Raw genomic sequence first — 112,017 nt, 5'->3', positions numbered from 1 at the left:
TTGAGTGAGGCGTAGCTGTCCTGGAACACCATCTGCACGCCGCGCCGCAAATCGCGCAGCGAGAGCGCCCGGCCGACCTGCCGGCCGTCAAAGATGATGTCGCCGGCATCGCGCGTCATCAGATGCATCAGCAGCCGCGCGGTGGTCGACTTGCCGCAGCCGGATTCACCGACGATGCCGACCGTCTCACCCTTCATGACAGCAAAAGTGACATCGTCGACGGCACGCACGGTCTTGCGCGGGCTGAACAGCCCGCCGCGCACCGGGAAATGCTTGGTTAGTCCCTTGACCTGCAGCAGCGGCTGCGCGGCGCCGCCGATATCGGCGATCGGCTCCAGCATGTCGGTTACGGGATTGGCATCCGTCATCGCACTAATTCCTGATGTCCATGGCGCTGCGCATGCCGTCGCTGAGCAGGTTGAAGCAGATCGAAACCGCGAAGATCATCGCCCCCGGCAACGCGGCGACCCATGGATTGACATAGATCGCGGTGCGCAGCGTGTTCAGCATCAGGCCCCATTCGGGCTCCGGCGGCTTGGTGCCGAGCCCGAGGAACGAGAGGCCGGCGGCGAGGATCATCGACACCGAGATCAGGCCGGTGGCATAGACGAAGATCGGGCCGAGCACATTGCCGAGCATGTGCACGCGCATGATGGTGAAGGGACCGGCGCCGGAGGCGCGCGCCGCCTCGACGAAATCCATGTTGCGCACCCCGGTGGTGACGCTCTCGGCGACGCGGGTGATCTGCGGCACGAACACGATGGTCAACGACACGATCGAATTGGTGATGCCGGCGCCGAGCGCACCCGAGATCGCGATCGCCAGCAGCACCGACGGGAAGGCGTAGAACACGTCGACGGTGCGCATGATCGCGGTATTGAGCTTGCCGCCGACGTAGCCGGCGACGAGGCCGAGCGAGGTGCCGACCATGAAGGCGAAGATTACCGGCAGGATGCCGATCACTAATGAGAGACGGCCACCATAGATCAGCCGCGCCAGCATGTCGCGGCCGAGCTCGTCGGTACCGAGCGGATAGCCCGGCGTGCCGATGTGGCGGAGGCGGCGGATCATCGAGCCCTGATAGGGATCGGCGAGATGCAGCCATGGCGCCAGCAGCGCGGACGCGAAGATCAGCACCAGGATGATGGCGCAGGCCATGCTGACCTTGTCGCGCCGGATGCGGCGGCCGACCGTCGCCCAATAGCCGCGCGCCTTGCTCGCCGGGGCGGCCTGCAATGCGGTATCGCTCATTGCACTCATGCTCAGCTCCGCTTGATGCGCGGATCGATCGCGGCTTGCGCGATATCGACCAGGAGATTGAGCAGCACGAAGAACAGCGCCAGCACCAGGATCGTGCCCTGCAGCAGTGGCAGATCGCGCTGGAAGATCGCCGAGTTCAGCAAGAGCCCCGAGCCCGGCCAGGAGAACACGGTCTCGATCAGGATCGAACCGCCGAGCATGTAGCCCAGTTGCAGGCCCATCACCGCAAGCGCGGTCGGCGCCGCGTTCTTGATGACGTGGCGAAACACGCCCGTCTCGCGCAGGCCCTTGGCGCGCAGCGCCTCGACGAAGTCCTGGCTCAGGATGTCGCCGGTCAGCGCACGCACCGTGCGGGTGACGATGCCCATCGGGATCACCGAGGTCGTGATCGCGGGCAGCACCAGATAGCGCAGATGCTCCCAATCCCACGCCCAGGCGCCCGAGCCGCCGGGACCGGCGCCGACCGCAGGCAGCCAGTTGAGCTGCACCGAAAAGATGATGACCAGCACCATGCCGAGCCAGTAATGCGGCAGCGAGACGCCGGCGATGGCGATCGACGTTGCGACCTTGTCGACCCAGGTGTCGCGGAAATAGCCGGCGATCAGGCCGAACAGCAGGCCGAGCGTGAAGCCGATCATCGCAGCCGCAATCGCCAGCATCACGGTGTTGCCGACCGCGCGCATCACTTCCGACAGGACCGGCCGTCCGGTGGCGATCGAATTGCCGAGATCGCCATGGATCGCGCGCCACAGCCACAGGCCGAACTGCACCGGCAACGGTCGATCGAAGCCGTAGGCGCTGCGCAATTGCGCGGCGAGCTCCTGCGAGGCGTCGGCCGGCAGCACCGCGACGAGCGGGTCGCCGGGCGTGATGTGCACCAGGAGGAAGCACACCAGCGCGACGCTGAGCACGATCGGAATGACGTAGACGATCCGTCTGGACGTATAGGCGAGCACGTTGCGTTCTTTCTTCCTTCTCCCCTTGTGGGAGAAGGTGGCGCGCGAAGCGCGCCGGATGAGGGGTTCTATCCGCGGAGACTGTCACTTCATCAGAGCGAGGAGCGTCCGCGGAGACAACCCCTCACCCGGCTTCGATGCTACCGCATCAAAAGCCACCCTCTCCCGCAAGGGGAGAGGGTACACCGGTCTACGCCGCCGGCGTCACGGCACGACCGAGACCGGCGAGAAGTCGACGAACCAGCTCTTCGGCTGCACAAAGCCCTTGACCTTCGGGCTCATCGCGCGCGGTGCGACGTCGTGAGCGACGTACAGGAACGCCGCATCGTCGACCGAGGCGGCGTGCAGTTCGGCGAGCGCGGCATCGCGCGCCGCCGGTTCGAAGGTCTGACGGGCCTTCTTCACCAGCTCATCGAACTTCGGATTGTTGATGAAGCCCCAATTGTTCGAGACCGGCGGCGCCATGCCCGATTGCAGGAAGCGCACCAGCGCGAAGAACGGATCCATCGCAGCATAGGTCACGTTGGTCGCGTTCGATCCGTTGGCCGACGGATCCTTGGCGCCGCGCCGCCAGTTGGTGAACAGCGTATTCCACTCGATCACGTCGAGTTGCACATCGAAATAGCACTCGGCCAAAGCCTGTTGCAGATACTCGTTCATCGGCAACGGCAGCATCTGGCCCGAACCCGATGCCGAGGTCTGGATCTTGACCGTCAACTTCTTGTTGGGACCGAAGCCGGCCTCCTGCATCAGCTTCTGCGCGGCCGGCTTGTCGTACTTGATCTGGAAGGTCGGGTTGCCGCGCCAGGGATGGCCGGGCTCGAAGGTGCCGGTGGCCGGCACCATCAGCCCTGCGAGCAGGCCGTCGCGCAGTCCTTCCCGATCGACGCAGAGATTGGCCGCCTTGCGGACGCGGATGTCGTTCCACGGCGAGCCCTCGACGCGCGAGAATTGCCACGGCCAGACATGCGGCTCCTCGTTGGAATACAGATTGAAGCCGCGCTGCTTGATTTCGGGCAACGCATCGGGCGCCGGTGCCTCGATCCAGTTGACCTGCCCCGACAGCAGCGCCGCGGTACGCGCGTTGGCCTCGGGCATCGGCAGCAGCACCATCTTGTCGGTCTTCGGCACGCGGGCCTTGTCCCAGTACTTCTCGTTCTTCACCAGTTCGAGCCGCTCGCGCGGGGTGAAGCTGGACATCTTCCAGGGGCCGGTGCCCGACGCGTCCTTGGCGAACGCCGCCCACGCAGCCTGCGACTTTGCCTTGGTATCGGCGCCTTCGGCCTTGTCGTAGAATTGCTGCCACTTGGCCGGGCTCGCCATGAACAGATTGGTGAGGTTGATCGGCAGGAAGCTGTCCGGCTCCTTGGTGGTCAGCTCCACCGTCATGTCGTCGATCTTGCGCGCCGACACCAGGGTCGGCATGCGCGAGGCGGTGACGCCGACCTGGCTCGCATCGTATTGCGGCGCGTCCTGCTTCAGCACCTTGTCGACGTTCCAGACCACGGCGTCGGCATTGAACGGCGAGCCGTCATGAAAGCTGACCCCGGGACGCAACTTGAAAATCCACTTGGTCTTGTCGGCATCGTCGACCTTCCACTCGGTGGCGAGGCCCGGGATCATCGCGCTCGCTTTGTCCGACGAGGACAGGTCCCACATCGTCAGCGCGTCGTACATGGTGAGCCCGGTGAAGCGGTTGCCCTCAAAACCCTGGTCGGGCTGCCCGAGCGTGCGCGGAATATCGGCAGCCGTCATACCGATGCGCAGCACGGTCTCGGCGCTGGCGATAACAGGCACACAATTGGCCATCGCAAGCGCCAGCATGATCGCCGCCGCATTGGTCTTCCTGTTACGCATCTGAGTGACCCCTTCGAAGTCTGGTGACGTTTTGGTGATTATTTCTTGGGCAAGCGTATGCAATGCCTGTGCCAAGGGGAATAGTTCTTCAGCAAATTACCGCCGGGCGCGTCATTTCTTCCCACCTCGCGCCCCAACCGTGCGAAGATGCCTATTCTGGCATCATGCTTGCAAGATTTGGCCCCGACTTCCCACCAACGGAGCCTTCTCATGCGCGCGCGCAATTCGATCTTGATGACGGCAATGGCGCTCGCCTTGACCGCGGGCTGGCCGGCCATCTCGGCGCGAGCCGAGTCCATTGTGCGGTACGGCATTTCGATGGCTGACATTCCGCTGACGACCGGCCAGCCCGATCGCGGCGCCGGCGCCTATCAGTTCACGGCCTACACGATCTACGATCCGCTGGTGGCGTGGGAGATGGACGTCGCCGACCGGCCAGGCAAGCTGGTGCCGGGGCTTGCGACCGAATGGAAGGTCGATGACAATGACAAGACCAAGTGGCGCTTCACCTTGCGCAGGAACGTCAAATTCCACGACGGCAGCGACTTCAACGCCGACGCGGTGATCTGGAATCTCGACAAGGTGCTGAACGACAAGGCACCGCAATTCGACAAGCGGCAGAGCGCGCAGGTCAAGACCCGCCTCCCCTCGGTCGCGAGCTGGGCCAAGATCGACGACTATACCGTCGAGATCACCACCAAGACGGTCGACTCCTTCTTCCCCTACCAGATGCTGTGGTTCCTGGTTTCGAGCCCCGCGCAATATGAGAAGCTCGGCAAGGATTGGGACAAGTTCGCCAGCCAGCCCTCCGGCACCGGTCCGTTCAAGCTGACCCGACTGGTGCCGCGCGAGCTCGCCGAACTGACCAGGAACCCGGACTATTGGGATAAGAAGCGGCTGGCGAAGGTCGACAAGATGATCCTGATCCCGATGCCGGAAGCCCTGACCCGCACCAACGCGCTGCTGGCCGGTCAGGTCGACCTGATCGAGACGCCGGCGCCCGACGCCGTGCCGCAGCTCAAGGCCGCCGGCATGCGGATCGTCGACAACGTGACGCCGCATGTCTGGAATTATCATTTGAGCGTGCTGCCGGGCTCGCCCTGGACCGACATCCGCCTGCGCAAGGCGCTCAATCTGGCGATCGACCGCGACGCGGTCGTCGGCCTGATGAATGGTCTTGCCAAGCCGGCCAAGGGCCAGGTCGACCCGTCGAGCCCGTGGTTCGGCAAGCCGAGCTTCGAACTGAAATACGACCTCGCGGCCGCGAAGAAGCTGGTGGAGGAAGCCGGCTACTCCAAGGACAAGCCGCTGAAGACCACCTTCATCATCGCCCAGGGCGGCACCGGGCAGATGCTGTCGCTGCCGATGAACGAATTCCTGCAGCAAAGCTTCAAGGAGATCGGCATCGATATCGACTTCAAGGTGGTCGAGCTCGAGACACTCTATTCGCACTGGCGCAAAGGCGCCGCCGACGAGATGAACGCCGGCATCACCGCCAATAACATCGCCTATGTCACCTCGGATCCGCTCTACGCCATCGTGCGGTTCTTCCATTCTGGCCAGGTGGCGCCGACCGGCGTCAATTGGGGCGGCTACAAGAATCCGAAGGTCGACGCGCTGATCGACGAGGCCAAACAGACCTTCGACAGCGCGAAACAGGATGCGCTGCTGGCGCAGGCGCACGCGCTGATCGTCGACGATGCCGCACTGGTGTGGGTGGTGCACGACACCAATCCGCATGCACTGTCGCCGAAGGTGAAGACCTTCGTGCAGGCGCAGCACTGGTTCCAGGACCTGACGCAGATCGGGCTGGAGTAAATCTCTCGTAGTCCCGGCGGAGGTCGGCATAGTAGCGGCCAGCGCAAGAGGCAAGCGGCCAGACGGCTTTCTAACAAACACCCATTTGTGGTTCCGGCCTTCGCCGGGACGACACCGGATCTGTGGCACCTATTTCGTGGTCAGCCGGGACGACACCAATTTGTGGCGTTACTTCGTCGTCAACGCAAAGGCGCCATCCCAATCGTCCGGCGGCGGCTCCTTCTGGAAGGTACGGATGCGCGCCTCGTAGAGGCGGTAGAGATATTGCAGCGTCTGTGCCTCGTCGGTCTTGCGGCCGCGCTCGATCGCCGCGAGCGCGCCGTCCCAATCGCGGCCGCGGTAGCAGGCGAGCATCTCGATGGTCAGGTTGCGCAGCCGCTGGAAGCGGCCAGAATTCGCGACGTCCTCGCGGCCGGCGATCGCATAGATCACCTCGGGCTCCTTCTTGCCCTTGACCATGATGAAGTCGAGCTCGAGGATCGCAAACTTTTCCTTCACCGCGAGCGCGGTCTTCGATCCCACGATGATCGGGAAGCCGTACTCCTTGGACTGCCCCTCCAGCCGCGAGGCCAGATTGACGCTGTCGCCGAACACCGAATAGTCGAAGCGCACATCGGAGCCCATATTGCCGACCACGCAGGTCCCGGTGTTGAGACCGACTCCGATGTTGAGCGGCACGTAGACGTGGCCGCCCTCCTTCGCCTCCTGCTCGCGCGCACGGTTGAGGTCGTCGACGCGCTCCAGCATGTCGAGCGCGGCATCACAGGCATTGATCTGGTGCTGCTTGTCGTCGAGCGGCGCGTTCCAGAACGCCATGATGGCGTCGCCCATGTATTTGTCGATCGTGCCCTTGCGAGCAAGGATCGCGTTGGAAAGCGGGGTGAGGAACCGGTTCATCAGCGCCGTGAGGCCCTGCGGATCGCTCTTGTAGGTTTCCGAGATCGTGGTGAAGCCGCGCATGTCCGAGAACATGATGGTCATCTCGCGCTCTTCGCCGCCGAGCACGAGCCGTTCCGGCGCCTGCGCCAGCTGCTCGACCAGCGCGGGCGACATGTACTGCACGAACTGCGACCTGATCTGCCGACGCTGCTGCTGTTCGCGTACGAAGGCGGAGAAGATCAGGGTGAGATAGATCGCCGTCGTCGACATCAGCGGATAGGTGAAATCGATCAGGAGCCGGTGCTGGGAGTAGAAGTACCAGGAGGTGCCGATCAGCACCGAGGCAAACAACCCGCCGACCACGACCAGCGTGATCGGCCCGAACTTCGGCGCGAAGGCGATGACCAGCAGCCCCATGATCATCGCGGCGAGGAACTCGATGGCAATGCCGTAACTCGGCTGCGAAACCACGTCGCCGGTCAGCGCGCTCTCCAACACCTGGGCGTGAACCTCGACACCGGGCATGGCCGGCGTCACCGGTGTGGTCTTGATGTCGTTGAGCCCGATCGAGGAAGTGCCGATCAGGATCAGCTTGCCGGCGATCCTCTCCGGCGGCACCCGCCCATCCAGCACATCGACGGCCGAGACGTAGATCGAGGGGTCACGGCGGGCGTAGTGGATCCAGAGCTGGCCGTAGAGATCGGTCGGGATCGCAAACCCCTTGATGCCGAGGCTCTGGATGCCGCCCTTGTCGGCCTTGATCAGGATGGTGCCGGAGCCGCCCGCCACCCGCAGCATTTCGAAGGTCAGCGACGGCATGGTGATGCCCTGCGCGACCATCATCATCGGCACCCGCCTGACGATGCCGTCGCGCTCCGGCCTGATCGTGAACAGGCCCCGCCCGGCCGCGGCCTCCTCGAGCACCGGTACGTTGCGCAACAATCCCGGAAACTTGAACATGAAGCGCTGCGGCTCCTCGCCGAGCATCGCAAGCCCGGTGACCGGCAACTTTTCGTTGAGGTCGGCGCGCACGTTGGGGCCGCCGGACTCGCCGAGCACCACACGCGAGTTCTTGATGGCGTCGGCCAGGATGCTGTCGTTGCTCGGCAGTTGCCGCAACCTGGCGCGCATCTCCTCGTCGAGGCTGCTGAACGTATCGGCCGCGATATCGGGGTTGAGGCGGTCAGGCTCGGAGAACACCGCGTCGAACGCGATCACCACGGCGCCGAGCCGGGTGAGGTTGATGACGATGTCGGCGAGCCGCGTCCGCGGCCACGGCCATTGCCCGAGCCGGGGGTCGGCGAGGCTCTTCTCGTCGATATCGACGATCGTGACGGGCCGCGCGGTCTTCTGGCGGGGTTCGAGCACCTGGAAATTGTCGAACGTCCTGACGCGAAGCTCCTGAACCGGAGCCGGATCCGCGATCCGCAACGCGGCAATGCCGATCAGGAGCGCCACGCAGGCCAGCCGCGCGTAGCCGAAGCGCCGTCCGAACCATCTTCGTATCGCCTTCAGCCGTCTCATACCGTCTGGATATCACGCGCGGCGAGTAGTTCCAATCGAGCAGACGTTGCGCAATGCAGGATGCAGCCGGCCTTTCGGGAGGCCAACGCCCATCACGTGTAATGAATGATGAAGTCGTTCTGGGACAAACTCGCCTTCGCGACGTTGTGCAACGTGATCGTGTCCGCACTGTCGATCGTGATCAGCGTATCAGCCGAATTCGTCGGCGATGTCGTCACGTTCTGATCGAACCAGTTGCTGAAGGTGCTCGTCGAGACGATCGCGGACAGGTCGATCTGGTCCTGGCCCGGCGTAAAGTTCAGGATCGTGTCATGATTGAAGTTCGGCGCAAACACGAACTTGTCCTGATAGCCCGATCCGAAAAACACGTCCTTGTCGCTGGTGCCCGTCAGCGTGACCGGCTGAGACGGATTTTGCTGGACGTTGAAGATCAGATTGACCGTATCGCTGGCGCCATGGCCGTCGGTCACGGAGAGCGCGATCTTGTCGGTCGACGGCGGGGTCTGGCCGGGGTTGTAGACAAGGCCCGGTGACCCGAGCGCGGTGTTGATATCCGGGAGATGGCCGAGCAGCGCCGCCGGCGCGACGCTGCTGCCCGAGCCGGGGTTGGTCGCGGCCGCCAGGGTGAAGCTCTCGTTGGCGCCGGCATCGACATCGGTGACGGTGAGGCCGGAGATCGTTTCGGTCCCATCGGGGCTATTGGTGATGCTGATGTTGTCGGCATGGATCACCGGTGCGTCGTTGGCGCCGACGACATCGACCGTCAGCGTCGCAGTCCCGGTCGCGCCATGCGCATCGATGGTTTCGACGGTGAACGTGTCGGCATAGCTGCCCTTGGCCAGCGCATTGATCGCGGCGGCGTCGGGGACATAGCTGTAGGTGCCGTCCGGGTTGACCGTGAGCGGGCCGTAGAGGCCCGCGATCGGCGAGTTGACCGCGACGTGGTCCGAATTGAGGGCGGCGTAGGTCAGCGTCGCGGTCTCGCCGTCGTCGACATCATGACCGTGCAGCGCGCCGGTGAGCGGGCTGAACGTGTCGTAGGCAGCGGTATCGGTGAGCGTGCCGGCGTTGACGTCAGCCAGCGTCGGCGCGTCATTGGCGCCGTTGATCGTGATCGTCACGGGCGTGGTGATGACGCCGCCATGATGGTCGTCGATCTGGATCGTGTAGGTCAGCGTCAGCGTCTCGCCGGCGGCGAGATAGTCGAAATTCTGGTCCGCGGCCGAGAAGATCCAGGCCTGCGATCCGTTCACATGGCCGGTCGAGTCCGTCAGCGTCCCCAGCGACAGCCAGTTCAGGATGGTGGACTGGTCCTCGGGCAGGCCCGCGGTCGCGCCGGATTCGGCTACACCGGTGATGCTCACCGCGTGGGTGTCGCTGAGATCCATATCGGCGAACGTCACGACGCCTGATGCGCCGTTCGGCTTGGACGAACCGGTCGTGTCAGTCTGCTCGGCGATGGTGGCGGTCTGCGGCTCCGACGTGATGGTTGGTGCATCGTTGCTGCCGTTGATCGTGATCGTCACCGGCTCGCTGATGACGCCACCATGGTGATCGTCGATCTTGACGGTGTAGGTCAGCGTCAGCGTTTCGCCGGCGGCGAGATAATCGAAATTGTTGTCCGCGGCCGAGAAGGTCCAGGCCTGCGACCCGTTCACATGGCCGGTCGAATCCGTCAGCGTCCCCAGCGACAGCCAGTTCAGGACCGTGGACTCGTCTTCAGGCAGGCCCGTGGTCGTGCCGGATTCCGCGACGCCGGTGATGGACACGCTATGGGTGTCGCTGAGATCGACGTCGGCAAACGCCACCACGCCTTGAGCCACATCCGGCTTGGTCGAGCCGGTCTCCCCGATCGCCTCGGTGATCGAGGCCGTCGGCGGCGCGGATGTGAATGTCGGAACGTCGTTGGTGCCGGTGATGGTGATCGTGACCGGCTGGGTGACGACGCCGCCATGGTGGTCGTCGACCTGGATCAGATAGGTCAGCGTCAGCTTCTCGCCGGCCGCCAGGTAGTCAAAATTCTTGTCGGCGGCCGAGAACGTCCAGACATTGGATCCGATAACGCCGCCGGTCGAGTCCTTCAGCGTGCCGAGCGAGAGCCAGCTCAGTATGGTCGCCTGATCGGGGAGCCCCGTGGTAACGCCCGTTTCGGTGACACTGGCCACGGTGGCGCTGTGGGTGTCGCTGAGATCGGCATCGGTGAAGGTCACCGTACCGGACGCAGTATCCGGCTTTGTTGAACCGGTCACAGCTTCGGCCTCGGTGATGGCCGCCGCCTGGGTCGGCGACGTAATCACCGGGTTGTCGTCGGTGCCGACGATCGTGATCGTGACGGGGACCGTGACGACGCTACCATGATGGTCGTCGATCTGGACCGTGTAGATCAACGTCAGCGTCTCGCCGGCGGCGAGATAATCGAAACTTCTGTCGGCGGCCGAGAATGTCCAGGGGCGCGATCCCGTCACGCCGTCGGTTGAATCGGTCAGTGCGCCCAGCGACAGCCAGCTCAATACGGTGGCCTCGTTGGCAAGTCCGCTGGTGACGCCGGCCTCGGTGACGCCGGTGATGGTGACCGTGTGGGTGTCGGTCAAATCCGCATCGGTAAACGTCACCGTGCCATGCGCCGTATCGGGCACGGCGGAATTCGTCGTCCATGGAAGTTCGGTGATCGAACCGACCTGTGCCGCGGACGTCACGACCGGCGTGTCGTTGGTACCGGTGATCGTGATGGTGATGGTGTTGAAGCCGGTCTCGTTGCTCAGCGGGTAGTTGTTATCGACGCGCACCATGTAGGTGAGGGTCAGCGTTTCGCCGGCGGCGAGGAAGTCGAACGCGCCGTCGGCAAGGCTGTAAGTCCAGGTCGCCGAGCCGATGTTGGTGTTCTGCGGATTGGGATCGAGCAGCAGCGGGATCTCGACGGCCTTGATGGCAGCCTGCTCCGCCGCCGTCAGCGACGACGTCACGTCGTTGCCGTGGGCATCCCGGTAGCTGAACGAATTGAAATTGACCGTCGCGGTCGGCTTGTCGCCGAGATTGACGTCCACCCAGGTGATCTGGCCGCTCACCGTGTCGGGCAGCGTGCTATGGGTCTGCCCGGCCTGTTCGGTGATCGCTCCATCCTGGGTCACGACATGCGGAGCCCCGGGGATGTGGTCGGACCTGCCGGGCGCCGCCTGTGACTGGGTATTGTTGGTCAACCCCAGCAGGAAGTTGATCGGCACGAAGGCGTCGCCGGTGGCGAGCTTCAGGCCGATCGTGACCGGGACGACGCTGTCCGTGAAGTTCGTCGTGAGCTTGGTGTTGGGATTCGAGTTGTCGGTGAACTTCAGCGCGAAGACGTCGGAGATCAGCTTCTGCGCATCGGTCGACAGCTGCGCCGACGAGACGAAGCTGACGCTGCCCTGGCCGTTGACGATGGTCTGGGTGCCGGCCTGATCGACGGTCGCGATCGGATTGAGCGTCGTCTTGTCGAACAGAATGTAGGAGCCGGTGGTGCCGTCGGGCTCGACCAGCACCTGGAATTTGGCCGGCGGCACGCCCCCCGTGCCCTGAACGTCGAAATCGATCTCGACCAGCACCGCGGTGCCGCGGATGCCCATGGTCGCGACCGGCGTATCGACCTTCATGTCGCCATGCTTGGCGGTCGCGCCGGCAACGAACGAGATCGTGCCCGAGACGAGGCTCATCAGCGCCGAATTGCTCGACCCGTTCGGGTCGTAGATCATTTCGTTCAGCACCATCTTGGCGTTCGGTCCGAGACCGAACACGGTGCCGTCGATGAAAGTGATGCCGAGCGTCGAGTCGCTGCCGGACTGAACCACGTCACCCTTATTGACGTTGTCGCCCTGGTTCAGGACGATCGAGACGCCGTTGCGGATCGCGGTGGCGCTGCCCACCAGCTTGGTGACGTGGCCGATGACCTTGGCCGGTTCCACCGCGCCGCCGGCCTGGGCATATTGGGTGTACCCTGTGAGCGCGTTGACGAGATCGCCGGTGAGATGCGCGCCTTCAGGCGACGCCAGCGCCGCGCGTTTCTCGCCCTTGAAGTAGTCGTGCAGGACGAGTTCCCGGTCATCCTTCGAGATGACGAGATCGAGCCCGGTCCGCTTGAAGTCGCCGGTAAACAGCAATTGCCCGTCGTCGACGGTGATCGCGCCGGGCGGAGCGCGGGTGGAAACGCTGTCGACATGCACCGTTCCACGGGCATAAGCCTCCGTGCTCGGCAAATAGCCGTCGAATTTCTCGACAAAGTTCACTGCGGATCACCGCACGATGGTTAATATTGGTAGAATATCCGAATGATTACGCCTGCATATCATCGGATAAAGCTTCGCGAAACCATCCTGTGCTTTCGCAAGGTGCTCTGATTGCGCGGTTTGACTGGGTGTGACTTGGCTCACTCTCAGATGAGTCGTGTAGTCCGAACTTGCCGGACGGTACCATAGGATGGGATCTGAGCCAAGATGGGTACTGAGCCACGTATTCGTGGTATTCGCTTGCATTTCTCTACTTGCCTTTATTTCCCCGCAGCCCCGAGAGGTCACTTGACCCCAATTTTCCGGCCAAAGCTGTGAATTGGCTTACAAATCGCAGCTATCCCGTGCGCGGACCGGCCGGGTTAACCAGAAGGCACGGATGAGGCGTTTCGCGGTGGAAAAAGGTTCGCCGGTTCGTTTCACAAACCGGTAAAGTTTTCGGGACCCGAAGTGTACGCCCTTTAGCCTGCTGCCCGGTTTCCCCACATCTTAAGTCGATTCGAAGGGATCGTTGGCCATGCTGCCGGCATGAAACGATCCGTTCGCGTGCGCGGTGCAGTATCCACCCGTCGATGAGCGGACAGGGGGTGTCGCATGGGTAACTCACTTCGCTCGTTCGCGCAGCGCGCCGTCATGCTGGGCTTCGGCCTCGCCATGGCCGCACCGATGGCCGAGATCAATGCCGCTTCGCTGCTTTCGCCCGGCCCCGCGACCCTGCTCAGAAAGTCGACCGAGCCGTTTGGCCTTACGACCAGCCCGCTTGCCGGCGGCGGCCTGCACGACAAATGGCTCGGCGTGCAGCGCCAGCTGGCCGACGAATTGGTCCAGATCGCAGCCTGCGAGAGCGACCGCGCGGGATGCGCTTCTCCGGAGGCGCTGCGGTTCCTGGCGATCGTCGATGCCGGACGCGCGCGCAATGGTCGCGCCCGTCTCGGCGAGGTCAACCGCGCGATCAATCTGGCGATCCGCCCGGGCAGCGATCTCGCGACTTATGGCGAGCCCGACGTCTGGGCCACGCCGCTCGCCACGTTTGCGCGGGGAAGCGGCGATTGCGAAGACTATGCGATCGCGAAATTCGTGGCGCTCGGCAAGGCCGGCGTCGCGCCGGACGATTTGCGCATCGTCGTCATGCATGACCTGCTCGGTGGCGAGGACCATGCCGTGGTCGCGGCGCGGCTCGACGGCCACTGGCTGACGCTCGACAACCGGCGCATGACGATGATCGAGGATGCCGACATCAGGAATTTTCGGCCGGCCTTCGTGATCGACCAGAACGGCGTCAGCCGCTATGTCGATGCGCCGCTCGCCACCGAGGCCGCGTGGCGGCCGTCGGCGACGAATTGAACGAACGATAGGAATCCGGTTCCGTCATTGCGAGAAGCGAAGCGACGAAGCAATCCACATTTCCTCTCGCCGAGGTGTGGATTGCTTCGCTTCGCTCGCATTGGCGATTGTCCCAGCGCCCGGACCACCGCCTAGAACATTAGATTGTCCTTCACCAGCACCCAACGGCCGCCCTTGACCTGCTGCACCTGGGTAATGGTGTTGGCGAGATGATCGGTCTTGGAGAACTTGGTCGGCGGCGAGCTGAAGATGTCGAGGAACTTGTCGCCTGACTCCAGCGCGTCCAGCATCTTCTGACCGGTGAGGTCCTTGCCCGCCTTCTGCGCGTAGAAGGCGAAGGTCATCACCGCGTTGTAGCCGATGATCGCCTGCGTGTTGGCCTCAGAGTTGAACATCTTCTTGTAGTTGACGAGCCAGTCCTTCACCTTGCCCTTGGCGGTGTCCTCGTAGGGAATCTCGAAGCCTGACGCTGCATAGAGGCCCTCGACGGCTTCCTTGCCGAGCGCCGGCACCTCGAGCACGTTGGTCGGGGTGGCGCCGAGGAAGGTCACGTCCCAGCCGAGCTTCCTGGCCTCGTTCATCGCGCCGATGGTCTCGCGGATCACGGTGCCGAGCACGACGAGGTCGCAGCCGTCGGACTTCATCTTGGCGACCTGCGCCGAGAAGTCGGAGGCGCCGCGCTTGTAGCTGGTGACCGAGGCCGGCTGCACCTTCATCGCGCCGAGCTGCTGGGTGAATCCGTCGAGCACGTTCTTACCGTACTCGTCGTCCTGATGCATGATGCAGGGCTTCTTGAAGTTCTTCCAGTCCATCATGTATTTGAGCGCAGCGCGCGTGCTCTCGACATAGGGCAGGAGGTTGTTGAACTTGAGCCGCTCCTGCGGCTTGGCGGGATCGAACTTGAAGGTGAATTCGGCGGCGGTCAGCGGGAACAGCTGCAATACGCCGGCATCGAACAGGATGTCCTGCGCGGCGAGCACGGTCGGCGAGCCCATCGGGCCGATCATCGCGAACACCTTGTCGCGCTCGACCATCTTCTGCGAAGCCAGCACGGCCTTCTTCGGGTCGTAACCATTGTCCTCCAGGATCATCTTGATCTTGCGGCCGTTGATGCCGCCGCCGGCGTTGATTTCCTCAACCGCCATCTTCATGCCGTTGGACACCGGAACGCCCCAGACCTTGATCGGGCCGGACAAATCCTGATGCGTTCCGATCACGATCTCGGTCGGCGAAATGCCTTCATTGGTGACCTTGGTCTGGGCTGCGGCCGGCAGACAGGTCAGCGCCAGAGCGCTCACCGCAAGGCCCAGCGCCTTCAGCGATTTCGACATTGCAGTCTCCTCCTAACATGGCCCATGTTGAGCGAAGGGTCGGGCCTGCTCGCTCCCTCGCCAATTCCATGCCTTCGCTTACGCGACCGCGCGTTCGCCATACATGGCGTCGATCTCGGCTGCGTAGCGCTTGTTCACAAAACTTCGCTTCAGCTTCATGGTCGGCGTCAGCTCCTCGTCCTCGGGCGTGAGCTGGCGCTCGATCAGGTAAAACTTCTTGATGGTCTCGACGCGCGCGAATTTCGCGTTGACCGCCTCGACCTCGCGGTGGATCAGGTCCTGGATCTCGCGGGCGCGGCAAAGGCTCGCGTAGTTGGTGAACGGGATATCCTGGTCCTGGGCATATTTCTCGACATTTTCCTGATCGATCATGATCAGGCAGGTCAGGTACGGCCGCTTGTCGCCGATCACGACAGCATCCGAGACATAGGGCGAGAATTTCAGCTGGTTCTCGATCTCGGACGGCGTGATGTTCTTGCCGCCTGAGGTGATGATGATGTCCTTCATCCGGTCGGTGATCTTGACATAGCCCTCATTGTCGATCGCGCCGACGTCGCCGGTGTGCAGCCAGCCTTTGGCGTCGATGGTCTCGGCGGTCTTCTCCGGCTGGTTGAGATAACCCATGAACAGGAAGTCGCCCTTGATCAGGATCTCGCCCTTTGGGCAGATCATCACCTCGCCCCAGGGCGCGGCCTTGCCGACCGAGCCGAGCTTGATGCGGTCCGCCGGCATCATAGTCGCGACGCCGCAATTCTCGGTCTGGCCGTAGACCTCGCGCATGTCGATGCCGAGCGCGAGATACCAGCGGATCAGATCCGGCGAGATCGGCGCCGCGCCGGTCAGCGCGATCCGGCAGCGGTCGAGCCCGAGCATGCGGCGGATGTTGCGGAACACCAGCCAGTAGGCGGCGCGGTTGGCAAGCCGCAGCGACAGCGGCGGCGTCTCGCCCTGCAGCCGGCATTCGGTCATCCGGTTGCCGATCGCAAGCGCCCGGGCATACATCCAGTTCTGGAACGGGGTCGCATCCTTCAGCGCGATAGTGATGCCGGAATAGAACTTCTCCCAGATCCTCGGCACCGCCAGGAACGCGGTCGGCTGCACCTCGCGCAAATTGTCCGGCACCGTCTCAGGGCTCTCGGCGAAATTCATCACCGAGCCGAGCGCGAGCGAGATGTAGTAACCGCCGACCCGCTCGGCGACATGGCAGAGCGGCAGGAACACCAGCCGCTCCTCGCTGTCGGTCGAGGGGTAGAGATCGTTGGCATGGCGCATCTGGTGCGTCACGCTGCGGTTGGAGTGCATCGCGCCCTTGGGCGGGCCGGTGGTGCCCGACGTATAGACCAGGATCGCGAGATCGGCGGCGGTGCGGCTGCCGGTCATCTCATCCCACAGGGCATCATTGCCCTGCGCATGATTGCGGCCGAGCGCGGTGAATTCGCCAAGCGACAGCACCATCGGATCGGAGAAGCCGGAGAGGCCCTCCATGTCGAACACCACGATCTTGTCCAGCGTCGGACAGCGCGACCGGCAGGTCAGTACCTTGTCGAGCTGCTCCTCGTCCTCGACGAAGATCACCCGGGTGCGGGAATCATTGACGAGGTATTCGACCTGCGCCGCTGAATCGGTCGGATAGATGCCGGAGGACACGCCGCCGGCACACAGGATGCCCATGTCGGCATAGACCCATTCCGGCACCGCGTTGGCGATGATCGAGGCGACGTCGCCGGGACGGAAGCCGGTCGCATGCAGGGCGAAGGCGATGTCTTTGGACAGCTGCAGCCATTCGCGCCAGCTGGTCGGCTGCCAGATGCCGAACTTCTTTTCGCGGATCGCGGGCCTGTCGCCACGCGTTTGCACCGCGAGCAGAAAGCTCCTCGCGATCGTGTCGGCAACCGTCAGCACCGCTGGTCCTGCCATGCGCGCTACCCTCCTCTGCCGCTTGCCTCACGCGCTGGCTCTTACCGCCGGTCTTGTTCGCGAAGCAGGCCTGAAATCTAGCTCCAACTCACTCTCAGTGCCAAACCTTCCTCGGCCAACTTTAGTCGACGCCAACCTTCGGCAACGCCAGATATGCCTCAGCGCCACGTCTTCTTCTTTTTCCAGCGCCGCTCGCCCCGCGCGCCGGCTTCCTTGGCGCCAAGGTAGAACTCCTGGATATCGGGTGAATTCAGCAGCCGCTCGCAGGTGTCGTTCATGACGACACGGCCGATCTCCAGCACATAGCCGTAATGTGCCGTCTCCAGCGCGATCTTGGCATTCTGCTCGACCAGCAGGATCGACATGCCCTGCTCCTCATTGACGCGGCGGATGATGGTGAAGATCTCCTTCACCAGGATCGGCGACAGCCCGAGCGACGGCTCGTCCAGCAGCAGCAAGGTCGGCCGGTTCATCAGTGCGCGCCCGATCGCAAGCATCTGCTGCTCGCCGCCCGAAAGCTGCCCGGCCGGCTGGCCGAGCCGCTCCTTCAGCCGTGGAAAATAGCCGTAGACGCGTTCGAGGTCCTGCGCCACACCGTCGCGGTCCTTGCGCAGATAGGCGCCCATCATCAGGTTCTCGCGCACCGACAGGAACGGAAACACTTCCCGTCCTTCCGGCACATGGCTGAGGCCGAGCCGCACGATCCGGTCGGCCTCCATCCGCTGGATCGGCCTTCCGAGGAATTCGATCGAACCCTTCTGCGGATCGAGGATGCCGGAGATCGTCTTCAGCACCGTGGTCTTGCCGGCGCCGTTGGCGCCGAGCAGCGTGACGATCCGGCCGCGCGGCACCTCGAGGCTGATGCCGCGGATCGCCATGATCGGTCCGTAATAGCTTTCGATGTTGGAGAGCTTCAGGATGATGTCTGGCGTGCTCATGGCATCGTCCTCATGCGCCGAGATAGGCTGCGACGACGTCGGGATGGTGCTGCACCTCGGACGGCGAGCCCATCGCCAGCACGCGGCCGTAGTTCAGCGCGATGACGCGGTCGGAGACCCGGTTGACCAGCGTCATGTCGTGCTCGACCATCAGGACCGTGATGCCGAGCTCGCTCTTCATGTCGCGGATCCAGAACGACATGTCGTCGGTCTCCTCGACGTTGAGCCCGGACGACGGCTCGTCGAGCAGGATCAGCTTCGGCTCCGAGCACAGTGCGCGCGCCAGCTCGATCACCTTGCGCACGCCGTAGGGCAGCCCCGAGATCAGCTTGTCGCGGTACGGTTCGAGATCGAGGAATTCGATTACCTGCTCGACGCGGCGGCGATGCGCCTTCTCGCCGGCGCGGACGCTCGGCAGGAACAACAGCTCCTGCCAGAGCTGGGTGGTGGAATGGCGATGCCGGCCGACCAGCAGATTGCTCAGCACCGTCGCATTCTCGAACAGCTCGATGTTCTGGAAGGTGCGCGCGATGCCGAGTTTGGCGATGTCGTAGGCGGGCTGCTGGGTGATGTCCTGATCCTCGAAGAAGATCTTGCCCGAGGTCGGCGGATAGATGCGCGAGATCAGGTTGAAGATCGAGCTCTTGCCGGCGCCGTTGGGCCCGATGATCGAGAGGATCTCGCCCTTCTCGACCGCGAAGCTGACGGCATCGACCGCCTTGAGGCCACCGAAATGCAGGGACAGGTTCTCGGCGCGGAAATAGCTCATCGGTTCCGCTCCGATTTCACGTAGATCTTCTGCCGCTTGAAAGTCGCGCGCTTGTAGAGCGGGAACAGCTGGAAGAAGAGCTTGATCTTGAGCCAGCGGCCATAGAGTCCCAAGGGTTCAAAGAGCACGAAAACCACGATGATGACGCCGTAGATCGCGCCCTTCAGCCCGTTGGCGGAAGCGAAGGCCGCGACCGCGTCCTGAATGTGGCCGGCGCGTTCCGTACCGGCGCCGAGCGTGGCGGCGACGCCGCCGATCACGCCGGGCATGTCGTCCTTCAGATAGGTCAGGAACGGATCGATCATGACGAGGAAGATCGCGCCGAGCACCGCGCCATGCAGACTGAAGGTGCCGCCGATCAGGATCACGATGATGAACTCGATCGAGAGCTGCAGCGTGAACATCTCGGGCGAGATGAAGGAGAGCTTGTGGGCGAACAGCACGCCGGCAAAGCCGGTGATACCAGCCGAGATCGCGAACGATTTCACCTTGTAGAGCGCGACGTTGATCCCCATGCTGCGCGCCGCGGTCTCGCTGTCGCGGATCGCGACAAAGGCGCGCCCGGTCGGCGAGCGCAGCAGATTGAGCGTGCCGACGATGGTCAGCACCAGCACCGCGAGACAGAGATAGTAGAAGGTGGGGCCGTCGCGCGACACCGTGGTGCCGAGCAGCTGAATGGTCTTGACCCGCATGCCTTCGTTGCCGTGGGTCACGCTTTCCCAGCGCGCCAGGATTTCCTCGACGATGAAGGCAAACGAGATCGTCGCGATCACCAGATAGATGCCCTGCAGCCGCAGCGCCGGAAATCCGACCAGCGCGCCGACCACGCCGGTGAGCAGGCCGGCGGCGAGGAAATAGACCGGAAACGGCACGTTGAACTGCTGCAGATAGGCCGCAGTGTAGGCGCCGATCGCCAGAAACGCGGCATGGCCGAGCGAGGCCTGGCCGGTAAAGCCGGTCAGGATCATGAGCCCGACGCCGACCGTCGCATAGATGCAGACGAAGACCAGCTGGCTCATCAGATAACTCGAGAGCGCGTAGGGCGCGATCAGCAACACCGCCAGCAGCAGGCCGTAGGAGTAGACGTAGCCGGAATGCGGAAACAGCCTGATGTCGTCTTCGTAGTCGGTCTTGAAGAGAAACCGCATGCTGGCTCCTCAGACTTTCTTGCGCACATGAAGGCCAAACAGGCCTTCGGGCTTGAGCAGCAGCACCGCGAGCAGCACGATGTAGGGCGCGACGTCCTTCCACCCCTGCGGCAGATAGAAGCCGGCCATGCTCTCGATCACGCCGATCAGGACGCCGCCGACCACCGCGCCCGGGATCGAGCCGAAGCCGCCGAGCACGGCGGCCGGAAACGCCTTCAGCCCCAGCACCAGGCCGACATTGGAATGGATGAAGGTGATCGGCGCCAGCAGCACGCCGGCGCAGGTCGCCACAGCCGCCGAGATCGCCCAGACGATCGAGACCACGCGCTTGACCGGGATGCCCATGTAGTAGGCAGCCAGCATGTTCTCGGAGCTGGCGCGCATCGCGGTGCCGAGCGTGGTGCGGTTGAAGAACAGATAGAGCAGCGCGCACAGGATGATGGTCGCCGCGATCACGGACAATTTGTCATAGGCGAGTACCAGGCTGCCGATCCGCAAGACGCCCTGGCTGAACGGCGTTTCGATCTTGAAGTCGTCGGTGCCCCAGATCATGCCGGCGACCGAGCGCAGGAAATAGCCGAGCCCGATCGTCGCCATGATGATCGAGAATTGCGGATAGCCGAGGATCGGCCGCACCACCAGCCGCTCGGCCAGCATGCCGAACAGCGCCATGCAGATCACCGCGCCGGCGAAACCGACCCAGTAATTCAGTCCGAGCATGCCGATGAAGGTGAAGGCGAAAAAGCCGCCCAGCATCATCAAATCGCCTTGCGCGAAATTGACGACCTCGGTTGCCTTGTAGACCAGCACGAAGCCGAGCGCGATCAGGCCGTAAACGCAGCCGAGCGCGATGCCGCTGACGAGCTGCTGAACAAAGTCCAGCATCGTTCCCTCCCCGATGCCCGGCGATTCTTATCCGATCGCTCGTCGCATCCCGCCTTCGCGCCCTTGTGTCGGAATCGCTGAAAGCCGCCTATGTCCGATCGGGATTGAGCCAAAAGGCCCGTTCCCTGTCAACAAACCGCTGATCCGGCTGTATCATCACATTTGCGGAGATATGCCGCAGCACGGACTAATACGGATATCGCGGTCGATTTACCCCGTGCGATTCACTGCACCGAAACGGTTTTTGTCCAAGGTCACGCAACCGACGAGCGAACTCCCGGATCGCCACACATCATGACTTCGGAACTGTCCGCACTCGCCGTGCGAGGGTTAACCAAGCGTTTTGACCGCCCGGCGGTCGACGCGCTCGATCTCACCGTCCGTGCCGGTGAATTCTATGCGCTGCTCGGGCCGAACGGCGCCGGCAAGACCACGACGTTGCGCATGGTGGCAGGGCTGTTGCGGCCCGATGCCGGCACGGTGTCGATCTTCGGCATCGACGCACTGGCCGACCCGGTTTCAGCCAAGCAGATCATGGCCTGGGTGTCCGACGAGCCGATGATCTACGACAAGCTGACGCCGCTGGAATATCTCGAATTCGTCGCCGGCCTGTGGGGCATCGATCCCCGCACGTCGGAGCAGTCGGCGCGCAAGCTCCTGGTGTCGCTCGGGCTCGAGCTGCATCTCAACGAGCGCTGCGAGGGCTTCTCCAAGGGCATGCGTCAGAAGGTGGCGCTCGCCGGCGCGCTGGTGCACGATCCCCGCCTGATCATTCTCGACGAACCGCTGACCGGCCTCGACGCGCTGTCGGCGCGTCACGTCAAGGGGCTGCTGCAGGAGCGCGTCCGCGCCGGCTGCACCGTGATCATGACAACCCACATTCTCGAGGTCGCCGAGCGCATGGCCGACCGCATCGGCGTCATCGCGGCCGGCAGGCTGATCGCCGAGGGCACGCTGGCCGAGCTGCGCGCGCGGAACGGCAGCAACGACACCACGCTCGAGGACATGTTCATCGCGCTGGTCGATACCGAGGCGGCCGCCGCGTGAGCTCGACCGCCCATCTCGCCTGGTTCGCCCGCCACGAATTCCGCCTGGCCTGGCGCGAATGGCTGGCGATGATGACCGGCGGTCGGCGCCGGCGCAATCGCGCCGTGATCGGCCTCTTGATCTTCGCGGCGATCCTGCATCTGCCGGCCTATGCCGTGGTCGCCCGCTATGTCGACCTGCGGTTTCCGCTCGATCCGTCCTCGCTGATCGTGCTGACCGCGACGATCTTCCTGGCCTGGGCGCTGATGCTGTCGCAGGCGATCGAGTCGGTGACGCGGGTGTTCTACGCCCGCGCCGATCTCGATTTGATCATGTCGTCGCCGGCCAAGCTCACCAACATCTTCTCGATCCGGATCGCGGCGATCGCGCTGACGGTGAGCAGCATGGCACTGCTGCTGTCGACGCCGTTCATCGACGTGCTGGTGTATCTCGGCGGTGCGCGCTGGCTTGCCGGCTTCGGCGTCGTGCTCGCGATCGGGCTGTCGGCGGCTGCCGCGGCGATCGCCGTCACAGCGTTGCTGTTTCGCCTGATCGGGCCGGGCCGGACGCGGCTGGTGGCACAGATCGTCTCCGCCGTCATCGGCGCCGGCTTCGTCATCGCGCTCCAGGTCGTCGCCGTGCTGTCCTACGGCACGCTGTCGCGCTTTGCCTTTCTGACTTCGGAAACCGCAGCACGCATTGCCCCGGGCCCCGACAGCCTCGTCTGGTGGCCGGCCCGCGCATCGCTCGGCGATTTCGAAATTATGATGCTGCTGCTCGCCGCAGCGCTCGTGCTGCTCGGCGTCGTGATGGCGGTGTTCGCGCCGCGGTTTGCCGACACCGTCGCGCGCGTCGCCGCCAATCCGGCCGCGGTCACGCAAGGACGGGCACGCGCGTTCCGGACCGGCTCGCGGCAGCAGGCGCTGCGGCGCAAGGAGCTCCTGCTGCTGCGCCGCGATCCCTGGCTGCTGTCGCAGAGCCTGATGCAGATGCTCTATCTGCTGCCGCCGGCGCTGATGCTGTGGCGGAGCTTCTCCGGCACGTCGACCGCGATCGTGCTGATCACGCCTGTCATTGTGATGGCCGCAGGCCAGCTCGCCGGGGGACTCGCCTGGCTGACCATCTCGGGCGAGGATGCGCCCGATCTGGTGGCAACCGCGCCACTGCCGCCGTCGCGCGTGACCCGCGCCAAGGTCGAGGTGGTGCTGATCGCGATCGCCACGGTTTTCGCGCCGCTGGTGGCCGCGCTGGCCTTCGCCTCGCCGGGGCAAGCGGTGGTCACGGCGATCGCGATCATCATCGCGACGGCATCCGCCGCCGCGGTCCAGCTCTGGTTCCGCGCGCAGGCCAAGCGCAGCCAGTTCCGCCGGCGTCAGACCTCCTCCCGCATCGCCACCTTCGCGGAAGCCTTCTCCTCGATCGGCTGGGCCGCAACCGCGGCGTTGGCCCTGACGATCCCGGCGGCCTCGCTCATCAGCGGCAGTCTGACGCTGCTGACGCTCGCCACCGCCTGGAAGATCAGCCCGCGGCGCGCGTAAGAGTTAGCCCTTCACCAGTTCCATCACCGCCGCGGCAAACGCCTCCGGCGCTTCCTGCGGCAGATTGTGGCCGGCGCCCGGGATCACCCGATAGGCGCGGCGGGCCGTGTACTTGGCCGCGCTGGCGCTGCCGTCGCCGGCGGCCGTAACCCCGTCGGCGCCGCCGTCGAGCGTGATGGTGGGGACCGTAATCACCGGCAGCGCGTCCAGCCGCCGCTGCACCTCCGCATAGCGCGGATCTCCAGCGACGACGCCGTAGCGATGCCGGTAGCTGTGGATCACCACGTCGACATAATCGGGATTGTCGAATGCGACCGAGGTGCGCTCGAAGCAGGCATCGTCGAACGCCCAGCTCGGCGACCATTGCGACCACAATAGCTTCGCGATGCCGCGCCGGTTGGCGGCGAGCCCGGCGCGCCCCCGCTCGAGCTGGAAGTAATACTGATACCAGAGCGGCACCTCGCGCTCCGGCCGCGCCGGCACCATCGCATGCGCGATGTCCTGGATCATGTAGCCATTGGTGCAGATCAGCCCGATGCATCGTTCCGGCCACAGCGCCGCACCGATCGAGGCGGCGCGGCCGCCCCAGTCGTAGCCGGCGAATACCGCGCGCTTGATGTCGAGCGCATCCATCAGCGCCATCAGGTCGGCACCGACCGCAGCCTGCTCGCCCGAGCGTGGCGTCGCCTTGTCGCGGAACACCGTCGGGCCGTAGCCGCGCAGATAGGGCACGATGACCCGGCAACCCTCCGCCGCCAGCAGCGGGGCGACGTCCACATAGGAATGGATATCGTAGGGAAAGCCGTGCATCAGCATCACGGCCGGCCCGTCGGCCGGGCCCGCCTCGTAATAGGCGATGTCGAGCACGCCTGCGTCGACATGGCGCAATGGCTCGAGCCGTTTGGTCGATGACGCGCGCGGCGCGTAGCTGTGCTCAGTCACGCAGAACTCCCTGATCGCTGTGATCATGCGCGGCATAGTAGCGTGTCCCCACGCAAGAATCGCCCGGATCGTATTGCAGCCAGCGCCGTGGAGCGATGCGCCGGCCTCATCATGACGGCGCGCCGATTGCGCGATAGTCTGACGTCGGCGGATATTGCCGCGGATGGAACAGCCCATGCTGAGATTGCTTGCCGCACTCGCCTTGCTGGGAACGCTGACCAGTCACGCATTTGCGCAGGACGCCCAGCGCAGCGAATGCCTGGCGATGGCCAATGCACCGCCACGCGCCGTCCCGGTGAACTACCGGCGCGTCGCCGCTAAAACGGACGAGGTCGCGATCACTTATGCCGGCCATTCCACCTACTACATCGACACGCCTGGCGGCATCCGGATCGCGACCGACTACAACGGCGTCTATCAAACCGGGCGGCTGCCCGACGTCGCGACCATGAACCGGGCGCACGCGACGCATTACACGCTGTTTCCCGACCCGAAGATTCCCCACGTGCTGCATGGCTGGGGCGAGAACGGCCAGGCCGCGCATTACGGGATGCGGATCGGCGACGTCTATATCCGCAACGTCACCACAGACATCCGCCGCTACTGGGGCGAAGACTCCGGCGGCGAGATGATCAAGGATGGCAACTCGATCTTCATCTTCGAGGTCGCCGGCCTCTGTATCGGCCATCTCGGCCACCTCCACGTCAAGCTCGACGACAGCCAGTTTGCCGCGATCGGCCGTCTCGACATCGTGATGGTGCCGATCGACGGCACCTATACGATGTCGCTCGACGGCATCTCCGAGATCACCAGGCGCTTGCGCTCAGCCGTCGTGCTGCCGATGCACCGCTTCGCGACCCCGCTCGACGAGTTCATGCGCCTGATCGGCCAGCAATTCGAGATCGACCGCCGCGGCGGCGAGCGCACCTTGCGGATTTCACGCAACACGCTGCCGGCGACGCCGACGGTGATCATCCTCGACGGGGTGTAAGGCGCAAACGCCATCATTCCGCCGCCGCCTGCATGCGCTGGTAGTGCCGGCGCGATTTGGCGAGATTGCCGCAATCGCCCATCGAGCACCATCGCCGGTTCTGGGCACGGCTCTCGTCGACGAACAGCCAGCCGCAGCCCCGCTCATCCTGGCACTGCTTCACCCTCTCCGCACGGGCCCCGGTCAGGAGGCTCACGGCCGACCATGCGATCGGCTTGAGCAGCATCTCGGGCGCAACTTTCTCGGCTGTCGGCAGCCAACGCAGCGTGTCGCCGACAGACCCCAGCGTCACGCCGCCCAGTGCAGCTTCGATGCATCGGTTGAGATCGGCCAGCGCCGCCGGATCGATCCGGCCGCCTCCGATGCGGGCAATAAAGATCGTGTAGAGCGCCTCGCGCAGGTCACGGGCGGCTTTCAGAAAGGTATCTGCCTCGTGCGGTGAGGATTTCCATCGTGCCCTGAGCTGCGCGACCAAACGGCGGTCTGCCAGTCCGGCGGCGGCGAACCATTTCAGCGCGGAATCAGGGGTGGCGATCCGATCTTCAGCCGGATCGCGCAGACGCCACGCGACGGTATTCACGAACTGGATGCTGAGCTCTTCCCGAGCCAGCGTCTCTGGCGAAGGAACACGCGACATGATCGGGCGACTCCTCAGGAACGGATAACCCCTTAATCGGTTGGGTTGGACAACCTGTTAAGTGGTTAGAATCTAACCCGGGAGCCAACCATGTCCAAGCGACTTTTGATGGTCGGCGCGTTCGCCGCCATCTATCTGCTTTGGGGTTCCACCTACCTGGCGATCGCGCTCGGCTTGAAGACGATCCCCCCGTTCCTGCTGATGGGCCTTCGTTCGCTTGGCGGCGGTGTGATCCTGATCGCGCTGAACGGGGCTGAGGTCATGCACGTGTCGCGATGGCGCTGGCTGACTGCATCGCTCTGTGGCGTGTTCTTCGTCGGTTGCCACGGCGTTCTCGCCCATGCCCAGCAATCGGTTCCGTCCGGCATCGCCGCAATCGTGCTGGCCACGATTCCGTTCTGGGTGCTGCTCATCGATTTCCTGTATCCGCAAAGCCGGCGCCCCAGGGCGATGACGCTGGCCGCATTGCTGCCCGGCCTTGCCGGTGTGGGAATCGTGGCCTGGGAGTCGGCCGGACGAGGCGACTTCAACGTCATTCCCCTCCTGCTGCTGCTCGGTGCGGCGCTCTCCTGGGCGGTGGGCACGGTGCTGTCGCGCCGGACAACGGATCACGGCTCGCCAATCTTGTCGTCAGGCATGCAGCTGTCGATCGGCGGCGTGGTCCTGCTTGCGATCAGTCTTGCGTCCGGCGAATTGGAGGGCTTCTCGCCGCGGAACATTTCGACGGCCTCGCTCGCAGCCGTGATCTATCTCGCCATCGCCGGAAGCGTCATCGGTTTCACGGCGTTTCACTGGCTGCTCGACAATGTGTCGACGTTCATGGTCTCGACCTACATCTTCGTCAATCCGATCATCGCCGTGCTGCTCGGTACGCTGGTGCTCGGCGAACCATTTTCCGTCACGATGCTGCTCGGCGCGCTCCTTGTGATCGCCTCGATCATCATCACTTGGCGAGCCGAGCAGGCATCGCCGGCGCTGGCGAAACCGCCTCGGTCGACGATCTGGTCGCGATCGGCGCTGCGGTCGGGCTGACGGCACATTCGCAGGCGGTGGTTTGACGCGCGCCGGCCCCCCTCGTTATCCTTCCCGCAGCCGACCTCGGATCGGCGGCCGACAAGAGCAAGAACAGGGAGCATCATCCATGGCCAGCACTCTGCCCGCCTCTGCGAGCGGGCTTTATGCCAATCCGCGCGAAGACTGGCTCGCCCAATACACAGAAGAGATCATCGACCCGGCCCGCCCGATCGTCGATCCGCACCATCATCTCTGGGACCGCGGGGGATTGCGTTACCTGATCGAGGAGATGCGCGACGACATCGCCTCGGGCCACAACATCGTCGCGACCGTCTATGTCGATTGCCGGTCGATGTATCGCGCCGACGGGCCGGAGGCGTTCCGCCCGGTCGGCGAGGTCGAGTTCGCCAATGGCGTCGCGGCGATGGCAGCGAGCGGTGGCTACGGCAAGGCGGCGATCTGCGCCGGCATCGTCAGCCACGTTAACCTTTTGATCGGCGACCAGGCCAAGGCGGTGCTGGAGGCTGAGATTGCAGCGGGCAACGGCCGGTTCCGCGGCATCCGCCACTCCTCGGCCTGGGACGAGGACCCCAACGTCGCCCACATGTATGCCAACCGTCCGAAAGGCATCTTGCTGGATTCCACCTTTCGTAGGGGGTTCGCCTGCCTGGCGCCGCTCGGCCTCAGCTTCGATGCCTGGCTGTTCCACCCGCAGATCGGCGAACTGACCGACCTCGCCCGCGCCTTTCCCGACACAAGGATCGTGCTCGACCATTGCGGCGGACCGGTCGGCATCGGCCGCTTTGCCGGCAAGCGCGAAGAGACCTTTCCGGTCTGGAAGGCGTCGATCCAGGAGATCGCCAAATGCCCGAACGTCGTGGTCAAACTCGGCGGGCTGGCGATGTGCCTGCTCGGCTACGACTTCCACCTCCGCCCCAGGCCGCCCTCGTCGGAGGAACTCGCCGCTGCCTGGCGGCCCTATGTAGAGACCTGCATCGAGGCGTTCGGCCCGAGCCGTTGCATGTTCGAAAGCAACTTCCCACCTGACAAGGGACAGTGCAGCTATCAGGTGATCTTCAACACCTTTAAACGGCTTGCATCACAATATAGCGAAGCCGAGAAGACGGCGTTGTTCTTGAAGACGGCAAAGGATGTTTATCGGCTCGATATCGGGTAAGCTCTCGACTCATGGATGACAGCATCACCATCCGGCCGCTTCGTGAGGCTGATGCGGAAGCGGTGGTCGAACTTTACGCAAAGGCGGCTGCGGTGGAACCGCGGCTGGGCCCAGTCACGTTGCCGCAGTGGGAGCAGTTCTTGAAACTGCCGCAGAACCGTAGCGGCCGCGACTTCCGCATTGCCGAGCGGAACGGCCGGCTCCTCGGCCTCGCTGAGTCATCGTTGCGCGTTCAGGGCGCGCATCATTCCCGGTTCCTCAAGATCGTTGTCGCACCCGAGATGCGGCGCCGCCGGATTGGTCTTGCGCTGTTCGACGAGGTGCTTGCGATCGACACCAGTCCAGATATCACGGTCCAGACGCTGGTGAGCGGCGACTGGCCGGCGGGAATGGCTTTCGTCGCCGCCTTCGGCTTTGTTCATCTTGAGTCAGAGATCGGGATGAAATGCGTCGAGCCGTTGCAGCCGGCGCGCACACTCGCGGCGGCCCGCGCCACCATCGAGCAGGTCAGCGACGTCACCGCCTGCGCCGGCGAGGTCGCTCGCATCCACAACGCCGCCTATGCCTCGGACGCCGCGTTTCGCCGCTATTCACCGGAGGAGATGGCGCAGGTCCTGACCGAGAGCGAAGTCTGGATCGCGTCGGAGGATGGCCAGATGTCGGGCTTCTGCCTGACCGAGCCGGAGCGGAACTCGATGTGGATCGAGTCGGTCGCCGTCGACCCAGCACGGCAGGGACGCGGGCTCGGCCAGCTCTTGGTCTATCGCGTGCTGGCCGCACACGACGTGTCGGTCGAGCATCCCTGCTGGCTCAACGTCTCGAGCCGCAATGCGCCCGCGCTGAAGATCTACCGCCGGCTCGGCTTCCGGCCCCAGCACGAGACCTGCCGCTTCAGCGCGCTGCGCGGCGAGCTGATCGCCGCGCGGGAGCGGCGGTTTCAATAGCGCCCTGGATACAATCCATCCCCGTCACCCCCGCGCAACGGCTTTGCCGTTGTCGCTGGAGGTGCGAGCGGAGCGAGCCTCGAAGGGCGAACGGCCGGGATTTCTCGCCGCACGCAATACCCGGGCCGTCCATCCTTCGGGACTTACAAGGATGACGGATTGAGTTGGGTACAATGAATTGGCTGCGCCTTACGCCCACTCGCCCTTGCGGAACACCGGCACGCTGCGGCCGTCGGCATGGATGCCGTCGATATCGGTGTGGGCCGAGCCGATCATCCAGTCGATATGGATCAGGCTCTTGTTGCCGCCCTGCTCGGCGATCTGCTGCGGCGTCAGCCTGTCGCCGTTGACGAAGCATTTGGAGTAGCACTGGCCGAGCGCGATGTGCGAGGCGGCGTTCTCGTCGAACAGCGTGTTGAAGAACAACAGCCCGCTCTTCGAGATCGGCGAGGAGTGCGGCACCAGCGCGACCTCGCCGAGGCGGCGCGCGCCCTCGTCGGTGTCGAGCACCTTCTTCAAGACTTCCTCGCCGCGCGAGGCCTGGGCCTCGACGATGCGGCCTTCCTCGAACTTGACCGAAATGTTGTCGATCAGCGTGCCCTGATAGGACAGCGGCTTGGAGCTGACGACATGGCCCGAGACGCGGCGGCAGTGCGGCGTGGTGAAGACTTCCTCGGTCGGGATGTTGGCATTGCAGACGATGCCGTTCTTGGCGGTCGACGCGCCGCCCTCCCATTCGTGACCGTCGGCAAGCCCGATCGTAAGATCCATTCCGGGACCGGAATATTTCAATGCGTGGAAGCGCTGGCCGTTCAGCCATTCGGTACGCTCGCGCAGCCTGGCATTGTGCCTTTCCCAGTTGGCGACGGCGCCATCCTGATCGACCCGGGACGCGGAGAAGATCGCATCCGCGAGCTTGGCCACCGCGACATCCTCGGCATCGTCGGGGAATACCTGCTTCGCCCACGACGTGCTGGGATAGGCGATGATGTTCCAGTTGGTGTCGAAATTGACGATCTTCTCCAGCGCCGGCTGGTAGGCGATCGAATTGGCCTTGCTGGCGCGCGCCACCTTGGTCGGGTCTTCGCCCGACAGCAGCATCGGATTGTCGCCGACGATCGCAAGCCGCGCGGTATTGGCGCCGAACGCCTTGGCCATGCCCTCGTAGAGCCAGCTCGCGGCACGATCGAAGCTCGCATCGTTGGCGTAGCGATAGCGCGCCAGCGTGAGCTCCTCGTCCGAGAAGAACGGAGTCACGAGACCCGCGCCGGCCTTGTAGGCGTGCTCCGCCACCCGCCGCACCAGCGGCATGGCCGCGGAAGGCGCCGTCAGCAGCAAATCCTGCCCCGCCTGCAGTTGCAGGCCGACCTTGATCGCGACTTCGGCGAGCCGATCGAGTTTTACAGGATCAATCGAGGCGGAAAGGTTGCGTTGGTGTGCGGTCATGAAGCGTCCGGCTGTGTCGTTTGAGGGGTTTTGAGGATTCGTAGTCCAATTCGATCCGCGTTCGCAAGGTTCCCGGCCGCAGCGCCCGATCACGCGACGGCGAGCAATTGCCGCGAATTTTACCGCTTCACTGAGGCCAGCACCCGGTCGACCATCTCGGGCGCGAGGCCGAGATAGTTTTTCGGCGCGGTGAGACGGTCGATCGTCGCCCGATCGATCCGGCTCGCGACGCGATCATCCGCCGCCAGCGCCTCGGCCAGCGTCAAGTCCTTGTCGTTGGCGACCCGGCAGGCGTCGTAGACCACATCATGCGCCTCCTGCCGGCCGATCGCCGGCGCAAGGCCCATCATCACGGCTTCGGCAACGATCAGCCCGCGGCTGATGTCGAGATTGGCGGCCATTCGCTTCTCGTCGACGATCAGGCCGCCAAGCGCGAATCTCGCCTGATGCAGCGCGCCGGCGGTCAGCACGAAGCTTTCCGGGATCGCCATCCACTCGGCGTGCCACGGGCCGGTCGCCCGCTCGAAATCCTGCACCATCGCATCCAGCATCAGGCCGGCGTGCTGGCGCACCGCCTTGGCGGCGGCGAGCATCAGCTCCGACGAGATCGGGTTGCGTTTCTGCGGCATGGTCGAGGAGGCGCCGCGCCCCTTCACGAAGGGTTCGTAGACTTCTCCGAACTCGGTCGAGGCCATGATCATGATGTCGAGCGCGATCTTGCCGAGCGTTCCCGTGACCAATGCGAGGAAATTCACCGCTTCCGCCAGACCGTCACGCGCGACATGCCAGGTCGAGACCGGAACGCCGAGGCCAAGCTCCTCGCACACCGCGTTCTGGACCTCGAAGCCCTTGTCGCCAAGCGAGGCCAGCGTGCCGGCGGCGCCGGCGAACTGGCCGACCAGTACGCGCGGCTTCAGCTCGGCGAGCCGCGCGGCGTGGCGATCGAAGGCGGCGAGCCAGATCGCGGTCTTGTAGCCGAAGGTCACCGGCAGCGCCTGCTGCAGATGGGTGCGGCCGGCCATCGGCGTGTCGCGGTATCTTTGCGAGAGGTCGGCGAGGATGCCGCGCAATGCAGTGATGTCATCCTCGATGATCGCAAGGCCATCGCGCAATTGCAGCACCACGGCAGTGTCCATGATGTCCTGCGTTGTGGCGCCCCAATGGACATAGCGGCCGGCCTCGCCGCACTGCTTCGCCATCTGATGCACCAGCGGCAGGATCGGGTAGCCGACCACATCGGTCTCCTGCCGCAGCAGATCGAAATCGAACGCGGTGACATCGGTGCGTCTTGCGATCTCCGCGGCCGCTTCCGCAGGGATCACGCCGCAGCGCGCTTCGGCCTTTGCAAGCGCGACTTCGACCTCGGCATAGCGCTGCAGCAGCCGCAGGTCGGAAAACACCTCGCGCATCGCGCGCGTGCCGAAGGCATCGCGAAACAGCACTGAATCGAGCACGGTGGTCGAAGTGGGGAAGCCGGACATGGACGCATCCTGTTGCCGTTCGCAGTCGGCAACGTCCCTATCACGGTGCAGGCCTCTGCCCTAGCCCTCCGCGGGCGCCTCGCCGAACACCTCGGCGGCGATCTTGCTGGTCTCGATCGCGGCCGGAATGCCGCAATACATCGCGACCAGCAGCAGCACGTCCTGCACCTGCGCGGCGGTGCAGCCATTGGCCAGCGCGCCCTTGGCATGGACGCGGAACTCGGTCGGCTTGCTGCTCGCCGCGGTGATGCCAAGCATCACGAGGCTGCGGACCTGGTCCGACAGCCCGGAGCGCTCCCAGACGTCGCCATAGACGTAAGCATTGATGATGTCTTGCAGCGGCGTGCCAAAATCGCCTGCGGCCGCCATCCGCTTGGCGACATCGACCTCGCCGAACATCTTCTGGCGCCGGCGCAGTCCGCGCGCATGGAGATCGCTGGTGTCCACCATCGTCGTCTGGCTCCCCTGTATGGGCTATTTATACGGATAAATATGCCACATCTCAATATTTCAGAGCGCGATTGCCTTGCACTTCCGGCATATTTGTCCGTATAAATTTGACCAAGCAAAAACGGAGGGACCGGGATGAAGTTACGGCTGGGGCTGCTCGTCGTCCTGCTCGCGGTGCTTCCGGTCCTGCCGGCGTTCGCCGCGACCGATTTCCCGCAACGGCCGCTCAGGATCATCGTGCCCTTCCCGGCGGGCGCCGGCCCCGACAATGTCGCGCGGCTGGTCGGCCAGCATCTGCAGGACGCGTTCGGCCAGACCGTGCTGATCGAGAACCGCGCCGGCGCGCTCGGCAGCATCGGCGCCCAGGAAGTCGCCCGCAGCGCGCCCGACGGCTACACGCTGTTGATGGGCACCAACACCACCCATGCCAGCAATGTCGCGACACTGAAGAGCCTGCCCTACGACCCCGTGAGGGATTTCGCGCCCGTGATCCGTACAACGACCACGGCGATGGTGCTGCTGGTCAACCCCAAGCTTGCGGCCAGCGACCTCACGCAGTTCCTTGCCTACGCGAAGGCCACGCCCAATCTGACCGCGGGCTACGGCTCCGGTGCATCGCAGATCTCGATCGCGCAGCTGCAGTCGCGCGGCGGCCTGTCGCTGATCGCAGCCTCCTACCGCGGCGTGCCGCAGGCGATGACCGATGTGATGGCGGGCGTGATCGACCTGACCTTCGGCGATTTCTCGGTTGCGATCCCGCAGATGCAGGGCGGCACCTTGCGCGGCCTCGCCGTGACATCTGCAACCCGCAACGAACTGACGCCCGGCCTGCCCGCGCTCTCCGAAGCGATGCCCGGCTTCGAGGCCACCATCTGGTACGGGCTGTTCGCACCGGCCGGCACGCCGGAACCGATCGTCAACAAGATCTACGCCGAGTGCGCGAGGTACCTCGCGATGCCGGAGACCAGGAAGAAGCTTGCCGATGTCGGCGTGATCGTGGCGCCGCTGGCGCCGGCCGAGTTCGGCGCCTTCGTCAGGAGCGAGGTCGTGCGCTGGTCGGCGGAGGTCAGGGCGGCCGGCATCCAGCCGCAATAGCGCGAAGCGGCGTCGCATCATGGCTCGCGAGACACCTGTCGGAATGATCGGCCTGGGGCTGATGGGATCGGCGCTGTCCGCGCGGCTGATCGATGCCGGCGTCGGGGTGATCGGCTTCGACGCCGATGCGGCGAAGACGGATGGGTTGAGAACCAGCGGCGCCGAGTTCGCAGCCTTCGCCGCTGACGTGGCGGCGCGATGCCGGACCATCGTCATCGCGGTGTATGACGCGGCTCAGGTCACCGGCTTGCTGCCGGACCTTGCGAACGCGAGAGTGCCGCCGCTCGTCATCTGCACCACCACCTGCGCACCGGGCGAGATCACTGACATCGCCGAATTCGCCGCACGCGCGCGCCTCGCCTTCATCGAAGCGCCGATCTCGGGCACCAGCGCCGAGGTCCGCGCCGGCACGGCCACCGCGCTGGTCGCCGGCGATCGCGACGTCATCGCAGCCGCCGCGGCGACGCTCGACATCCTCTGCCCGCAGCGGATCAACGTCGGCGCGATCGGCAATGCCAGCCGCACCAAGCTTGCCATCAACCTGATCCTGCAGAACAACCGCGCCGCGCTCGCCGAGGGCATCGCCTTTGCCGAAAGCCTCGGCCTCGACGGCGCGAGCTTCCTTGCGACCGCACGGCAATCGGCGGCATATTCCAGAGTGATGGACAGCAAGGGACCGAAGATGCTGGCGCGGGATTTCGCGCCGCAATCGCACATCGCGCAGACCCTGAAGGACGCCGAGCTGATCCTGCAGGAGGCCGGCCGGCACGGCCTGTCTCTGCCGCTGACCTCGGCGCAGGCCGAGCTGCTGCGCGCGGCGATCGCGCTGCAGGGCCCGGACAGCGACAGCGCCGCAGTGATCGAGGCGATCCGTGCCGGACGCGACCAGGACAAGGAACACTCATGATCAATTGTGCCATCGCCGGCCTCGGGCGCTGGGGCCGCGCGCTGGTCGAGGCTGCGCAGGACGAGCCGCGGCTCAGGATCGTCAACGCGGTGGAACCCGACATGGCGGGCGCCGCGAGCTTCTGCGCGGCGCATGGCCTGTCGCCTGCGGCCAGCCTCGAGGCCGTGCTCGCCGACCCCGGCATCGATGCCGTGCTGCTGGCAACACCGCATTCGCTACACCGGAGCCAGGTGATCGCGGCAGCCAGAGCCGGTAAGCAGGTGTTTTGCGAGAAGCCGCTGGCGTTGAGGCGTAGTGATGCGGCCGAGATGTTCGCGGCCTGCCGCGACGCCGGCGTGCTGCTCGCGGTCGGGCATAACCGCCGGTTCTGGCCGTCGATGCAGGCGCTGCGCGCGATTGTCGCCGGCGGCGAGCTCGGTACGATCCTGCATCTCGAGGGCCACAACAGCAACGAGAACTCGCAAGCCGTTACGCAGGGCTGGCGGCTGTCGCCGGAGGAGTCGCCGGGCGGTGGACTGACCGGCGCGGGACTGCATGTGCTCGACGGCTTCGTCAGCCTGCTTGGTCCTGCCCGACAAGTTTATGCCCGGTTGAGTGAACGCGAGGCCGGACCGCCGCCGCTCGACACTGCAACTTTAGCGATTGAATTTGTGAATGGTGTGAGTGCAACCCTTGCTACGGTCCGCGCAACACCGTTCTATTGGCGCGTGCATGTGTTCGGGACGAAGGGATCCGCAGAGGTGCTCGACGAGGGGACGATGGTGCTACGGAAATCCGGCGAGGCACCCGCGACAACGCGTTATGCGGCGGTCAACACGCTCGCCGCGGAACTTGCTGCCTTTGCCGACGCGGTCGAACGCAGACAGCCGTTCCCGGTCCCCGAAGCAGACGTGCTGGCGACACTCGCCGCGTTCGAGGCCGCGTTGCATTCGATGGAGTCTGGACAACCGGTCGCCTGCCATACGGCATACCAGTGATCTGCCATGTCTGAACAACCGGACCGGGCGAGATCGTCCCGCTATCGCGACATCGCCACCGGACTGCAGAAGGACATCCGACTCGGCACCTATGCGGTCGGCAATCTGCTGCCGACTGAAACCGAGCTGATGGCAAGCTATCAGGCGAGCCGCCAGACCGTGCGTGAGGCGCTGCGCATCCTGATCGACCAGGGCCTGATCGTGCGCCGCGCCGGCCTCGGTTCGGTGGTGATCGCCTCCGAGCCGCCGGTGCTGTTCACCCACAGCGTCAAGTCGCTCGGCGAGTGGCTGCGCTATTCCAACGAGACCTACCGCGACGTGGTTGGCAGCAGCGATATCGTTGCCGACCGCAAGCTGGCTGCCCACCTGAAATGCGAGCCCGGCAAGAGCTGGTTCCTGATCGAGGCCGTGCGCCGCTCCGACCAGTTCTCAGCGCCGCTCGGCTGGACCGAGATCTACGTGCTGCGCCGGTTCGCCGATGTCGTGACCCGCAGCGACCACGGCCGCACTCCGGTGCACGAGCAGATCGCCAAGATGTACGGCCAGGTCACCGAGCGTGCGCAGATGGAAATCTTCGTGCGGGGCATGCCGGCGCCGATCGCCAAGGCGCTCGGCGTCAAGACCGGATCGCCGGCGCTCACCGTGGTACGGCGCTACTACGGCCTGCGCGAGGAACTGTTCGAGGTCACCATCACCACGCACCCGGAAGGGCGCTACACCTACACAATGGATATGCAGCGCTCGCTGCGGCCGAAGCTCTAGGATTTTGCTGAGACGCGTTTCGCTGCGAAACGCGCTATCGCGCCCGCGCCAGATGCGTGGGGGCGGAAGTATGTGCCATCTGCGGGGTGCCGCTTACGCCCCAGATCACGACCGCGATCAGCGCGGCCGCCCAGACATATGGCACAGCATTCGGCTTCTTCATTTCCGAGATCATCCCCAACGTCTCAGATGCACCGATCGACCTCACGACCTCCGTCGTGAATCTCACGACCTCGATTGTCAGCGTCTCACCAGACACCCGTCCTTCACAACGCTACTAAGGTCAGACCTTGTCGGTTTCAGGACCTCTTCATGCGAATCCGGAAATGATTTCGTGGGAACCCGGCCCTCTCATCCGAATTGATGAGATCGCGGGTCTCAATGCCCCGGCACTCGCGGCAGGCCTAAGAGAATTTCCTGCTCAAATTTGAGTCAGATGCACAACGAACGTTCCAAAGCGCGGCCACGAAATACTTTTTGATTGTCCGCCGGACTCCAGCCGTGGCATGCCTGCGCCTGTGACACTGCGATGACAAGGGTTCTCCCGTGACTGCCCAACCGGCCAAACCGCACGGCGGCTCCCGCCGCCACTCCAAGGAATCGCAGGACGAGGTCGCGCGCTCGCTGGAACGGGAGCTGCAGTTCTTGAGCGAAGAGCGCCAAGAGCGCGCCCGTCGGCTCGGCCTCGACTTTGCGGCCAAGACGCTGAAGACGGACAACTAGGCGCGCGGCCATCTGTCAGTACCAGTGCGCTGGGATGCACCAGTCGTGCTCGGGGGTCTGGTCACGCCGCAACGGCGAGGCCATTGCACGCCGAGGGGGCGAGTCCGATTCACCCGGGCACCGTGAGAGGACTATCGTGCGCCTTCCAAGAACGTAACCGGCGTCCCCTTTGCAACACCAGCAGCAACGCGCTGCGCATCCCAGTTCGTGAGCCGGACACAGCCGTGGGACGCGGCCTTGGAGACCTTGCCGGGATCGCCGGTGCCGTGAATGCCGTAGCCTTCCCCCGAGAGGTTGATCCACACCACACCGACCGGATTGTTCGGGCCCGGCTTGATCGTGAACGGCTTGTTCGATCTGACGCCCTTGAACTTGTACTTGGGATTGTAGCGATAGGTCGGATTCTTGTTGACCGCCGTCACCTTCAACGTGCCGGTCGGCGTCGGCTTCTCCGTGCTGCCGACCGTTGCGGGATAGAAAGCGAGCAGCTTTCCCGCAGCATCGAATGTGCTGAGCGTCTGCCGCGTCTTGTCGACCTCCACGCGCGCAATCGCCGGCGGCTTTCCGGGGTCGAGCACGTTCGCGACCGCAATGCCGTCACCGGGCTTGTCGAACTTCTGTCCTGGATTCAGTGCCTGCAGCAACGCCTCGCTCATGTGGAATTTTTCCGCAATCGCCTCGCGCGGGCTGGTGTAGTTCAGCGCCGGCAGGCTCTTCATGTCTTCCATTCTCGCGGGAATCTTCTTTAAGAACGGCCCTTTCACGTCGGCGTCGACGATCGTGTAGGTGACGATCACGGCCCCTTCGCTGGCCGCAGCGAGCCTGCTCCAGAGGTCCGCCGTCACGGCCTTGTCGAACGACAATCCATTCGCCTCGGCAAACGCCGTGAGCGCCTTCTGCGCGTTGTCACCGAGCTTGCCGTCGATCTCGCCGGGAGAGAAATGCGCGCGATCGAGCAGGATCTCGAGCTTGGCAACGGATGCGCTGATCTGTTGCCGGCCCGGCAATTTTGCCGTTGGGGCCGCCGCATCATTGATCGCCACGGCATCGAGGCCGGCTGCGATCGCTGGGGCAGCCGAGGCGAGCAAGAGGACGAGGGCAAAATTCGCAACAGAAGAAAGTCGGAACATCGCATATCCCAACGTAGCTACCTTCGGTCAAGCTACGGGAAGCGTCGAAGTTCCAATGCAGAAAACGGCCGAGAAACAGCAGAGATCGCTGCTTGCCGCAATCGTCCTGCCAAAAAGTCGCTATCGGAAACGCATTTGCGCGCAGACCACGCTGATCCGCAAAGCAATCTTACGGCGCGGACGAAACCGCTGCGCTCGGCAGCGGCGCGAACTGCATCCCCGCGACGGCGGAGCCGGCATATGCACTGGCGATCAGGATCATAACGCGAAGAGCGACAAACATGGTGCCTCCTGAGCTTCTTGTATTTGCCGCAGGATGCCAGGGACTTCTTTCCCGCCGGTGAGCAAAGCTGGTTGCCGCAACCTTGAAGGCATTGGTAAGCGAGCCGTTACGCAGGTGCCCGTTCATGAGTTGAGAACCGTATCGGCCGATCGACCGGAGCGCTCAACGCGCGGTTCACCGTCGCCGGGCATTGTGCGCCTCAATCAAGAAGGCGCAATCACAATGCCGATTTTCAGGACGATCCTTGTTGTCGTATCGACTTTTCTTGCCGGTTTGTACGTCTACGATACCTGCCGCGGCGACTGGCTCACCATGCCGGCATCGGTAAACGATATCTTTGCGCGACGATGGCCGGAACCAGATGAATTTCGTGGCACGGCTCCCCCCGTCGCCACCTTCGTCGCCGACGCGACGCCGGCGGCGCGCGTTAGGGAAACGTTTGCGATGTTCATCCCCAGGGACGCGCGACGCCACCTGATACAGCGCAGCCTTTAATGCTCCGATTTAGCCCAAGGATACGCCGGCCTTGGCGCGGCTGATCCCCAGCGCCACAATGCGATTCAACAGAACCGGGTAATCCAGTCCGTCATGCCCCGCGGCTGTCGCAAACTCCTGGCTCTTGGCGATTTCGGGGTTGGGATTGGCTTCGATAAAATACGGAACGCCATTGGTGGAGAGACGGAAGTCGATGCGCGCGTAGCCATCGAGCCCCAAGGTCCGGTAGATGCGTTTCGCCAGCCGCTGAATATGCGCGGATAGTTCCGGCGTCAGATCCTCGGCCGGTCCATCCGCAATTCCGATGCGCTCCTGATAGCTGGTATCGTGCTTGACCTTTTCGGTGGCGATCTGGCGCGCGGCGGGGCCGCCCATGCTGCCGAACTTCAATTCCCAAACCGGCAGCACCCGCAGCCTGTTGTTGCCGATCACGCCAACATAGAGCTCACGTCCCTCGATGAACTGCTCGGCGATCGCGGCCGTTCCGATCCGCTCATGGATAAAGGCGACGCGCTCGGCGAGCTTCTCGTCGGTATCGACGATCGACGCCTGCGAGATGCCGAGCGATCCGTCGCTGCTCAGGCTCTTGACGATCAGCGGCAGCGCAAGCCGCGGCGGCCGCTTGACCTTGCGGCGCATCGGGAACACGGCGAAGGCCGGCACCGGGATGCGGCGGTGATGCACCAGCGTCTTGGACAGATCCTTGCCGCGCGCCAGGATCAGGCCGCGCGGATTGCACCCGGTATAGGGGATCTTCATCAGCTCGAGATAGCTCGCGATGTGCTGGTCGTACACGACGTCGTAATGAAACTCCTCCAGCAGCGTGAACACGACGTGCGGCTTGAAGCCCTCGATCTCGTCGCGCACCGGCTTGATTTCCTCCTGCACGCCGAGCGGACGAACCTCGTGGCCGGCCGCGCGCAGCGTACTCACCACGTCGTATTCGGTTTTCCACTCGTTGATTTCCCGCGCCGAGTATCCTTCGCTGGAGTCCGGCGGCACACAGTCCGGGTGCATCAGCACCAGAATGCGAAAGTGTTTCATAGCGCGATCCACTTGCGGCGCGATGGGCCGAACAGCGCGTGCATGGTCTTGGCGGTCAGCAGGATGGTGAAATTGGTCACCAGCTTCTGCTCCGGGCCGACGGCGCGCAGATTGAGCTCGCGGCAGCGCGAGATCATGTCATCGAGCACGGCATCGAGCGTCAGCTGGTTCTCGCCCGTCCAGCGCGCGACCAGCTGCCTGACCTGGGCACGATGCCGCCTGATGAAGGACGCAGCCGGCGGATGCCGGTGATGCCGCGGATCGGCAGAGAACAGCTTGGACAGATCGCGGTCGTAGGTCTTCGGCGGCGTGAAAGCGTAAAACGCCTGCTTCTTCTTGTAGTGCTCGCCGAGCGTCTGCTTGAGCGTATGCAGCGGATCGACCCGCTCGCGCGTCGTCAACAGCGGCCGCTCGCCGGCTATCTCGCCCATCAGTTCGTCGACATATTCGAGCTTCTTCAGCGCCGGCCATCCGGCATAACGCGTCCGCCAGTTCGAACGCGGCCGCAGCCACACCGCGAAGGTCTCGGCGAAATCCTCATCCGGATGGCTCTGCGCGTACCAGAGCCTGAGATGCTGGACATAATTGCGGCTGGCCGGATTGGGTCGGTAGTAGCGCGGATAGTGTTGCGACGACGGGCCGAACAGCTGCTGCCAGCGCCGCCGACGTTGCAGCTGGTAGCCGTGCTGTATGGCATGACCCGCCTCGTGGCGGAGAATGGCCATGCACTCGGACCACGAGGCGCCCTCGACGTCGAGCATCATCTTCTTCTCGAGTTTCATCAGGCGGGGATGGGCGAGATAGAACGGAATGGCGATGCCGGGCACATCGGCCGGGCTGAACCATTCGCTCGAGATCCAGGTGTGCGGCCGCAGCCGGATGCCGCGCTCTTCGAGCTCTTCGTAGAGCGTGCCGACACAATCCGCGAGCCAGGTGCCTTCGACCGCAACCCTCAGACTGCTGAGGCGTTGCTCGAGCAACTGCGCATCCGTGAGCTTCTCCCAGGCGTGTTTGCGGCGCGGCATAGGCTTCCAAAAATCAAGAACAAACCGGAATTGGGATGGTGTCATAGGTTGCCGCCGGCAACAACCGCCGGGCTTTTGCAGCAGGCCTCGGTCCGCGCCGCTTCACGCCAACCCCGCTCCGTGCTTGCGCCGCAGGTCGGTAGGACACGGAGCGCCCGGGCCATAGGCCCAGATCGCCGCAGGGACAGCTTCGCGCCTTCTGCTATGATTGGGCCGTTTTCCGGGCAAGGTTCTTTGAGGGGGCGACATGGATGATCGGCGGCGGCTGCTTTTTCACGGCATGGCTTTGTTCCTGATCGGGCTGTTGACCGGCCTCATCGAACAGCACTTCACCAATGTGCGGATGGCGCTCGCAGCTCATCTCGAGGGCGTGATGAACGGCACGTTCCTGCTCGCCGTCGGCGCGATCTGGAGCGAGGTCAGGCTGTCGCCCCGCGCGAGCGTCGCGGCCTACTGGGCGCTGCTATGCGGAACGTACGGCAACTGGGCCGTGACGACGCTCGCCGCCGCTCTCGGAACCGGCGCGCTGTCGCCGATCACGGCGGCCGGGCGTGGCGCCGCGCCGTGGCAGGAAACGCTGGTGACCACAGGCTTCGTCTCGATCGGTCTTGCGATCATCGCGGCATCGATCCTGCTGCTGTGGGGGCTGCGCGGCAAGGTGGCGCGCATTGCGCCTAAGGCTTGACCCAGCGCTGCACGGCAGCAGCGGTGTCGGCCGGATTGGTGTTGAAGCAGATGGCGGCGCCGGGCGCGAGCCGGTGCACCAGATTGAGAATGGTCTCGAACAGCAGCAGCCGCTCCGGCGGCTCGCGCAGCCCGGCGCCGATCACGACGCAATCATGGCGGCGGGCGTTCAGGGCCGCCGCCGTCACCGCTTCGGCAGTCTCGCCGAGATCGATCAGGCAGCTGTCGACGTCGTAGCCCAGTGTTCGCAGGCCCTCGATCTGCGCGTCGATATAGCTGCGCACCAGTTCGGGCGTAAACTGCGGCATGACGGACAGATCGACAAAGGTGGGGTCGAGCCCGATCGCCAGCACGGATGGTTTCGTCATGGTCGCGGTTCCCGGTCCGAGGCATCTCGCCCGAGCATGCCGCGGGTTTGAGTCGAAATCGCGGACGGGAGGTCAGTAACCGGCCTGCTGCTGGGCGGCGCGTGCCGCGACCGCGGCGCGCCGCTTGAGCAACTCGCGCTCGCGCGCATTGCCGGCCAATGCGGCGGCGGCCTCGAACGCAGCGCGGGCCTCGTCGAAGCGGCTCAGCCGGTGCAAGAGATCGCCCCGCACGCTCGGCAGCAGATGGTAGGCTCTCAGCGCCGGCTCGTCGGCGAGGCCGTCGACGATCGCAAGCGCCGCTTGGGGGCCTTCGGCCATGCCGATCGCGACCGCGCGGTTGAGCGCGATGACAGGCGAATCCAGCAGCGCGGCGAGATCGCCATAGAGCGCGGCGATGCGCCGCCAGTCGGTGGCAGCAGGCGTGTCGGCCTCGGCGTGACAGGCGGCGATCGCGGCCTGCAGCGCGTAGAATCCGCCGCCGCCGCCGAGCTCACGGGCGCGCGCCAGCGCCAGTTGCCCGCGGCGGATCTGCAGGCGGTCCCACTGCGCGCGGTTCTGGTCCATCAGCAGGATCGGCTCGCCGGCGGCGTCGGTGCGCGCCGCCATCCGCGAGGCGTTGAACTCCATCAGCGCCAGCAATCCGTGCGCCTCCGGCTCGTGCGGCGCAATCGAAGTCAGCACGCGGCCGATGCGCAGCGCCTCGTTGCAGAGCTGCGGCCGCAGCCATTCGTCGCCGCTCGCCGCGGTATAGCCCTCGTTGAAGATCAAATAGACGACCTCGAGCACGGAGGCGAGCCGCTCCGACAGCGCCTCGCCGCGCGGCGTCTCGTAGACGAGACCGGATTCCGACAGCGTGCGTTTAGCCCGCACGATGCGCTGGGCGATGGTCGCCTCCGCCTGCAGGAAGGCGCGCGCGATCTCGCCGGTGGTGAGGCCACAGATCATCCGCAGCGCCAGCGCCGCGCGCGCCTCGCGCGACAGCAGCGGATGGCAGGCGGTGAAGATCAGCCGCAGCAACTCGTCGCCGATATCGTCGTCGAGCGCGGAATCGAAATCGGGCATGGTCTCCTGCTCCCGCACCAGATCATGCGCCAGCATGCCGTGCTTTGCGGTCAGCATGCGGCTCCGCCTGATATGATCGAGCGCACGACGCTTGGCGGTCGCCATCAGCCAGGCGCCCGGCTTCTCCGGCACTCCACTGAGCGGCCAGTGCTCGAGCGCCGCGATCAGCGCTTCCTGGGTCAGATCCTCGGCGAGCGGCACGTCGCGCAGCATCCGCGACAGGCTGGTGATCAGCCGCGGCTGCTCAATGCGCCACACCGCAAGGATCGTCGCCTGGATGTCGGCGGCCGTCATCGCCGCCGACCTGGATTGCCGTCCTGATGCGTCGTCTTCACGCGAACCGGAGGCCGCCTCGCGCGAACGCGCCCTGTCCGTTCCGCATCAAGCGATGGCGGATACATCGACCTGGCAGGCGCCGTCGACGCCCGGCGAGGCGAAGGGGCGCACCTCGCAGGTGCCGTCCCAACCGGGCATGTGCTCCTTGTGCAGCTGCATGAACTCCACGGCGGCCGCGACCGCCTCCTCCTTGTTGCGGAGCTCGAAAATCGCGTAGCCGCCGATCATCTCCTTGGCCTCGACGAACGGCCCGTCGATGACATTGAGCTTGCCGTCGGTGATGCGGACCTGGGCCCCCATCGCGACCGGCAGCAGCCCGCCGGTATCGATCATGCGGCCGGCCTTGATCTCCCGCTCGGCGAGCTTGCCCATCGCCTCCATCAGGGCCGGCGTCGGCGGGCGAGGGGGGTGGGTGGAGGTGACGATATACATGAACCGCATCGGAAAACTCCTGTTGGGCGAGAAGCGACGATAGTCGCCGCAAACCAGCTCGCTATGGGGAACGACGATCCGGGGTGCGTCGGATCGACAAGGAAAAGGGAATTATTTTGGGGGGCAGAAGACAACATCTCGGCCAAGGCCCCTTCTCCTTCCCCCTGAAAGGGGGAAGGTCGGGATGGGGGTCAACCGCAGACACAGCTGCAAGCGGAGAGAGCGGATCCCCACCCGCTCCGCTCTACGAGCAAAGCGACCTCCCCTTTCCAAGGGGGAGGTTCAGACGCGCGCCGCCCCCTTACTGCTCCCGCAGCATGATCAGCGGGTCGGCGCTGTCGGGGACGCGGCGCCACTGGGCGTTGTCGTCCGCCTCGAACTGCCAGGTCTCGCCCTTGGGCGACATCAGGATCATCTGGCCATGGTCGAGCCGCCACAGCGTCGGGTTGAAGGCCGCGACCGCGGGATCGCATTTGCCTTTCAGGAACACCTGGAAATTGTCGTTGCCGGCGTCGGTGTTGGTCAGCACCAGGGCGCAGATCGCCTGACCGTTGCCGCGGACCATTGACCAGTCGCCGATCATCTGGTCCATCGACTTGGCGAGTGCGCGCGCAGCGGCAAGGTTTTGCAGGATGTAGACGCCCTCATTGGTGCGCATCCCCTCGAAGATGCCGGTCTCGACCTCGGTGAAATCGATCACCGCCTCGCCGGCCGCGTTGTGCAGCCGCACGATGTCGCCGAGACCCTTGATGCTCCAGCCCGCGATGTCCTTGGTGAAGGGCAACGCGGCGGCGCAGGCCGGCTCGAGCTCGAGCTTGAAACCTAAAGGCGTCGCATCGCTCTTCAGAGTCACGACGCAGGTCTTGCTGCGCTCGGTGGTAGCGAGCTCCCACTGCCCGATCATGTCTTTCTTCAACGTCGAGACGTCCTGCGCGGCTGCCGGACCGCACGCGGCCAGCAGCACAAGCAGCGCGACGCTGAAGCGGGACAATGACATCAGCGGCCCTTCACCGGCGTTTCGGCAACCGGCGTCAGCGGCGGCTTGCCGGCAAACCAGTTCGTGATGTTGTCGACCACGAGCTGGTCCATCGCGTTGCGCGTGACCACCGAGGCCGAGCCGATATGCGGCAGCAGCACGACATTCTGCATCGCCTTCAACTCGTCCGGCACGTTCGGCTCGGCCGCGAACACGTCGAGACCGGCGGCGAGGATGGTGCCGGATTTCAGCGCCGCGACCAGCGCCGGCTCGTCGACGACAGAGCCGCGCGCGACATTGATCAGCACGCCGCGCGGGCCGAGCGCCTTCAAGACGTCGGCATTGATCATCTTCGCCGTCGAGGCGCCGCCCGGCACGATGACGATCAGGGTGTCGACCGCCTTCGCCATCTCGATCAGATCGGGATAGTGCTTGTAGGCGACGTCCTTGGACGGATTGCGCGAATGATAGGACACCGGCACGCGCGAGGCCTCGAGCCGACGCCCGATCGCCTGGCCGATGCGACCCATGCCGACGATGCCGATCTTGCGGTCGCGCAACGAGCCGACGCTGAGCGGATAGTTCTGGGTCTGCCACAGGCCGGAGCGCACGTAGCGGTCGGCCTTGATGAACTCGCGCAGCGTCGCGATCAAAAGGCCCATCGCGACGTCGGCGACCTCCTCGGTCAGCACGTCGGGCGTGTTGGTGACCACGATATTGTGATCCCGCGCATAGGCGGAATCGACGTGGTCGTAGCCGACACCGAAGCTGCCGACGATCTCGAGCTTGGGAAACATCGCCATCGCGGTCTTGTCGGTGGCCATCGTGTGATAGGTGACGGCGATGCCGCGGATCTTGGCCATCGTGTCGGGGGTCAGCCGCTCGAGGTCGCCGCGGCTCTCGGCCCGGTGCAGCACATATTGATCGGAAAAGCCGTTTTCGAGGATGGGCCGGATCGGTCCGTAAACCAACAGATCGATCTTTTCGGAAGAAATCGGGGCCATCAATTGTCCTTTCCTAACGCGCTTTCATGCCAACGCCGCAACAAGAGGTGCGAAACTAGCGCCAGCACCCCATAGATGACAATCCCGGCCAGCGATAGCAGCAGAAGTGCTGCAAACATGCGGGGAATATTCAGCCGGTAGCCCGATTCAGCGATCCGGAAGGCGAGGCCCGAGCCGGCGCCGGCGCTGCCCGCCGCGATCTCCGCGACCACGGCACCAATCAGCGACAGGCCGCCGGCGATGCGCAGGCCGCCGAGGATATAGGGCAGCGCCGCGGGCAGCTTCAGCAGCAGCAGCGTCTGCAGCTTCGATGCGCCATAAAGTTGAAACAATCCCGCGAGGTTGCGATCGACCGAGCTGAGGCCGAGCGTCGTGTTCGACAGCACCGGAAAGAACGCCACGATCCAGGCGCAGACGATCACGGCGGTCTGCTGCTGCAGATAGATCAGCAGCAGCGGCGCGATCGCGATCACGGGCGTGACCTGCAGCACCACCGCGTAAGGGAACAGGGAATATTCCAGCCATTTCGACTGGTTGAACAGCAGCGCCAGCACGACGCCGCCGATCGCGGCAGCAACGAAACCTTCGAGCGTGGTCAAGAGCGTGACACCGAGCGATTGCGACAGCACCGGCCAGTCCGCAACCAGCGTCTTCAACACCAGGAGCGGGCTCGGCAGCACGTAGGGCTGGATGCCATAGGCGCGGACGATCGCTTCCCAGAGCGCGAGGCCGGCGGCGAACACCGCGACCGGCAACACGAAACGAATGAGGTCCTGCGGAGATTTCATGCGCCCGCCTGCCCTGCATAGGACGGCGCCAGTGCATTGGAGACCTCGCGGCAGAACGCGGCATATTCGACCGAGGTGCGGAACTCCTCGCCGCGCAACTCCGGCGAGGTGATGCGAAACTCGGCGCCGATCCGGCCCGGGCGCGCCGTCATCACGATCACGCGCTCGGAGAGATAAACCGACTCGAACACCGAGTGCGTCACGAAGATGACGGTCTTGTGCAGATCGCGCCACAGCGACAACAGATCATTGTTGAGACGAAAGCGCGTGATCTCGTCGAGCGCGGCGAACGGCTCGTCCATCAAGAGGATGTCGGGATCGGTGATCAGCGCGCGCGCCAGCGACACCCGCATCTTCATGCCGCCGGACAGTTCGCGCGGGTAGGCCGCCGCGAACTCGGCCAGCCCGACCTGATCGAGCGCGGCCTCGATGCGCGCATCGGCGTCGGCCGCCGGCAGCCGGGCGAGCTTCAGCGGCAGGCGGACATTGTCGCGCACCGTCGCCCACGGCATCAGGGTCGGCTCCTGAAACACGAAGCCGATCGGATGGCTGCCGCGCCGCGCCGCGCCATGATGTGAGAGCTCGACCGTGCCGGCGCTGGGTGTAGCGAGGCCGGCAATCAGCCGCAGCGCGGTGGATTTGCCGCAACCGGACGGCCCGAGCAGCGAAACGAACTCTCCGCGCCTGACATCGAGGTCGAGCGGCCCGAGCGCCGTCACGCCGCCGTCGTAGGTCTTGCTGACGCCGCGCAGGCGCACGGCCGATCCGGCATCAGGTCCCGACAACGCAGGCTCCGCCATCGCGCGTCCGCACCGGTCAGTTCTTCGGCCTGAGCTCGACGCCGACCGCTTTGTTGACGAAGCGCAGCGTGTAGCCCTGGCGATAGTCGATGGTGCTCTTGACCACGCCGGCGCGCACCATCTTGTCGAAGAAGCTCGCCATCCGCTCGTCGGTCATGGCGCCGATGCCGTTCTTGATGGAATCGCCGGAATCGACGATGCCGTGCTCGCGCATCTTGGCGACGCAATAGGCCAACAGCTCGTCGTTCATCTCGGGATTGAGCTTCTTGATCATCGCATTGCCGGCCGAGTTGTCGCCGTAGACGTAGGTGTACCAGCCGACGATGGAGGCATCGACGAAGCGCTGCACCAGATCGGGCTTCTTGTCGACGAGGTCGCGGCGGGTCTCGATCAAGGTCGAGTAGGAGTTGAAGCCGTAATCGGCGAGCAGCAGCACGTTCGGCTTGAAGCCGGCGGCTTTCTCCACCGCAAACGGCTCCGAGGTGACGTAGCCCTGCATCGCGGTCTGCTTGTTCACGATGAAGGGCTGCGGGTTGAAGGTGTAGGGCTTCACCTTGTTCTCGTCGAAGCCGTATTCCGACTTCAGCCACTGGAAGTAGCTGGTAATGCCTTCCTTCGAGATCAGCAGCGTCAGCGGCTTCAGATCCTCGATTTTGCCGACCTTGACCTCGGGATGGGTCAGGAAGACCTGCGGGTCCTTCTGGAACATCGCAGCGACGGCGACCAGCGGCACGTTATTGGTGACGGCATCGAAGGTCTGCAGCGAGTTCGCGCTCATGAAGAAGTCGAGCTTGCCCGCGATCAGGAGCATCCGGTTGTTCTCATTGGGACCGCCGGGCACGATGGTGACATCGAGGCCGTATTTTTTGTAGGTGCCGTCGGCGAGCGCCTGGAAAAACCCGCCATGCTCGCCCTCGGCGACCCAATTGGTGCCGAACGAGACCTTGTCCAGAGTCTTGTCCGAGCTCTGCGCCCGCGCCGGGAGCAGGCCTGCGGAAACGCCGAGGGTGGCGGCCAGAACGGCCGTGGTTAACGCTCGCGGCAAAAAGGCCGGGATCATGGTTGGACTCCGTCGATCATTATGGCCCATGATGGAAGCGGAAAGACGTGCACCGCGCCAGGAGACGCGAACGCCTCACCGATGTTAAACAAACTATCCTGCAAATCCATCCCATGAAACGCTTGTATTGAAACGACTGGCTTGATGACTTCTCAGCTTCCGCCCCGTGACTGGACCGCCATCCACTGGCCCGACCTTGCCAAGGACGCGGCCGCGCGCTGGATTGCGGTGCTGCCCCTGGCCGCGACCGAGCAGCATGGGCCGCACCTGCCGCTCGGAACCGACGTCATGATCGGCGATGCGTATCTGGCGCGGGTTCGGGAGCTGCTGCCGGCGGCCATCCCGGCGACGTTCTTGCCCCTGCAGCCGGTCGGCATCTCCACCGAGCACATCGATTTTCCGGGCACGCTGACCCTGCCGGCCAAGGTGGCGCTGAACAGCTGGATGGCACTCGGCGAGAGCGTGGCGCGCGCCGGCGTCAGGAAGCTCGTGATGGTGACAAGCCATGGCGGCAATTCCGCCGCGATGCAGCTCGTGGCGCAGGACCTGCGCGCGCAACACAAGATGCTGGTGGTGACCACGAGCTGGTCGCGTTTCGGTACGCCGGACGGCCTGTTCGATGCCGACGAATTGCGCCATGGCATCCATGGCGGCGCGGTCGAGACCTCGATCATGCTGGCCAAGTATCCGCAACATGTGCGCAAGGATGCGATCGCGGACTTCAAGCCCGCGAGCGTGCAGATCGAGAAGGATCACCGTTTCCTGTCGACCCAGCGGCCGGCGCCGTTCGCCTGGCAGGCGCAGGACCTCAATCCGAGCGGCGCAATCGGCGATGCGACCCAAGCCTCGGCCAAGAAGGGCGAGCAGCTGATCGAGCACGGCGCGCGCGCGTTCTGCGAGCTGCTGGCCGACGTCGACAGGTTCGATCCGGGCGCGTTTGACGGCAACTGATCGCGAATTCTTGACGCTATGGCGCTGAAAGAGATTTGAGGCCTTATGCCAGCTTGGTTTGATCTGCTTCAATTTTGCTGGGTTGTTGGTTTCGTAATTCTTGGAACCCGAATTTGGATTCTCGCAGCGCATCTTACCCGGCGTCAGCAAGTGGAAGTTACGATTGCTCAGAAGCGCTCCCTCCTACGACCAACTTGACGCGAGAGGGCAGATCATGTTGCGCCAGTTTCATCGCCTTCTGTGGATGCTTCTGCTCCCCTACCTCGTTGGAGGCGGACTCCTGTTTGACTTCCTAAAAAAGCATTTGCAGTAATGGTTAGCTTGCCGCCCCTTTTGGCGTTTGTGTCATAGCACCGGGAATTCCTTCGTCCCGGCCGGGGCCGACGAAACAATTCACGAAACCATATTTCCGTCACGATCCTTCGAACCGGAACCGGAAAGCCTCCGTCCAACGGGCATGCGGACCACACCGGCGCCGCGCTCAAATAGGATGGAGTATCCCATGTCGATCAAGACCAGGTTTGCCGCCCTCGCCCTCACCACGCTCGCCGTGACCGGCACCATCGCGTCAACCACGTCGCAGGCCAATGCCAAGCCGTATGGCTGGGGCTGGGGCGTCGGCGCGGGCCTCGTCGGCGCCGCCATCGTCGGCAGCGCGATCGCGGCCAGTGACGGCTATTACGACGGCGGCTATCGGCGCTGCGCCTGGGTGCGCCAGTTCGACGCCTACGGCAACTACATCGGCCGCGTGCGCTCCTGCTACTGATCGACGGGTCTTCATAGTGTTTTCGAGCGAAGTGGGCACCGGTTCGCGTGAAGAAAACACGTCAAGCTAAGAATCTAGAGCCGACTAGGCTCTAGGCTGCGGATCCTGCGTTCGGCGCGGGTCCTCATCCACCCCGTGTCGCGCACGACACGTCCGGTGATCCCCCGGGCGGGTCAATTCTTGAACGCGGCGATCACAGATATTTCGCGATCAGCCGGAAGTCGCGCAGCACGTTGCGGCCCTTCGGACCCGATGCCTTCAGCGTTTCTTCCAGGCTGTGGCCGATGTGATCGTGGATCAGCGCCTTCTTGGCGCTCTCGATCGCGCTCTCCACTGCCTGCAATTGCTGGGCGATCTGCGCGCATGGACGGCCCTGCTCGATCATCTCGACGATGGTCTCGAGATGGCCGTTGGCGCGCTTCAGGCGCCGGGCGATCGCTGCGTGCGGATGGTCGTCTGACATTCGGTTCTCCTATCCTCCCCGGAGGATAATCGCGATCCTCCCCGGAGGATAGCAGAATCGGCTTGACAGGCCATTGTGGCAGGCGTAGTGCCCAACTGTCGGAACATGCGTTCCGCACCGGGGCCTGACCCCGGACACCAACCCGACCACGAGCCAACACAGAAGGCACATGGGCAGTAGCAACTCAGGCGACAGTAGACCGACAACGGGACTGTTGACGCCGCAACATAGCAAGACTGATCGCGCAGATTTCGCCTGCGTGGATAGGTGGTCGCGCCTCGCATAACCGCCTGCTCCTCACCGGCCTGCCGCGCGACAGCGGAAGTGGAGGTGAGCGATGTTCGAAAAGCTCGCAAAATTCCGGCAAGCAAGCCCGCGGCGCGTTGTCGAGCCGCGGCAGATCCCGCCGCGGGCGGCCACCTATTCCAATGACAACCTGCCGGGTTTTCGCCGCCCGGTGGACCGCCGGCGTCCAACCCCGGCCTGTCATTGGATCCTGATCGACGGCCGCCTGGAATGCCGGTGGACCATCGACGACACCGGCGGCGATCTCGACCGTCAGCGGCGCGCGGGCCGGCGTTTCGGCTTGCGCGCGAGCGCGCGTCACGCCGCGGCCGTACGCCTGGGAGGCCGACATGGACGAAGGACCTAGTTGCCCCGTTGCGCGGCTGTCACACGCAGCAACGGGATCCTTGAACTGCATCACATCTGGAAATGCCGCTGCTCACGGCAGCGGAGACGTGCGCGCCTGACGACGCCTGCGTCCCCCTCGCCGTGCCCGAAAGGCGGCGAGGAGACGCGAAATGACCGAAGGCAACACCACCCAAACCGCCATTCTCGACAGCGCGCATGCCGGCGACATCCACGGCGCGCTCGGCAGCATCGCGCGCGACGACACCGCCCCGCGCGCGACATTGCCGGCCCGGCTGAAGACCCTGCTTGCGATCGTCGGCCCCGGCCTGATTGTGATGGTCGGCGACAACGACGCCGGCGCCTTCGGCACCTATACCCAGGCCGGGCAGAATTACGGCACCACGCTGCTGTGGACGCTGCTGCTCTTGATCCTCGTGCTCTACGTCAACCAGGAGATGGTGGTGCGGCTCGGCGCGGTCACCGGCGTCGGCCATGCGCGGCTGATCTTCGAGCGCTTCGGCAAGTTCTGGGGCGCCTTCAGCGTCATCGACCTGCTGGTGCTGAACGCGCTGACCATCGTCACCGAATTCATCGGCATAACCTTTGCGCTGCATTTTCTCGGCGTCTCGCAGTTCTGGGGCGTGTTGGTCTCGGCCGTCATCGTGATGCTGGCGGTTTCGACCGGCGACTTCCGCCGCTTCGAGCGCTTCGGCATCGTGCTGGTCGCGGGCAGCCTGCTGCTGGTGCCCGTCATCCTGATGGTGCATCCGCCGATCGGGCAGATCGCGGCTGATTTCTTCGTGCCGAAGATGCCCGAGGGTGCCAAGCTCAGCGAGGTGATGCTGCTGATCGTCGCCATTGTCGGCACCACGGTGGCGCCGTGGCAATTGTTCTTCCAGCAGAGCTACATCGTCGACAAGCGGATCACGCCGCGCTTCATCCGATATGAGCGGATGGATCTGTGCATCGGGATCGTGCTGGTCGTGGTCGGCGCGGTGGCGATGATCTCGTTCTGTGCCGAAGTGTTCGGCGGAAAGCCCGAATTCGGCAATTACACCGACGCTCTGGGGACCGCGGTCGGGCTCGAGAAATATGCCGGCCGGCTGCCGGCGGTGCTGTTCGCCCTCGCGCTGCTCGATGCCTGCATCATCGGCGCGGCGGCGGTTTCCCTCTCGACGGCCTACGCGATCGGCGACGTGTTCGCGGTCAAGCATTCGCTGCACCGCAAGCCGCGGGACGCGAAGGGCTTCTACAGCGTCTATTGTGGGCTGATCGTGCTCGCCGCGGTGCTGGTGCTGACGCCCGGCACGCCGCTCGGCCTGCTCACCAACGCAGTGCAGACGTTGGCCGGTGTGCTGCTGCCGAGCGCGACCGTATTCCTGCTGCTGCTCTGCAACGACCGCCACATCCTCGGCCCCTGGATCAATTCGACCCGGCTGAACCTGTTCACCGGCGCCGTGGTCGCGGGCCTCGTGATGCTGTCGGTGATCCTGACCGCCTCGGTGCTGTTCCCCGATCTCGGCGAGCAGTGGATCATCGGCATCCTGGCCGGCGGCAGCGCGCTGGCACTCGCGGTGACCGCGCTGGTCAAGCTGTACGAGATGTCGTCGCGCCGCAGCGCGTCGTTCCGCTTCAAGAACAAGCCGCCGCTGTTCAACCGCGACACCTGGCGGATGCCGCCGCTCGACCGGCTGCCGCCGGCCCGGCTCAGCCCGCTGAGCCGGATCTGGATGATCGTGCTGCGCGGCTATCTGGTCGTCGCTGCCGGCCTCGTGCTGCTGCGCATCGTGCAGCTCGCCACGGTGGGGGCGTGACGACACTCGGTCGCGGCCGGCGATGGGGCGCGATCGTGCTGCTTCGGATGGCGAGCGCCGTCCTGCGCAGCGCCACCGCGCTCTACCTGAAACGCACTATCTCCGCCGCCGGGCTGCGGGCGGCGCTCTCAGTGGCACGATCCTTCGAACGAACCGGCGCGCTGATCGCGCTGGGAAGAAGGTCGCGCCCGGATTTCACTTCGACACAGAAAGCTAAAGACCATGACGGCATCGAATGAAGGGTGGGCGCTCGGCATGACTGCAACACCGGCACGGCGAAATGCAGTGAACCACGCAGGCGGCTTTGCCCCGTTACGCGACTGTCATACAGGCAGTGCACACCGGGAGGCATCTGGCGTGCCCCAGTTGCTATTGCGAACCATTTGCAATAAGGAACCCGGAATGTTAGTTGCTGATCTGGCGTTGGACGGGACAACACGGATCGGACCGGGGATGGCGGGCGATGACTTCAAATCTCGGGTGGCAAGCGGCCGCCAAATCTGCAGTGATGGCAGGGAATACCTCCAACCGAGCGTGGGGGATCGTCGCGCCATGACCTGCGTTCGCCTCTTTCGGGTCCAGATCGCTGCCGGCGCAGCCCTCGGGGCTGCCGCCTTCGGGACGCCGGCGACCGCGGCCGACATGGCCGTCAAGGCACCGACCTTGAACGCGATTTACAGCTGGACCGGCTTTTACGTCGGCGGCCATGTCGGCTATGGCGACGGCCGCCTCGGTCCCGATACCAATCCGCTTCCCCTGCAGGCCGTCTTCTTTCCGCACAGCATCATCGGAGGGATCGGTGGCTTCCAGGTCGGATACAATCATCAGCTCGGGAACCGCTTCGTGCTCGGCGTCGAGGCCGATGCGACATTCGTGGGCCCGGTCGATCTGCCGCGGCGCATGCTCGGCCCCTTCAACAGCTCGATCGATTATGTCGGTACCGTGCGCGGCCGCGCCGGTTACGCCTTCAACGGCTGGATGCCCTATGTCACCGGCGGCTTCGCCTGGGGCCGCACCCAGGTCAGGGTCAATGATGCCGCCGGCAACGTGATCTCGGAGCCCGGCCAGTATCAAACCGGCTGGACGGTCGGCGCCGGCGCCGAATTTGCGCTGAGCGGCAATTGGACGGCCAAACTCGAATACGACTACGTCGACCTGTCGCGCCGTACGCTCGGCCTCAACGACTTCGGCATGCCCGGCGTCAGCATCGACCCGCGGCTACAGATGCTGAAATTCGGGCTGAACTACCAGCTTGGCGACTCGCCCTGGTCGGCGACGCCGGCCAAGCCCCTACTGCCGGAAGCCGACAATTGGTCCGTCCATGCACAGACGACGCTGATCGGGCAGGGCTACCCGGCGATTCGCTCCGCCTATAGCGGCACCAACAGCCTTCCGGCCGGCGGGCAGGCGCAGCAGACCTGGACCACGACTGCCTTCCTCGGCGTGCGGCTGTGGGAGGGCGGCGAGCTCTATTTCAACCCTGAGACGGCGCAGGGCTTCGGCCTCAACGGCACGCTCGGCCTTGCCGGCTTCCCGAACGGCGAGGCACAGAAGGCCGGCGCCGAATATCCGAGGATCCGGCCGCAGCGCTACTATTTCAAGCAGACCTTCGGCCTTGGCGGCGAACAGGAAGACGTTCCCGACGGTCTCAACCAGATCGCGGGCAAGCGCGACATCGATCGCCTGACCTTGATCGTCGGCCGTTTCGCAATCGGCGATTTCTTCGACGGCAACTCCTACGCCAAGGATCCGCGCGCCGACTTCATGAATTGGGCAATGTGGGCCTCCGCGGCCTACGACTTCCCGGCAGATTTGCCCGGCTACACCCGCGGTGCCGTGGTCGAGCTCAACCGCAAGGACTGGGCGGTGCGCGCCGGCGTGTTCCAGGTGCCCAACGCACCGAACAGCGATGTGCTGGTCTCGAACGCCAACAACGGCGGCGCGGTGGTCGAATTCGAGGGCCGCTATTCGATCTTCGACCAACCCGGCAAGGTACGCGTCGGCGTGTTCGGCAATCGCGGCTTCAGCGGCAATTACGCCCAGGCGCTTGCGATCGAGAACGCCAATCCGGGACTCGACATCAACGACGTGATGGCCGGCATCCGCAAGGACAACACCAAGTACGGCTTCTATTTGAACGGCGAGCAGCAGATCGCGACCGATGTCGGCCTGTTCGGGCGCCTCAGTTGGAACGACGGCCGGAACGAGATCCTGTCGTTCACCGATGTCGATCGCAGCGTCTCGGGCGGCCTGTCGATCAAGGGCAGCTATTGGGGCCGGGCGAACGACACGATCGGCATCGGCGGCGCGGTCAACGGGCTGTCTTCGGCGCATCGCGACTACCTCGCCGCCGGCGGCCTCGGTCTCTTGATCGGCGACGGCGCGCTGAACTACAGCCCCGAACGTATCCTCGAGACCTACTACGCCTATCAAGTGAACAAGAACCTGACGCTGACCGCGGACTATCAGTTCATCACCAACCCCGCCTACAACGCGGACCGCGGCCCGGTGCACATCTTCTCCGGCCGCATCCACGGCGAGTTCTGAGCAATGGCGCTCTCCCGACGAACAGGGGCGCTGGGGGCATTGCCACCCCCAGCGCCCCTGCCTTATCAGGAACGCGACGGCTGGAGCGATCCGGAGGGTGGCAGACGCTCGGTACGCATCGACAACGTCAACCAACCGATCGGGATTTCGCGCAGTGGACAGATCGATTGAGCACGGCGGACGAATGCTGATGGCTGACGACGCGCTCGCGAGCGACGAGAACCTCAGTACCGGCGATCAACTCATCGCAAGTCACAACGTCGATCGCGGGCTGACCTCCGCGTTCTCCAGCCGGTTGCACTGCAAATCCCAGACAAGGCGTTCGCAATGAACCTGCAGGATATCCGGACGCCGGCTCTGGGACAGGTGCTGCGGCCAAACGTTTGGGACGTGGTCGCGCTGGTCCTCATCATCGGCACCATGGTGGCGCTCGTCTATGGCGGCGAGCAGACCACGCTTCCGCTGTCGACACTCGACGTCAATCCGGTATCGCTCGATCCGGCTAATTTGCCGCTATACGCCTTGCGCACGACGATGCGCATGCTGCTGGCGATCGCCTGCTCGATCGTCTTCACGTTCATATATGCGGCGCTGGCGGCGAAGAGCCGGCGCGCCGAGATCGTCCTGATCCCGCTGCTCGACATCCTGCAATCGGTACCGATCCTCGGCTTTCTCACCTTTACGGTCGTCTTCTTCCTGAATCTGTTTCCTGGCAAGGTGCTCGGCGCCGAACTGGCATGCGTGTTCGCGATCTTCACCAGCCAAGCCTGGAACATGACCTTCAGCATGTACCAGTCGATGCGCAATGTGCCCAAGGATCTGGAGGAGGCTTCCCAGAGCTTCCATCTGACCGGCTGGCAGCGGTTCTGGCGGCTCGACGTACCGTTCGCCATGCCGGGCCTGATCTGGAACACGATGATGTCGATGTCGGGCGGCTGGTTCTTCGTGGTGGCCTCCGAGGCCATCACCGTCGGAAACACCACCGTGACGCTGCCCGGCATCGGCTCCTATGTCGCTCTGGCCATCCAGGAAAAGAACCTGACGGCGATCGGCTATGCGATCCTCGCGATGCTTCTGGTGATCATCGCCTACGATCAATTGCTGTTTCGCCCGGTGGTGGCGTGGGCCGACAAATTCCGGTTCGAGCAGACCGCCTCGGCCAGCGCACCGACCTCGTGGATGCTCGATCTGTTTCGGCGGACCCGCGCGCTGCGCGCACTGACCTATCCGTTCACGGCCTTGAACCGGGCCGTCTCGAACTTGCATATCGGATTTCCGCGTCTCGCCGCAGCGTCAAAGGGCGGGAGCGAGCGGCAGTCTCGCGTGATCGACGCCGTCTGGCTCGCTACCATCCTGGCCGGCACCGGCTATGCCGCCTGGAAGAGCTATCAATATCTGTCGGCGACACTCGACCTGTCCGACGTCGTGACCACAATTGGATACGGATTCATCACTCTGGCGCGCGTGGCCGTGCTGATCGCGCTGGCCACCCTGATATGGGTCCCGATCGGAGTGTGGATCGGGCTGCGGCCAAAGCTCGCCGAGCGGATTCAGCCGCTCGCGCAGTTTCTGGCGGCGTTTCCCGCCAATCTCGCTTTTCCGGTGTTCGTGGTCATCATCGTCCGCTTTGGCCTGAGCCCGAATATCTGGCTCAGTCCGCTGATGATCCTGGGCACCCAGTGGTACATCCTGTTCAATGTGATCGCGGGCGCCAGCGCGTTCCCGACCGATCTTCGTGAGGCTGCCGGCAGTTTCCACCTCAAGGGATGGCGGTGGTGGGTCAAGGTCGTACTGCCCGGGATTTTCCCCTATTACATCACCGGCGCCATCACTGCCTCGGGCGGATCCTGGAATGCCTCGATCGTCGCGGAGGTCGCAAGCTGGGGCGATACCCATCTGACCGCGACAGGCCTCGGGGCCTACATCGCGAAAGCGACCGAAGCCGGCGACTTCCCCCGGGTCGTTCTTGGCATCGCCATCATGTGCGTGTTGGTAACACTGTTCAATCGCCTCCTGTGGAGGCCGCTGTATGCCTTTGGCGAGCGCCGCCTTCGCCTTGGCTAATCAGGAGGGCTGCATGCTCGATCAACCCAACCAACCCAGCCTGCTCGATATCCGTGGCGTCTGCCGGTCGTTTCCCAAGGGCAGCGGCGAGGAGCTGCTGGTGCTGGAGAAGGTCGACCTGACGCTGCGTTCGGGCGAGATCGTGGGCCTGCTCGGGCGCTCCGGGTCGGGCAAATCAACCCTGCTGCGCATCATCGCCGGCCTGGTCGCGCCAAGCTCCGGCGACGCGAAATGCCGGGGCGAGGCGATCAAGGGACCGCCGAACGGGGTCGCGATGGTGTTCCAGTCGTTTGCGCTGTTCCCTTGGCTGACGGTTCTGCAGAACGTCGAGCTCGGACTTGAGGCATTGGGGATCGATAGCGCCGAACGCCGCAAGCGGGCGCTCGCCGCAATCGACCTGATCGGCCTCGACGGGTTCGAGTCGGCCTATCCCAAGGAGCTGTCGGGCGGCATGCGACAGCGCGTCGGCTTTGCCCGGGCGCTGGTGGTCCATCCGGACCTGCTGTTGATGGACGAGCCGTTCTCGGCGCTCGACGTGCTCACCGCCGAGACGCTGCGCACCGATCTTATCGACCTCTGGATCGAGGGTCGGCTGCCGATCAAATCGGTGCTCATGGTGACGCACAACATCGAGGAAGCGGTCCTGATGTGCGATCGCATCCTGGTATTCTCGTCCAATCCCGGACGCGTCGCAGCCGAGATCAAGGTCGACCTGCCGCATCCGCGTAACCGATTAGATCCAATGTTTCGGCAACTGGTCGACAGCATCTATGCCCGCATGACGCAGCGCCCGGAGCCCAAGACGCCGGCCCTCGAGGGCATCCCGGGCAGCGGCGTCGGGATGATCCTCAACCACGTCTCGTCCAACGTGCTTTCGGGCCTGATCGAGACCCTTGCCGGACCGCCCTACAACGGGCACGCCGACCTGCCGGTGCTCGCAGGCCATCTGCAGCTCGAGGCTGACGAGATCTTTCACCTCGGCGAAGCGCTGCAATTGCTGCGGTTCGCGCAATTGAGCGAAGGCGACCTGATGCTGAGCGATGCCGGCAAGCGATTCGCCCACCTCGAAACCGACGCGCGCAAGCGGCTGTTCGCGGAGCACCTCGTCAATTACGTGCCGGTGATGGGTCTGATCCGCCGCGTCCTCGATGAGCGGCCGTCGCACTCGGCTCCGGCAGCGCGCTTCCGCAACGAACTGGAAGACTACATGTCGGAAGACTATGCCGACGAGACGCTGAAGACGATCGTGTCGTGGGGCCGTTACGCCGAGCTATTCGCGTATGATGAGCAGTCGGAGCTGTTCAGCCTGGAAAATCCGCACTAGCCAGCGGTCGTGTAAGGGAAGCGCGACCAGGGACCATAACCATCGCCGATTGCGTCGGGACGGCACGCGCCCTCTCCCCACTCAGATATATGTAGCCCCCCCGGGCTTGCCGCAAGCCCGGGGTCATCCCGTAGAACGCGCGCCCAATCGAACGGAGGAGTGCGCGATGCGGGAACATGCTGTGGTGATTGCCGGCGGAGGGCCGACCGGGCTGATGCTGGCGTGCGAGCTGGCGCTGGCCGGTGTCGATGTCGCGATCGTCGAACGGCGCGAGGTGGCGGACCTGATCGGCGCGCGGGCGGGCGGTCTGCACGCACGCACCATGGAGGTGCTCGACCAGCGCGGCATCGGCGACCGCTTCGTCGCGCTGGGGACGCGCCATCCGGCGGTGCTGTTCCATTCCCATCTGGTTCCGCTCGAGATCAGCGACTTCCCGACCCGGCGCAATTTCACGCTGGGGCTGCGGCAGAACCATATCGAGCGTGTGCTCGGCGAATGGTCCGACGAGTTGGCGGTGCCGATCGATCGCGGCCGCGAGGTGACCGGCTTCGCGCAGGACGAGGATGGCGTCGACGTCGCACTGTCGGATGGCCAGGTGCTCCGGGCACAATATCTGGTCGGCTGCGACGGCGGCCGCAGCCTCGTGCGCAAGGCGGCCGGCATCGAATTCGCCGGGTGCGATCCGAGCAGCAGCTGGCTGATCGCCGAGGCCGAGATGTCGGACGAACCTGAATGGGGCTTTCGCCAGGACGACGCCGGCATCTATGCCATCGGCAAGGTGGAAGACGGTGACCGGGTGCGGCTCGTGCTGACCGAGCGGCAGCTCGGCACCGACCGGGAGCCGACCCTGCGCGAGGTCAGCGAGCGGCTGGTCGCGGTCTACGGCACCGATTTCGGCATCCACAGCCCGGTCTGGATATCGCGCTTCACCGACATGACCCGGCAGGCCGTGACCTACCGCAAGCAGCGCGTGCTGCTGGCCGGCGATGCCGCCCATGTGCATCCGCCGATGGGCGGACAGGGCCTCAATATCGGCGTGCAGGACGCAGTGAATCTGGGCTGGAAGCTCGCCCAGGTGATCAAGCAGACATCGCCGGACAGCCTGCTCGACACCTATCAGGCCGAACGGCATCCGGTTGCGGCCCGCGTGCTGCGCAACACCATGGCGCATGTCGCGCTCAGCCGGACCGATGCACGAAGCAAGGCACTGCACGAGGTCGTCTCCGAATTGCTGCGTATGGACGGGCCACGCCGAAAGTTCGCCGCGATGATGTCGGGCCTCGACCTGCATTACGATCTCGGCGACGGCCATCCGCTGCTCGGACGCCGCATGCCCGATCTCGATCTGGTGACGACCAACGGCCCGCCACGGGTCTTCACGCTGCTGCACCAGGCACAGCCGGTGCTGCTCAATCTTGACGAGCCCGGCAGCATCGACATCGCGGGATGGATCGACCGGGTTCGGCTGGTCGATGCCGATTACGCCGGCGCGTGGGAGCTACCGGCACTCGGGACGGTGCCGGCGCCCGGCGCGGTGCTGGTCCGGCCCGACGGCTACGTGGCGTGGGTCGGGAACCGGAGTCAGGCGGGACTCGCCGAGGCGCTGACCAAATGGTTCGGTGCGCCGACCCACACATCGTGAGCGTAGCCCGGATGGGGCGCAGCGCAATCCGGCCTATGGATTGTTCGACGCCCCTACCCCGCCGGCTGGAACGAGTCCGCGCGCGCCATCGCCCACGCGTCGCGGAAGCGACGGTCCTGGGTGCCTTCGAGCAGCTCGCCGGGGCGCAGTGTCGGATAAAGTTCGGCGAAGGAGGAAACCTCGGTGGTCGAGCTTCGCTGCGAGAAGTGGATCGGACGCAGCTCCTGCGTGTGCTCGAGGCCGGCGGCCGCGAGCAGCTCGGTCAGCGCGTGCAGGGTCGAGTGATGGTAGTTGTAAACGCGCTCGATCTTGCCGGGCACGTAGAGCGCGCGGTTGCGGATCGGGTCCTGCGAGGTGACTCCGGTCGGGCAGCGATCGGTGTGGCAACTCAAGGACTGGATGCAGCCGAGCGCGAACATGAAGCCGCGCGCCGAATTGCACCAGTCGGCGCCGATCGCCATCGCGCGCGCCATGTCGAAGGCGGTCGCGATCTTGCCGGCAGCGCCGATCTTGATGCGATCGCGTGCGCCGATGCCGATCAGCGCATTGTGGACGAAATTGACGCCCTCGCGCATCGGCATGCCCAAATGATCCATGAATTCGAGGGGCGCGGCGCCGGTGCCGCCCTCATTGCCGTCGACCACGATGAAGTCGGGATACAGCCCGCTCTCGTGCATCGCCTTGCAGATCGCCAGGAACTCCCAGGGATGGCCGATGCACATCTTGAAACCGGCCGGCTTGCCGCCCGACAGTTTGCGCATCTGGGTGACGAACTCCATCATCTGCAGCGGCGTCGAGAATGCCCTGTGATAGGCCGGCGAGATGCAGTCCTCGCCCATCGGCACGCCGCGGATCTTGGAAATCTCCTCGGAGACCTTCGCGGCCGGCAGCACGCCGCCATGGCCGGGCTTGGCGCCCTGGCTGATCTTGAGCTCGACCATCTTGATCTGATCGTCGCCCGCGACGCTTGCGAACAGCTCCGGATTGAAGGTGCCGTCACGGTTGCGGCAGCCGAAATAGCCGGAGCCGATCTCCCAGATGATGTCGCCGCCCATCTCGCGGTGATAGGGGCTGACGCCGCCCTCGCCGGTGTCGTGGGCGAAGCCGCCCTTCTTGGCGCCGGCGTTGAGCGCCCGCACCGCGTTCGGGCTGAGCGCGCCGAAGCTCATCGCCGAGATGTTGAAGACCGAGGCCGAATACGGCCTGGTGCAGTCGGGCCCGCCGATGGTGATGCGGAATTTCTCCTCGGCACGCGGCTTCGGCGCCACCGAATGATGCATCCACTCGTAACCCTCGCGGTAGACGTCCTCCTGGGTGCCGAACGGCCGCTTGTCGAGCACCATCTTGGCGCGCTGATAGACCAACGCGCGGGTGTCGCGCGAGAACGGCATGCCGTCCTTCTCGCTCTCGAAGAAATACTGCCGCATCTCCGGGCGGATCTCCTCGAGCAGGAAGCGCATATGCGCCGAGATCGGGTAGTTGCGCAGCACTGCATGGTTCTTCTGCGTCAGGTCGCGGATGCCGAGCAGTGTCAGCGCGCCGAAGATCGCGAGCGGGATGACCACGATCTTGAAGACCTTGTGGTCGAAAATCCCGACCAGCAGCAGCAGTGCGGTGACGACGGCGCAGATCGTCAGCACGATGAAGCGCGGCGAGAACGGAAGCATTATCGTATCCATGGAATCCCCCGGTCTGCCTTGAAGGCCTTGTCGGCGTAAGCCTAATCCAACTCGCGGAACAAGTGCACTACGGTTATACGGCCGAGCAGTCACAGATGTGACAACCGCCCGGATGGGCGGGTGCAGCTGCCGGCAAACTGCAACGCGCCCGCCTTTTGCAGTGCAACGAAGCGGCGCGAGGGGGCATCCTGCCAAAATATTGAAAACAACCCCATGCACAGTAGCGGGCATTCGACGGGGCGACTTGACACGTCGGGCAACTCACCGGCATTATTCCATTATTCCGAAATCCTGCAGACGCCTCTCGCAGTGCCATCACCCGTGCATGCGGGTGATCCAGTATTCCAGAGGCAGCAGTGCTTGAGCCGAGAGGCCGCGGCGTGCTGGATCGTCCGGTCCATGTGTGCAATTGCGCACCGGCCGGCGATGACAGCGGTGGGCGAGGATGTCGCCTCACCGAGGAGAGCACCGTTCGCCTAATGCTGGTGCGGCTGCAATTCGTGCGGAATATGCCGCGCCTTCAGGCCGTCGCCGGCGAGCCAGGCGTTGGTGGTATCGAGGGCGCGGGCGATGTGATCTGAGGTGCGGGAGAAATCGTAGGGCGAGCCGACCAGCGGACACAGCGGCGGCACCACGAAATACTCCACGTCGGAGCCGATGTTCTCGAGCTCGTTGACGAGTTGGCGCGCGATCAGCAGCGTCAGCGCATGCAGCGCATTGGCAAGCGCGCCGGCCGGCGGTGCCTGGTTGGCGCAGGCATGCCCGGTCGGCAGCACGATCAGGCGTTTTGCCCCATGCTTCACGGCGACGCGGACTGGCGTGTTGCTGGAGATCGCGCCGTCGGCGAGGTAGTGATCGCGATAATGCACCGGCGTGAACGCGCCGGGGATCGCGGTCGATGCGACGATCGCCTCGGCGGTGGAGCCTTCCGACAGCACGACGCTGTCGCCGCTGATGATGTCGGTCGTGACGATGTGGAGCGGCAGCCGCGCGTCCTCGAGATGGCGGAACGGGATGTAGTCGTCGATCAGCCTGCGGACGCCGTCATGCGGGATCAGGAAGTCGCGCCGCCACAGGAAGCCCACCAGCGTCCGCCACGTCACCGGAAACACGTCCTGCCGGTTCAGGCCGCGCCAGATCTCGGCCAGCCGCGCCACGCCCGAGACCGTCGGGTCGCCCGCATAGAACGCGCCGTTCAAGGCGCCGACGCTGGAGCCGACCACCATGTCGGCGGCGACGCCATGCGCTGCCAGCGCCTGCAGCATGCCGACCTGGACCGCGCCAAAGCTGCCGCCGCCGGCAAACACGAAGGCGGTCTTCGGGGCATCCGGATCGGTGATGGACAAGGTGCGGCTCCCTGGATCACCGCGTTCGGGAAACGGCTGCGCGGCGTTGGGGGATTTATAGCAGTGAGGGGATGCGCGGCGCTATATCGGGCGTCATTCCGGGGCGATGCGAAGCATCGAGCCCGGAATCCATAACCACAAATGCAAAAGGCTGGAGCCCGATGGGGCCCCAGCCTTCGACAAACAAAGAGCGGTGGTTATGGATTCCGGGCCCATCGCTTCGCGATGTCCCGGAATGACGAAGTGGAAGGAGCCTCAGCGCTCGACGAACGCCTTCTCGATCACGAAGTGACCGGGGGTGTTGCCGCTGCCTTCCTTGAAGCCGCGGGTCTCGAACAGCTGCTTCAGCTCTTCGAGCATCGCCGGGCTGCCGCACATCATGATGCGGTCGGTCTCGATGTCGAGCGGGTCCTGATGCAAATCGGTGAACAGCTGGTTGGAGGTGATCAGGTCGGTGATGCGGCCGCGGTTGCGGAACGGCTCGCGCGTCACCGTCGGGTAATACGAGAGCTTCTCGGACAGCAGCGGCCCGAACAGTTCGTCATCGCGCAGCTTGGCGACCAGCTCCTCGCCATAGGCCAGCTCGGAGACTTGGCGGCAGCCATGCACCAGGAGGATCTGCTCGTAGCGATCATAGACCTCGGGGTCCTTGATCAGGCTGGCGAACGGTGCAAGGCCGGTGCCGGTCGACAGCAGCATCAGCCGCTTGCCGGGGATCAGATTGTCGGTGATCAGCGTGCCGGTCGCCTTGCGGCCGACCAGGATGGTGTCACCCTCGCGAATCTTCTGCAGCTTTGAGGTGAGCGGGCCGTCCTGCACCTTGATCGAGAAGAACTCGAGCTCTTCCTCATGATTGGCGCTCGCCATCGAATAGGCGCGGAGCAGCGGTCGGCCATCGACCTCGAGGCCGATCATGGCAAACTGGCCGTTCTGGAAGCGGAAACCGGAATCGCGGGTGGCTCGGAAGCTGAAAAGCGTATCGGTCCAGTGCTGAACGGAAAGAACTTTCTCTCGATAGAACGCGCTCATGGGTTTTCGTTTTCTCGACTGACCAGATTTAGAATGGTTTGATTTCCAGACTGCTCGCGACGGCGCTGAAGTGGCCGAAATCATTGAAGATCTCGCGTTTCCATTGCGCCAATGCATGACATAGTCAAGATCAACTGGCGTGCAATTGCGATCTCAGAATGGCAGTCGTTCGATTTCGCGCAGAGGTTCAACCGCGACATCGTTAACACGTGACACTGCAGGTAATTTACTTGCTGAGATCGCCGCCGATCTGGCAATTAATTGCTACGAAACTGCGGTGAAGGGAAAATGATCTCGTGGTCCTGCTCAGCCAGCGAATCTTCCTGGAAACCATCAAAAAATATTGTTTGGCGCGCTCGATTGCCGTCGAGGTGCGGTCCGGCGGCTGGCTGGTCATCATGACCAAAGGTGACGCGCGACGGCTTGCGATCGGCTACGACATCGGGCTGAACAGCGCGGTCGCGCATCAGGTCGCCAACGACAAATCGGCCTGCGCCGAGGTGCTGGCATCGGCTGGCGTACCAGCCGTTCCGCACACGCTGTTTCTCGGCGGCAAGCTCAGCAAGCACATCCCGGGATCGGACTCGCGCGATGCGATGCAGCGTCTGCTCGACGAGCATCCGCACGGGCTTGTCGTCAAGCCCAACGAGGGGACCTCCGGCGAGCTCGTCTTCCGCGTCACGACACCGGCGCAACTGGAGACCGCGGTCGCACTCATCCTCGCCGCGCATCCGAGCCTTGCGATCTCGCCTTACATCGAGATCAAGGACGAGGTGCGCGTCGTGCTGCTCGATGATCGCGCGCTGATCGTGTACGGCAAGACGCGGCCGTCGGTGATTGGCGACGGCGTCCATTCCCTGCGCGCGTTGGCGGAGGCGGCCGCGACGGCCGAACAGCTGAAGGCCCTGTCCGAGGATTTCGATGCCGCCGCATTCGACGTCATTCCACCCGCCGGCGAACGGTTTCTGCTCAACTGGCGGCACAACCTCGATGCCGGCGCCGAGCCCGTGCTGCTCACCGATGCCGCGACACGCGAGGTCTGCGTCGCACTCGCGATCAAGGCCGCGCAGGCCGTCGGCATCCGCTTCGCCTCGATCGACGTGGTGCGCGTCGGTGGCGCGTGGCAGGTGCTCGAGGTGAATTCGGGCGTGAAGATGGAAGCGCTGGGCCACCGCCATCCGGCGCTGGTCGAGGCGGCGTATTCGGCGGCGCTGGACGCCGTGTTCGCCTAAGCAGCGTGCGACGGTGCAGCTTGCCGCGATTCAGCGGCTTGCTCATCCCGCTCAAGGGAGTACGCTCACGCGCATTACTCGATCCGGATCCAGATTATGCGCAAACTCCTTTTGAGCGTCCTCACAATCACGGCGTTCGTCGCCGCATTCAATCCTCCTGCCGCCAACGCCGTGTTCTGGCGCGGCGTCACGGCGCCGACGAATATCGACATCCACGGATACCCGATCATCAAGGAGCCACCGCCGAGCCCATGCCAGTTGATCCATGTGAACGGATTCTGGGTCCGGCAGTGCCTGGATTTGTCGCATCGCTATTGGCGGTGAAGCAAGCCGCGGTTCGTCCGGACGGTTCGGGACCGCGTCGGTTGCGAAGAGCCCCTCACCCGGATTGCTTCTGCAGCGCCATCCGGCCTCTCCCGCAAGGTAGAGAGGCCGAATTCACGGCTAAAGCGCGATGAGATTGAGTTGAATCGTCATCGCGCTTTAGCTCCTTGTTTAAGCATGATCTTTTCGGAAAACCGCTTCACACTTTTCCGGATCATGCTCTAGTTGGCACCACCCGCGGAATCGTCGAGCGCCTTGAAGGCCTCTTCGAGCTGCGGCGACAGCGCGACGTTGAGCTTCTCGCCGGTCGGCAGGCGGGCGACGAACCACTTGTTGTAGAGCGGGACGATGTCGCGGTTCGAGGCGAGCTTGCGGAAGGCGCGCTCGACCACGTCCTTCATCTGCGGTTCGCCCTTGCGGTACATGATGCCGTAGGGGTCGTAGGACAGATAATCGCCGGTGACGCGGAACTTGTCCTGCGACTTGTGACGCGCGATCAGGCCGTAGAGCAGGATGTCGTCGGTCGCGAACGCATCCGCCTTGCCGTCGACCAGCATCTGGTAGGACTGCTCGTGGTCGAGCGCCGTCACGATGTTGAGGCCGAGCTGTTGCCTGGCATCGACACTATGCATCGCCTGCTCGTTGGTGGTGCCCTTGGTCACCACCACCGTCTTGCCCTTCAAGTCGGCGACCTGGTTGACGCCCGAGGCCTTGGGCACCATCAGCTTGGTGCCGGCCACGAACATCAGCGGCGAGAACGCGACCTGCTTGCCACGCTCGGAATTCGCCGTGGTCGATCCGCATTCGAGATCGATCTTCTTGTCGATGACCGCCGCAATGCGGTCGTCGGAGGTCACCTTGACGTAGTCGACCTTGAGGTTGGCGTCGTCGACCTCGGCCGCGATCTCATCGACGATCGCATCGCACAGCTCGAGGCTGTAGCCGATCGGCCGGTTGGAGTGGTCGAGGAACGAGAACGGCGGCGAGCTTTCGCGATAGCCGATCCGCACCGCGTGCGTGGCCTTGATGTTGGCGAGCGTGGGGCTGAGCCCCTCGCCCGCCGGCTGTGCGGACACCGGTCCGGCGAGCAGGGCCGCCGCCAGCAGACATGCCGGCAACAGGCATGTCGACAGCAGAGGCAGAGGCGCCTCAGCCCGTACCGGCCTCCAGCGGGCGCGATGCATGCGTCTCTCCCGTCAATGGCCGGCCATCACGGCGCCGGGCACCGCATCCTGCGGCACCGCATCGTCGGGCCCGAGCTCGTGCTCGGCCTTCAGCTCGCCCTCCCACTTCGCGACCACGGCGGTAGCCAGCGAGTTGCCGATCACGTTGGTGGCGCTGCGGCCCATGTCGAGGAAGGTGTCGATGCCCATGATCATCAGCAAACCGGCCTCGGGGATACCGAATTGCGACAGCGTCGAGGCGATCACCACCAGCGACGCGCGCGGCACGCCGGCGACGCCCTTCGAGGTGATCATCAAGGTCGCCAGCATCGCGAGCTGCGTGCCGAGCGACATCTCGATGTGGTAGGTCTGCGCGATGAAGATGCTCGCGAAGGTGCAGTACATCATCGTGCCGTCGAGATTGAAGGAATAGCCGAGCGGCAGCACGAAAGCGGAGATCCGCGAGGAGGCGCCGAACCTGTTCAGCCCCTCCAGCGTCTTCGGGTAGGCCGCCTCCGAGGAGGCGGTCGAGAACGCGATCATCAGCGGTTCGCGGATCAGCCGCAGCAGATGGCTGTAGCGCGGCCCGATCACCACGAAGCCGACCATCACCAGGATGCCCCACAGGATCAGCAGCGACAAATAGAAGCCGCCCATGAAGACGATCAGCTTCCAGAGCACGGCGAGGCCGTTCTTGGAGACGGTTGCCATGATCGCGGCCCACACCGCGAGCGGCGCGAACAGCATCACGTAGCCGGTGACCTTGAGCATGATGTGGGCGAGATCGTCGATCAGGCTCATGATCGGCTTCGATCGCTCAGGCATGGCGCCGAGCGCCACCGCGAAGAACACCGCGAACACCACGATTTGCAGGATCTCGTTCTGCGCCATCGCATCGGCGATCGAGGTCGGGATCAGATGGGTCAGGAACTTCTCGATCGAGAAGGCCGAGACCGGCAGGCCGGTCGACTGCGCCTTGTCGGGCAGCGTGCCGGGGAAATTGGCGCCGGGCTGCAACAGATTGACCATCACGAGGCCGAGCAGCAGCGAAACGAACGAGGCGGAGACGAACCAGCCCATGGTCTTGGCGAAGATGCGCCCGAGCTTGGCACCGCTTCCCATATGGGCGATGCCACCGACGAGGGTCGCGAACACCAGGGGCGCGATGATCATCTTGATCAGGCGCAAGAACAGCATAGCGATCAGGTTGACGTCGGCTGCGATCTCGGCGCGGCTGTCAGGAAAGTAGTTGAAGACGATCGTCCCCATCGCGATGCCAAGGACCATCGCAAGCAGGATGTATTGCGTAAACCTGTTCGACATTCTCTTACCCCCGTAAGTTCCCGGCGAAAGGCAAGTGTGGCAGATTTACGCAGCGACGCAACACGCTTCGCGCCGAGCGGGACTTTGTCGATCTGTTCCCGTTGTGGAATGCCAGCGCGGAGAATAGCGTTCATGCAGCGCACAATCTGTGCAATGAGCTGCGCATGGTGCAGTCAAACTGCATGCGAAACGACCAACGTGAGGGGAGACACCGCCTATGAACGACACCGTCAATCGCCAGATCCTGCTTGTCGAAAAGCCGACCGGCAAGCTCGGCCCCGAGCATTTCCGCCTGACCAAGGGCACGGTCCCCGCGCCGAAGGACGGCGAGGCGCTGGTGCGGACGCGCTACATCTCGCTCGACGCCGCCAACCGCGCCTGGATGCACGGCGCCACCTACCGCGCCGCGGTGGAGGCCAACACCGTGATGGCGGGCGGCAGCATCGCCGAAGTGGTGGCGTCGAACGACCCGAGCCTGAAGCCGGGCGATATCGTGTTCGGCGACACCGGCTGGCAGGACTATGCCGCGGTGCCCGCCAAGCACCTGGCCAAGATGCCGAAGCTCGAGCCGATGACGCATCTGCTGAGCGTCTACGGCATTGCCGGCCTGACCGCCTATTTCGGCCTGCTCCACGTCGGCAAGCCGAAGGGGGGCGAGACCGTGGTGGTGTCGGCGGCCGCCGGCTCGGTTGGCTCGATCGTCGGCCAGATCGCCAAGATCAAGGGCTGCCGCGTGGTCGGCATCGCCGGCGGCAAGGACAAGTGCCACTGGCTGACCTCGGAGCTCGGCTTCGACGCCGCGGTCGACTACAAGGACGGCGCCACCTACAAGGCGCTGCGCGCGGCGGCGCCCAGCGGCATCGACGTCTATTTCGACAATGTCGGCGGCGACATCCTCGAAGCCTGTCTGGCGCAGATGAACAACCGCGGCCGGATCGCCTGCTGCGGCGCGATCTCGCAATATGACGGCGTGCCGTCCGCGCACGGGCCGCGCGGCGTGCCCGGCCTGATCGTGGTGAAGCGGCTGATCATGCAGGGCTTCATCGTGATGGACTACATGGACCAGCGCGACGCCGCACTCGCCGACCTGCAATCCTGGGTCGCCTCGGGCAGGCTCAAGGTCCAGGAAGACGTCATCGACGGCATCGAGAACACGCCGCAGGCGCTGATCGGGCTCTTGGCGGGCGAAAACCGCGGCAAGCGCATGGTGAAGGTGTAGCCATCTTTCTTACCTCTCCCCGCTTGCGGGGAGAGGTCGGATCGCATCGCAAGATGCGATCCGGGTGAGGGGGTACAAGTCTCGCAACTCGTACCGCCTGGCGGAGAGAGCCCCTCACCCAACCCTCTAAGAGCGAGCTTCGCTCGTCTCGACCCCGCAAGAGCGGGGCGAGGGAGTCAATGCACCGTGCCCGATGCCTGCGGTGCGGCTTGCGGCGTCGCCGCCTTGCCGTTCTTCGCCTTGCGCCAGTTCTCGAAATTCTGCACCACGACGAAGAACGCCGGCACGAACAGCACTGCGAGGCAGGTCGAGGCGATCATGCCTGAAAATACGGTGATGCCGATCGACTTGCGGGCGTTGGCGCCGGCGCCGGTCGCGATCACCAGCGGCAGCACGCCGAGGATGAAGGCGAACGACGTCATCAGGATCGGCCGGAACCGGGCGCGCGCCGCGTCGATCGCCGACTCCAGCACCGGCTTGCCGTCGCGGATGTGATGCTCGAGCGCGACCTCCACGATCAGGATCGCGTTCTTGGCCGACAGCGCGATCAGGAGGATGGTGCCGATCTGCGTGTAGAGATTGTTCTCGATCCGGAGCGACGTCAGCACCAGCATCGGCCCGAGCAGCGACAGCGGCACCGCCAGGATCACCGAGATCGGCGCATACCAGCTCTCATATTGTCCGGCGAGCACGAGATAGACCAACAGCAGCGCCAGCGCGAACACGAAGTAGATCTGGCCGCCGACCGCTTTCTCCTGGTACGACATCGCCGTCCACTCATAGCCGGTCCCCGGCGGCAGCGTCTTCGCCGCGATCTCCTCCATCAGCGTCATCGACTGGCCGGAGCTGTAGCCCTGCGACGGCAGGCCGATGATGGTCGCGGACGGATAGAGGTTATAGAGGCTGATCAGCGATGGCCCGACCGACGGCGTGATCCTCGCCACGGTGCCGAGCGGCACCATGTCGCCATTGCTGTTGCGCACCATCATGTTCTCGATGTCGCGCAGCGTCAGGCGGTATTGCGCATCGGCCTGGGTATAGACCTGGAAGGTGCGACCGAACTTGGTGAACTGGTTGACGTAGCTCGCGCCGAGATAGGACGACAGCGTCGAGAATATCTGGTCGGTGGTGACGTGCAGCGTCTCGGTCTTGACGCGGTCGACCTGGACGTCGAACTGCGGCACCATCGAGCGGAACGAGGACTGCACCCGTTGCAGCGCGCTTTGGGTCTGCGCATTGCTGACGACGGCGCCGGTCACCGCCTGCAGCTTGCCGTAGTCGGCGTTGCCGTCACGGAGCTGCACCTGCATGGCAAAGCCGGCGGCATTGCCGATGCCCTGGATCGGCGGCGGCGGGATCACCAGGATCCGCGCCTCCGGAATCACCGCCAGCTTGTCGTTAAGCCCGTAGACCAGCGAGCGCAGGTCCTCGCCGGGGCCGCGGGCGCCCCAATCCTTCAGGATCACATAGGCGACGCCGGCATTGGCGAGGCTCGACGAGTTGTCGAGCGCGGAGATGCCGGCGATGGTGACCACCTGCTCGACACCCGGCGTGTTGCGGGCGATCTCGGTGACCTGGTCGAGCACCCGCTGGGTGCGATCGATCGCGGCGCCGTCTGGCAGCTGCACCGCGGCCAAGAGATAGCCCTGGTCCTCGATCGGAATGAAGCCGGTCGGCACCCGTGACAGGCCGTAGCCGGCAATTCCGATCAGGACCAGCGCGACGAGCACCGAGGTCCTGGCGTGGCCGGCAATGCTGCCAATGATCCGGGTGTAGCCGCGCTCGACCCGGTCATAGACCGCATTGAAGCCGCGATAGAAGAAATTACGCTGCTCAGGCGGCACCGGCGGACGCAGCCACAGCGCGCATTGCGTCGGCTTCAGGGTCGCAGCGTTGACGGCGCTGAGCAGCGCGGTCGCGGCGATGACAAGCGCGAATTGCGCGTACATCCGGCCGGTCAGCCCCGGCAGGAAGGCCGCGGGCAGGAACACCGAGATCAGCACCAAGGTGATGCCGACGATCGGCGCGAACAATTCGTCCATCGCCTTGATCGCGGCATCATGCCCGGACATGCCGCGCTCGATATTGTGCGCGGCGCCTTCCACCACCACGATGGCATCGTCGACCACGATGCCGATCGCCAGCACGATCGCAAACAGCGTCGACAGGTTGATGGTGAAGCCGAGCGCGGCCATCGCCGCGAAGGCGCCGATGATGGTGACCGGCACCGTGGTCGCGGGCACCAGCATCGCCCGCCAGTCCTGCAGGAACACCAGGATCACGACCAGCACCAAGAGGCCGGCCTCGATCAGCGTCCGGTAGACCTCGTCGATCGAGGCCTGGACGAATTTGGTGGTGTCGAACGGGGTGTCGTATTTGATGTCCTGCGGGAACTGCTTGGCGAGTTGCGCCACCTTCTTCTGCACTTCCTTCTCGACCTGCAGCGCGTTGGCGCCCGGCGACAGGAACACGCCGATGCCGGTGGCCGGCTTCTGGTTGAGCGAGAACACCTGGCTGTAGGTCTGCGCGCCGAGCTCGACCGAGCCGAGGTCGCGGACCCGGATGACGTCGCCGACATTGCCGGTCTTGACGATGATGTTCTCGAACTGGCTCGCATCGTCGAGCCGGCCGTTGACGTTCAGCGTGTACTGGAACGCCTGTCCCTGCGGCGCGGGCGGCGCGCCGACCTGCCCCGCGGTGACCTGCTGGCTCTGCTGCTGGATCGCCTGGACGACGTCCTGCGGCATCAGCCCGCGCGCCTGCAGCTTGTTCGGGTCGAGCCACACCCGCATCGAATATTGTCCGGCGCCGAACACGGTGACGTTGCCGACGCCGGGCAGACGCGACAGCTCGTCGCGGATGTTGATGGTGGCATAGTTCGACAGGAACAGGCTGTCGTAGGTCTTGTTCGGCGAGGTCAGGGTCACGAACAGCAGGATCGAGGTCGAGCGCTTCTGCACCGTGACGCCCTGGTTCTGCACCGCGGTCGGCAGCTGCGACAGCGCCGAGGAGACCCGGTTCTGCACCAGCACCTGCGCGAAGTTGAGGTCGGTGCCGATCTTGAAGGTCACGGTCAGCGTGTAGGTGCCGTCGGCGCCGCTGTAGGACTGCATGTAGAGCATGTCCTCGACGCCGTTGACCTGCTGCTCGATCGGCAGCGCCACGGTGTCGATCACGGTCTTTGCCGAGGCGCCGGGATAGCGCGTCGTCACCTGGACGGTCGGCGGCACCACGTCGGGATATTGCGCGACCGCGAGATTGAACAGCGCGACGCCGCCGATCAGGATCATCAGGATCGCGATGACGTTGGAAAGCACCGGCCGCTCGATGAAGAATTTCGAGATCATGGCGCGTTACGTCCTATTTGGTCGCTGCCGGCGCCGCGTCGGCCTTCTGCATCTGCGGATCGACCTTCTGCCCCGGGATCGCGCGCAACAATCCGGCGGTGACGACGCGGTCATCGGCCTTCAGTCCGCTCTCGATGACGCGCAGGCCGTCGTCGAGCGGACCGGTCGTGACCTTGCGCTGCTCGACCAAATTGTCGGCATTGACGACCAGCACGTAGCGGCCGCTCTGGTCGCTGCCGATCGCAACATCAGGTACCAGCAGCGCGTTGTCCTGCTTGTCGATCGGCACGCGAACGCGGACATAGAAGCCTGGCAGCAGCACCCGATCCGGATTGGGCACCAGGCCGCGGACGGCGAGCGTTCCGGTCGATTGGGTGACGGTCGGCGACAGATAATCGAGCTTGCCCTTGTGCGGATAGCCGGTCTCGGTCTGCAGCCCGACCTCGATCGGCAGCTGCCTGAGATCGTTGAACGTCAAGCCGCGGCGGCGCGCCTCGTCGCGCACCCGCTGCACGTCCTGCTCATTGACGTTGAAATTCACGTAGATCGGGTCGAGCTGCACAATGGTGGCAAGCTGGGTCGGCGAAGCCACGCCGACCAGTTCGCCGACCGAGACCAGATGGTTGCTGACGATGCCGTCGAACGGCGCGGCGACGTTGGTGTAGCCGTAATTGACCGCGGCGATCTTGGTGTTGACCTGGGCCTGCTGCAGATTGGCCTGGGCGTTGTCCCGCGCCGAGGTCGAGCTGTCCAGGGTCGACTGCGAGACCGCCTGGCGCTGCACCAGATCGGTCTGCCGCTTGAAGTCGGCCTCGGCCTGCTTCAGCGTCGCCTGCGCGCCGACTTCCGCGGCCTGCGCCTGCTCCAGCTTCAGCTTGTAGGTCTCCGGCTCGATCGTGAACAGGGTGGTCCCCTCCTTCACCGGCGAGCCGTCCTGATAGTTGATCGACTGCAGAAAACCCTGCACGCGCGCGACCAGATCGACGGTCTTGATCGGCGCGGTGTTTCCGGTGGCGTCGAGATAGCGCGTGATGGCGCGCTGCACCGGCGATGCGACGTCGACCTTGGGCGGCGGCGGCGCAACAAAACTGTTTTGCTCGCAGGCACTTAAACTGACAAGGGCGGCTATGATGAACGCGATGCGCACAAACGGCGCATTTCGCAGCCGCACAAAATCGCTCTGACTGAAATGTGCCGACGCGCGCGCATGCCTCATTTCCGAGCCTCAACTCAAATGACAAAATTCTGATATCGAAGTGAGCAAAAAATCAGCCGGCCTCTTCCATAGCAACAATCCGCTTGCAGCGGAACTCGAAAGCGAAAATGATGTCGCTCGCGAAGGTTGTTAGAGCAAAGTAATTTCAGACTCGGTTCAGTTGAGCCGGAGGCTTCCGGCGCGACAAGAGGATTTTTTCAAATGATCAACGCGTTGACACGTGCAACGAGGCTCTCCGCATGGCTAGCGCTTGCGGCATTGATGAGCACATCACCGGCCTTGTCGCAAGCGCCGACCCAGGCGCAGCGCGACGCCATCAAGTCGCAATGCCGCAACGATTACATCGCACACTGCTCCAGCGTGCCGCCCGGTGGCGAAGCGTCACTGCAATGCCTGCAGAAGAACATGGCAAGCCTTGGCCCCGGCTGCGCCAGCGCCGTGAAGGCCGTGGAAGCGCCAAGCGCGGCACCCGCAGCAGCCAAGACCGACGCGGCGACGGCGGCCAAGCCCGCGGAGACGGCGGCGCCAAAGGCCGCGGCAGGAAAGCCGAGCAGCGCGCAGATCTCCGCGATCCGCAGCGCGTGCCGCTCCGATTATCCCAAGGTCTGCGCGGGCGTGCCGACCGGCGGTGCGCCGGCGCTGCAGTGCCTCGAAAAGAACAAGGACAAGCTTTCGCCGGCCTGCGAGAGGGCCGTGGCGGCGGCGGGCGCCGGTGGCGCCGCGCCGGCCGCGGGTGCCGCGACCGCGACAGCACCGGCCGCGGCTCCGTCGGCGATCATGTTGCGGCCGCTGCGGCCACGCGAAGAGCTGTTCGTGCTGCGCTCGGCCTGCGGCGCCGACGTCCGCTCGATCTGCGGCGGCGTCCAGCCCGGCGGCGGGCGGATCGTGCAGTGCCTCGCAACCAATGCCGGCTCGCTCTCGCCTGCGTGCCGCGACGTGCTGGCGACGTTCGCGGCGCGCTGATCCCGTTGTCACGCGACTGGCCGGAAAAGGGAGCGATCGATGCTGCGTCTTGTCCTGATCGCCGCGCTGCTGTGCGGCTCAACCGCCGTCTACGCCCAGGAGCTGACGGCGGCGCAACGCGACGCCTGCATGGGCGACTACCAGAAGTTCTGCAAAAGCGTGACGCCCGGCGGCGGGCGCATCATCGCCTGTCTCGCCAAGCAGAGCGACAAGCTGACGCCCGCCTGCAAGAAGGTGCTTGCGGAAGCTGAGAAGAAATAGCCGCTCAGGCGGTGAGACGACAGGTGCCCGGCGCTTGGCCGGGCACGGAACCGCAGCACTTTCGTTGTCACTCACAGGCCAACCAACCTCACCCCGGGAGAGGGAATGATGCGCTCATTATTGCTGATCGCTGCGGCCCTGCTGTCCTTTGCCGCGACCATGACCTTCGAGTCCTCCGATGCCAACGCCGTGGTTTGCGCGCGCGGCGTCTATCGCGCCGGATGCGCCGGCTATCGCGGTGCGGCCGTCGTCCGAAGGCCGGCCGTCGTCGGCTGCCGCTGGGTATGGGTCGGCGGGGTCAAGGTTCGCCGCTGCTACTGAGCCTTTCAGCCTCACGCGGGTAGCCACCGCGCGCATTTTCCCTCTGGCGTTCCCGCCGGAGGGCGACTAGTCTGCACCCAAATTGTAAGTACACTGTCAATCTGGGAGGCAGACGTTGCGGATCGCCGTGATCGGTGGAGGGCCCGGTGGGCTCTATTTCGCCTATCTCTGGAAGAAGCGTCATCCTGACGCCGAGATCGATCTGTTCGAGCAGAACGCGGCCGGCGCCACCTGGGGCTTCGGCGTGGTGTTCTCCGAGCAGGCGCTGGACTTCCTGCGCGCCGACGACCCCGAGACGGTCGACGCCATCACCCCGAGGATGGAGAGCTGGAAGAACATCACCCTCAATCTGCGCGGCGAGAGCGTGGAGATCGACGGCGTCGGGTTCTCCTCGATCGGCCGGCTGGCGCTGCTGACGATCCTGCAGGAACGCGCGCGCAGCACCGGCGTCACGCCGCGCTTCGACACCATGGTGCAATCGGTCGACGAACTCAGGGGCTACGACCTGATCGTCGCCGCCGACGGGCTGAACTCGATGATCCGCCGCGGCCATGAGGCCGCGTTCGGTGCGTCGGTCACGCATTCGACCAACAAATTCGCCTGGTACGGCACCACCAAAGCCTTCGCGACGCTGTCGCAGACCTTCGTCGCGACCGACATCGGCTGCTTCAATGCCCATCACTACCGCTATGCCAAGGACATGAGCACCTTCCTGGTCGAGTGCGACGCCGCGACCTGGGCGGCCTACGGCTTTGCCGACAAGACGATCGAAGAATCACAAGCGATCTGCGAACAGGTGTTCTCAGCGACCTTGGATGGTCACAAGCTGATCTCGAACAAATCGGTGTGGCGCAATTTCCCGTGGATCTGGAACGAGCGCTGGTCGCACGGCAACATGGTGCTGATCGGCGACGCGCTGCATTCCGCGCATTTCTCGATCGGCTCCGGCACGCGGCTTGCGATCGAGGACGCGATCGCGCTGACCAAGGCGCTGGAGTCCGAAAGCGGCATCACCGCCGCGCTTGCCCGTTATGAGAGCGAGCGCAAGCCGATCGTCAAGAAGCTCGTCACCGCGGCGCGGACCAGCGCCGACTGGTACGAGCATTTCCCCGCGCACATGCAGCGCGACCTGATGGATTTCGCCTACAGCTACATCACCCGCTCCGGCCGGATCGACGACGCGCGGCTGCGCGCGATGTCGCCCGGCTTCATGGCCCGCTATGAGGCCGCAAAGGGACGCTCATGACGAGGATCGCCGACCTGGTTCCGCAGGACAATCCCGGTTCGCGCGAGATCGGCTTTGCGATCCCCGAGCGCTACAATGCGAGCCGCATCCTGTTCGACAATCTCGGCAACGGCAACGCCGAACGCCTGGCGCTGACCGGTCCCGCCGGCACGCGCACCTATCGCGAGCTCTGCGCCGACGCGGCGCGCTGGGGCCACGCCTTCCAGTCACTGGGACTGACGCGCGGCGATCGCGTGCTGCTGTTCCTCGACGACACGCCGGCCTATCCGGCGGCGTTCTTCGGCGCGGTGCGCGCCGGTTTCGTGCCGCTGCTGATCAACACCCTGACGACGCCGGAGCTGCTGCAATTCTATCTGTCCGACGCCGGCGCGCAGGTCGCCGTCACCGATGCCGAGTTCTGTTCGCGCTTCAACGCCGAGGCCTGCAGGGACACGCCGCTGCGCACGCTGGTCGTGGTCAATGGCAACGCCGGCGACCACGCGGTTGCCGAAGCGCGCAACGCCGGCGACTGGCTGCATGCGTTTCCGACCGAGCTCGACGCGGCCGACACCCATCGCAACGAAATGGCGTTCTGGATGTATTCGTCGGGCTCGACCGGCCGCCCAAAGGGCATCGTGCATCTGCAGCACGATATGGCCTATAGCGAGCTCGCCTTCGCCCGCAACGTGCTGAAGCTTCAGCCCGGCGACATCTGCTTCTCGGTGCCGAAGATCTTCTTCGCCTACGGCTTCGGCAATTCGATCACGTTTCCCTTCTCGGTCGGCGCCGCGACGCTGCTGCTGCCGGGCCAGCCCAAGCCCGCCGCGATCTTTGCGGCGATCGCGCAGTATCGCCCGACCGTGTTCTTCGGCCTGCCGACGCTCTACATCACCCTGACCAAGGCCGAAGGCGCCGAGCAGGCTGATTTCTCCTCGCTGCGGATGGCGGTCTCGGCGGCCGAGGTGCTGTCGGCCGAGGTGTTCAACGGCTGGAAGCGGCTCACCGGGCTCGAGATCATCGAAGGCCTCGGCTCGACCGAGGTGCTGCACGTCTATCTCAGCAACCGCGCGGAGCGGAAGAAACTCGGCGCCGCGGGCCTGCGCGTGCCTGGCTACGAGATCATGCTGCGCGACAGCGACGGCCGCGAGGTCGGCGACGATGAGGAAGGCATTTTGTGGGTGCGCGGCGATTCCGCGACGCCGCTGTACTGGAACCGGCCGGACAAGACCGCCGAGACCGTGCGCGAGGACGGCTGGATCTACACCGGCGACCGCTTCATCCGCGACAGCGACGGTTTCCACTTCTTCCGCGGCCGCGCCGACGACCTGGTCAAGATCTCCGGTCAGTGGGTCTACCCACTGGAGGTCGAGCTCTGCCTCGCCGATCACCCAGACGTCCGCGAATGCGCCGTCTATGCCGCCGAGCTGCCGGACCGCCGCATGACGCTGCGGGCCGTGGTTGTCATGAACAAGGCCGGCTTCGAAACCGACGAGGCGACGCGGCGGCTGCAGGATTACGTCAAGACGAAGCTGCTGCCGTACAAATATCCGCGCGAGGTGAAGTTCGTCGACGAGCTCCCGAAGACCGGCACGGGGAAGATCGATCGCCAGGCCGTGATGCGAATGTGAGGGCGCGACGCTGTTGCGGCACATTCGGCGTCGTCCCGGTGAAGGCCGGGACGACGGGTGTGGGGCTGTTAATTCCCCAATCCCGTTCCACCATACAGCCACGCAATATCGTCGCACCACTCTTCCTGCGACTTCGTACTCATGATCGCATTGCGGATGCGGGCGTGCTCGCCGGCGGGGTGGTAGACATGCTCGCCGATCGCGCGGGACATCAGCTGCACGCGCGCGGTGCGCGGGAAACGCTGCGCGCGATACGCATCGAGCGCCGTCGCCTGGTCATGGTGGCTGGCCAGCATGTGCGACAGGCACACCGCGTCCTCCATCGCCTGGCAGGCGCCCTGCGCGAAATATTGCAGCATCGGATGCGCGGCGTCGCCGAGCAGCACCACGCGGCCGTCGATCCAGCGCTCGGTCGGGTCGCGGTCGCACAGCACCCAGAGCTTCCAGTTGGTGCCGTGGCGGATGATGTTCTGCGCCCGCTCGTGGACGTGGGTAAATCCCTTCATCACCTCGTCCTCGGAGACCGGCTTGCCGGCGACCGGCTCCGGCGCATCGTTGTGATAGGTGACGACGAGGTTGAACACCTTCCAGCCCGACAGCGGGTAATGCACGATGTGGCATTTCGGCCCGGCCCACAGCGTGGCCGCATTCCAGCGCAGATCTTCCGGCATCTGCTCGGTCGGGATCACGGAGCGATAGGTGGTGTGGCCGGAGACGCGCGGCGCGCCGTCCGCCGTCACCTGCTTGCGGATGTTCGACCACAACCCGTCGGCGCCGATCAGCAGGCGTCCGGTGATGCGCTCGCCACTGGCGAGCCTTGCGGTCACCGATAAGCCATCCTGCTCGTAGCCGACAACTTCGCTGGATACGCGCAGCTCGATCAATTCATGGTTCTGGCAGGCGCGCAGGAACACGCCGTGCAAATCGCCGCGATGCACGACAGCATAGGGATTGCCGAACCGCGCCCGAAAACTATCGCCGAGATCGATATGGGTGATCTCATCGGCGGTCAGCGCATCCATCAGCCGCAGCTGGTCGATATAAACAGCCATGTTGCGCGCGGCTTCGCCGACGCCGAGATAGTCGAAGGCGTGGAACGCGTTCGGCCCAAGCTGGATGCCGGCGCCGATCTCGCCGAGCGCTGCGGCCTTCTCCAGCAGGATTGAGCGAATGCCCTTCTGCGCGAGGCCGAGCGCGACGGCGAGACCGCCGATGCCGCCGCCTGCGATCAGGACCGGCTTGCCCTCCGCCATCAGCCCGACCTCCCGAGATGTTCCAGCGCGTCCTCGGCGCGCAGCGGCACCCGGGACGCCTCGTTGTTGAGGTCGACCAGTTGGGTCAAGAGCGAGAGAAGCGTCTTGCGGTCGGCCGGCTTCAGCGGCTGCAGCATGCGCGCCTGCGCCTTGTCGACCGAGGGCATGATGTCGCTCAGCACTGCGGCACCGGCCTTGGTGAGGTAGAGCAGCTTGACGCGCTTGTCCTCGGGCGCGGGCTTGCGCACGACGAATTCCTTGACCTCGAGCCGCTCGATCACATTGCCGAGCGTGGAGCGGTCGAACGCGATCACGGCGGAGAGCCTTGTGGCGTCGATGCCGGGGTGGGTCGAGATCGCGACCAGCGCGGCATATTGAACCGGCGTCAGGTCGAACGCCTTGCACTCCTCGATGAACAGCGCGACCGCGATCTGCTGCATGCGGCGGAACAGATAGCCGGGCGCGGTGTAGACCGCGTCCATGGTGACGGGCGTTGGCTTGCTATTCGGCATCGGGTTGCCTGTCCGGGGCGGCGTCGGCGAACGCCTTGACTTGTTTTGCCGCCGCTTCGGCCTTGAGCAGGCGCGGATAGGCCGACACGTCGACGCCGAAGCGCCGCGCATTGGCGAGCTGCGGCACCAGGCAGAGATCGGCAAGCGTCGGCGCATCGCCGAAGCAGAACGGCCCGGCCTCCTCGGCGATCAGGGTTTCGCAGGCCGAAAGGCCTTCGCGGTTGGCCCAGGCCGCCCACGCCGTCACCTGTTCCTCGGGCAGGCCGAGCTTGCGCAGCCGCGCCAGCACCTTCAAATTCTGCACCGGATGGGTGTCGCAGGCGATCGCCTGTGCAAAGGCCCGCACTTTTGCGCGCCGCAACGGATCCTTCGGCAACAGCGGCGGATTGGGGTTGGTCTCGTCGAGCCATTCGATGATCGCGAGCGACTGGGTGAGGATCGCGCCGGCGTCGCTCTCCAGGGTCGGCACCAGCCCCTGCGGATTGATCGCGAGATAGGCCGGCGCGCATTGCTCGCCCTTGCGCAGATGATGCGGCAGATGCTCGGGCGTCAGCCCCTTCAGATTGAGGGCGATCCGGACCCGGTAGGACGCGCTGCTCCGGAAATAGCCATGCAGCTTCATCGGAATCTCCCTTGCAATTTTCTGGTTGTTCCCGCGAAGCGGCATCCGCTTCGCCCGAAAACACGATGGCTTGGTTGATTGACGCTAGCCATATAGTGAGTATACTGTCAATTAATTCAACCGACAAGAATGATGATGGGAGGCTTGCCATGGAAGCCGTGCAGAAGACCCCCGAGCGCGAGGCGTTCTACAAGAAGATCGACGGCCAGAACCTGTCGGCGCTGTGGAACGTGATGAACGATCTGATCACGCCGGAGCCGAAGAGCGCCTGCCGTCCTCACTTGTGGAAGTTCGACCAGATCCGTGACTACATGAATGAGGCCGGTAGGCTGATCACGGCCAAGGAAGCCGAGCGCCGCGTGCTGGTGCTGGAAAATCCCGGCCTTCGCGGCCAGTCCAAGATCACGACCTCGCTGTTCGCCGGCGTGCAGATGGTGGTGCCGGGCGACATCGCGCCGGCCCATCGCCACGCCCAGTCCGCGCTGCGCTTCGTGCTCGAAGGCAAGGGCGCATTCACTGCCGTTGACGGCGAGCGCACCGCGATGTCGCCGGGCGATTTCGTCATCACGCCGTCGATGACCTGGCACGACCATTCCAACGAAACCAACGAGCCGATGTTCTGGCTCGACGGGCTCGACATCCCGATGGTGCAGTTCTTCGACTGCTCGTTTGCGGAAGGCGCCAAGGAAGATCAGCAGTCGATCTCCAAGCCATCAGGCGCGAGCTTCGCGCGCTACGGCCACAATCTGCTGCCTGTTGACCAGAAGCGGACCTCGAAGACTTCGCCGATCTTCAACTACCCCTATGAATACACCCGCGAGGCGCTGGAGAAGGCCAGGGCCAGCGACGAGTGGGACGCCTGCCACGGCCTCAAGCTGAAATTCTCCAATCCCGAGACCGGCGATTTCGCGATGCCGACAATCGGCACCTTCATCCAGCTTCTGCCGAAGGGTTTCACGACCGCGCGCTACCGGTCGACCGACGCCACCGTGTTCGCCGCGATCGAAGGCAAGGGCCGCACCCGCGTCGGCGATCAGACCTTCGAATGGGGCCCGCGCGATTTGTTCGTGGTGCCGAGCTGGCACTGGGTTACCCACGAGGCCGACACCGACTCGGTGCTGTTCTCGTTCTCCGACCGCCCGGTGCAGCAGAAGCTCGATTTGTTCCGCGAGGACAGGGGGAACGCGTAACGACCAGCGAAGCATCGGCTCCTTCCATCGTCATTGCGAGCGAAGCGAAGCAATCCATCGCTCGGCATAACGGATAGATGGATTGCTTCGTCGCGTCGCTCCTCGCAATGACGGTGGAGGCCCTCACCGCCAGTGCAGCAACCGCGTTTCGAGCAGGTTGATCAGTCTGCCGACCGCAAGCCCGAACAGCGACAGGATCACGACGCCGGCGAGCAGCTGATCCGTCTGCATCAGATTGCCGGCCTGCAACACGAAGGCGCCGATGCCGTATTGCGCGCCGATCATCTCGGCGCTGACGACCAGCAGCAGTGCAACCGATGAAGTGATGCGGAAGCCGGCGAGGATCGAGGGCAGCGCGCCCGGCCAGATCACGCGGCGCACGATGGCGTGGAACGGCACGTTGAAGCTCTGCGCCATCCGGATCAAATTGCGCGGCACCGCATCGACGCCGCTATAGACCGAGATCGCGGTCGAGAAGAACACCCCGAGCGCAATGGTCGCGATCTTCGGCTCCTCGCCGATCCCGAGCCACAGGATCAAGAGCGGCAGCAGCGCGATCTTCGGAATCGGGAACAGCGCCGAGATGAAGGTGATGCCGACGCCGCGCGCCATGGTCGACAGCCCGATCGAAAAGCCGACGATGACGCCGGCCGCCGTGCCGATGATCCACCCCGTCCCGATCCGCATGATCGACCACGAGAGGTGCTGCCACAGCGCCCCCGACACCGCGAGCTTATAGATCGCAACCGCGATCGCCGATGGCGCCGGCAGGAACAGCGGATTGACCCACCCTGCGCTGCCGGCAAGCTGCCAGACCGCGATGACGAGTGCGAGCGCGATCCAGCCGGAATAACGGCTGCCACGAGGCGTGAAGCCGGCGCCGCGAAACGCGACCGGCCGCGTTGCTTCCACCGATTGACTTTTCGTCTCCTGCGATGCGCGGTCAAGCATGCTGGACCTCGCGCTCGGCATCGATCGCTTCTTTCCGGATCAGCGACCACAACTCGCCCTGCAGCGCGGCCATGGGCGCGCGTGCGTCCGCCGTGCCGCGCTCGGCGCGCGTCATCGGGATGGTCACAATCTCCCGGATGCGGCCGGGGCGGCGCGACAGCACCACGACGCGGTCGGCGAGCCGCACCGCTTCCTCGAGGTTATGCGTGACATAGACCGCCCCCATCGTGCCGTCGGCGAGCAGGCCGACGAAATCCTCCATCAGCAGCTCGCGGGTCTGCGAATCCAGCGCCGACAGCGGCTCGTCCATCAACAGGATCGCGGGACGAACCGCGAGCGCACGCGCGATGCCGACGCGCTGGCGCATGCCGCCGGACAATTGCTTCGGATAGGCGGCGCGAAAATCCGACAAACCGGTACGGCGCAGCGCATCGTCGATCACGGCGCGGCGCTCGCCGGCGCTCAAGGCAGTGTGCAGCAGCGGAAACGCGACGTTCTCCTCAACCGTATTCCACGGCAGCAGGGCAAAGTCCTGGAAAACGAAGGTCAGCGGATTGAGGCTGCCGGCCGGCGGCGCGCCGCGCAATTCGGCGGCGCCCTGGCTCGGCCGCAGCAGGCCGCCGAGGATCGACAGCAGCGTGCTCTTGCCACAGCCGGACGGACCGACGATCGCGACGATCTCGCCGGCCGAGACCTGGAAGGAGACATCGTCGAGCACGTCGAGCGCGCCGAAGCGATGGCTGATATGGTCGGCGATCAGGTCCATGTTACCGGCTCACTCCTTGACCCGTCATCCTGAGCAGCGCGCACTTGCGCGCGTCTCGAAGGATGCACGTCCGGGCCGTCGACCCTTCGAGACGCCGCTTCGCGGCTCCTCAGGGTGACGGGGATACAGTGGCGCGCGCGGCCCATCATCAATCCGCCTTCACGTAATCCTTGGCGATGATCGCGTTCGCGTCAAAGCCCTTGTCGACGAACCCCTGCCCTTGCAGCCATTTGATCTGGTTGTCGACGTTCTTGACGTCGAGCTTGCCGTCGGGATCGATATAGGCGCAGTTGCCGACCACCTGCTCGACCGGCAGATTGGTGTACTTGGCGATGATCTCGAGCAGCGGCTTTGTCTTGTCGTTGATCGGCGCCACGCCGTCCTTGATCGCAGTCAGGATCACGTCGTGATATTCGTGGTCGGCGCGGGTGAGCGCGGTGAGCAGCTTCGTTACCAGCTGTGCATTGGTCAGCGTCTTCGGCGAAGCGAAGATGGCGCCCAACTGCCACGGCGTCTCGTCGCCGACCCAGCCGAGGAGCTTCGCGCCGTTGGCATCGATCAGCGTTCGCGCGGTCGAGACCGGCAGCAGCGCCGCGTCGACGGTTTCGCCCTTCAGCGCCGCGACCGCATTCGACAGCGATTGCAGCGGCACGATCTTCACCTCGGACAGTTTGAAGCCGTATTTGTCGGCGAGCAGGCCGAGCGAGTAATGGAAGCTGGAGCCGACCTGGGTCACCGCCACGCGCTTGCCGGCCAGATCCTTCGGCGTCTTGAGGCCGGCCGCATAGGCATTGTTGCTGGCGAAATAGCCGATCAGGGGATAGCCGGCCTTTTCGCGGCTCATGCCGCCGATCACCTTCAGCGTGCCCTTGCCGGCGAGATTGTAGAGACCTGCGGTGACGGCGGTGACGCCGAAATCGACATCGCCTGAGGCGGTCGCGACCGCGATCGGCTGCGCCGCGTCGAAGAACTTCAGCTCGACATCGAGGCCGGCATCGCGGAAATAGCCCTTGTCCTGCGCGATGAACACCGGCGCCGAGGACGACAGCCGCAAGACACCGATCTTCGCTTTCAGGAGATCATCGGCCCGCGCGATGCCGCTCGCGGCCCACACCAGGAGACCCGCGAGTGCGAGCCGCGCCCAACCCTTCATTGCCGTCTCCACTCATAATCCCTCGGGCACCGCCTGATCGCGGCCGATGAACGCGCCCTGTTTGCCGAGCTGTTGTTGCAACTTTTCGACGGAAATGTCGCGCGGAATCGTATTGCCCGACAGCGCCAGCGCCGCCGCGGTTCCCGCCGCCTCGCCCATCACGAAACAGGCACCGGAGACGCGCGCCGCCGATTGCCCCTCATGGGTCATCGACGCGCAGCGGCCGGCGACAAGCAGGTTATCGACGCCGTCAGGCACCAGCATGCGGTACGGCAACTCGTTGTAGCCGCGGCTCTCCGGGATCGGCGGAAACTCGAAAGTCACGTCGCCCGGCACATGCTTTTCCATCGGCCAGCCATTGACGCCGATCGAGTCGGCGAACGAGGCGCAGCCCAGCACGTCCTCACCTGACAGCATGTAGCCGCCGATCACGCGCCGCGTCTCGCGGATGCCGAGCTGCGGCGGCAGATCGACGATGTAGGAATTCTCGAAGCCCGGCACCGTGCGCAGGAACTTGAAGGCCTCGACCGCCTGGCGACGGCCCTCGATCTCGCCGCGCGTCATGTCATCGGGATCGATCCCGGAAATGGCGCCGCCGTCGCTCCGCGTCACCTGGGTGAAATTTACCCGCCATTCGATCTGCGATTTCTGCGGCCGCACGATCGCGGATTTGCGCGGGAATTGATGGGTGCCGGCAGCCTCCGCCTCCGCCATCAGCGCCGGGATGGTCCGCCAGGCATCGCCGGCTTTCGCCGGATCGATGCCGTTGAGGCGGAACATCATCGAGGGGTAGAGCATGCCGCCCTTGTTGTCGCCGACCTCATAGGGCGCGCCCGCCCATACCGCGAGGTCGCCGTCACCGGAGCAATCGATGAAGATGCTGGCCACGACCGCCTGCCGGCCGGCCTTGGTCTCCACCATCAGCGCGCGGATGTGCGCGCCGTCCATCACGACACCGGCGCCAAGCGCATGGAACAGGACGTCGACCTTGTGATGCGCCAGCAGATCGTCCGCCGCGATCTTGTAAGCTGCGGTGTCGTAGGCCTGCGCGAGGATCTTGCCGAGGATCAGATGCGGCGCGTTCAGCCCGCCGAGCCGGTCGATCCGCGCCAAGAGGTCGGAGGCGATGCCCTGCACCACGCGGTGCATCTCGCCGTAAATGTTGGCGTGGAGGCCGCAGAAATTGGTCACGCCCGCGGCGGTGCCCATGCCTCCGAGAAAGCCGTAGCGCTCGATCAGCAGCGTCCGCCGCCCGGCGCGCGCCGCGCCGACGGCTGCCGCGATGCCGGCTGGACCGCCGCCGAGCACCACGACGTCATATTCGCCATAAAGGGGGACCTGCCGCGCAGGCTCTTCGATCGTGCTCATCAGCATCATTTCCGCCCTGAACAAAGTTGATTGGGCCAACTATGAATTGATGCGGATTGCAGTACAATCTACCAAATTATGTAATCAGCTTTCGCGAATCGAGAAAAGTTACAGGGAGAGCAGATGGATACGCTGGTCAACCTCGAAGCCTTCCTCGCCACCGCCGACGCCGGAGGCTTCTCCGCCGCGGCGCGCAAGCTAAATGTCGCGACATCGGTCGTCGCCAAGCGCGTCACCCAGCTCGAGGAGCGGATCGGCACCGCGCTGTTCCACCGCTCGACCCGCCAGCTGCGGCTGACCGAGGCCGGGCAGCGATACGTCCATCGCGCCCGCGGCGTGGTCGCCGATGTCGGCGATCTCTTGTCGCGGATGGGCGAGAAGCAGCGCGATCTCACCGATCACCTGCGCGTCAAAGCGCCGACTTCGCTGACGGTGGCGCGGCTCGCCGATGCCTTCACGATCTTCCAGAAGCAGAACAGAAGCGTGAAGCTCGAGATCGTGATGATCGACCGCCCGGTCGATCCGGTGACCGAGGGTTTTGACATCGCGATCGGCGCCTTTCCGCATTCGTTCGGTGGTGTCGTCGACGAGCCGCTGTGCCGGCTGCCGCGGCTGTTGTGCGCGTCGCCGGCGTATCTGAAGAAGCACGGCACGCCGAAGCGTCCACGGGACCTGGTCGATCATCGCTGCCTCAGCTTCCTGCCGACCGGCCCGGAATGGCCGTTCGAAGGGCCGCGCGGCCGCATCAATGTCCAGGTCCGCCCGATTCTCTCGTCGAACGAGGGCCGCGTGCTGACCCAGAGCGCGATCGCCAGCAACGGCATCGCGCTGCTGTCGCACTATCTGGTCGCGGACGCGCTGCGCGACGGCGCATTGTTGCCGATCCTCGCCGAGTTTCCGATCCCGGAACTGTGGGTGAAGGCTGCCGTTCCCGAGCGCCGCATCAATGCCGCCGCGGTGCAGGCGCTGCTGAAGACATTGAAGAAGTCGCTGTCGCAATCGCTGTGATGCGACGGCGGTCTTGCCCCTCACAGGCGGACCTGAGACAACAGCACGAAAGGATCGCCCGCTTGAAACTCCTGATCTCAGTGTCGCTCGGTCTCATCATCGTCGCGACGCCCGCGACGGCGGTCGAGACCTGTCGGTTCATCGAGGCCAAGGCGGAGCGCGAGGCCTGCTACCATCGCCAGGAGCAGGAGCTGGCGGCCAAGCGCAAGCCCGAGCCACCGATCACGCAGTCGAGCGAATCGAAGACGTTCGATCAGTTGCAGCAGATGCGCCGCGACGACGAGGAGGTCTATCGCAGCATGCGCGGCATCTGCCGCGGCTGTTGAGCTGAGCGGCGAGGCTTACGCCTTGCCGCCGCCCCACCTACCCGCGCGCTTCTCGGCAAAGGACGCCAGCCCTTCGGCGGCCTCGGCGGTCTGCCGCTTGGCCGAATGCAGATGGACGAGGCGCTTGTAGGCCACATCGTCCACCGCCATGCCGCCGAACGAGCTCTCCATCGCGAGCTTCTTGGTCTCGGCCATCGCATCCGGGGCGTTGCCGAGCAACTGCTCCACGACCTTGGCGCCGGCGCTTTCGAGATCGGCCAGCGGCACCACCTCGTGGACGAGGCCGATGCGCCGCGCATCCTCGGCGCCGAACCGTTCGCCGGTCAGCGCGTAGCGGCGAACCTGGCGGACGCCGATGGCGTCGCAAAGCTGCGGGATGATGATCGCAGCGGTCAGGCCCCAGCGCACCTCGGTGATCGAGAACAGCGCGTTGTCGGCCGCGATCACGATATCGCAGGCCGCGATCACGCCGGTGCCGCCGCCGAAGCAGCCGCCCTGCACCAGCGCCACGGTCGGCACCGGCAGCGTGTTGAGGCGCTGCACCGCCTCGAATGTGGCGCGCGACGCCGCCTCGTTCTCCTCAGATGATTTCGGTCGCACGCCGTTGATCCATTTCAGGTCGGCGCCGGCCTGGAAATGCTTGCCGTTGCCGTTCAGCACGACGACGCGCACCGGCTTGGCCGAGAGATCGTCGATCGCCGCCAGCACGCCCGCGATCAGCGCGCCGTCGTAGGCGTTGTTGACCTCGGGCCGGTTCAGCGTGACGGTGGCGACCCCGCGCGCATCGAGGCTCCACAGGACTGGACTGGCCGACATGAACGTTCTCCCTCGTTCGGCATTGCTCTTGCGGCCACTATGGCGAGCAGAGATGACTTGATCCATCACTTTCGAGGGCGCACGGTCGCGCCGCATGCATGGCGGGTTGCGTAATGCCCCACGCTTGTGGAAACTGACGCGGCAGCTTGCAAGGAATTGTTCCACTGATGCGTATTTGCATTTTCGGCGCGGGCGCCGTCGGCAGCCACTTTGCGGTCCGGCTGGCACACGCCGGCCACGATGTGTCCTGCGTGATGCGCGGGCCGCATCTCGACGCGGTCAAATCCAACGGGCTGACGCTGAAGGTCGGCGACAGCAGCGTCACCGCGCAGGTGAAGGCGTCGGCCGATCCTGCCGAGCTCGGGCCGCAGGACGTCGTCATCAGCACGCTGAAGGCGACCGGCCTCGCCGCGCTCGCAACCGGACTTCCGCCACTGCTTGGACGCGACACGATGGTCGTGTTCGCGCAGAACGGCATTCCCTGGTGGTACGATCTCGGCCTGCCGCCGCAGCATCCCGCCATTCCTGATCTCGGCTTCCTCGATCCCGGCGGGCCCCTGCGCGCCGCGATCCCGAAGGAGCGGATCATCGGCGGCGTGATCTTCTCCTCCAACGAGGTGATCGCGCCGGGCGTTGCCGCGAACCTGTCGCCGGACCGCAACCGCCTCCTGATCGGCGAATGCGACGATCGGCAGAGCGAGCGCATCGTCGCGCTTCGCGCGGCGCTGAACGACGCCGCGATCGAATCGCCCGAGGTCAAGGAGATCCGCGAGACGATCTGGTCGAAGCTCTTGACCAACATGTCGATGTCGGTGCTCTGCCTGCTGACGGGACTGACCGCGCGCGGCGTCCGCGACGATCCCGACATGCAGGACGTGATCCCGCGCCTGCTCGAGGAGGCCAACGCGGTGGCGACGCATTACATTGCCGAGGTCAGGCGCGTCACCCGCTCGGGGCCGGCGCCGGACCACAAGCCGTCGATCCTGCAGGATTACGAGCTCGGCCGTGCCATGGAGATCGATGTGCTGGTGCGGGCACCAGCGGCGTTTGCCCGCACCGCCGGGATTCCGACCCCGATGCTCGACCTGATGGCCGCGCTCGCGATCCAGAAGGCGCGTGACAAGGGGCTGTATCAGGGCTGACAATCCGGACAAGGCGATAACAAGCAGGGACATCGAACCATGCACGTGAAGGACAAGGTCTGCGTCGTGACCGGCGGCGCCAGCGGGATCGGCGAAGCAGTGGCGCGGGCCTATGCGGACGCCGGCGCGCGCGGCGTCGTGGTCGCCGATCTCAAGACATCGCGCGACCGGCTCGCCAGCGTCGCCGGCGACATTGACGGGCTCGCGGTCACCGCCGATGTCGGGCTCGAGGAGGACGTCAAGGCGCTGATCGCGGCGGCCGAGGACAAGTACGGCCCGGTCGACGTGTTCTTCTCCAATGCCGGGCTGTCGCGCAAGGGCCAGGAAACCGCGTCCGATGCCGACTGGGACGTGAGCTGGCGCGTGCATGTGATGAGCCACGTGTTCGCCGCGCGTGCGCTGGTGCCCGGCATGCTGGCGCGTGGCTCCGGCTATCTGCTCAATACGGCGTCCGCGGCGGGACTGTTGGCCTCGCTGAACTCGATGCCTTACGGCGTGACCAAGAACGCCGCAGTCGCGCTCGCCGAACATCTCGCCATCCAGTATGGCGATCGCGGCATCCGCGTTTCCGTGCTCTGCCCGCAATCGGTGCAGACCGGGATGACGACGCCGGGCCCGAGTGCCGCGCGCGTCGACGGCGTGCTGCAGCCCGGTGAAGTGGCACGGATGGTGATCGAGGCGATGGCCGAGGAGCGCTTCCTGATCCTCTCGCATCCCCAGGTGCAGGAATACATGCAGCGCAAGGCCACCAACCGCGAGCGCTGGCTGGCCGGCATGCGCCGCCTGCGCGACCGGATCTATGGCGGCGCGACGTCAAGCTGACGCGTAGCCCGGATGGAGCGGAGCGCAATCCGGAACGGTGTCACAGACGGAAGGACCGATCCCGGATTTCGCTTCGCTCCATCCGGGCTACGAATCCCATGAATGCTTCGTGACCCAGGCCGCGAATGCGTCCAGCACCTCGGCCATCACCTCGCCATCGTTGCGGCCGGAGCGCTTCAGGACGTGGAAGGAATGGTCGGCCTCCTGCACCAGATGCAGCGTTGCCCGCGCACCCAGCCCCTTCACCACGGGCTCGAGCAGATCGAGCTCGGCCAGCGCGTCACGCGTGCCTTGCAGGAACAGCAAGGGGATCTTGATCCCGGTGAGATGTTTGGCCCGCTCGCTCGACGGCTTGCCGGCGGGATGCAGGGGAAAACCGAGGAACACCAGCCCGCGCACACCGGCCAGCGGTGCTTTGGCCTGCGCCTGCGAGGTCATGCGCCCGCCGAACGACTTGCCGCCGGCGAACAGCGGCAGTTCGCCGCAACGCCGCGCGGCCTCCGCCACCGCGGCGCGCACCGTCGCCTGCGCGACGGCGGGCGGATCGGGCCGCTTGCTGCCTTTCTCCATGTAGGGAAACTGATAGCGCAAGGTCGCGATGCCGCGCTCGGCAAGGCCGACCGCAATCGTCTCCATCGAGGCATGGGTCATGCCGGCGCCGGCACCATGCGCGAACACATAGGCGCTACGCGCCTGCGCCGGGCGCAGCAGCAGCGCGGACACCGTGTTGTCGTCCGAGACCGTGATCGTGAGCGGCTTTGCGCCTGATGCGTTCAAGACGACATCTCGAGGAGTTGTTGCTCCGTCATTTCTAGCCGCAGGAAGCCATGCGCGCAAATGCCGCCGCGCCGCTTGCGCTGCAAATGAACTGGCTCACAGCCGATCGACATTTCCTTTGCAACATTTCCGTTGTTTGACCGAGAGCCGCCACTGTAGGATGGTGCGCGGCACATCACACGCTTAACGCGAACCTGTTTCGGCGATTTTTAATATCTCATCAATATGACGCGCGGGTACCGCGAATTGGGGGACGGGGCATGCCTCGCAAGACGATCTTCTTCATCGGGCTGCTGATTGTCGCCGGCGTCCTCTACCTCAAGGACGATATCGAAACTGTCGTGAGCGGCTTCCGCGTCGAGGTCGTCGACTACCAGCCGCCGGCAAAGACGGTGTGGCTGGATCAGAATGTCAGCGCCGAACGGCTGCGCTGGTTCTATCACGCCGACCAGGGCACGCGGACGTTCGGCATTCCGCTTGAGTGGTTCATGGCGCTGGAGCAGCCGACGGTCTGGCCGCTGCTCACTGCGGCACCGCGGCTCAGCGAGGCGAATTATCTCGGCCGCTTCGGTTTTATTCCCGACACCGTGATTCCGGGTAGCCCCGATGCACTGCCGATCGGCTTTGCGCGAGGTGGCCCGATGGCGGATGCCAACGGCGCGCCGTGGCGCAACCCGCACAGCAAGGCCGACATGAACGGGGTCGGGTTGACCTGCTCCGCCTGCCACACCGGAAGCTTCAGCTATCGCGGCACCGAGGTCGTGATCGACGGCGGGCCCGCCAACACCAATCTGTTCGAATTCCAGAAGAGCGTCGGCGTCTCGCTGCTGTTGACCCGGTTTTGGCCGGGCCGCTTCGCGCGCTTCGCCGACGAGATCCTCGGCAAGGATGCCAGCCTCGACGAGCGCATGGCGCTGCGCGGCCAGCTCGATCTGGTGCTGAAGCAATATGCCAACATCAACGCATTGGAGACCAAGGTCGCCGCCAACAGCGTCGAGGAAGGCTATGCACGGCTCGACGCGCTGAACCGGATCGGCAACCAGGTGTTTTCGATCGACCTGAACAATCCGAACAACTACGCCTCGCACTCGGCGCCGGTGCATTTCCCGCGGATCTGGAACGCGCCGTGGTTCAGCTGGGTGCAGTATGACGGTTCGATCATGCAGCCGATGGTGCGCAATGCCGGCGAGGCGCTCGGCGTCAGCGCCGAGCTCAATCTGCTCGACGAGTCCAGGGGCCTTTTCAAGTCGAGCGCGCGGATCGATGTCCTGCACGAGATGGAGCGGATGATCGCCGGCGAACCGCCCAGCGAGGACAAGGGCTTTGGCGGCCTGGCGTCGCCGAAATGGCCCGAGGGCATCCTGGGGCAGATCAACATGGATATCGCGACGAAGGGCGGCGAGCTCTACAAGACGCACTGCCAGGGGTGCCACGGCCCCGCGATCGACAGCAAGGCGCTGCCGCCGAGCGAAGCCCTCGCGCTGTTCAAGGACAAGAAGCGCTGGATCAAGAACGACGCCGGCCAGCCGCTGCTCGACGTCGAGATGATTCCGATCAGCCATATCGGCACCGACAGCGCACAGGCCGAGGGCCTCGCGAGCCGTACCGTCGAGACGCCGGCCAATCTGAAGATCAAGGATGGCAGCTTCGGGCCGGCACTCGGCGATCTCGTCGAGAAGACCGTCGACACCTGGTACGACCAGAACAAGATCCCACCCGAGGATCGCAAGCGCATCAACGGCTACCGGCCGAACGATATCCAGGCGCCGCCCGCCTACAAGGTCCGGCCGCTCAACGGCATCTGGGCGACGCCACCTTACCTGCACAATGGATCGGTGCCGACGATCTATGCGCTGCTGTCGCCGGTGAAGGAACGTCCCGCGACCTTCTATCTCGGCAACCGGGAGTATGATCCCAGGGATCTCGGCTATGTCTGGAAGGACAACATCAAGAACGCCTTCATGCTCGACACCGCCAAGCGCGGCAACAGCAATTCCGGACACGAATTCTCGAACGAGAAGCGCCTCGGCGTGATCGGACCGGAGCTGAAGGAAGGCGAGCGCCGCGCTTTGATCGAGTTCATCAAGACGCTTTGAGCTTCGGCCTGCTCCTCATGCCGCCGGGACGCTGAGCGGCACGCTCTGGGCGTGATGGAATAGATCATCGGGATCATATTGCTGCTTCACCGCGACCAAGCGGGCGAGGTTGTCGCCCCAATAGGCTGACGCATAGTCGTCGAGGTCGAGATCGCAATAATTGACATAGGACGCGCCGGGCATGAAGGGGCGCATCGCCGCATAGACTCCAGCGACGTCAGCGAGACGCGCCGCGGTGTCGGCGGATCGGCTCCAGCTCGAAAAATACTGGATACAGTACTGCGTGCCGGCGCGGCGCGGGAATGCGGTGGCGTCGGCGGCAACATCGGCGATCCGACCGCCGTAGGAATCGCACAGCAGCACGATGCCGCCCGGCACGATCGGCGCGAGCGCCGCCATCATGGCTTCGATGCCGTCGGAGGCGAGCGGCGTCAGCACATAGTCCGACTTCGCCTTCATCAGCACCGACTCGTAGGCGAGCGGTCCGGCAAAGTGCTTGACCGCATCGAGGAAGGCGAGCGATTGCACCGATAGCGCCGATGACGGCGGTCGCACCGCCGTCAATCGCCGGAGTTCGCTGCGCAGCTCGCTCTCGCTGCCAACCGACTGGCCGATGCAACGCATCGTGATCAGGCCCTGGCCGGCCGGACCGACCTTCATGATCGAGGTGATGTTCGACGGCGCATTCGGCGCCCAGTCCTGCCAGGCGGCGAACAATTGCGCGGCGTGGGCCTGCGACAGCTTCCAGGAGACACCGAACACCCGCGCCGTTTTCAAGGAAAACACCTCGATCTTGAACTCGGTCGCGATGCCGAAGCTGCCACCGCCGCCGCCGCGGCAAGCCCACCAGAGGTCCGGCCCCGATGTCGCATTGGCCTGCAGCACACGCGCCTGGGCATCGACGACGTTCGCCTGCAGCAGGCCGTCGCAGGTCAGTCCATGCGAGCGCGCGAGCAGGCCGTGGCCGCCGCCGGTGAGATGGCCGGAGATGCCGACGGTTGGGCAACTCCCTGCCTGCAGTGCGAGGCCCTCGGCGGCCAACGCCGAATAGAGCGCGTACAGCGACACGCCGGAGCCTGCCGTGACGAGGTTCGAAGCCTTGTCGACCACAATCTGCTGCAATCCGCGCACGTCGATCGCAACCCCGGACGATTGCGACAGGCCTTCATAGGAATGCCCGCCGCAGCGAACGGCGAAGCTCAATCCGTTACTGCGCACCCAGTCGACCATCACGGCAACCGCGTGCTCGGTCTTGCAGACTGCACGAAGCGCTGGCGCCAATTGCATGCGCTTGCTCGCGGCAGGCAGGTAATCCGCATAGTGCGCGTCCTGCGGCCGGAGGAACTGAACGTCGGTCGCCGGCAGGTTCGGCAATGGCGGCAGCGGTGCCACGGCCTGCGCCGGCGGCGAGGCGATCTCGGCGTCGACGGCCGCAACCGGCGTATCGGAGGGCAAGAACTCGCCGACGCGAAGCGGATGTTCCATGGCGATCCCTCAGACCTCGGGAACTGCCGGGTTGACGATCGGCGCGTGGGCGGGGTTGTGGATATGGATGTCGGGCAGCGGTCTCGCCGGCGCCCTGCCGAACAGCGAGGCGATGTGATCGACGAGGCCCTGGCACACCGTCTTGTCCGGGGCCTCGTTGTTGACGCCGGGCTCGAAGGTGCCGCCGATCACGACGTGGTCGCCGCGCGGGAACAGGTAGCCGTTCTGGCCGTAGAGATATTGCAGCGTCGGCTGCGACCGCAGCAACGCAAGCTGTCCCTTGATCGGCATCATTTTGGTGTCGCTCCACAGCGTCATCGATCCGAGCCCGGTGCAGTTGACGATGATCGGCTGCGGAACGCTGGCGAGGACATCTGAGCGGTTGACGAACTGCTTCGACGCGAAGCTGACGCCGCGCTGGTCGAGGTCGGCCTTCAGCTTGGTGAGCAGGACCGGGGGCTCAATCAGCAGGGTCTGATAGACGAAGCCGGGTTTGGTGTGGCGCGCGAAGGGCAAGCGCTGCAGCGGCTGTCGCGGCGGGATCAGGCCGGGCGCGAGTTGCAGCACGATGTCGAGATTGTGCGCGCGCGTCGCGGTGTAGTTCGGCCGCTCGAACACGCCGAACCCCTGCCCGATCCGATCCTTGAACGCACGATAGGCGCTCTTGATGATGTCGGTGAGCTCGCGCTCCTTGCCGGCGAATTCCACCACCGAAACGGCCCACTGGCCGCCGGCTTTGGCGGAGGTGGTCTCGAGCGGCGCGCGATCGGAAAAGACCGTGACCTTGAGCCCGAGATCGAGCAGCAATGTCGCGGCGGTCAGACCCATCACGCCGGCGCCGAGCACGGCGGCTTCGGTGACCCCACGGCTTGCGGCCAGATGATCGCTGACGATGTCGCGGACCTTTGCGGCGCAGCCAAAGCTCAACGTGATGCCGGCACCGCCATGGCCGTAGTTATGCACGACGAACTTCTGCGAGATGGTTTCGGCATCCAGCCGGTACGATCCGTTGCGATAAGGCCGCACGCCTGCAATGCAGGAGCCGGGCTGATTGGGATCGAAGGCGAAATCTGGCGTCGGCAGGTTGGGCGTGGCCATGGCAAACCTCGCAATCCCTGTGCCGCGAGCGCGGTACATCAATTATCTAAAGTTGCTTCATCGTATCATACATCTCCGATGGACGTGTGACCGGCTTCACAAAGCGTCATCACGGACGCGTCGGCATGCGGCCGGCAGGTCCGTCCTGCAACGGTCAGAACGGATGTTCGTCGGGCGGGATCCGTAACGCCTGCTCTCAACTTTCCTTCAACTTGGGCACCGGCTGCCGGCGTGCCGGGCGGGTCATGGCTTCGAGCTCGAGCAGCTGGTTGAGCTGCTCCTCGGTCAGCAGCTTTTCCTCCAGCACGATGTCGGCAACCGAGCGGTTCTCCTTCAGCGCGCGGCGCGCCACCCGCGATGAGGCTTCATAGCCGAGCGCCGGCGCCAGCGCCGTGATCAGGCCGATCGAGCCCTGCACCAGGCTGCGGCAACGCTCGCGGTCGGCCTCGATGCCGTCGACGCAGCGCTTGGTCAGCGTATCGACCGCCGCCGTCAGCATCCGCAGCGAGCTCAACACGCAATAGCCGATGGTCGGCTCGAAGGCATTGAGCTGGAGCTGGCCGCCTTCGGCGCACATCGTCACCGTGAGATCGTGCCCGATCACGAGGAACGCCACCTGGTTGACCACCTCCGGAATCACCGGATTGACCTTGCCCGGCATGATCGACGAGCCGGCCTGCACCGCAGGCAGCCTGATCTCGCCGATGCCGGTACGTGGCCCCGACGACAGCAGGCGGAGGTCGTTGCAGATCTTCGACACCTTCACCGCGACGCGCTTCAGCACGCCGGAGAACAGCACGAAAGCGCCGAGATCGGAGGTCGCCTCGATCAGGTTCGACGCCAGCACCATCGGCTGGCCCGACAGCCGCGACAATTCCTCGACCGCAAGCGCCGCGTAGCGTGGATCGGCATTGATGCCGGTCCCGATCGCGGTGGCGCCGAGATTGACTTCGCGGAACAGGCTCGAAATCTCGTTCAGCCGGGCGACGTCCTCCTTCACGGTGGCGTGGAAAGCGTCGAACTCCTGGCCGAGCGTCATCGGCACCGCATCCTGCAGCTGGGTGCGGCCCATCTTGAGGACGTCGGCGAACTCTACGGCCTTGCCCTTGAACGCATAGGCAAGGTCATCCAGCGCCCGCACCAGCGGCTGGGTGGCAAAGATCACCGCGAGCCGCAGTGCGGTCGGATAGGCGTCGTTGGTCGACTGCGCCATGTTGACGTCGTCGTTGGGATGCAGCGTGTGATAATCGCCGGGCTTCTTGCCCATCAGCTTGAGCGCGACGTTGGCGATCACCTCGTTGGCGTTCATGTTGGTCGAGGTGCCGGCTCCGCCCTGGATCGCGTCGACGACGAAGGATTCGGCATAGACCTTGTCGGTCGCGACCTGGGTGCAGGCCCGGTCGATCGCGTCGGCCTTTTCCGGCGCGAGATAGCCGAGGCGCTTGTTGGCGCGGGCGGCCGCCTGCTTCACCAGCGCCAGCGCGCGGACGAATTCCGGGAAATGGCCGACCGGCACGCCGGTGATCGGAAAGTTCACCACCGCGCGCTTGGTGTGGATGCCCCACAGCGCATTGGCCGGCACGTCGTCCTCGCCGAGTAGATCGTGCTCGGTGCGGGACTGCGCCTGCTCGATCGGCACGGTGCGGACCGTCGCGATCGCGAGCTCGCTGACGTTGCCGCTGTCGCCGGAGGGGGGTGCGGCGCCTGCAGTGTTGACGGTCTCAACTTTCGATTCGGCCATCGGTCTCTCCGTTACCTCTCGCAGATCTTGTCGTCAGCGACACCGGCCATGATGCGCCCGATGGGCATCGAAAGCCAATGCCCATCGGTGAAGTCTTGCACACCGGCGAACGAAAAGGCGCGTTGAAACGGGATCGGCATGCGCGCCGCAGCCAGAATCGAAGGGTTGCCTTATCCGTCATGATAACAACAACTTATAGCTCCATGCCGCGGCTCGCCCTGCGCGAGATGCGGCTGCTTTCTCTGCCCCGTCATCGCGTGCTAGATCAGCATCGACTGGCGCAAGGGCGCTGCCGACACTGAACGAACCAAGGGCCAAGCCGTGTCCAACAACAACGAAGCGATAGCGATCAAATTCCGCTGCCCGGCGGAGCTCGAAGGCAAGATTCCGCCGCCGGTGCCCGCCTCATTGGGCCTTCCCGGATGGCTCAAATCGATGCCGACGCAGGCTTTCAATGCGATGAGCAATCGCGAGGAGGATACCGTCAAGCGCTGCCCGCCATTCGTCGATGCGATGACATCGGGCTTTCTGATGCCGCTGATCTGCGACCTCAAGATCGAGAATGGCGAGATCACATGGGACAACGACCTTCCGTCCGGCGGCGTTCTCGAATTCCCGCGTTCGCCGATCGGATTCCATGACGAAAGCCAGGTGATCGGCTCGCCGCTGTTCGAACACGATCGCTTCCTCATCAAGTTCATCAATCTATGGACCATCGAGGCGCCGGCGGGCTACTCGCTGTTCTTCACGCATCCGGTCAACCGGTTCGACCTGCCGTTCACCACGCTGACCGGAATGGTCGATTGCGACCTGTTTCACGACAGCTGGATTCATTTCCCGGCGCGCTGGCACGACACCCAATTTCAGCGGCGTCCTGCCCAGGGGCACGCCGGTTGCGCAATGTTTTCCGGTGAAGCGCGAGAACTGGGTTGCGCAGACCGCTCCGATGACGCCGGACGAAACGTCGCGCGCGCAGGAACTGTCCAACCGGATGGCCCGCGAGCCCGGGCTCTATCGCCGCCAGTTCCGGACCTAGCGCGAGCGGCCGCGTTGCGCGCTCCTGCCATCCGACGTCCCTGCGCAAGCAATGCGCAAGCAGGGACGACACTGAGTGTGTGGCGCAGCTTGTGCCCGAACCTTGCCTAGCTCAGAAACTTCGCAACCGCGCTGGGACGGAAGAAGAAGCGGCCATGCGATGACATGACCAGCGCGGATGCCGTGCGGCCGATCATTTGCGGCCGGCCGCGCAACGCAAGTCGCAGATTGGCTTCGCCGGCCGCGCGGTCGCCCATTTCCAGCAGGCAGGCGGAGAAGCTGGTCCGCGCCAGGGGATCATCGGGGCGCTGCGCCAGCACCTGACGGTAGAGATCCGCCGCGGCCGCATATTCGCCGTCGAGCAGCAGCACCCGCGCGAGCGCGGCCAGAATGTCGGGATGCCCCGGCACCGCGGTGCGCAGCTTCTCCAGAATCGTGCGCGCCCGGCCGCGCTCATTGCGATGGGGCAGGATCTGTCCGAGCAAGAGCTGCAACTCGAGGCTCGCGGGCGCGAGAGCAAGCGCGCTCTCGACGACGGTCACCGCCTCGTCGAAGCGGCTGGCCGAGGCCAACTGTCCCGCCAGTTCCTGAAATGCCGGAAGAAACGGCGGCCGCCGCGCGGTGGTTCGCCGCAACACATCGATCGCCTCGCTGCGGCGACCGGCGCCGGCGAGCGCTGCGCCGAGCAGGGTCTCGAGGCCGGCATCCTCGACGCGGCGCGTGGCGCGCTCGAGCGGCGCGATCGCCTCCTCGTTGCGCCGCTGGGCCATCAGCGCCCGTGCCAGGATCGAGGCCGCGCCGACATCGTTCCGGTTTGCCTTCAACACCTCAGCCGCCAGCCGCTCGGCTTCGACGACCTGCCCCATCTGCAACGCCATCATCGCGCGCTGCAGAACCGGGGATGGGCTGGGCCCGCGATGGGAAGGAGGCGGAGGTTTCGGCATGCGGCCCGTCATGAGATGGTTTTCGCAGCCGTTATCACTGCGGCCGACGCAGCGTCCAGCGAAAGTCGCGCCCGGGCGGCACACGCTTGCGACATTGCAGTGCTGCGCCGACCGCAACTCCGCCGGTCATGGAGCCGAATCTCGGAATCAGCCATCGATTGGCGCAAGGAAGCTGCGAACAGGCGGGCTGCCGACCTGCGGAGCGGGCCAGGCGGAAAATGGCGATCCCGGGAAGACTCGAACTTCCGACCTACGGTTTAGGAAACCGTCGCTCTATCCGGCTGAGCTACGGGACCGCACCCCCCGCAAGCCGAAGCATGCGGGCGCCGCCCTCCCATAGCAGAGCTACCGGGTGATCGCCAGCCCACGCCACACTGGGGCGTGCGTTGCGCGAGTTCGGCGCTGCGTGCGCTACGCCACCTGCCGGGCCGGATTCGCGGCGGCACTCGCCGCGCCGGCCCGGCGCGCCGGCAGAAACTCGATCGCTTCGTCCTTCAGCGAGCCGAAACGCAGCGTCATGATATCGAGTGCATAGTTCTGGTACAGCCGCCACGGCCGGCGCGAGCCCTGCTTGGGGAACCTGGCGGCGGCGCGCTGGATATAGCCCGAGGAGAAATCCACCCAGGGCAGCTCGGTCACATCAGGATCGTTCCGCCGCGGCGTGACTTGCGCGTAGCCATTCGCCTTCATGTGATTGAGCATGCGGCAGACATATTCGCAGGTCAGGTCGCATTTCAGCGTCCAGGACGCATTGGTGTAGCCGAAGGCAGCAGCAAGGTTCGGCACGCCCGAATACATCAGCCCCTTGTAGTTCATGGTCTTCGACAGATCGACCGGCGCGCCGTCGACCTTGATCTCGAGCCCGCCGAGCACCTGCAGATCGAGACCGGTCGCGGTCACCACGACGTCGGCGTCGAGCACATTGCCGCTCTTGAGCTTGATGCCGCCCGGCGTGAAGGTCTCGATCTCGTCGGTGACAACGGACGATCGACCGCTGCGCAACGACTGAAAGAGATCGCCGTTCGGCACCAGGCAGAGCCGCTGGTCCCACGGATTGTAGCGCGGCGTGAAATGGGTGGCGACGTCGTAGTCGGGACCGAGCGCGTGGCGCACGCCGCCGAGGATCAGCTTCTTCACGCGCTCCGGATCGCGCTTGCAGAGCCGGTAGAAATACATGCCGAACAGGACGTTCTTCCAGCGGGTGAGGCCGTAGGCGAGCTTTGCCGGCAGCCGCGCCCGCAGCCAGTTGGCGACCTTGTCCTCGTCCGGCCGCGCCACGACATAGGTCGGCGAACGCTGCAGCATCGTGACGTGAGCGGCGGTCTTGGCCATCTCCGGCACCAGCGTCACCGCGGTCGCGCCGCTGCCGACCACCACCACCTTCTTGGCCGTATAGTCGATGTCGTCGGTCCACTTCTGCGGATGGACGACGCGGCCGGCGAAATCGGCGATGCCGGGGAATTCAGGCGTGTAGCCGTGCTCATATTTGTAGTAGCCGCTGCACATGAACAGGAAGTTGCAGGTGAGATGCTCGATCGTCTTCTCCGGCCCGCGCTCGACCTCGACCGTCCATTGCGAGTCGGCCGACGACCAGTCGGCACGCACGACGCGATGGTTGAAGCGGATGTTCTTGTCGATGCCGTACACGCGCGCGGTCTCGCGCACATAGTTCAGGATCGACGGGCCGTCGGCGATCGCCTTCGGCTCGGTCCACGGCCGGAACGAATAGCCGAGCGTGTACATGTCGGAATCGGAGCGGACGCCGGGATAGCGGAACAGGTCCCAGGTCCCGCCGATGCAATCGCGGCCTTCGAGGATGGCGTAGCTGCGGTCCGGACAATTGGTCTTCAGATGATAGCCGGCGCCAATGCCCGACAGCCCGGCACCCACGATCAACACGTCGAAATGAGCAGACATGCCCTGACCCTCCCGCGGCAGAATTGACAATATGTATTGTCAGATAACTTGACATCTGACAATGGCCCGTGTCAATACACTTTCATGGCAAGCAGCCGCAAAGCCCGCCTCTATGGCGGCATGGACGCCGAGGAACGCCGCGCCGAGCGGCGATTGAAGCTGATCGACGCGGCGATCGAGGTCTATGGCGAGGTCGGCTATCGTGGCGCGACCGTGAAGGCGATCTGCGAGGCGGCCGAGCTCACCGAACGCTATTTCTACGAATCCTTTGCCAACAGCGAAGCCTTGCTGATCGCCGCCTACAACCATGTCGTCGGCCACCTCCACGAAGAGATGACGGCAGCTGCGGCGGCGGCCGGCGACGATGCCGAGATGCGGCTGCGGGCCGCGCTGACGCTGTATTTCACCCGATTGAAGGAGCACCCGAAGCCCGCGCGGGTCTTCCTGCTGGAGATTTCCGGCATCAGTCCGGCGGTCGATGCGGTCAAGCTCGACGCCCTGCGCGTCTTCGGCGACATCCTGGTGCCGCCGACATCAGAGCCCAAACAGGGTGAAAAAGCCGGGGCTGCCACGCTGCTCTCGATCGGCATGGTCGGCGCCGTCATCTCGATTGCGCTGCGCTGGGTCTCGAAGCAATATCCGCAAGCCGTTGAGGACGTCGTCGCGATCGCCGCCGGCTTCTGCCGTGTGGCATTGACCGAGGCCGATCGCCGCCGGGGCTTGCATTTGCCGTAGCGGTGGGCTCGCGCCATTCGCCGATTTTCGATCATGTTTCGCCATGGCTTGCGGGCCGAGCCCCTAGCCTGTCGCTGATTTAACTTGCATATCGGGCGCCCTGGGTTGTCTTATGCCCGGTACCGGGCGCAACGAGGGGCAGGCTGTTTCGCCTGTCAAAACAACGCTGTTCGCATCGGCGGAGCTGAACTTTGGTCGACCTGCACAGGCTAGACGATGTGACTGCGCGCCTCGGCGACGTGGTTCTCGATCCAGCGACCTGGCCGTCCTTCATGGACGAGGTCTGCGCGTCGGTCGGCGCGGCCGGGGCTGCGATGCTCCAGAGCGATATTCGCACCGAAGACATTCCGCGCTCGGAATCGATCAGCGACTATTTCACCAAAACCTATTTCCCGCACAATCTTCATCTCACCGACATCCGCGCGGCACGCGGCGTGCCCTTGATGAACGCCGGGGTCAATGTCATCACCGATGCGGACCTTTTCGAGTCCGAAGCCGAGATGATGCGCGATCCGCTTTACGCGACGCTCGGCGCATTCGGGCTGAAATGGTTTGCCGCCATCGGCTTCCGCGCCGGCCCGGCATTATGGGCAATGAGCATCCAGCGCACGCCGAAGGAAGGCATGTTCGAGGCCGACGAGGTCAAGGCACTCTCGCGCGTGTCGGCGCGGCTGACCGAAGCCGCGACACTGTCCACCGTCGTCGGCCGCTCCGCGATTTCGGGCATCACCAGCGCGCTCGACCTGATCCAGGTCGCTGCAATCGCCGTGGGCCGCTTCGGCGCCGTCATCGGCATGAACGGCCATGCGGAAGCCTGCCTCGGCCATGACCTTGCGATCCGCAACAACCGCCTCACCTTGGCCGACCGGCAGGCCAATGCCGATCTGGCCAGGCTGATCGATCTTTTGGCCCACAGTTCGGACCTGCATCCGCTCCCGACAGCGCCGATCGTGGTGCGCAGGATCGACAAGCGGCCGATCGTAATCCAGATGCAGCCGGTGCCTCCCGCCGCGCGCTCGCCGTTTCTCGGCGCGCGCGCGATCCTGTTGATCCGCGATCTTGAAGGCAACGCCGCGTTCGATCAGGCGTTGCTGGCGGCCACGTTCGAGCTGACGCCGGCGCAGGCGCGCCTCGCCACGCGGCTTGCGCGCGGCGATTCGGTCGAGGCGGCCGCGCAGGAAGCCGGCATTGCCCTTGCCACCGCGCGCAATCAGCTCAAGACGATCTTCCAGAAGACCGGCACGCACCGGCAGGCGGAATTGGTGGCGTTGCTGCATCGGGTCAAGTGAACGATTCGAGACGAATTGTTCCAACATCCGGCGCGCCGGCACGGCAGGAATTCTTGAAATATTACAAATGCCTGCAGCGATTATCCGATCAGGCCAGGCGGCCGGTCTGCGACTTAATTGATCAGGGAAAGCGTCCGGTTCCGGGGTGACAAGCGTCACTAAAATGGCGACAATCGGCTTACTCTCTGTCGTTCGGATTTGGTTGCAATGTCCGTGATGCCGTCACGATCATCGACGTTGGCTGTTGCCGTTTTCGTCGCCGCGTCCGCGCTGGCGCCGATGAGCGCGCATGCGCAATGGTGGCGCAGCGCGCCGAAGGATTTTGAGGATTGCGCCGACCTCGCTGAGAAAGCGAAGACCAGGGAAGACAAGACTGCGCAACTTGCCGACTGCAATGCCAAGTTTGCCGGCCGCCGCAAGCCCGGTGGGGGTTACACTTACTACGACTTCATGCAGGACCGCAGCTTCGACATCGCCGGCCCCAATCCGACGCCGGAGGAGCAGAAGAAGATCGACCAGGAGTATACCGGCTATCTCGAAAAGGAGCGCCGCTCCAGCATCGTCGCGGCGTTCAATGCCAAGCAGCTCGAGCGGCAGGAAAAGCGGCAGGAGCGGCCGCCGCAGCTTCAGCAGGCATCACTGCAGAGCGAGCCGGTGCGCAGCGAGCCGGCGAAAGTCCCGGCACCGGTCGTACGCCCGGCCAAACCGCGGGTCGCTGCCGCGCCTCTTCCCAGGGTACGGCCGCAGGCGGCAAATTGCGTGAAGGGTACGTTCTCCTGTGAATGGCCGCGGCTTTCCGAAGGATTGGACGGCCTGAAGAAGCTGTTCACACCGGCGTCATCGCCGCCGACCAAACTCGCGAAGCGAACAGACGTCAGTCGGTAATCACCATCGCCCAGAACCTGCGGTACGGCGACGTCGGATTGTCGACGAAGGCCACGCCGACGCGCTTCGCGCCCGGCATCAAGAGATTCTCGCGATGCCCCGCCGAGTCCTCCCACTGCTTCAGCATCTCGCCGAAAGCGATGAAACCGGCACCGATATTTTCCGCGGCGCGCTGCTTCTTCAGCGGTGCGATGCGGGTGAAGAAGCTGCCGCCCGCAGAGTGGCTGACCGATCCGGTCGCCGACATCGCCTGCGCCTGCTTCAGCGCCATCGCATTCAGCTTCGCGTCGAGCTTCACCGCAGGCATGCCGTTGGCGCGTCGGTAGGCACTGATCGAGCCGGCATAGTCGGCGGCGCTTGCCGTCGCGACAGAGCCAAGCAGAAGGGTGAGTGCAAGAACGAGCGGCTTCATCTCAGATAGTCTCTCCCATGGATCAGCGCGCGTGCCCGCGCTTGTGGCGTCGATGCGCGACCGGTTGATGCGCAGGCGCGGCCGATCGGCTCGCCGCCGCGCGCTGCTCCTGCAATCGCGCATCGTAGCCTGGCGAAGGCACCACGGTCGGCGGCGCCGCGCGAACCGGACCAGCGAGCGCGACAAGCATGAGCAGCATGATGCAGGATCGTTTCATGACGTCACCTCCTCGATTGTTCAATCGCTGTGGCGGAGCCGTCGCGAATCTGTTCCGGCGTCAGCCCCGGCGAGCCCTTGCCGTCGGCTTCCGCCTTCCGGATCAGCGCGATGACGCGGCGCGACAGCGGAGCCTCAAGGCCGCGGCGATCCGCGATCGCGGTGATCACGCCCTGCAGATAGTCGATCTCGGTGCGCCGGCCCCGCTGCAGATCTTCCCACATCGAGGAGCGCGCTTCGGGATCGATCTTCATGGTGCGGCCGAGCAGCATGTCGAACAGCGCGTCCGGCAGCCGCAACAATGTCGGCATCCAATTCGAGGGCAATGGCGTCGGCGACACCGGCACGATCCCTTCGGCGCTAATCGCGGCCAAACCCTCCGCCATCTGGTCGGCGAACAATCGTCGCCAGCCGCGCTGTGCGAGTTGCTGCCGCAGCGGGATGTTGGACAGCGCATTGAGCGCGTTGTTGAGATTGACGATCAGCTTGCCCCACTGCACGCCGTCGATGTTGCCGGTGCTGTTAAACGCGAGGCCCGGCACCGACAGAAGCGCCGCGGTGGCGGCATCATCCTGCGCGATCACGATGTCGCCCGAGGTCGAGCGATGGAAGCGGCCGTCGCCGAGCGCGACCACATTGAACGGCACCATGCCGCCGAGCACCTTGCGGCCCGGCAGGCGGTCGCGCAGCAGCGGCACATTGCCGACGCCGTTCTGCAGGCTGATCACCGCGGCATCGGCAACTGCGTGGCGTGCGATCAATTCGGCGATCTCGCCCGTATCGGCACTCTTCACCGTCACCAGCACGGTATCGACGTCGCGCAGGATCGACGGATCGTCGGACAGAATGAGCCGGTCGGCGGATACCATCCGCTCAGAGCCGTCGAAACTGCTGACCCGCAAGCCGTTCCCTGCGATCTCCTGGATCAACCGCGGCCGCGCCAGCAGCGCGACCCGGCGGCCGGACGCAGCCAGCATGCCGCCGACGAAGCAGCCTATGCTTCCGGCGCCCGCGATGCCGATCGGCCGGTCCGCATTCATCTGGCCAAACGTCCGTTCATCGTGGTTCGATAGCAGAACTGGGGTTGCCTGCCTATTTCCGCGCGCCGCCGCCCGGGGCGGTCCGCCTTGTAACCGTCATGGGCCGAAGCTATGTTTCCCGCTCGGGGCACGGTTGCGGCAGGAGACGATCATGGGTTTACTCGACGTACTCAACGGCATGCAGAACGGCCCCCGCGGTCCAAGCGCGCCAAGCACCCCGTCCGACAGTTCAAGCGGCGGCGGAATGTCGCCGATGACCATGGCTATCCTGGCGCTGCTCGCCTGGAAGGCAGTCAAGCATTTCTCCGGCGGCCAGCCGGGCGCGAGCGCTCCTGAACCGAAGCCAGCGCAGGCGCCACAGCTCCCCGGCAACGTCACCGCGAGCCTGCCCGGCGGCACCGGTGGCGGCGGGCTCGGTGATCTGCTCAAGGGCGGCCTTGGCGGCCTGCTCGCCGGCGGCGCGGCCGGCACCGTGCTCAGCGGCGGCCTCGGCGATCTGCTTAATCAATTGCAGCAGAAGGGCCACGGCGACGCGGCCAATTCCTGGGTCAGCAACGGTCCCAACAAGCAGATCTCGCCCGGGGATCTCGCCAACGCGCTCGGTGCCGACCAGATCGACTCGCTCGCGTCGCAAAGCGGCATGTCGCGCGACCAATTGCTGCAGGGCTTGAGCCAGTATCTGCCCGAAGCGATCAATCATCTGACGCCGGACGGACGGCTGCCGAGCGGCGACGAGCTGAGCGGCAGGCTCTGACAGCATCGATTCCATCTGAGGAGGACGACAGTCATGGGCGGCATCATCTGGGTCATCATCGTCGGCTTTGTCGCGGGGATCATCGCGCGGTTCCTGTCGCCGGGCCCCAATAATCCGAGCGGCTTCATTCTCACCACCGTGCTCGGCATCGCCGGCGCGTTTCTCGCGACCTTCATCGGCCAGGCGATCGGCCATTACGGTCCTGAACAGGGCGCCGGCTTCATCACCGCCACGATCGGCGCGCTGGTGGTGCTGTTCATCTGGAACCGGCTGGTCGCAGCGCGCGTGATCCCCGATATCGGAAACAAGTAAAGTCGCAGCGGCACTGATTGAAAAAAATGCCCGGGCATGGCCCGGGCATTTTCGTTTCTGCAAGCACTGACGACGTGGGTGGCCAGGTCACTGAATGAGATGCATACCGGCGTCCATACGGACGAACTCGCCGGTCATATTGCTCGACGCCGGGCTCGCCAGGAAGCAGACCAGATTGGCGATATCTTCGGCCGTTGACGCGACCTTCAGCGGCACGCGCGCGATCACGGCATCGCGCACCTGCTTGGCGCCATCCTCGCCGCGGCCCTTGGTGAACCAGGGCGTATCGATATAGCCCGGACACACCGTGTTGACGCGGATCAGCGGTGCCAGCGCGCGCGCCAGCGACTGCGTCATGGTGTTGAGCGCGCCCTTGCTCGCGGCATAGGCGACCGACGAGCCGCCGCCGGAAATGCCGGCGATCGAGGAGACGTTGACCACCGCCGCCGGACGGCCGGACGCCTTCGCGCCGGCTTCGAGCAGCGCCCGCGCGGCACGGACCATCTGGAACGGACCGATGGTGTTGACGGCGTAGATGCGCTGGAAATCCTCCGCGGTCAGGCCGTCGAGATCGTGATGCGGCACGTGCTTGGTGGTGCCGGCATTGTTGACGAGAACGTCGAGGCGGCCCCAACCCTGCGCGGCGGCTGCGATCTTCCTGCAGTCCTCATCGCGCGAGACGTCGCCCTGCACCACCAGCACCTCGGCACCCCGCTTGCGGCAGGCGTCCGCGGTCGCCTCGGCTTCCGCCTTGCTGTTGGAATAGTTGATGACGAGGCGCGCGCCCTCTGTGGCGAGAATTTGCGCGGTGGCGGCGCCGAGCCCCGATGCCGATCCCGTCACGATCGCGCACAAACCATCCTTGGACATCTGCATTTTCCTTGTTGTCGTGAGCCAGATGAGCTCCGGCGGCGGCATACCATATCGCGCGGAGCAATATCTGCAAACCGCGCCGGGCTCCTAAGTGTATGCGTGTGGGCCCTTCTGCAAACTGGCCCATTGTGCCTCGTCATGGCCACAGATGATCTTGACGCCGGATGCCTCGATCCTGGCGATCTCGTCCAGCGAGTTCAGGAACTGATCGACATCAAGGCTGTTCCGCGGCGACGTCCGCTGATCGAGATTGGCGCGCACGCTGAGCGAGTCGGACGCCAGCAGGTATTCGCCGCTGTTGTCGAGCTTGACCAGCGCGCCGGTCGTTCCCTTCGAGTGTCCCGGCAACGGGATCAGCGTCAGTTTGCCGTCGCCGAACACGTCCATCTGCCGGTCGAAGATCTCCATCTTCAGCGGATGATCCCAATCCGCCCTGATGTATCCGCGATCGAGCGCGTTATCCGCGTTCGCGGCTTCGACCTCGAGAGCATGGACGAAGATCGTCGCCTTCTTGAAGAAGGCGTTGCAGCCGCAATGATCGGTGTGCAGGTGAGAGCAGATCACGACGTCGATGTCGTCGGGGCCGAGGCCGACCGCCTTCAGGCTCGTCAGCACATGATCGTCGGCCGGCATGATCGGCTGCATGTATTTGGCAAGCGTGCCGAGCCGCCGTTCGGGATCGGTCGCGACATCGGGATGGCATCCGGTGTCGAACAGCACATTGCCCTGCGTGTGCCGCAACAGCACGCAGGACACCGGCAGATCGATCGTCTCGCCGCGCGCGGCATCAGGCAGATAGGTCCGCTTGGACATCCGCAAACGTCCGCCCGACAGCATGTGCATCTTCATCTTGTTACCTCCCATCTCAGCGCCAAGCTAACCATGAGGCGATGGAAACGCATATGCCTTCTGGTCGCGCCGTCTGCAGGCGCCGTCGTAATGACCCGCCGGTCGCAGAGGCGATCGAGTTTCATCTGGCGGACTGAACCGATGTCACCGGCCCATCTGCGCCCGCGCGTGGCATACAAACCGAGGCAGTCGAAAGTTCACAATGCGGAATTCATGCGCCGCGCCCGGCTTCATGCCGTCCGCGCAAGTGGCCCTGCGGGCAGCGCTTGTCACGGCTATGGCTTTTCCGCATCATTGAGCGCAAGACAACATCGCAAGCAGGGCGAGCCGAACGGCGAGCCCCAAGCCAATCAACACGAGGAACGCTGTGGCGGAGAGTGAGAACATCGTCGCCGAGACCGCGGAAAAGATTTTCGCCGATCTCGCGGATGCCCAGACCATCAATCACGACAAGCACGGCGCATGGAAGGCGCCGCTATGGCAGGCGCTGACCGAAGCCGGCCTGCCGCTGTCCTGGGTGCCCGACGATCTCGGCGGTTCCGGCGCCAGCCTCGCGGAAGGTTTCAGCGTCCTCAACGTCGCCGGGCGGCACGCGATCGCCGTTCCGCTGGCCGAAACAATGCTGGCCGGCTGGCTGCTGACGCAGGGCAAGATCGCATCTCCCGAGGGCGAGATGACGGTTGTCCCTGCGAGCCCGAAGGACCGCGTCACGGTTGGCGCCGATGGCTCGCTCTCCGGCCGTGCCCGCGGCGTGCCGTTCGCGAAAGACGCAAAACACTTCGCCGTGCTGGCAAGCGGCAAGGACGGCACCTCGATCGCGCTGGTCGATGCCGCGAAGTGCCGAATCGAATCCGGCATCGGGCTCGGCGGCGATCACAACGACACCGTGACGCTCGACAAGGTGCAGCCGGTCACCGTCAAGCCGGCGCCGAAGAGCTTCGACCAGACCACGCTGATGCTGATGGGCGGTGTGGTGCGATCGCTCCAGATCGCGGGCTCCCTGGAATCGATGCTCGACATCTCCGTGCGCTATTCCAACGAGCGCGTCGCCTTCGAGAAGAAGATCTCCAAATTCCAGGCGGTGCAGCACAATCTCGCCCGGCTCGCCGGCGAGTCCGCCGCGGCGCTGGCCGCCGCGACCTCGGCGGCCGACACCATCGCCAGCGCCACTTCGCTCGACAATGACGCGGTGTTCCTCGAAGCCGCGGCGGCGAAGATCCGCTGCTCGGAAGCGGCCGAGAAAGGCAGCGGCATCGCCCATCAGGTGCATGGCGCGATCGGCTTCACCATCGAGCACATCCTGCATCGTTATTCGCTGCGCGCATTGGCGTGGCGCGACGATTTCGGCTCGGAGAGCTATTGGGCGGTCGAGCTCGGCAAGCTCGTTGCTGACCGTGGCGCCGACGAATTGTGGCCGCTGGTGGCTTCGCGCTGAGATCAGACCAAAGAGATCAGGACTGGACATCATGACTGCAGCCCTTCGTTTCGATCCGATCCGCCTGCCGGAAAAATGCGAGCAGCTCCGCAAGGAAGTGCGTGCCTTCCTTGCCGAGGAAATCGCCGCCGGCACCTTCGATCCCCACGCGCCGAACCGCGAAGACAATGACGCGCCGGAATTCTCCCGCCGCGTCGGCGCCAAGGGCTGGCTCGGCATGACCTGGCCGAAGAAGTATGGCGGCCAGGAGCGCTCCTTCCTCGAGCGCTATGTCGTGACCGAGGAGATGCGGGTGGCGAACGCGCCGACCCGGCGCTTCTTCGTCGCCGACCGCCAGAGCGGGCCGGTGCTTTTGAAATATGCGCCCGAGCACATCAAGATGGACATCCTGCCGCGCATCTGCCGCGGCGAGGTCTGCTTCGCGATCGGCATGAGCGAGCCGAACTCCGGCTCCGACCTGTTCGCGGCGAAGACCCGCGCCACCAAGACCGACGGCGGCTACCTGATCAACGGCACCAAGATCTGGACCTCGTCGGCGCACATCGCCGACTACATGATCGCGATTTTCCGGACGTCACCGCCGACCAAGGAAAACCGCCGCCACGGCCTGACCCAGTTCCTGGTCAAGATGAAGCAGCCGGGCATCCAGGTGAATCCGATCGGCCAGATCACGGGCCAGTTCGAATTCAACGAGGTGGTGTTCACCGATTACTTCGTGCCCGACGATCACGTGCTGGGCGAAGTCGACGGCGCCTGGAAGCAGGCGACCTCCGAACTCGCCTATGAGCGCTCCGGCCCCGAGCGCTTCCTCGAGACCTATTACGTGCTCACCGAGCTGGTGCGGGCCGTCGGCAAGAACCCGGACACCCGCAGCGCCGAAGGCATCGGACGCCTGGTGGCGCAAGTGCACACCATGCGCCGCATGTCGGTGTCGGTCGCCGGCATGCTGCAGGCCGGCAAGGAGCCGGTGGTGGAGGCTTCCATCGTCAAGGACATCGGCACGGTGTGGGAGCAGCAGCTGCCGCATCGCGTGCGCGATCTCGCGGCGTTCGTCGAGGAGACCGCGACCAACCGCGAGACACTGGAAAAGCAGCTCGATTTCGCCATCAAGACCGCGCCCAAGCTGACGATCCAAGGCGGCACCACCGAGGTGCTGCGCGGCATCATCGCCCGCGGCTTGGGCCTACGCTAATTCAACGAGGACAGATCATGACCAAGTATACTGATATCGGCGTC

At 64.8% G+C, this 112,017-nt stretch carries 103 protein-coding genes, 1 tRNA gene and 1 pseudogene (2 of these 105 only partly in view); 48 read left to right on the top strand and 57 right to left on the bottom strand.

What is annotated here, in order from left to right; translation table 11 throughout:
• The 4 genes from ACVISU_RS23800 to ACVISU_RS23785 all read right to left on the bottom strand — a co-directional run.
• Positions 1-368, bottom strand: partial view of an ABC transporter ATP-binding protein gene (locus tag ACVISU_RS23800; protein WP_456708497.1) — the 5' end (the start) only. 706 nt of this gene lie to the left of the window's left edge; the window shows 368 of its 1,074 coding nt (coding positions 1-368); the start codon lies at positions 366-368; its stop codon lies beyond the left edge, outside the window.
• Between the two features lie 4 nt (positions 369-372).
• Positions 373-1,260 (bottom strand): ABC transporter permease, encoded by an 888-nt coding sequence (locus ACVISU_RS23795; RefSeq protein WP_456708496.1) that lies wholly within the window; start codon positions 1,258-1,260, stop codon positions 373-375.
• Between the two features lie 2 nt (positions 1,261-1,262).
• Entirely contained in the window at positions 1,263-2,216 is a 954-nt protein-coding gene (locus ACVISU_RS23790; RefSeq protein WP_021080294.1) for an ABC transporter permease, read from the bottom strand.
• Between the two features lie 204 nt (positions 2,217-2,420).
• Entirely contained in the window at positions 2,421-4,073 is a 1,653-nt protein-coding gene (locus ACVISU_RS23785) for an ABC transporter substrate-binding protein (protein ID WP_456708495.1), read from the bottom strand.
• Positions 4,074-4,307: 234 nt separating this feature from the next.
• Between ACVISU_RS23785 and ACVISU_RS23780 the strand changes: the two genes are divergently transcribed.
• Entirely contained in the window at positions 4,308-5,891 is a 1,584-nt protein-coding gene (locus tag ACVISU_RS23780) for an ABC transporter substrate-binding protein (RefSeq protein ID WP_456710886.1), read from the top strand.
• Positions 5,892-6,059: 168 nt separating this feature from the next.
• Here the strand turns inward: ACVISU_RS23780 and ACVISU_RS23775 are convergent, their stop codons facing one another.
• Together ACVISU_RS23775 and ACVISU_RS23770 are read right to left on the bottom strand one after the other, a co-directional pair.
• Positions 6,060-8,294: a CHASE2 domain-containing protein gene (locus ACVISU_RS23775; protein ID WP_456708494.1), complete on the bottom strand. Its 2,235-nt coding sequence runs from the start codon at positions 8,292-8,294 to the stop codon at positions 6,060-6,062.
• 92 nt (positions 8,295-8,386) lie between these two features.
• Positions 8,387-12,550 carry a VCBS domain-containing protein gene (locus tag ACVISU_RS23770; RefSeq protein ID WP_456708493.1) on the bottom strand — a complete coding sequence of 1,388 codons (4,164 nt, stop codon included), beginning with the start codon at positions 12,548-12,550 and terminating at the stop codon, positions 8,387-8,389.
• Positions 12,551-13,144: 594 nt separating this feature from the next.
• On the opposite strand from ACVISU_RS23770, the gene ACVISU_RS23765 reads away from it, so the two are divergent.
• The gene (locus ACVISU_RS23765) at positions 13,145-13,894 is read left to right on the top strand and encodes a transglutaminase-like cysteine peptidase (RefSeq protein ID WP_456708492.1); all 750 of its coding nucleotides are present in this window, start codon (positions 13,145-13,147) and stop codon (positions 13,892-13,894) included.
• Positions 13,895-14,025: 131 nt separating this feature from the next.
• Here the strand turns inward: ACVISU_RS23765 and ACVISU_RS23760 are convergent, their stop codons facing one another.
• The 6 genes from ACVISU_RS23760 to ACVISU_RS23735 all read right to left on the bottom strand — a co-directional run bounded on the left by ACVISU_RS23760 (position 14,026) and on the right by ACVISU_RS23735 (position 20,882).
• The gene (locus ACVISU_RS23760) at positions 14,026-15,225 is read right to left on the bottom strand and encodes an ABC transporter substrate-binding protein (protein WP_050403856.1); all 1,200 of its coding nucleotides are present in this window, start codon (positions 15,223-15,225) and stop codon (positions 14,026-14,028) included.
• Positions 15,226-15,303: 78 nt separating this feature from the next.
• Positions 15,304-17,142 carry an AMP-dependent synthetase/ligase gene (locus ACVISU_RS23755; protein ID WP_456708491.1) on the bottom strand — a complete coding sequence of 613 codons (1,839 nt, stop codon included), beginning with the start codon at positions 17,140-17,142 and terminating at the stop codon, positions 15,304-15,306.
• A 158-nt stretch (positions 17,143-17,300) separates the two neighbouring features.
• Entirely contained in the window at positions 17,301-18,080 is a 780-nt protein-coding gene (locus ACVISU_RS23750) for an ABC transporter ATP-binding protein (RefSeq protein ID WP_050403854.1), read from the bottom strand.
• Positions 18,081-18,090: 10 nt separating this feature from the next.
• Positions 18,091-18,849, bottom strand: a complete 759-nt coding sequence (locus ACVISU_RS23745; RefSeq protein ID WP_050403853.1) for an ABC transporter ATP-binding protein — start codon at positions 18,847-18,849, stop codon at positions 18,091-18,093.
• Positions 18,846-19,997 carry a branched-chain amino acid ABC transporter permease gene (locus tag ACVISU_RS23740; RefSeq protein WP_456708490.1) on the bottom strand — a complete coding sequence of 384 codons (1,152 nt, stop codon included), beginning with the start codon at positions 19,995-19,997 and terminating at the stop codon, positions 18,846-18,848. Before ACVISU_RS23740 ends, ACVISU_RS23745 begins: the two co-directional genes overlap by 4 nt.
• A gap of 9 nt (positions 19,998-20,006) precedes the next feature.
• On the bottom strand, positions 20,007-20,882 hold the full coding sequence (locus ACVISU_RS23735) for a branched-chain amino acid ABC transporter permease (RefSeq protein WP_021080282.1): 876 nt from the start codon (positions 20,880-20,882) through the stop codon (positions 20,007-20,009).
• Positions 20,883-21,176: 294 nt separating this feature from the next.
• On the opposite strand from ACVISU_RS23735, the gene ACVISU_RS23730 reads away from it, so the two are divergent.
• Positions 21,177-21,929 (top strand): ABC transporter ATP-binding protein, encoded by a 753-nt coding sequence (locus ACVISU_RS23730; protein ID WP_456708489.1) that lies wholly within the window; start codon positions 21,177-21,179, stop codon positions 21,927-21,929.
• Positions 21,926-23,446 (top strand): permease, encoded by a 1,521-nt coding sequence (locus ACVISU_RS23725; RefSeq protein WP_456708488.1) that lies wholly within the window; start codon positions 21,926-21,928, stop codon positions 23,444-23,446. The genes ACVISU_RS23730 and ACVISU_RS23725 overlap by 4 nt, the downstream gene beginning before the upstream one ends.
• A 3-nt stretch (positions 23,447-23,449) precedes the next feature.
• Here the strand turns inward: ACVISU_RS23725 and ACVISU_RS23720 are convergent, their stop codons facing one another.
• Positions 23,450-24,334, bottom strand: a complete 885-nt coding sequence (locus tag ACVISU_RS23720) for an alpha/beta fold hydrolase (RefSeq protein WP_456710885.1) — start codon at positions 24,332-24,334, stop codon at positions 23,450-23,452.
• 229 nt (positions 24,335-24,563) lie between these two features.
• On the opposite strand from ACVISU_RS23720, the gene ACVISU_RS23715 reads away from it, so the two are divergent.
• A complete protein-coding gene (locus ACVISU_RS23715) occupies positions 24,564-25,379 on the top strand; it encodes an MBL fold metallo-hydrolase (RefSeq protein WP_456708487.1) in 816 nt (271 codons plus the stop codon).
• A gap of 13 nt (positions 25,380-25,392) precedes the next feature.
• Here the strand turns inward: ACVISU_RS23715 and ACVISU_RS23710 are convergent, their stop codons facing one another.
• Positions 25,393-26,016, bottom strand: a complete 624-nt coding sequence (locus ACVISU_RS23710) for a CGNR zinc finger domain-containing protein (RefSeq protein ID WP_456708486.1) — start codon at positions 26,014-26,016, stop codon at positions 25,393-25,395.
• Between the two features lie 90 nt (positions 26,017-26,106).
• On the opposite strand from ACVISU_RS23710, the gene ACVISU_RS23705 reads away from it, so the two are divergent.
• The 3 genes from ACVISU_RS23705 (at position 26,107) to ACVISU_RS23695 (ending at position 29,151) form a co-directional block, all read left to right on the top strand.
• Positions 26,107-27,048: an EamA family transporter gene (locus tag ACVISU_RS23705; protein ID WP_456708485.1), complete on the top strand. Its 942-nt coding sequence runs from the start codon at positions 26,107-26,109 to the stop codon at positions 27,046-27,048.
• Between the two features lie 109 nt (positions 27,049-27,157).
• A complete protein-coding gene (locus ACVISU_RS23700) occupies positions 27,158-28,207 on the top strand; it encodes an amidohydrolase family protein (RefSeq protein ID WP_050403847.1) in 1,050 nt (349 codons plus the stop codon).
• Between the two features lie 11 nt (positions 28,208-28,218).
• Complete coding sequence (locus tag ACVISU_RS23695; protein ID WP_050403846.1) at positions 28,219-29,151, top strand: GNAT family N-acetyltransferase; 933 nt, start codon at positions 28,219-28,221, stop codon at positions 29,149-29,151.
• 189 nt (positions 29,152-29,340) lie between these two features.
• On the opposite strand, the gene ACVISU_RS23690 is transcribed toward ACVISU_RS23695, so the two are convergent.
• The 3 genes from ACVISU_RS23690 to ACVISU_RS23680 form a co-directional block, all read right to left on the bottom strand.
• Positions 29,341-30,597 (bottom strand): aminopeptidase, encoded by a 1,257-nt coding sequence (locus ACVISU_RS23690; protein ID WP_456708484.1) that lies wholly within the window; start codon positions 30,595-30,597, stop codon positions 29,341-29,343.
• A gap of 119 nt (positions 30,598-30,716) precedes the next feature.
• On the bottom strand, positions 30,717-32,078 hold the full coding sequence (locus ACVISU_RS23685; RefSeq protein WP_456708483.1) for a class-II fumarase/aspartase family protein: 1,362 nt from the start codon (positions 32,076-32,078) through the stop codon (positions 30,717-30,719).
• Positions 32,079-32,138: 60 nt separating this feature from the next.
• Positions 32,139-32,528 (bottom strand): carboxymuconolactone decarboxylase family protein, encoded by a 390-nt coding sequence (locus ACVISU_RS23680; RefSeq protein WP_456708482.1) that lies wholly within the window; start codon positions 32,526-32,528, stop codon positions 32,139-32,141.
• Between the two features lie 135 nt (positions 32,529-32,663).
• On the opposite strand from ACVISU_RS23680, the gene ACVISU_RS23675 reads away from it, so the two are divergent.
• From ACVISU_RS23675 to ACVISU_RS23660, 4 genes are read left to right on the top strand one after another with little or no spacing between them, the layout of a single operon-like run.
• Entirely contained in the window at positions 32,664-33,623 is a 960-nt protein-coding gene (locus tag ACVISU_RS23675; protein ID WP_456708481.1) for a Bug family tripartite tricarboxylate transporter substrate binding protein, read from the top strand.
• Between the two features lie 19 nt (positions 33,624-33,642).
• Complete coding sequence (locus ACVISU_RS23670) at positions 33,643-34,530, top strand: NAD(P)-dependent oxidoreductase (RefSeq protein ID WP_456708480.1); 888 nt, start codon at positions 33,643-33,645, stop codon at positions 34,528-34,530.
• The gene (locus ACVISU_RS23665; RefSeq protein WP_456708479.1) at positions 34,527-35,507 is read left to right on the top strand and encodes a Gfo/Idh/MocA family protein; all 981 of its coding nucleotides are present in this window, start codon (positions 34,527-34,529) and stop codon (positions 35,505-35,507) included. The genes ACVISU_RS23670 and ACVISU_RS23665 overlap by 4 nt, the downstream gene beginning before the upstream one ends.
• 6 nt (positions 35,508-35,513) lie before the next feature.
• Positions 35,514-36,269, top strand: a complete 756-nt coding sequence (locus ACVISU_RS23660) for a GntR family transcriptional regulator (protein WP_050403839.1) — start codon at positions 35,514-35,516, stop codon at positions 36,267-36,269.
• A 34-nt stretch (positions 36,270-36,303) separates the two neighbouring features.
• Here ACVISU_RS23660 and ACVISU_RS23655 read toward each other — a convergent pair whose 3' ends face one another.
• Complete coding sequence (locus tag ACVISU_RS23655; RefSeq protein WP_283807357.1) at positions 36,304-36,432, bottom strand: hypothetical protein; 129 nt, start codon at positions 36,430-36,432, stop codon at positions 36,304-36,306.
• A 383-nt stretch (positions 36,433-36,815) separates the two neighbouring features.
• Between ACVISU_RS23655 and ACVISU_RS23650 the strand changes: the two genes are divergently transcribed.
• A complete protein-coding gene (locus tag ACVISU_RS23650; protein ID WP_456708478.1) occupies positions 36,816-36,992 on the top strand; it encodes a hypothetical protein in 177 nt (58 codons plus the stop codon).
• A 131-nt stretch (positions 36,993-37,123) separates the two neighbouring features.
• Here ACVISU_RS23650 and ACVISU_RS23645 read toward each other — a convergent pair whose 3' ends face one another.
• Positions 37,124-38,122: a L,D-transpeptidase family protein gene (locus tag ACVISU_RS23645; RefSeq protein ID WP_050403837.1), complete on the bottom strand. Its 999-nt coding sequence runs from the start codon at positions 38,120-38,122 to the stop codon at positions 37,124-37,126.
• A 340-nt stretch (positions 38,123-38,462) separates the two neighbouring features.
• On the opposite strand from ACVISU_RS23645, the gene ACVISU_RS23640 reads away from it, so the two are divergent.
• Positions 38,463-38,900 carry a hypothetical protein gene (locus ACVISU_RS23640; RefSeq protein ID WP_244521931.1) on the top strand — a complete coding sequence of 146 codons (438 nt, stop codon included), beginning with the start codon at positions 38,463-38,465 and terminating at the stop codon, positions 38,898-38,900.
• A 9-nt stretch (positions 38,901-38,909) separates the two neighbouring features.
• Here ACVISU_RS23640 and ACVISU_RS23635 read toward each other — a convergent pair whose 3' ends face one another.
• The gene (locus tag ACVISU_RS23635) at positions 38,910-39,944 is read right to left on the bottom strand and encodes a D-alanine--D-alanine ligase family protein (RefSeq protein ID WP_050403835.1); all 1,035 of its coding nucleotides are present in this window, start codon (positions 39,942-39,944) and stop codon (positions 38,910-38,912) included.
• Positions 39,941-40,969 carry a putative zinc-binding metallopeptidase gene (locus ACVISU_RS23630; protein WP_050403834.1) on the bottom strand — a complete coding sequence of 343 codons (1,029 nt, stop codon included), beginning with the start codon at positions 40,967-40,969 and terminating at the stop codon, positions 39,941-39,943. The genes ACVISU_RS23635 and ACVISU_RS23630 overlap by 4 nt, the downstream gene beginning before the upstream one ends.
• 247 nt (positions 40,970-41,216) lie before the next feature.
• Between ACVISU_RS23630 and ACVISU_RS23625 the strand changes: the two genes are divergently transcribed.
• Positions 41,217-41,654, top strand: a complete 438-nt coding sequence (locus tag ACVISU_RS23625; RefSeq protein WP_456708477.1) for a hydrogenase — start codon at positions 41,217-41,219, stop codon at positions 41,652-41,654.
• On the opposite strand, the gene ACVISU_RS23620 is transcribed toward ACVISU_RS23625, so the two are convergent.
• From ACVISU_RS23620 to ACVISU_RS23585, 8 genes are all read right to left on the bottom strand, one after another.
• The gene (locus tag ACVISU_RS23620; RefSeq protein ID WP_456708476.1) at positions 41,644-42,021 is read right to left on the bottom strand and encodes a hypothetical protein; all 378 of its coding nucleotides are present in this window, start codon (positions 42,019-42,021) and stop codon (positions 41,644-41,646) included. The genes ACVISU_RS23625 and ACVISU_RS23620 overlap by 11 nt on opposite strands.
• 72 nt (positions 42,022-42,093) lie before the next feature.
• The gene (locus ACVISU_RS23615) at positions 42,094-43,377 is read right to left on the bottom strand and encodes an RNA polymerase sigma factor (RefSeq protein ID WP_456708475.1); all 1,284 of its coding nucleotides are present in this window, start codon (positions 43,375-43,377) and stop codon (positions 42,094-42,096) included.
• Between the two features lie 87 nt (positions 43,378-43,464).
• Positions 43,465-43,860 (bottom strand): YciI family protein, encoded by a 396-nt coding sequence (locus tag ACVISU_RS23610; RefSeq protein ID WP_456708474.1) that lies wholly within the window; start codon positions 43,858-43,860, stop codon positions 43,465-43,467.
• A 292-nt stretch (positions 43,861-44,152) separates the two neighbouring features.
• Positions 44,153-44,848, bottom strand: coding sequence for an AprI/Inh family metalloprotease inhibitor (locus ACVISU_RS23605; protein WP_050403829.1), 696 nt, complete (start codon positions 44,846-44,848; stop codon positions 44,153-44,155).
• Positions 44,848-45,831 carry a 2-hydroxyacid dehydrogenase gene (locus ACVISU_RS23600; RefSeq protein WP_050403828.1) on the bottom strand — a complete coding sequence of 328 codons (984 nt, stop codon included), beginning with the start codon at positions 45,829-45,831 and terminating at the stop codon, positions 44,848-44,850. The genes ACVISU_RS23605 and ACVISU_RS23600 overlap by 1 nt, the downstream gene beginning before the upstream one ends.
• On the bottom strand, positions 45,831-46,619 hold the full coding sequence (locus tag ACVISU_RS23595; protein ID WP_456708473.1) for an ABC transporter permease: 789 nt from the start codon (positions 46,617-46,619) through the stop codon (positions 45,831-45,833). The genes ACVISU_RS23600 and ACVISU_RS23595 overlap by 1 nt, the downstream gene beginning before the upstream one ends.
• The gene (locus tag ACVISU_RS23590; protein WP_456708472.1) at positions 46,616-47,419 is read right to left on the bottom strand and encodes an ABC transporter ATP-binding protein; all 804 of its coding nucleotides are present in this window, start codon (positions 47,417-47,419) and stop codon (positions 46,616-46,618) included. The genes ACVISU_RS23595 and ACVISU_RS23590 overlap by 4 nt, the downstream gene beginning before the upstream one ends.
• A gap of 16 nt (positions 47,420-47,435) precedes the next feature.
• The gene (locus ACVISU_RS23585) at positions 47,436-48,479 is read right to left on the bottom strand and encodes an ABC transporter substrate-binding protein (protein WP_050403825.1); all 1,044 of its coding nucleotides are present in this window, start codon (positions 48,477-48,479) and stop codon (positions 47,436-47,438) included.
• Positions 48,480-48,623: 144 nt separating this feature from the next.
• Here ACVISU_RS23585 and ACVISU_RS23580 point away from each other — a divergent pair, with 144 nt between their 5' ends.
• Entirely contained in the window at positions 48,624-49,430 is an 807-nt protein-coding gene (locus tag ACVISU_RS23580; protein WP_456708471.1) for a creatininase family protein, read from the top strand.
• A 502-nt stretch (positions 49,431-49,932) separates the two neighbouring features.
• Positions 49,933-50,196, top strand: a complete 264-nt coding sequence (locus ACVISU_RS23575) for a hypothetical protein (RefSeq protein WP_456708470.1) — start codon at positions 49,933-49,935, stop codon at positions 50,194-50,196.
• A 193-nt stretch (positions 50,197-50,389) separates the two neighbouring features.
• Here ACVISU_RS23575 and ACVISU_RS23570 read toward each other — a convergent pair whose 3' ends face one another.
• Complete coding sequence (locus ACVISU_RS23570; protein ID WP_050403822.1) at positions 50,390-50,659, bottom strand: metal-sensing transcriptional repressor; 270 nt, start codon at positions 50,657-50,659, stop codon at positions 50,390-50,392.
• Between the two features lie 337 nt (positions 50,660-50,996).
• Between ACVISU_RS23570 and ACVISU_RS23565 the strand changes: the two genes are divergently transcribed.
• The 8 genes from ACVISU_RS23565 (at position 50,997) to ACVISU_RS23530 (ending at position 60,683) form a co-directional block, all read left to right on the top strand.
• Positions 50,997-51,311 carry a hypothetical protein gene (locus ACVISU_RS23565; protein WP_456708469.1) on the top strand — a complete coding sequence of 105 codons (315 nt, stop codon included), beginning with the start codon at positions 50,997-50,999 and terminating at the stop codon, positions 51,309-51,311.
• A 151-nt stretch (positions 51,312-51,462) separates the two neighbouring features.
• Complete coding sequence (locus tag ACVISU_RS23560; protein WP_456708468.1) at positions 51,463-53,106, top strand: Nramp family divalent metal transporter; 1,644 nt, start codon at positions 51,463-51,465, stop codon at positions 53,104-53,106.
• A complete protein-coding gene (locus ACVISU_RS23555; protein ID WP_456708467.1) occupies positions 53,103-53,345 on the top strand; it encodes a hypothetical protein in 243 nt (80 codons plus the stop codon). Before ACVISU_RS23560 ends, ACVISU_RS23555 begins: the two co-directional genes overlap by 4 nt.
• 313 nt (positions 53,346-53,658) lie before the next feature.
• Positions 53,659-55,653, top strand: a complete 1,995-nt coding sequence (locus ACVISU_RS23550; protein ID WP_456708466.1) for a carbohydrate porin — start codon at positions 53,659-53,661, stop codon at positions 55,651-55,653.
• 190 nt (positions 55,654-55,843) lie between these two features.
• On the top strand, positions 55,844-55,984 hold the full coding sequence (locus ACVISU_RS23545) for a hypothetical protein (protein WP_157113275.1): 141 nt from the start codon (positions 55,844-55,846) through the stop codon (positions 55,982-55,984).
• Positions 55,981-57,717 (top strand): ABC transporter permease, encoded by a 1,737-nt coding sequence (locus ACVISU_RS23540; RefSeq protein WP_050403817.1) that lies wholly within the window; start codon positions 55,981-55,983, stop codon positions 57,715-57,717. The genes ACVISU_RS23545 and ACVISU_RS23540 overlap by 4 nt, the downstream gene beginning before the upstream one ends.
• Positions 57,718-57,730: 13 nt before the next feature.
• On the top strand, positions 57,731-59,041 hold the full coding sequence (locus tag ACVISU_RS23535) for an ABC transporter ATP-binding protein (RefSeq protein WP_050403936.1): 1,311 nt from the start codon (positions 57,731-57,733) through the stop codon (positions 59,039-59,041).
• Between the two features lie 166 nt (positions 59,042-59,207).
• Positions 59,208-60,683, top strand: coding sequence for an FAD-dependent monooxygenase (locus ACVISU_RS23530; RefSeq protein ID WP_456708465.1), 1,476 nt, complete (start codon positions 59,208-59,210; stop codon positions 60,681-60,683).
• Between the two features lie 53 nt (positions 60,684-60,736).
• Here the strand turns inward: ACVISU_RS23530 and ACVISU_RS23525 are convergent, their stop codons facing one another.
• The 3 genes from ACVISU_RS23525 to ACVISU_RS23515 form a co-directional block, all read right to left on the bottom strand.
• Entirely contained in the window at positions 60,737-62,362 is a 1,626-nt protein-coding gene (locus ACVISU_RS23525; protein WP_456708464.1) for an FMN-binding glutamate synthase family protein, read from the bottom strand.
• A gap of 476 nt (positions 62,363-62,838) precedes the next feature.
• On the bottom strand, positions 62,839-63,708 hold the full coding sequence (locus ACVISU_RS23520; protein ID WP_083991986.1) for a patatin-like phospholipase family protein: 870 nt from the start codon (positions 63,706-63,708) through the stop codon (positions 62,839-62,841).
• 255 nt (positions 63,709-63,963) lie between these two features.
• Positions 63,964-64,737 (bottom strand): ferredoxin--NADP reductase, encoded by a 774-nt coding sequence (locus ACVISU_RS23515; protein ID WP_063695255.1) that lies wholly within the window; start codon positions 64,735-64,737, stop codon positions 63,964-63,966.
• Positions 64,738-65,033: 296 nt separating this feature from the next.
• Here ACVISU_RS23515 and ACVISU_RS23510 point away from each other — a divergent pair, with 296 nt between their 5' ends.
• Positions 65,034-65,969: an ATP-grasp domain-containing protein gene (locus ACVISU_RS23510; RefSeq protein ID WP_456708463.1), complete on the top strand. Its 936-nt coding sequence runs from the start codon at positions 65,034-65,036 to the stop codon at positions 65,967-65,969.
• A 111-nt stretch (positions 65,970-66,080) separates the two neighbouring features.
• Complete coding sequence (locus tag ACVISU_RS23505; RefSeq protein ID WP_456708462.1) at positions 66,081-66,293, top strand: hypothetical protein; 213 nt, start codon at positions 66,081-66,083, stop codon at positions 66,291-66,293.
• Positions 66,294-66,514: 221 nt separating this feature from the next.
• On the opposite strand, the gene ACVISU_RS23500 is transcribed toward ACVISU_RS23505, so the two are convergent.
• Both ACVISU_RS23500 and ACVISU_RS23495 read right to left on the bottom strand, forming a co-directional pair.
• Positions 66,515-67,477 carry an amino acid ABC transporter substrate-binding protein gene (locus ACVISU_RS23500; RefSeq protein ID WP_456708461.1) on the bottom strand — a complete coding sequence of 321 codons (963 nt, stop codon included), beginning with the start codon at positions 67,475-67,477 and terminating at the stop codon, positions 66,515-66,517.
• Between the two features lie 12 nt (positions 67,478-67,489).
• Positions 67,490-68,779 (bottom strand): dicarboxylate/amino acid:cation symporter, encoded by a 1,290-nt coding sequence (locus ACVISU_RS23495; RefSeq protein ID WP_050403811.1) that lies wholly within the window; start codon positions 68,777-68,779, stop codon positions 67,490-67,492.
• Positions 68,780-68,996: 217 nt separating this feature from the next.
• On the opposite strand from ACVISU_RS23495, the gene ACVISU_RS23490 reads away from it, so the two are divergent.
• The gene (locus ACVISU_RS23490) at positions 68,997-69,998 is read left to right on the top strand and encodes an NADP-dependent oxidoreductase (protein WP_456708460.1); all 1,002 of its coding nucleotides are present in this window, start codon (positions 68,997-68,999) and stop codon (positions 69,996-69,998) included.
• 176 nt (positions 69,999-70,174) lie between these two features.
• Here ACVISU_RS23490 and ACVISU_RS23485 read toward each other — a convergent pair whose 3' ends face one another.
• Positions 70,175-73,345, bottom strand: a complete 3,171-nt coding sequence (locus ACVISU_RS23485) for an efflux RND transporter permease subunit (RefSeq protein WP_456708459.1) — start codon at positions 73,343-73,345, stop codon at positions 70,175-70,177.
• Positions 73,346-73,358: 13 nt separating this feature from the next.
• A complete protein-coding gene (locus ACVISU_RS23480; protein ID WP_456708458.1) occupies positions 73,359-74,561 on the bottom strand; it encodes an efflux RND transporter periplasmic adaptor subunit in 1,203 nt (400 codons plus the stop codon).
• Between the two features lie 201 nt (positions 74,562-74,762).
• Between ACVISU_RS23480 and ACVISU_RS23475 the strand changes: the two genes are divergently transcribed.
• From ACVISU_RS23475 to ACVISU_RS23455, 5 genes are all read left to right on the top strand, one after another.
• A complete protein-coding gene (locus ACVISU_RS23475; RefSeq protein WP_456708457.1) occupies positions 74,763-75,524 on the top strand; it encodes a cysteine rich repeat-containing protein in 762 nt (253 codons plus the stop codon).
• 39 nt (positions 75,525-75,563) lie between these two features.
• Entirely contained in the window at positions 75,564-75,785 is a 222-nt protein-coding gene (locus ACVISU_RS23470; protein WP_456708456.1) for a cysteine rich repeat-containing protein, read from the top strand.
• 108 nt (positions 75,786-75,893) lie between these two features.
• Positions 75,894-76,106: a hypothetical protein gene (locus ACVISU_RS23465; protein ID WP_050403806.1), complete on the top strand. Its 213-nt coding sequence runs from the start codon at positions 75,894-75,896 to the stop codon at positions 76,104-76,106.
• 115 nt (positions 76,107-76,221) lie between these two features.
• Complete coding sequence (locus tag ACVISU_RS23460; RefSeq protein WP_456708455.1) at positions 76,222-77,352, top strand: FAD-dependent monooxygenase; 1,131 nt, start codon at positions 76,222-76,224, stop codon at positions 77,350-77,352.
• The gene (locus ACVISU_RS23455) at positions 77,349-78,959 is read left to right on the top strand and encodes a benzoate-CoA ligase family protein (RefSeq protein WP_456708454.1); all 1,611 of its coding nucleotides are present in this window, start codon (positions 77,349-77,351) and stop codon (positions 78,957-78,959) included. The genes ACVISU_RS23460 and ACVISU_RS23455 overlap by 4 nt, the downstream gene beginning before the upstream one ends.
• A gap of 68 nt (positions 78,960-79,027) precedes the next feature.
• Here ACVISU_RS23455 and ACVISU_RS23450 read toward each other — a convergent pair whose 3' ends face one another.
• The 3 genes from ACVISU_RS23450 to maiA are packed head-to-tail and all read right to left on the bottom strand — an operon-like array spanning position 79,028 to position 81,346.
• On the bottom strand, positions 79,028-80,212 hold the full coding sequence (locus tag ACVISU_RS23450) for a 3-hydroxybenzoate 6-monooxygenase (RefSeq protein ID WP_456708453.1): 1,185 nt from the start codon (positions 80,210-80,212) through the stop codon (positions 79,028-79,030).
• Positions 80,212-80,724, bottom strand: coding sequence for a MarR family winged helix-turn-helix transcriptional regulator (locus ACVISU_RS23445; protein WP_050403802.1), 513 nt, complete (start codon positions 80,722-80,724; stop codon positions 80,212-80,214). Before ACVISU_RS23445 ends, ACVISU_RS23450 begins: the two co-directional genes overlap by 1 nt.
• Complete coding sequence (maiA, locus tag ACVISU_RS23440; RefSeq protein ID WP_456708452.1) at positions 80,714-81,346, bottom strand: maleylacetoacetate isomerase; 633 nt, start codon at positions 81,344-81,346, stop codon at positions 80,714-80,716. The genes ACVISU_RS23445 and maiA overlap by 11 nt, the downstream gene beginning before the upstream one ends.
• 149 nt (positions 81,347-81,495) lie before the next feature.
• Between maiA and gtdA the strand changes: the two genes are divergently transcribed.
• Positions 81,496-82,536 carry a gentisate 1,2-dioxygenase gene (gene gtdA, locus ACVISU_RS23435; protein ID WP_456708451.1) on the top strand — a complete coding sequence of 347 codons (1,041 nt, stop codon included), beginning with the start codon at positions 81,496-81,498 and terminating at the stop codon, positions 82,534-82,536.
• A 123-nt stretch (positions 82,537-82,659) separates the two neighbouring features.
• Here the strand turns inward: gtdA and ACVISU_RS23430 are convergent, their stop codons facing one another.
• From ACVISU_RS23430 to ACVISU_RS23415, 4 genes are all read right to left on the bottom strand, one after another.
• Positions 82,660-83,487 carry an ABC transporter permease gene (locus tag ACVISU_RS23430; protein WP_456708450.1) on the bottom strand — a complete coding sequence of 276 codons (828 nt, stop codon included), beginning with the start codon at positions 83,485-83,487 and terminating at the stop codon, positions 82,660-82,662.
• Entirely contained in the window at positions 83,480-84,253 is a 774-nt protein-coding gene (locus ACVISU_RS23425; protein ID WP_050403799.1) for an ABC transporter ATP-binding protein, read from the bottom strand. Before ACVISU_RS23425 ends, ACVISU_RS23430 begins: the two co-directional genes overlap by 8 nt.
• Positions 84,254-84,401: 148 nt before the next feature.
• Positions 84,402-85,406 (bottom strand): ABC transporter substrate-binding protein, encoded by a 1,005-nt coding sequence (locus ACVISU_RS23420; protein WP_456708449.1) that lies wholly within the window; start codon positions 85,404-85,406, stop codon positions 84,402-84,404.
• A gap of 12 nt (positions 85,407-85,418) precedes the next feature.
• Entirely contained in the window at positions 85,419-86,780 is a 1,362-nt protein-coding gene (locus ACVISU_RS23415) for an FAD-dependent oxidoreductase (RefSeq protein WP_050403933.1), read from the bottom strand.
• A 117-nt stretch (positions 86,781-86,897) separates the two neighbouring features.
• On the opposite strand from ACVISU_RS23415, the gene ACVISU_RS23410 reads away from it, so the two are divergent.
• A complete protein-coding gene (locus tag ACVISU_RS23410; protein WP_456708448.1) occupies positions 86,898-87,782 on the top strand; it encodes a LysR family transcriptional regulator in 885 nt (294 codons plus the stop codon).
• Positions 87,783-87,844: 62 nt separating this feature from the next.
• Positions 87,845-88,108: a hypothetical protein gene (locus ACVISU_RS23405; RefSeq protein ID WP_063695254.1), complete on the top strand. Its 264-nt coding sequence runs from the start codon at positions 87,845-87,847 to the stop codon at positions 88,106-88,108.
• A gap of 15 nt (positions 88,109-88,123) precedes the next feature.
• Here the strand turns inward: ACVISU_RS23405 and ACVISU_RS23400 are convergent, their stop codons facing one another.
• Positions 88,124-88,924, bottom strand: coding sequence for an enoyl-CoA hydratase-related protein (locus ACVISU_RS23400; protein WP_456708447.1), 801 nt, complete (start codon positions 88,922-88,924; stop codon positions 88,124-88,126).
• 167 nt (positions 88,925-89,091) lie between these two features.
• On the opposite strand from ACVISU_RS23400, the gene ACVISU_RS23395 reads away from it, so the two are divergent.
• Positions 89,092-90,066: a ketopantoate reductase family protein gene (locus ACVISU_RS23395; protein WP_456708446.1), complete on the top strand. Its 975-nt coding sequence runs from the start codon at positions 89,092-89,094 to the stop codon at positions 90,064-90,066.
• A 39-nt stretch (positions 90,067-90,105) separates the two neighbouring features.
• A complete protein-coding gene (locus ACVISU_RS23390) occupies positions 90,106-90,888 on the top strand; it encodes an SDR family oxidoreductase (RefSeq protein ID WP_456708445.1) in 783 nt (260 codons plus the stop codon).
• Positions 90,889-90,975: 87 nt separating this feature from the next.
• Here the strand turns inward: ACVISU_RS23390 and ACVISU_RS23385 are convergent, their stop codons facing one another.
• Positions 90,976-91,665: an alpha/beta hydrolase family protein gene (locus ACVISU_RS23385; protein ID WP_456708444.1), complete on the bottom strand. Its 690-nt coding sequence runs from the start codon at positions 91,663-91,665 to the stop codon at positions 90,976-90,978.
• 260 nt (positions 91,666-91,925) lie between these two features.
• Here ACVISU_RS23385 and ACVISU_RS23380 point away from each other — a divergent pair, with 260 nt between their 5' ends.
• Positions 91,926-93,761: a di-heme-cytochrome C peroxidase gene (locus tag ACVISU_RS23380; RefSeq protein WP_456708443.1), complete on the top strand. Its 1,836-nt coding sequence runs from the start codon at positions 91,926-91,928 to the stop codon at positions 93,759-93,761.
• 15 nt (positions 93,762-93,776) lie between these two features.
• Here the strand turns inward: ACVISU_RS23380 and ACVISU_RS23375 are convergent, their stop codons facing one another.
• The 3 genes from ACVISU_RS23375 to ACVISU_RS23365 all read right to left on the bottom strand — a co-directional run bounded on the left by ACVISU_RS23375 (position 93,777) and on the right by ACVISU_RS23365 (position 98,085).
• Complete coding sequence (locus ACVISU_RS23375; protein WP_456708442.1) at positions 93,777-95,246, bottom strand: FAD-binding oxidoreductase; 1,470 nt, start codon at positions 95,244-95,246, stop codon at positions 93,777-93,779.
• 9 nt (positions 95,247-95,255) lie between these two features.
• The gene (locus ACVISU_RS23370; RefSeq protein WP_456708441.1) at positions 95,256-96,344 is read right to left on the bottom strand and encodes an FAD-dependent oxidoreductase; all 1,089 of its coding nucleotides are present in this window, start codon (positions 96,342-96,344) and stop codon (positions 95,256-95,258) included.
• Positions 96,345-96,540: 196 nt separating this feature from the next.
• On the bottom strand, positions 96,541-98,085 hold the full coding sequence (locus tag ACVISU_RS23365; RefSeq protein ID WP_456708440.1) for an aspartate ammonia-lyase: 1,545 nt from the start codon (positions 98,083-98,085) through the stop codon (positions 96,541-96,543).
• Between the two features lie 321 nt (positions 98,086-98,406).
• On the opposite strand from ACVISU_RS23365, the pseudogene ACVISU_RS23360 reads away from it, so the two are divergent.
• Positions 98,407-99,121: pseudogene (locus ACVISU_RS23360) on the top strand (hypothetical protein).
• Positions 99,122-99,227: 106 nt separating this feature from the next.
• Here ACVISU_RS23360 and ACVISU_RS23355 read toward each other — a convergent pair.
• From ACVISU_RS23355 to ACVISU_RS23345, 3 genes are all read right to left on the bottom strand, one after another.
• Positions 99,228-99,998 carry a tetratricopeptide repeat protein gene (locus ACVISU_RS23355; protein ID WP_456710884.1) on the bottom strand — a complete coding sequence of 257 codons (771 nt, stop codon included), beginning with the start codon at positions 99,996-99,998 and terminating at the stop codon, positions 99,228-99,230.
• Between the two features lie 285 nt (positions 99,999-100,283).
• A tRNA-Arg gene (locus ACVISU_RS23350) sits at positions 100,284-100,360 on the bottom strand.
• Between the two features lie 115 nt (positions 100,361-100,475).
• Complete coding sequence (locus ACVISU_RS23345) at positions 100,476-101,981, bottom strand: flavin-containing monooxygenase (RefSeq protein ID WP_456708439.1); 1,506 nt, start codon at positions 101,979-101,981, stop codon at positions 100,476-100,478.
• An 84-nt stretch (positions 101,982-102,065) separates the two neighbouring features.
• Here ACVISU_RS23345 and ACVISU_RS23340 point away from each other — a divergent pair, with 84 nt between their 5' ends.
• The 3 genes from ACVISU_RS23340 (at position 102,066) to ACVISU_RS23330 (ending at position 104,890) form a co-directional block, all read left to right on the top strand.
• Complete coding sequence (locus ACVISU_RS23340) at positions 102,066-102,716, top strand: TetR/AcrR family transcriptional regulator (RefSeq protein ID WP_456708438.1); 651 nt, start codon at positions 102,066-102,068, stop codon at positions 102,714-102,716.
• 218 nt (positions 102,717-102,934) lie between these two features.
• Entirely contained in the window at positions 102,935-104,005 is a 1,071-nt protein-coding gene (locus ACVISU_RS23335; RefSeq protein ID WP_456708437.1) for a helix-turn-helix transcriptional regulator, read from the top strand.
• 216 nt (positions 104,006-104,221) lie between these two features.
• Entirely contained in the window at positions 104,222-104,890 is a 669-nt protein-coding gene (locus ACVISU_RS23330; RefSeq protein WP_456710883.1) for a hypothetical protein, read from the top strand.
• Here the strand turns inward: ACVISU_RS23330 and ACVISU_RS23325 are convergent.
• The 3 genes from ACVISU_RS23325 to ACVISU_RS23315 are packed head-to-tail and all read right to left on the bottom strand — an operon-like array spanning position 104,880 to position 106,558.
• The gene (locus ACVISU_RS23325; protein ID WP_050403785.1) at positions 104,880-105,302 is read right to left on the bottom strand and encodes a CAP domain-containing protein; all 423 of its coding nucleotides are present in this window, start codon (positions 105,300-105,302) and stop codon (positions 104,880-104,882) included. The genes ACVISU_RS23330 and ACVISU_RS23325 overlap by 11 nt on opposite strands.
• A gap of 22 nt (positions 105,303-105,324) precedes the next feature.
• The gene (locus ACVISU_RS23320) at positions 105,325-105,519 is read right to left on the bottom strand and encodes a hypothetical protein (RefSeq protein ID WP_050403784.1); all 195 of its coding nucleotides are present in this window, start codon (positions 105,517-105,519) and stop codon (positions 105,325-105,327) included.
• Between the two features lie 4 nt (positions 105,520-105,523).
• A complete protein-coding gene (locus ACVISU_RS23315; RefSeq protein WP_456708436.1) occupies positions 105,524-106,558 on the bottom strand; it encodes a 2-dehydropantoate 2-reductase in 1,035 nt (344 codons plus the stop codon).
• Between the two features lie 151 nt (positions 106,559-106,709).
• Between ACVISU_RS23315 and ACVISU_RS23310 the strand changes: the two genes are divergently transcribed.
• The gene (locus ACVISU_RS23310) at positions 106,710-107,312 is read left to right on the top strand and encodes a YidB family protein (RefSeq protein ID WP_456708435.1); all 603 of its coding nucleotides are present in this window, start codon (positions 106,710-106,712) and stop codon (positions 107,310-107,312) included.
• Between the two features lie 33 nt (positions 107,313-107,345).
• The gene (locus ACVISU_RS23305; RefSeq protein ID WP_021080200.1) at positions 107,346-107,624 is read left to right on the top strand and encodes a GlsB/YeaQ/YmgE family stress response membrane protein; all 279 of its coding nucleotides are present in this window, start codon (positions 107,346-107,348) and stop codon (positions 107,622-107,624) included.
• Between the two features lie 87 nt (positions 107,625-107,711).
• Here ACVISU_RS23305 and ACVISU_RS23300 read toward each other — a convergent pair whose 3' ends face one another.
• Both ACVISU_RS23300 and ACVISU_RS23295 read right to left on the bottom strand, forming a co-directional pair.
• Entirely contained in the window at positions 107,712-108,494 is a 783-nt protein-coding gene (locus tag ACVISU_RS23300) for an SDR family NAD(P)-dependent oxidoreductase (protein ID WP_050403929.1), read from the bottom strand.
• A gap of 90 nt (positions 108,495-108,584) precedes the next feature.
• On the bottom strand, positions 108,585-109,346 hold the full coding sequence (locus tag ACVISU_RS23295; RefSeq protein WP_050403781.1) for an N-acyl homoserine lactonase family protein: 762 nt from the start codon (positions 109,344-109,346) through the stop codon (positions 108,585-108,587).
• Between the two features lie 367 nt (positions 109,347-109,713).
• On the opposite strand from ACVISU_RS23295, the gene ACVISU_RS23290 reads away from it, so the two are divergent.
• The 3 genes in view from ACVISU_RS23290 to ACVISU_RS23280 are tightly spaced (at most 31 nt apart) and all read left to right on the top strand, a layout consistent with a single transcriptional unit that may run on beyond the window.
• The gene (locus ACVISU_RS23290; protein ID WP_456708434.1) at positions 109,714-110,781 is read left to right on the top strand and encodes an acyl-CoA dehydrogenase family protein; all 1,068 of its coding nucleotides are present in this window, start codon (positions 109,714-109,716) and stop codon (positions 110,779-110,781) included.
• A 31-nt stretch (positions 110,782-110,812) separates the two neighbouring features.
• Positions 110,813-111,973: an acyl-CoA dehydrogenase family protein gene (locus tag ACVISU_RS23285; protein ID WP_018269158.1), complete on the top strand. Its 1,161-nt coding sequence runs from the start codon at positions 110,813-110,815 to the stop codon at positions 111,971-111,973.
• Positions 111,974-111,990: 17 nt separating this feature from the next.
• On the top strand, positions 111,991-112,017 hold the beginning of the coding sequence (locus ACVISU_RS23280) for an enoyl-CoA hydratase/isomerase family protein (protein WP_024582673.1). 774 nt of this gene lie beyond the right edge of the window; 27 of the gene's 801 nt are visible here — the first part of the coding sequence; the start codon lies at positions 111,991-111,993; its stop codon lies beyond the right edge, outside the window.

Source organism: Bradyrhizobium sp. USDA 4452, from assembly GCF_054063575.1.
Note: the sequence above shows the minus strand (reverse complement) of the source record. Positions and strands in the feature narration are given on the sequence as shown.

Bases quoted from the DNA above. Each gene is read 5' to 3' on its own strand.
- ACVISU_RS23795 (WP_456708496.1), bottom strand. From the start codon at position 1,260: ATGAGTGCAATGAGCGATACCGCATTGCAGGCCGCCCCGGCGAGCAAG.
- ACVISU_RS23785 (WP_456708495.1), bottom strand. From the start codon at position 4,073: ATGCGTAACAGGAAGACCAATGCGGCGGCGATCATGCTGGCGCTTGCG.
- ACVISU_RS23780 (WP_456710886.1), top strand. From the start codon at position 4,308: ATGACGGCAATGGCGCTCGCCTTGACCGCGGGCTGGCCGGCCATCTCG.
- ACVISU_RS23775 (WP_456708494.1), bottom strand. From the start codon at position 8,294: ATGAGACGGCTGAAGGCGATACGAAGATGGTTCGGACGGCGCTTCGGC.
- ACVISU_RS23765 (WP_456708492.1), top strand. From the start codon at position 13,145: ATGGGTAACTCACTTCGCTCGTTCGCGCAGCGCGCCGTCATGCTGGGC.
- ACVISU_RS23760 (WP_050403856.1), bottom strand. From the start codon at position 15,225: ATGTCGAAATCGCTGAAGGCGCTGGGCCTTGCGGTGAGCGCTCTGGCG.
- ACVISU_RS23755 (WP_456708491.1), bottom strand. From the start codon at position 17,142: ATGGCAGGACCAGCGGTGCTGACGGTTGCCGACACGATCGCGAGGAGC.
- ACVISU_RS23750 (WP_050403854.1), bottom strand. From the start codon at position 18,080: ATGAGCACGCCAGACATCATCCTGAAGCTCTCCAACATCGAAAGCTAT.
- ACVISU_RS23745 (WP_050403853.1), bottom strand. From the start codon at position 18,849: ATGAGCTATTTCCGCGCCGAGAACCTGTCCCTGCATTTCGGTGGCCTC.
- ACVISU_RS23740 (WP_456708490.1), bottom strand. From the start codon at position 19,997: ATGCGGTTTCTCTTCAAGACCGACTACGAAGACGACATCAGGCTGTTT.
- ACVISU_RS23735 (WP_021080282.1), bottom strand. From the start codon at position 20,882: ATGCTGGACTTTGTTCAGCAGCTCGTCAGCGGCATCGCGCTCGGCTGC.
- ACVISU_RS23730 (WP_456708489.1), top strand. From the start codon at position 21,177: ATGACTTCGGAACTGTCCGCACTCGCCGTGCGAGGGTTAACCAAGCGT.
- ACVISU_RS23715 (WP_456708487.1), top strand. From the start codon at position 24,564: ATGCTGAGATTGCTTGCCGCACTCGCCTTGCTGGGAACGCTGACCAGT.
- ACVISU_RS23710 (WP_456708486.1), bottom strand. From the start codon at position 26,016: ATGTCGCGTGTTCCTTCGCCAGAGACGCTGGCTCGGGAAGAGCTCAGC.
- ACVISU_RS23705 (WP_456708485.1), top strand. From the start codon at position 26,107: ATGTCCAAGCGACTTTTGATGGTCGGCGCGTTCGCCGCCATCTATCTG.
- ACVISU_RS23700 (WP_050403847.1), top strand. From the start codon at position 27,158: ATGGCCAGCACTCTGCCCGCCTCTGCGAGCGGGCTTTATGCCAATCCG.
- ACVISU_RS23695 (WP_050403846.1), top strand. From the start codon at position 28,219: ATGGATGACAGCATCACCATCCGGCCGCTTCGTGAGGCTGATGCGGAA.
- ACVISU_RS23690 (WP_456708484.1), bottom strand. From the start codon at position 30,597: ATGACCGCACACCAACGCAACCTTTCCGCCTCGATTGATCCTGTAAAA.
- ACVISU_RS23685 (WP_456708483.1), bottom strand. From the start codon at position 32,078: ATGTCCGGCTTCCCCACTTCGACCACCGTGCTCGATTCAGTGCTGTTT.
- ACVISU_RS23680 (WP_456708482.1), bottom strand. From the start codon at position 32,528: ATGGTGGACACCAGCGATCTCCATGCGCGCGGACTGCGCCGGCGCCAG.
- ACVISU_RS23675 (WP_456708481.1), top strand. From the start codon at position 32,664: ATGAAGTTACGGCTGGGGCTGCTCGTCGTCCTGCTCGCGGTGCTTCCG.
- ACVISU_RS23670 (WP_456708480.1), top strand. From the start codon at position 33,643: ATGGCTCGCGAGACACCTGTCGGAATGATCGGCCTGGGGCTGATGGGA.
- ACVISU_RS23665 (WP_456708479.1), top strand. From the start codon at position 34,527: ATGATCAATTGTGCCATCGCCGGCCTCGGGCGCTGGGGCCGCGCGCTG.
- ACVISU_RS23660 (WP_050403839.1), top strand. From the start codon at position 35,514: ATGTCTGAACAACCGGACCGGGCGAGATCGTCCCGCTATCGCGACATC.
- ACVISU_RS23655 (WP_283807357.1), bottom strand. From the start codon at position 36,432: ATGAAGAAGCCGAATGCTGTGCCATATGTCTGGGCGGCCGCGCTGATC.
- ACVISU_RS23645 (WP_050403837.1), bottom strand. From the start codon at position 38,122: ATGTTCCGACTTTCTTCTGTTGCGAATTTTGCCCTCGTCCTCTTGCTC.
- ACVISU_RS23635 (WP_050403835.1), bottom strand. From the start codon at position 39,944: ATGAAACACTTTCGCATTCTGGTGCTGATGCACCCGGACTGTGTGCCG.
- ACVISU_RS23630 (WP_050403834.1), bottom strand. From the start codon at position 40,969: ATGCCGCGCCGCAAACACGCCTGGGAGAAGCTCACGGATGCGCAGTTG.
- ACVISU_RS23625 (WP_456708477.1), top strand. From the start codon at position 41,217: ATGGATGATCGGCGGCGGCTGCTTTTTCACGGCATGGCTTTGTTCCTG.
- ACVISU_RS23620 (WP_456708476.1), bottom strand. From the start codon at position 42,021: ATGACGAAACCATCCGTGCTGGCGATCGGGCTCGACCCCACCTTTGTC.
- ACVISU_RS23615 (WP_456708475.1), bottom strand. From the start codon at position 43,377: ATGACGGCCGCCGACATCCAGGCGACGATCCTTGCGGTGTGGCGCATT.
- ACVISU_RS23610 (WP_456708474.1), bottom strand. From the start codon at position 43,860: ATGCGGTTCATGTATATCGTCACCTCCACCCACCCCCCTCGCCCGCCG.
- ACVISU_RS23605 (WP_050403829.1), bottom strand. From the start codon at position 44,848: ATGTCATTGTCCCGCTTCAGCGTCGCGCTGCTTGTGCTGCTGGCCGCG.
- ACVISU_RS23600 (WP_050403828.1), bottom strand. From the start codon at position 45,831: ATGGCCCCGATTTCTTCCGAAAAGATCGATCTGTTGGTTTACGGACCG.
- ACVISU_RS23595 (WP_456708473.1), bottom strand. From the start codon at position 46,619: ATGAAATCTCCGCAGGACCTCATTCGTTTCGTGTTGCCGGTCGCGGTG.
- ACVISU_RS23590 (WP_456708472.1), bottom strand. From the start codon at position 47,419: ATGGCGGAGCCTGCGTTGTCGGGACCTGATGCCGGATCGGCCGTGCGC.
- ACVISU_RS23585 (WP_050403825.1), bottom strand. From the start codon at position 48,479: ATGATCCCGGCCTTTTTGCCGCGAGCGTTAACCACGGCCGTTCTGGCC.
- ACVISU_RS23580 (WP_456708471.1), top strand. From the start codon at position 48,624: ATGACTTCTCAGCTTCCGCCCCGTGACTGGACCGCCATCCACTGGCCC.
- ACVISU_RS23575 (WP_456708470.1), top strand. From the start codon at position 49,933: ATGTCGATCAAGACCAGGTTTGCCGCCCTCGCCCTCACCACGCTCGCC.
- ACVISU_RS23570 (WP_050403822.1), bottom strand. From the start codon at position 50,659: ATGTCAGACGACCATCCGCACGCAGCGATCGCCCGGCGCCTGAAGCGC.
- ACVISU_RS23565 (WP_456708469.1), top strand. From the start codon at position 50,997: ATGTTCGAAAAGCTCGCAAAATTCCGGCAAGCAAGCCCGCGGCGCGTT.
- ACVISU_RS23560 (WP_456708468.1), top strand. From the start codon at position 51,463: ATGACCGAAGGCAACACCACCCAAACCGCCATTCTCGACAGCGCGCAT.
- ACVISU_RS23550 (WP_456708466.1), top strand. From the start codon at position 53,659: ATGACCTGCGTTCGCCTCTTTCGGGTCCAGATCGCTGCCGGCGCAGCC.
- ACVISU_RS23545 (WP_157113275.1), top strand. From the start codon at position 55,844: ATGGCTGACGACGCGCTCGCGAGCGACGAGAACCTCAGTACCGGCGAT.
- ACVISU_RS23540 (WP_050403817.1), top strand. From the start codon at position 55,981: ATGAACCTGCAGGATATCCGGACGCCGGCTCTGGGACAGGTGCTGCGG.
- ACVISU_RS23535 (WP_050403936.1), top strand. From the start codon at position 57,731: ATGCTCGATCAACCCAACCAACCCAGCCTGCTCGATATCCGTGGCGTC.
- ACVISU_RS23530 (WP_456708465.1), top strand. From the start codon at position 59,208: ATGCGGGAACATGCTGTGGTGATTGCCGGCGGAGGGCCGACCGGGCTG.
- ACVISU_RS23525 (WP_456708464.1), bottom strand. From the start codon at position 62,362: ATGGATACGATAATGCTTCCGTTCTCGCCGCGCTTCATCGTGCTGACG.
- ACVISU_RS23515 (WP_063695255.1), bottom strand. From the start codon at position 64,737: ATGAGCGCGTTCTATCGAGAGAAAGTTCTTTCCGTTCAGCACTGGACC.
- ACVISU_RS23500 (WP_456708461.1), bottom strand. From the start codon at position 67,477: ATGCATCGCGCCCGCTGGAGGCCGGTACGGGCTGAGGCGCCTCTGCCT.
- ACVISU_RS23495 (WP_050403811.1), bottom strand. From the start codon at position 68,779: ATGTCGAACAGGTTTACGCAATACATCCTGCTTGCGATGGTCCTTGGC.
- ACVISU_RS23490 (WP_456708460.1), top strand. From the start codon at position 68,997: ATGAACGACACCGTCAATCGCCAGATCCTGCTTGTCGAAAAGCCGACC.
- ACVISU_RS23485 (WP_456708459.1), bottom strand. From the start codon at position 73,345: ATGATCTCGAAATTCTTCATCGAGCGGCCGGTGCTTTCCAACGTCATC.
- ACVISU_RS23480 (WP_456708458.1), bottom strand. From the start codon at position 74,561: ATGAGGCATGCGCGCGCGTCGGCACATTTCAGTCAGAGCGATTTTGTG.
- ACVISU_RS23475 (WP_456708457.1), top strand. From the start codon at position 74,763: ATGATCAACGCGTTGACACGTGCAACGAGGCTCTCCGCATGGCTAGCG.
- ACVISU_RS23470 (WP_456708456.1), top strand. From the start codon at position 75,564: ATGCTGCGTCTTGTCCTGATCGCCGCGCTGCTGTGCGGCTCAACCGCC.
- ACVISU_RS23465 (WP_050403806.1), top strand. From the start codon at position 75,894: ATGCGCTCATTATTGCTGATCGCTGCGGCCCTGCTGTCCTTTGCCGCG.
- ACVISU_RS23455 (WP_456708454.1), top strand. From the start codon at position 77,349: ATGACGAGGATCGCCGACCTGGTTCCGCAGGACAATCCCGGTTCGCGC.
- ACVISU_RS23450 (WP_456708453.1), bottom strand. From the start codon at position 80,212: ATGGCGGAGGGCAAGCCGGTCCTGATCGCAGGCGGCGGCATCGGCGGT.
- ACVISU_RS23445 (WP_050403802.1), bottom strand. From the start codon at position 80,724: ATGCCGAATAGCAAGCCAACGCCCGTCACCATGGACGCGGTCTACACC.
- maiA (WP_456708452.1), bottom strand. From the start codon at position 81,346: ATGAAGCTGCATGGCTATTTCCGGAGCAGCGCGTCCTACCGGGTCCGG.
- gtdA (WP_456708451.1), top strand. From the start codon at position 81,496: ATGGAAGCCGTGCAGAAGACCCCCGAGCGCGAGGCGTTCTACAAGAAG.
- ACVISU_RS23430 (WP_456708450.1), bottom strand. From the start codon at position 83,487: ATGCTTGACCGCGCATCGCAGGAGACGAAAAGTCAATCGGTGGAAGCA.
- ACVISU_RS23425 (WP_050403799.1), bottom strand. From the start codon at position 84,253: ATGGACCTGATCGCCGACCATATCAGCCATCGCTTCGGCGCGCTCGAC.
- ACVISU_RS23420 (WP_456708449.1), bottom strand. From the start codon at position 85,406: ATGAAGGGTTGGGCGCGGCTCGCACTCGCGGGTCTCCTGGTGTGGGCC.
- ACVISU_RS23415 (WP_050403933.1), bottom strand. From the start codon at position 86,780: ATGCTGATGAGCACGATCGAAGAGCCTGCGCGGCAGGTCCCCCTTTAT.
- ACVISU_RS23410 (WP_456708448.1), top strand. From the start codon at position 86,898: ATGGATACGCTGGTCAACCTCGAAGCCTTCCTCGCCACCGCCGACGCC.
- ACVISU_RS23400 (WP_456708447.1), bottom strand. From the start codon at position 88,924: ATGTCGGCCAGTCCAGTCCTGTGGAGCCTCGATGCGCGCGGGGTCGCC.
- ACVISU_RS23395 (WP_456708446.1), top strand. From the start codon at position 89,092: ATGCGTATTTGCATTTTCGGCGCGGGCGCCGTCGGCAGCCACTTTGCG.
- ACVISU_RS23390 (WP_456708445.1), top strand. From the start codon at position 90,106: ATGCACGTGAAGGACAAGGTCTGCGTCGTGACCGGCGGCGCCAGCGGG.
- ACVISU_RS23380 (WP_456708443.1), top strand. From the start codon at position 91,926: ATGCCTCGCAAGACGATCTTCTTCATCGGGCTGCTGATTGTCGCCGGC.
- ACVISU_RS23375 (WP_456708442.1), bottom strand. From the start codon at position 95,246: ATGGAACATCCGCTTCGCGTCGGCGAGTTCTTGCCCTCCGATACGCCG.
- ACVISU_RS23370 (WP_456708441.1), bottom strand. From the start codon at position 96,344: ATGGCCACGCCCAACCTGCCGACGCCAGATTTCGCCTTCGATCCCAAT.
- ACVISU_RS23365 (WP_456708440.1), bottom strand. From the start codon at position 98,085: ATGGCCGAATCGAAAGTTGAGACCGTCAACACTGCAGGCGCCGCACCC.
- ACVISU_RS23355 (WP_456710884.1), bottom strand. From the start codon at position 99,998: ATGGCGTTGCAGATGGGGCAGGTCGTCGAAGCCGAGCGGCTGGCGGCT.
- ACVISU_RS23345 (WP_456708439.1), bottom strand. From the start codon at position 101,981: ATGTCTGCTCATTTCGACGTGTTGATCGTGGGTGCCGGGCTGTCGGGC.
- ACVISU_RS23340 (WP_456708438.1), top strand. From the start codon at position 102,066: ATGGCAAGCAGCCGCAAAGCCCGCCTCTATGGCGGCATGGACGCCGAG.
- ACVISU_RS23330 (WP_456710883.1), top strand. From the start codon at position 104,222: ATGCCGTCACGATCATCGACGTTGGCTGTTGCCGTTTTCGTCGCCGCG.
- ACVISU_RS23325 (WP_050403785.1), bottom strand. From the start codon at position 105,302: ATGAAGCCGCTCGTTCTTGCACTCACCCTTCTGCTTGGCTCTGTCGCG.
- ACVISU_RS23320 (WP_050403784.1), bottom strand. From the start codon at position 105,519: ATGAAACGATCCTGCATCATGCTGCTCATGCTTGTCGCGCTCGCTGGT.
- ACVISU_RS23315 (WP_456708436.1), bottom strand. From the start codon at position 106,558: ATGAATGCGGACCGGCCGATCGGCATCGCGGGCGCCGGAAGCATAGGC.
- ACVISU_RS23310 (WP_456708435.1), top strand. From the start codon at position 106,710: ATGGGTTTACTCGACGTACTCAACGGCATGCAGAACGGCCCCCGCGGT.
- ACVISU_RS23305 (WP_021080200.1), top strand. From the start codon at position 107,346: ATGGGCGGCATCATCTGGGTCATCATCGTCGGCTTTGTCGCGGGGATC.
- ACVISU_RS23300 (WP_050403929.1), bottom strand. From the start codon at position 108,494: ATGTCCAAGGATGGTTTGTGCGCGATCGTGACGGGATCGGCATCGGGG.
- ACVISU_RS23295 (WP_050403781.1), bottom strand. From the start codon at position 109,346: ATGAAGATGCACATGCTGTCGGGCGGACGTTTGCGGATGTCCAAGCGG.
- ACVISU_RS23285 (WP_018269158.1), top strand. From the start codon at position 110,813: ATGACTGCAGCCCTTCGTTTCGATCCGATCCGCCTGCCGGAAAAATGC.